This window comes from Streptomyces sp. NPDC012769 (assembly GCF_042901205.1).
Lineage (GTDB): Bacteria > Actinomycetota > Actinomycetes > Streptomycetales > Streptomycetaceae > Streptomyces.
Genome location: NZ_JBIBCP010000007.1, coordinates 281,034 through 391,112 on the forward strand (window position 1 = coordinate 281,034; position 110,079 = coordinate 391,112).

102 protein-coding genes and 1 tRNA gene (2 of these 103 running past the window's edge) are annotated in these 110,079 nt (G+C 72.6%); 48 read left to right on the forward strand and 55 right to left on the reverse strand.

Annotated elements, in window-relative coordinates; genetic code table 11:
• From prcB to arc, 4 genes are all read right to left on the reverse strand, one after another.
• On the reverse strand, positions 1-109 hold the 5' end (the start) of the coding sequence (gene prcB / locus ACFY7C_RS32515) for a proteasome subunit beta (protein ID WP_389657658.1). 731 nt of this gene lie to the left of the window's left edge; 109 of the gene's 840 nt are visible here — the first part of the coding sequence; its start codon is at positions 107-109; its stop codon lies beyond the left edge, outside the window.
• A gap of 157 nt (positions 110-266) precedes the next feature.
• Complete coding sequence (locus ACFY7C_RS32520) at positions 267-479, reverse strand: ubiquitin-like protein Pup (RefSeq protein WP_015032443.1); 213 nt, start codon at positions 477-479, stop codon at positions 267-269.
• Positions 480-613: 134 nt separating this feature from the next.
• Entirely contained in the window at positions 614-2,134 is a 1,521-nt protein-coding gene (gene dop, locus ACFY7C_RS32525) for a depupylase/deamidase Dop (RefSeq protein WP_389657662.1), read from the reverse strand.
• 166 nt (positions 2,135-2,300) lie between these two features.
• A complete protein-coding gene (gene arc / locus ACFY7C_RS32530; protein ID WP_389657665.1) occupies positions 2,301-4,067 on the reverse strand; it encodes a proteasome ATPase in 1,767 nt (588 codons plus the stop codon).
• A 242-nt stretch (positions 4,068-4,309) separates the two neighbouring features.
• Between arc and ACFY7C_RS32535 the strand changes: the two genes are divergently transcribed.
• Positions 4,310-4,621, forward strand: a complete 312-nt coding sequence (locus ACFY7C_RS32535) for a ferredoxin (RefSeq protein ID WP_389657668.1) — start codon at positions 4,310-4,312, stop codon at positions 4,619-4,621.
• Positions 4,622-4,654: 33 nt separating this feature from the next.
• Here the strand turns inward: ACFY7C_RS32535 and ACFY7C_RS32540 are convergent, their stop codons facing one another.
• The 3 genes from ACFY7C_RS32540 to ACFY7C_RS32550 form a co-directional block, all read right to left on the reverse strand.
• Entirely contained in the window at positions 4,655-5,215 is a 561-nt protein-coding gene (locus ACFY7C_RS32540) for a hypothetical protein (RefSeq protein WP_389657671.1), read from the reverse strand.
• Between the two features lie 250 nt (positions 5,216-5,465).
• Positions 5,466-6,353 carry a tRNA (adenine-N1)-methyltransferase gene (locus ACFY7C_RS32545; RefSeq protein WP_345490032.1) on the reverse strand — a complete coding sequence of 296 codons (888 nt, stop codon included), beginning with the start codon at positions 6,351-6,353 and terminating at the stop codon, positions 5,466-5,468.
• A gap of 18 nt (positions 6,354-6,371) precedes the next feature.
• Positions 6,372-7,562 carry a site-2 protease family protein gene (locus ACFY7C_RS32550; protein WP_389657674.1) on the reverse strand — a complete coding sequence of 397 codons (1,191 nt, stop codon included), beginning with the start codon at positions 7,560-7,562 and terminating at the stop codon, positions 6,372-6,374.
• A gap of 80 nt (positions 7,563-7,642) precedes the next feature.
• Between ACFY7C_RS32550 and ACFY7C_RS32555 the strand changes: the two genes are divergently transcribed.
• Both ACFY7C_RS32555 and ACFY7C_RS32560 read left to right on the forward strand, forming a co-directional pair.
• Entirely contained in the window at positions 7,643-8,635 is a 993-nt protein-coding gene (locus ACFY7C_RS32555; RefSeq protein WP_389657677.1) for a RecB family exonuclease, read from the forward strand.
• Positions 8,636-8,734: 99 nt separating this feature from the next.
• Positions 8,735-9,406, forward strand: a complete 672-nt coding sequence (locus ACFY7C_RS32560) for a response regulator transcription factor (protein WP_345490029.1) — start codon at positions 8,735-8,737, stop codon at positions 9,404-9,406.
• A gap of 124 nt (positions 9,407-9,530) precedes the next feature.
• Here the strand turns inward: ACFY7C_RS32560 and ACFY7C_RS32565 are convergent, their stop codons facing one another.
• From ACFY7C_RS32565 to metH, 4 genes are all read right to left on the reverse strand, one after another.
• Positions 9,531-11,111, reverse strand: coding sequence for an ABC transporter substrate-binding protein (locus tag ACFY7C_RS32565; protein ID WP_389657680.1), 1,581 nt, complete (start codon positions 11,109-11,111; stop codon positions 9,531-9,533).
• Between the two features lie 69 nt (positions 11,112-11,180).
• Positions 11,181-12,770, reverse strand: a complete 1,590-nt coding sequence (locus tag ACFY7C_RS32570; protein ID WP_389657683.1) for an ABC transporter substrate-binding protein — start codon at positions 12,768-12,770, stop codon at positions 11,181-11,183.
• Between the two features lie 457 nt (positions 12,771-13,227).
• The gene (locus ACFY7C_RS32575) at positions 13,228-13,935 is read right to left on the reverse strand and encodes an HAD family hydrolase (protein ID WP_389657686.1); all 708 of its coding nucleotides are present in this window, start codon (positions 13,933-13,935) and stop codon (positions 13,228-13,230) included.
• A 131-nt stretch (positions 13,936-14,066) separates the two neighbouring features.
• On the reverse strand, positions 14,067-17,585 hold the full coding sequence (gene metH / locus ACFY7C_RS32580; RefSeq protein WP_389657689.1) for a methionine synthase: 3,519 nt from the start codon (positions 17,583-17,585) through the stop codon (positions 14,067-14,069).
• Positions 17,586-17,828: 243 nt separating this feature from the next.
• On the opposite strand from metH, the gene ACFY7C_RS32585 reads away from it, so the two are divergent.
• The 6 genes from ACFY7C_RS32585 (at position 17,829) to ACFY7C_RS32610 (ending at position 25,333) form a co-directional block, all read left to right on the forward strand.
• Entirely contained in the window at positions 17,829-18,593 is a 765-nt protein-coding gene (locus ACFY7C_RS32585) for an IclR family transcriptional regulator (RefSeq protein ID WP_389657692.1), read from the forward strand.
• A 266-nt stretch (positions 18,594-18,859) separates the two neighbouring features.
• On the forward strand, positions 18,860-19,645 hold the full coding sequence (locus ACFY7C_RS32590) for an MIP/aquaporin family protein (protein ID WP_389657695.1): 786 nt from the start codon (positions 18,860-18,862) through the stop codon (positions 19,643-19,645).
• 35 nt (positions 19,646-19,680) lie between these two features.
• A complete protein-coding gene (gene glpK, locus ACFY7C_RS32595; RefSeq protein WP_389657698.1) occupies positions 19,681-21,231 on the forward strand; it encodes a glycerol kinase GlpK in 1,551 nt (516 codons plus the stop codon).
• 16 nt (positions 21,232-21,247) lie between these two features.
• Complete coding sequence (locus ACFY7C_RS32600; protein ID WP_389657701.1) at positions 21,248-22,852, forward strand: FAD-dependent oxidoreductase; 1,605 nt, start codon at positions 21,248-21,250, stop codon at positions 22,850-22,852.
• A 119-nt stretch (positions 22,853-22,971) separates the two neighbouring features.
• Complete coding sequence (locus ACFY7C_RS32605) at positions 22,972-24,033, forward strand: LLM class flavin-dependent oxidoreductase (protein ID WP_389657704.1); 1,062 nt, start codon at positions 22,972-22,974, stop codon at positions 24,031-24,033.
• Positions 24,034-24,178: 145 nt separating this feature from the next.
• Positions 24,179-25,333 carry a PAC2 family protein gene (locus ACFY7C_RS32610; protein ID WP_389657707.1) on the forward strand — a complete coding sequence of 385 codons (1,155 nt, stop codon included), beginning with the start codon at positions 24,179-24,181 and terminating at the stop codon, positions 25,331-25,333.
• 242 nt (positions 25,334-25,575) lie between these two features.
• Here the strand turns inward: ACFY7C_RS32610 and mshC are convergent, their stop codons facing one another.
• From mshC to ACFY7C_RS32630, 4 genes are all read right to left on the reverse strand, one after another.
• Positions 25,576-26,805 (reverse strand): cysteine--1-D-myo-inosityl 2-amino-2-deoxy-alpha-D-glucopyranoside ligase, encoded by a 1,230-nt coding sequence (gene mshC, locus ACFY7C_RS32615; RefSeq protein WP_389657710.1) that lies wholly within the window; start codon positions 26,803-26,805, stop codon positions 25,576-25,578.
• A gap of 157 nt (positions 26,806-26,962) precedes the next feature.
• Positions 26,963-27,766: an SCO1664 family protein gene (locus ACFY7C_RS32620; protein ID WP_389657713.1), complete on the reverse strand. Its 804-nt coding sequence runs from the start codon at positions 27,764-27,766 to the stop codon at positions 26,963-26,965.
• Positions 27,763-28,353 carry a DUF3090 domain-containing protein gene (locus ACFY7C_RS32625; RefSeq protein WP_389657716.1) on the reverse strand — a complete coding sequence of 197 codons (591 nt, stop codon included), beginning with the start codon at positions 28,351-28,353 and terminating at the stop codon, positions 27,763-27,765. The genes ACFY7C_RS32620 and ACFY7C_RS32625 overlap by 4 nt, the downstream gene beginning before the upstream one ends.
• A 91-nt stretch (positions 28,354-28,444) precedes the next feature.
• Complete coding sequence (locus ACFY7C_RS32630; protein WP_389657719.1) at positions 28,445-29,137, reverse strand: histidine phosphatase family protein; 693 nt, start codon at positions 29,135-29,137, stop codon at positions 28,445-28,447.
• 77 nt (positions 29,138-29,214) lie between these two features.
• On the opposite strand from ACFY7C_RS32630, the gene ACFY7C_RS32635 reads away from it, so the two are divergent.
• On the forward strand, positions 29,215-30,207 hold the full coding sequence (locus tag ACFY7C_RS32635) for a magnesium and cobalt transport protein CorA (RefSeq protein ID WP_389658153.1): 993 nt from the start codon (positions 29,215-29,217) through the stop codon (positions 30,205-30,207).
• A gap of 45 nt (positions 30,208-30,252) precedes the next feature.
• On the opposite strand, the gene ACFY7C_RS32640 is transcribed toward ACFY7C_RS32635, so the two are convergent.
• Together ACFY7C_RS32640 and ACFY7C_RS32645 are read right to left on the reverse strand one after the other, a co-directional pair.
• The gene (locus ACFY7C_RS32640; RefSeq protein WP_389657722.1) at positions 30,253-31,038 is read right to left on the reverse strand and encodes a ferritin-like domain-containing protein; all 786 of its coding nucleotides are present in this window, start codon (positions 31,036-31,038) and stop codon (positions 30,253-30,255) included.
• Between the two features lie 292 nt (positions 31,039-31,330).
• A complete protein-coding gene (locus tag ACFY7C_RS32645; protein ID WP_389657725.1) occupies positions 31,331-32,380 on the reverse strand; it encodes an LLM class F420-dependent oxidoreductase in 1,050 nt (349 codons plus the stop codon).
• Between the two features lie 153 nt (positions 32,381-32,533).
• On the opposite strand from ACFY7C_RS32645, the gene ACFY7C_RS32650 reads away from it, so the two are divergent.
• Both ACFY7C_RS32650 and ACFY7C_RS32655 read left to right on the forward strand, forming a co-directional pair.
• Positions 32,534-33,520, forward strand: a complete 987-nt coding sequence (locus tag ACFY7C_RS32650; RefSeq protein WP_389657728.1) for an aldo/keto reductase — start codon at positions 32,534-32,536, stop codon at positions 33,518-33,520.
• Positions 33,517-35,715 (forward strand): helix-hairpin-helix domain-containing protein, encoded by a 2,199-nt coding sequence (locus ACFY7C_RS32655; RefSeq protein WP_389657731.1) that lies wholly within the window; start codon positions 33,517-33,519, stop codon positions 35,713-35,715. Before ACFY7C_RS32650 ends, ACFY7C_RS32655 begins: the two co-directional genes overlap by 4 nt.
• A gap of 90 nt (positions 35,716-35,805) precedes the next feature.
• On the opposite strand, the gene ACFY7C_RS32660 is transcribed toward ACFY7C_RS32655, so the two are convergent.
• On the reverse strand, positions 35,806-36,435 hold the full coding sequence (locus ACFY7C_RS32660) for a hypothetical protein (RefSeq protein WP_389657734.1): 630 nt from the start codon (positions 36,433-36,435) through the stop codon (positions 35,806-35,808).
• Between the two features lie 47 nt (positions 36,436-36,482).
• On the opposite strand from ACFY7C_RS32660, the gene ACFY7C_RS32665 reads away from it, so the two are divergent.
• Positions 36,483-36,671 (forward strand): DUF5703 family protein, encoded by a 189-nt coding sequence (locus tag ACFY7C_RS32665; protein WP_125749393.1) that lies wholly within the window; start codon positions 36,483-36,485, stop codon positions 36,669-36,671.
• Positions 36,672-36,739: 68 nt separating this feature from the next.
• On the opposite strand, the gene ACFY7C_RS32670 is transcribed toward ACFY7C_RS32665, so the two are convergent.
• The 3 genes from ACFY7C_RS32670 to ACFY7C_RS32680 all read right to left on the reverse strand — a co-directional run bounded on the left by ACFY7C_RS32670 (position 36,740) and on the right by ACFY7C_RS32680 (position 39,326).
• Complete coding sequence (locus ACFY7C_RS32670) at positions 36,740-37,504, reverse strand: chaplin (RefSeq protein WP_389657737.1); 765 nt, start codon at positions 37,502-37,504, stop codon at positions 36,740-36,742.
• Positions 37,505-37,615: 111 nt separating this feature from the next.
• Entirely contained in the window at positions 37,616-37,849 is a 234-nt protein-coding gene (gene chpH / locus ACFY7C_RS32675; protein ID WP_345489987.1) for a chaplin ChpH, read from the reverse strand.
• Between the two features lie 148 nt (positions 37,850-37,997).
• Complete coding sequence (locus tag ACFY7C_RS32680; protein WP_389657740.1) at positions 37,998-39,326, reverse strand: M20/M25/M40 family metallo-hydrolase; 1,329 nt, start codon at positions 39,324-39,326, stop codon at positions 37,998-38,000.
• Positions 39,327-39,550: 224 nt separating this feature from the next.
• Here ACFY7C_RS32680 and ACFY7C_RS32685 point away from each other — a divergent pair.
• Positions 39,551-39,638, forward strand: a tRNA-Leu gene (locus ACFY7C_RS32685).
• 77 nt (positions 39,639-39,715) lie between these two features.
• The gene (locus ACFY7C_RS32690; RefSeq protein WP_389657743.1) at positions 39,716-40,642 is read left to right on the forward strand and encodes an RluA family pseudouridine synthase; all 927 of its coding nucleotides are present in this window, start codon (positions 39,716-39,718) and stop codon (positions 40,640-40,642) included.
• Between the two features lie 2 nt (positions 40,643-40,644).
• On the opposite strand, the gene ACFY7C_RS32695 is transcribed toward ACFY7C_RS32690, so the two are convergent.
• The 4 genes from ACFY7C_RS32695 to ACFY7C_RS32710 all read right to left on the reverse strand — a co-directional run bounded on the left by ACFY7C_RS32695 (position 40,645) and on the right by ACFY7C_RS32710 (position 44,880).
• Positions 40,645-41,274, reverse strand: coding sequence for an MBL fold metallo-hydrolase (locus ACFY7C_RS32695; protein ID WP_389657746.1), 630 nt, complete (start codon positions 41,272-41,274; stop codon positions 40,645-40,647).
• Entirely contained in the window at positions 41,274-42,359 is a 1,086-nt protein-coding gene (locus ACFY7C_RS32700; RefSeq protein ID WP_389657749.1) for an S-(hydroxymethyl)mycothiol dehydrogenase, read from the reverse strand. Before ACFY7C_RS32700 ends, ACFY7C_RS32695 begins: the two co-directional genes overlap by 1 nt.
• Before the next feature lie 152 nt (positions 42,360-42,511).
• The gene (locus tag ACFY7C_RS32705; protein ID WP_389657752.1) at positions 42,512-43,981 is read right to left on the reverse strand and encodes an amino acid permease; all 1,470 of its coding nucleotides are present in this window, start codon (positions 43,979-43,981) and stop codon (positions 42,512-42,514) included.
• A gap of 197 nt (positions 43,982-44,178) precedes the next feature.
• Positions 44,179-44,880 (reverse strand): FadR/GntR family transcriptional regulator, encoded by a 702-nt coding sequence (locus tag ACFY7C_RS32710; protein ID WP_389657755.1) that lies wholly within the window; start codon positions 44,878-44,880, stop codon positions 44,179-44,181.
• Between the two features lie 222 nt (positions 44,881-45,102).
• On the opposite strand from ACFY7C_RS32710, the gene ACFY7C_RS32715 reads away from it, so the two are divergent.
• Both ACFY7C_RS32715 and ACFY7C_RS32720 read left to right on the forward strand, forming a co-directional pair.
• Positions 45,103-45,615 (forward strand): gluconokinase, encoded by a 513-nt coding sequence (locus ACFY7C_RS32715; protein ID WP_389657758.1) that lies wholly within the window; start codon positions 45,103-45,105, stop codon positions 45,613-45,615.
• A 56-nt stretch (positions 45,616-45,671) separates the two neighbouring features.
• On the forward strand, positions 45,672-47,069 hold the full coding sequence (locus tag ACFY7C_RS32720) for a gluconate:H+ symporter (protein ID WP_389657761.1): 1,398 nt from the start codon (positions 45,672-45,674) through the stop codon (positions 47,067-47,069).
• A 45-nt stretch (positions 47,070-47,114) separates the two neighbouring features.
• Here the strand turns inward: ACFY7C_RS32720 and ACFY7C_RS32725 are convergent, their stop codons facing one another.
• The 3 genes from ACFY7C_RS32725 to ACFY7C_RS32735 are packed head-to-tail and all read right to left on the reverse strand — an operon-like array spanning position 47,115 to position 52,625.
• Complete coding sequence (locus tag ACFY7C_RS32725; RefSeq protein WP_389657764.1) at positions 47,115-50,492, reverse strand: HEAT repeat domain-containing protein; 3,378 nt, start codon at positions 50,490-50,492, stop codon at positions 47,115-47,117.
• Complete coding sequence (locus tag ACFY7C_RS32730; RefSeq protein WP_389657767.1) at positions 50,489-50,914, reverse strand: hypothetical protein; 426 nt, start codon at positions 50,912-50,914, stop codon at positions 50,489-50,491. The genes ACFY7C_RS32725 and ACFY7C_RS32730 overlap by 4 nt, the downstream gene beginning before the upstream one ends.
• 46 nt (positions 50,915-50,960) lie before the next feature.
• On the reverse strand, positions 50,961-52,625 hold the full coding sequence (locus tag ACFY7C_RS32735; RefSeq protein WP_389657770.1) for an FAD-binding dehydrogenase: 1,665 nt from the start codon (positions 52,623-52,625) through the stop codon (positions 50,961-50,963).
• 104 nt (positions 52,626-52,729) lie between these two features.
• Here ACFY7C_RS32735 and ACFY7C_RS32740 point away from each other — a divergent pair, with 104 nt between their 5' ends.
• The 7 genes from ACFY7C_RS32740 to ACFY7C_RS32770 all read left to right on the forward strand — a co-directional run bounded on the left by ACFY7C_RS32740 (position 52,730) and on the right by ACFY7C_RS32770 (position 57,116).
• The gene (locus ACFY7C_RS32740; RefSeq protein WP_389657773.1) at positions 52,730-53,359 is read left to right on the forward strand and encodes a TetR/AcrR family transcriptional regulator; all 630 of its coding nucleotides are present in this window, start codon (positions 52,730-52,732) and stop codon (positions 53,357-53,359) included.
• Positions 53,360-53,388: 29 nt separating this feature from the next.
• Positions 53,389-54,153 carry a glucose 1-dehydrogenase gene (locus ACFY7C_RS32745; RefSeq protein WP_389657775.1) on the forward strand — a complete coding sequence of 255 codons (765 nt, stop codon included), beginning with the start codon at positions 53,389-53,391 and terminating at the stop codon, positions 54,151-54,153.
• Positions 54,154-54,234: 81 nt separating this feature from the next.
• The gene (locus ACFY7C_RS32750) at positions 54,235-54,783 is read left to right on the forward strand and encodes an NUDIX hydrolase (protein ID WP_389657778.1); all 549 of its coding nucleotides are present in this window, start codon (positions 54,235-54,237) and stop codon (positions 54,781-54,783) included.
• 98 nt (positions 54,784-54,881) lie between these two features.
• Positions 54,882-55,277 (forward strand): YidH family protein, encoded by a 396-nt coding sequence (locus ACFY7C_RS32755; RefSeq protein ID WP_389657781.1) that lies wholly within the window; start codon positions 54,882-54,884, stop codon positions 55,275-55,277.
• Complete coding sequence (locus tag ACFY7C_RS32760) at positions 55,274-55,672, forward strand: DUF202 domain-containing protein (RefSeq protein ID WP_389657784.1); 399 nt, start codon at positions 55,274-55,276, stop codon at positions 55,670-55,672. The genes ACFY7C_RS32755 and ACFY7C_RS32760 overlap by 4 nt, the downstream gene beginning before the upstream one ends.
• 94 nt (positions 55,673-55,766) lie before the next feature.
• Entirely contained in the window at positions 55,767-56,066 is a 300-nt protein-coding gene (locus tag ACFY7C_RS32765) for a hypothetical protein (protein WP_389657787.1), read from the forward strand.
• Positions 56,067-56,177: 111 nt separating this feature from the next.
• Complete coding sequence (locus ACFY7C_RS32770; protein WP_389657790.1) at positions 56,178-57,116, forward strand: MBL fold metallo-hydrolase; 939 nt, start codon at positions 56,178-56,180, stop codon at positions 57,114-57,116.
• A gap of 45 nt (positions 57,117-57,161) precedes the next feature.
• Here the strand turns inward: ACFY7C_RS32770 and ACFY7C_RS32775 are convergent, their stop codons facing one another.
• Entirely contained in the window at positions 57,162-58,454 is a 1,293-nt protein-coding gene (locus ACFY7C_RS32775) for an enolase C-terminal domain-like protein (RefSeq protein WP_389657793.1), read from the reverse strand.
• A gap of 130 nt (positions 58,455-58,584) precedes the next feature.
• Here ACFY7C_RS32775 and ACFY7C_RS32780 point away from each other — a divergent pair, with 130 nt between their 5' ends.
• Positions 58,585-59,646 (forward strand): phosphotransferase family protein, encoded by a 1,062-nt coding sequence (locus ACFY7C_RS32780; protein WP_389657796.1) that lies wholly within the window; start codon positions 58,585-58,587, stop codon positions 59,644-59,646.
• A gap of 6 nt (positions 59,647-59,652) precedes the next feature.
• A complete protein-coding gene (locus tag ACFY7C_RS32785; protein ID WP_389657799.1) occupies positions 59,653-60,876 on the forward strand; it encodes an acyl-CoA dehydrogenase family protein in 1,224 nt (407 codons plus the stop codon).
• Positions 60,877-60,895: 19 nt separating this feature from the next.
• Here ACFY7C_RS32785 and ACFY7C_RS32790 read toward each other — a convergent pair whose 3' ends face one another.
• Genes ACFY7C_RS32790 through ACFY7C_RS32800 form a run of 3 tightly spaced genes read right to left on the reverse strand, consistent with a single transcriptional unit; the run spans position 60,896 to position 64,031 of the window.
• Complete coding sequence (locus ACFY7C_RS32790) at positions 60,896-61,489, reverse strand: TetR/AcrR family transcriptional regulator (RefSeq protein WP_389657802.1); 594 nt, start codon at positions 61,487-61,489, stop codon at positions 60,896-60,898.
• Between the two features lie 29 nt (positions 61,490-61,518).
• A complete protein-coding gene (locus ACFY7C_RS32795; protein WP_389657805.1) occupies positions 61,519-63,261 on the reverse strand; it encodes a class I adenylate-forming enzyme family protein in 1,743 nt (580 codons plus the stop codon).
• Entirely contained in the window at positions 63,258-64,031 is a 774-nt protein-coding gene (locus ACFY7C_RS32800) for an SDR family oxidoreductase (RefSeq protein ID WP_389657808.1), read from the reverse strand. Before ACFY7C_RS32800 ends, ACFY7C_RS32795 begins: the two co-directional genes overlap by 4 nt.
• A gap of 152 nt (positions 64,032-64,183) precedes the next feature.
• Here ACFY7C_RS32800 and ACFY7C_RS32805 point away from each other — a divergent pair, with 152 nt between their 5' ends.
• The 6 genes from ACFY7C_RS32805 (at position 64,184) to ACFY7C_RS32830 (ending at position 70,920) form a co-directional block, all read left to right on the forward strand.
• Entirely contained in the window at positions 64,184-65,431 is a 1,248-nt protein-coding gene (locus ACFY7C_RS32805) for an exo-beta-N-acetylmuramidase NamZ domain-containing protein (protein WP_389657811.1), read from the forward strand.
• Between the two features lie 75 nt (positions 65,432-65,506).
• Entirely contained in the window at positions 65,507-66,865 is a 1,359-nt protein-coding gene (locus tag ACFY7C_RS32810; protein ID WP_389657814.1) for an erythromycin esterase family protein, read from the forward strand.
• A gap of 82 nt (positions 66,866-66,947) precedes the next feature.
• Entirely contained in the window at positions 66,948-68,168 is a 1,221-nt protein-coding gene (locus ACFY7C_RS32815; protein WP_389657817.1) for a serine-threonine protein kinase, read from the forward strand.
• A 160-nt stretch (positions 68,169-68,328) separates the two neighbouring features.
• Complete coding sequence (locus ACFY7C_RS32820; RefSeq protein WP_389657820.1) at positions 68,329-68,940, forward strand: hypothetical protein; 612 nt, start codon at positions 68,329-68,331, stop codon at positions 68,938-68,940.
• A complete protein-coding gene (locus ACFY7C_RS32825) occupies positions 68,940-69,653 on the forward strand; it encodes a 3-keto-5-aminohexanoate cleavage protein (RefSeq protein WP_389657823.1) in 714 nt (237 codons plus the stop codon). The genes ACFY7C_RS32820 and ACFY7C_RS32825 overlap by 1 nt, the downstream gene beginning before the upstream one ends.
• A gap of 193 nt (positions 69,654-69,846) precedes the next feature.
• The gene (locus ACFY7C_RS32830) at positions 69,847-70,920 is read left to right on the forward strand and encodes an RNA ligase (ATP) (RefSeq protein ID WP_389657826.1); all 1,074 of its coding nucleotides are present in this window, start codon (positions 69,847-69,849) and stop codon (positions 70,918-70,920) included.
• 89 nt (positions 70,921-71,009) lie between these two features.
• Here the strand turns inward: ACFY7C_RS32830 and soxR are convergent, their stop codons facing one another.
• Positions 71,010-71,474, reverse strand: coding sequence for a redox-sensitive transcriptional activator SoxR (gene soxR, locus ACFY7C_RS32835; protein ID WP_389657829.1), 465 nt, complete (start codon positions 71,472-71,474; stop codon positions 71,010-71,012).
• A gap of 105 nt (positions 71,475-71,579) precedes the next feature.
• Between soxR and ACFY7C_RS32840 the strand changes: the two genes are divergently transcribed.
• Complete coding sequence (locus tag ACFY7C_RS32840; RefSeq protein ID WP_389657832.1) at positions 71,580-72,041, forward strand: MaoC family dehydratase; 462 nt, start codon at positions 71,580-71,582, stop codon at positions 72,039-72,041.
• On the opposite strand, the gene ACFY7C_RS32845 is transcribed toward ACFY7C_RS32840, so the two are convergent.
• Together ACFY7C_RS32845 and ACFY7C_RS32850 are read right to left on the reverse strand one after the other, a co-directional pair.
• Entirely contained in the window at positions 72,029-72,658 is a 630-nt protein-coding gene (locus tag ACFY7C_RS32845; protein ID WP_389657835.1) for a TetR/AcrR family transcriptional regulator, read from the reverse strand. The genes ACFY7C_RS32840 and ACFY7C_RS32845 overlap by 13 nt on opposite strands.
• A gap of 166 nt (positions 72,659-72,824) precedes the next feature.
• Positions 72,825-73,976 carry an acyl-CoA dehydrogenase family protein gene (locus ACFY7C_RS32850; protein WP_389657838.1) on the reverse strand — a complete coding sequence of 384 codons (1,152 nt, stop codon included), beginning with the start codon at positions 73,974-73,976 and terminating at the stop codon, positions 72,825-72,827.
• Positions 73,977-74,039: 63 nt separating this feature from the next.
• Between ACFY7C_RS32850 and ACFY7C_RS32855 the strand changes: the two genes are divergently transcribed.
• From ACFY7C_RS32855 to ACFY7C_RS32870, 4 genes are all read left to right on the forward strand, one after another.
• A complete protein-coding gene (locus tag ACFY7C_RS32855; protein WP_389657841.1) occupies positions 74,040-74,726 on the forward strand; it encodes a TetR/AcrR family transcriptional regulator in 687 nt (228 codons plus the stop codon).
• Positions 74,684-76,093: a HEAT repeat domain-containing protein gene (locus ACFY7C_RS32860; protein WP_389657844.1), complete on the forward strand. Its 1,410-nt coding sequence runs from the start codon at positions 74,684-74,686 to the stop codon at positions 76,091-76,093. The genes ACFY7C_RS32855 and ACFY7C_RS32860 overlap by 43 nt, the downstream gene beginning before the upstream one ends.
• An 18-nt stretch (positions 76,094-76,111) precedes the next feature.
• Positions 76,112-76,807 carry an ArsR/SmtB family transcription factor gene (locus ACFY7C_RS32865; protein ID WP_389657846.1) on the forward strand — a complete coding sequence of 232 codons (696 nt, stop codon included), beginning with the start codon at positions 76,112-76,114 and terminating at the stop codon, positions 76,805-76,807.
• A gap of 112 nt (positions 76,808-76,919) precedes the next feature.
• Positions 76,920-77,837: a DMT family transporter gene (locus ACFY7C_RS32870; RefSeq protein WP_389657849.1), complete on the forward strand. Its 918-nt coding sequence runs from the start codon at positions 76,920-76,922 to the stop codon at positions 77,835-77,837.
• Between the two features lie 98 nt (positions 77,838-77,935).
• On the opposite strand, the gene ACFY7C_RS32875 is transcribed toward ACFY7C_RS32870, so the two are convergent.
• From ACFY7C_RS32875 to ACFY7C_RS32920, 10 genes are all read right to left on the reverse strand, one after another.
• Positions 77,936-79,015 carry a Zn-dependent alcohol dehydrogenase gene (locus tag ACFY7C_RS32875; protein WP_389657852.1) on the reverse strand — a complete coding sequence of 360 codons (1,080 nt, stop codon included), beginning with the start codon at positions 79,013-79,015 and terminating at the stop codon, positions 77,936-77,938.
• 76 nt (positions 79,016-79,091) lie between these two features.
• Complete coding sequence (locus tag ACFY7C_RS32880) at positions 79,092-80,483, reverse strand: aldehyde dehydrogenase family protein (RefSeq protein WP_389657855.1); 1,392 nt, start codon at positions 80,481-80,483, stop codon at positions 79,092-79,094.
• 286 nt (positions 80,484-80,769) lie between these two features.
• Positions 80,770-81,603, reverse strand: coding sequence for a class F sortase (locus tag ACFY7C_RS32885; RefSeq protein WP_389657858.1), 834 nt, complete (start codon positions 81,601-81,603; stop codon positions 80,770-80,772).
• Positions 81,590-82,207, reverse strand: coding sequence for a hypothetical protein (locus ACFY7C_RS32890; RefSeq protein ID WP_389657861.1), 618 nt, complete (start codon positions 82,205-82,207; stop codon positions 81,590-81,592). The genes ACFY7C_RS32885 and ACFY7C_RS32890 overlap by 14 nt, the downstream gene beginning before the upstream one ends.
• Before the next feature lie 178 nt (positions 82,208-82,385).
• Positions 82,386-83,819: a CitMHS family transporter gene (locus tag ACFY7C_RS32895; protein WP_389657864.1), complete on the reverse strand. Its 1,434-nt coding sequence runs from the start codon at positions 83,817-83,819 to the stop codon at positions 82,386-82,388.
• A 121-nt stretch (positions 83,820-83,940) separates the two neighbouring features.
• The gene (locus tag ACFY7C_RS32900; RefSeq protein WP_389657867.1) at positions 83,941-86,166 is read right to left on the reverse strand and encodes a molybdopterin-dependent oxidoreductase; all 2,226 of its coding nucleotides are present in this window, start codon (positions 86,164-86,166) and stop codon (positions 83,941-83,943) included.
• Between the two features lie 106 nt (positions 86,167-86,272).
• Positions 86,273-86,935: a TetR family transcriptional regulator gene (locus ACFY7C_RS32905; RefSeq protein WP_389658156.1), complete on the reverse strand. Its 663-nt coding sequence runs from the start codon at positions 86,933-86,935 to the stop codon at positions 86,273-86,275.
• A 19-nt stretch (positions 86,936-86,954) separates the two neighbouring features.
• Complete coding sequence (locus ACFY7C_RS32910) at positions 86,955-88,247, reverse strand: hypothetical protein (protein ID WP_389657870.1); 1,293 nt, start codon at positions 88,245-88,247, stop codon at positions 86,955-86,957.
• Complete coding sequence (locus ACFY7C_RS32915; protein ID WP_389657873.1) at positions 88,244-89,032, reverse strand: hypothetical protein; 789 nt, start codon at positions 89,030-89,032, stop codon at positions 88,244-88,246. Before ACFY7C_RS32915 ends, ACFY7C_RS32910 begins: the two co-directional genes overlap by 4 nt.
• On the reverse strand, positions 89,029-91,224 hold the full coding sequence (locus ACFY7C_RS32920) for a right-handed parallel beta-helix repeat-containing protein (RefSeq protein ID WP_389657876.1): 2,196 nt from the start codon (positions 91,222-91,224) through the stop codon (positions 89,029-89,031). Before ACFY7C_RS32920 ends, ACFY7C_RS32915 begins: the two co-directional genes overlap by 4 nt.
• Positions 91,225-91,386: 162 nt before the next feature.
• On the opposite strand from ACFY7C_RS32920, the gene hmgA reads away from it, so the two are divergent.
• From hmgA to ACFY7C_RS32935, 3 genes are read left to right on the forward strand one after another with little or no spacing between them, the layout of a single operon-like run.
• Positions 91,387-92,700 (forward strand): homogentisate 1,2-dioxygenase, encoded by a 1,314-nt coding sequence (gene hmgA, locus ACFY7C_RS32925; protein ID WP_389657878.1) that lies wholly within the window; start codon positions 91,387-91,389, stop codon positions 92,698-92,700.
• A gap of 50 nt (positions 92,701-92,750) precedes the next feature.
• On the forward strand, positions 92,751-93,500 hold the full coding sequence (locus ACFY7C_RS32930) for a GntR family transcriptional regulator (RefSeq protein ID WP_389657881.1): 750 nt from the start codon (positions 92,751-92,753) through the stop codon (positions 93,498-93,500).
• Positions 93,501-93,530: 30 nt separating this feature from the next.
• Positions 93,531-94,763, forward strand: coding sequence for a type ISP restriction/modification enzyme (locus tag ACFY7C_RS32935; RefSeq protein ID WP_389657884.1), 1,233 nt, complete (start codon positions 93,531-93,533; stop codon positions 94,761-94,763).
• A gap of 11 nt (positions 94,764-94,774) precedes the next feature.
• Here ACFY7C_RS32935 and ACFY7C_RS32940 read toward each other — a convergent pair whose 3' ends face one another.
• Positions 94,775-95,488: a TetR/AcrR family transcriptional regulator gene (locus ACFY7C_RS32940; RefSeq protein WP_389657887.1), complete on the reverse strand. Its 714-nt coding sequence runs from the start codon at positions 95,486-95,488 to the stop codon at positions 94,775-94,777.
• 85 nt (positions 95,489-95,573) lie between these two features.
• On the opposite strand from ACFY7C_RS32940, the gene ACFY7C_RS32945 reads away from it, so the two are divergent.
• Both ACFY7C_RS32945 and ACFY7C_RS32950 read left to right on the forward strand, forming a co-directional pair.
• Positions 95,574-96,533: an ATP-binding cassette domain-containing protein gene (locus ACFY7C_RS32945; protein ID WP_389657890.1), complete on the forward strand. Its 960-nt coding sequence runs from the start codon at positions 95,574-95,576 to the stop codon at positions 96,531-96,533.
• Entirely contained in the window at positions 96,530-97,306 is a 777-nt protein-coding gene (locus ACFY7C_RS32950; protein WP_389657893.1) for an ABC transporter permease, read from the forward strand. Before ACFY7C_RS32945 ends, ACFY7C_RS32950 begins: the two co-directional genes overlap by 4 nt.
• Before the next feature lie 197 nt (positions 97,307-97,503).
• Here the strand turns inward: ACFY7C_RS32950 and ACFY7C_RS32955 are convergent, their stop codons facing one another.
• Positions 97,504-97,776, reverse strand: a complete 273-nt coding sequence (locus tag ACFY7C_RS32955) for a hypothetical protein (protein WP_345489897.1) — start codon at positions 97,774-97,776, stop codon at positions 97,504-97,506.
• Between the two features lie 275 nt (positions 97,777-98,051).
• Here ACFY7C_RS32955 and ACFY7C_RS32960 point away from each other — a divergent pair, with 275 nt between their 5' ends.
• Positions 98,052-99,656 (forward strand): serine/threonine-protein kinase, encoded by a 1,605-nt coding sequence (locus ACFY7C_RS32960; protein ID WP_389657896.1) that lies wholly within the window; start codon positions 98,052-98,054, stop codon positions 99,654-99,656.
• Here ACFY7C_RS32960 and ACFY7C_RS32965 read toward each other — a convergent pair.
• Positions 99,634-100,446 carry an SGNH/GDSL hydrolase family protein gene (locus ACFY7C_RS32965; RefSeq protein ID WP_389657899.1) on the reverse strand — a complete coding sequence of 271 codons (813 nt, stop codon included), beginning with the start codon at positions 100,444-100,446 and terminating at the stop codon, positions 99,634-99,636. The genes ACFY7C_RS32960 and ACFY7C_RS32965 overlap by 23 nt on opposite strands.
• A gap of 180 nt (positions 100,447-100,626) precedes the next feature.
• Between ACFY7C_RS32965 and ACFY7C_RS32970 the strand changes: the two genes are divergently transcribed.
• Complete coding sequence (locus ACFY7C_RS32970; protein ID WP_389657902.1) at positions 100,627-101,745, forward strand: DUF5925 domain-containing protein; 1,119 nt, start codon at positions 100,627-100,629, stop codon at positions 101,743-101,745.
• Between the two features lie 30 nt (positions 101,746-101,775).
• Here ACFY7C_RS32970 and ACFY7C_RS32975 read toward each other — a convergent pair whose 3' ends face one another.
• Complete coding sequence (locus tag ACFY7C_RS32975) at positions 101,776-102,150, reverse strand: GntR family transcriptional regulator (RefSeq protein WP_389657905.1); 375 nt, start codon at positions 102,148-102,150, stop codon at positions 101,776-101,778.
• A gap of 73 nt (positions 102,151-102,223) precedes the next feature.
• On the opposite strand from ACFY7C_RS32975, the gene ACFY7C_RS32980 reads away from it, so the two are divergent.
• Together ACFY7C_RS32980 and ACFY7C_RS32985 are read left to right on the forward strand one after the other, a co-directional pair.
• A complete protein-coding gene (locus tag ACFY7C_RS32980; protein WP_389657908.1) occupies positions 102,224-103,153 on the forward strand; it encodes a GNAT family N-acetyltransferase in 930 nt (309 codons plus the stop codon).
• Entirely contained in the window at positions 103,134-103,631 is a 498-nt protein-coding gene (locus tag ACFY7C_RS32985; RefSeq protein ID WP_389657911.1) for a DUF402 domain-containing protein, read from the forward strand. The genes ACFY7C_RS32980 and ACFY7C_RS32985 overlap by 20 nt, the downstream gene beginning before the upstream one ends.
• On the opposite strand, the gene ACFY7C_RS32990 is transcribed toward ACFY7C_RS32985, so the two are convergent.
• From ACFY7C_RS32990 to ACFY7C_RS33010, 5 genes are all read right to left on the reverse strand, one after another.
• Positions 103,618-104,034: a DUF6299 family protein gene (locus ACFY7C_RS32990; protein WP_389657914.1), complete on the reverse strand. Its 417-nt coding sequence runs from the start codon at positions 104,032-104,034 to the stop codon at positions 103,618-103,620. The genes ACFY7C_RS32985 and ACFY7C_RS32990 overlap by 14 nt on opposite strands.
• 77 nt (positions 104,035-104,111) lie before the next feature.
• Entirely contained in the window at positions 104,112-104,576 is a 465-nt protein-coding gene (locus ACFY7C_RS32995) for a GNAT family N-acetyltransferase (RefSeq protein WP_389657917.1), read from the reverse strand.
• The gene (locus ACFY7C_RS33000) at positions 104,573-106,069 is read right to left on the reverse strand and encodes a tripartite tricarboxylate transporter permease (protein ID WP_389657920.1); all 1,497 of its coding nucleotides are present in this window, start codon (positions 106,067-106,069) and stop codon (positions 104,573-104,575) included. Before ACFY7C_RS33000 ends, ACFY7C_RS32995 begins: the two co-directional genes overlap by 4 nt.
• A gap of 3 nt (positions 106,070-106,072) precedes the next feature.
• On the reverse strand, positions 106,073-106,600 hold the full coding sequence (locus ACFY7C_RS33005) for a tripartite tricarboxylate transporter TctB family protein (protein WP_389657923.1): 528 nt from the start codon (positions 106,598-106,600) through the stop codon (positions 106,073-106,075).
• Positions 106,597-107,583 (reverse strand): Bug family tripartite tricarboxylate transporter substrate binding protein, encoded by a 987-nt coding sequence (locus tag ACFY7C_RS33010; protein ID WP_389657926.1) that lies wholly within the window; start codon positions 107,581-107,583, stop codon positions 106,597-106,599. Before ACFY7C_RS33010 ends, ACFY7C_RS33005 begins: the two co-directional genes overlap by 4 nt.
• A 131-nt stretch (positions 107,584-107,714) precedes the next feature.
• On the opposite strand from ACFY7C_RS33010, the gene ACFY7C_RS33015 reads away from it, so the two are divergent.
• Together ACFY7C_RS33015 and ACFY7C_RS33020 are read left to right on the forward strand one after the other, a co-directional pair.
• The gene (locus ACFY7C_RS33015) at positions 107,715-108,389 is read left to right on the forward strand and encodes a response regulator (protein WP_389657929.1); all 675 of its coding nucleotides are present in this window, start codon (positions 107,715-107,717) and stop codon (positions 108,387-108,389) included.
• Positions 108,390-108,560: 171 nt separating this feature from the next.
• Entirely contained in the window at positions 108,561-109,526 is a 966-nt protein-coding gene (locus ACFY7C_RS33020; RefSeq protein ID WP_389657932.1) for a lytic polysaccharide monooxygenase, read from the forward strand.
• Positions 109,527-109,538: 12 nt separating this feature from the next.
• On the opposite strand, the gene ACFY7C_RS33025 is transcribed toward ACFY7C_RS33020, so the two are convergent.
• A protein-coding gene (locus ACFY7C_RS33025; RefSeq protein WP_389657935.1) for an esterase/lipase family protein crosses the window boundary here: on the reverse strand, positions 109,539-110,079 show its 3' portion. 338 nt of this gene lie beyond the right edge of the window; only the last 541 of its 879 coding nucleotides appear in the window; its start codon lies off the right edge, out of view — the gene reads right to left on this strand; its stop codon occupies positions 109,539-109,541.

Below are 110,079 nucleotides of genomic sequence, written 5' to 3' on the forward strand. Positions count from 1 at the left end.
CCGGGAGCATCTCGGGCGAGTGGTCGGCAAGGAAGTCCATGAAGGAGGACGAGCCCGGCGTCAGGAAGGCCGCCGGCAGACGCCCGATACTACGAGGGTTGGCTTCCACGCGATTCCTTCCGGTGGGAACGACGGCCCGCCGTGGGACGCACGGGCCGATCTTGACTGTGCACGGACCTTACCCGTGCCACCGCCTGTCATCCGTCCCCGGGCCCACGGCTTTTCCGGGGCTCCGGGGACGGAGGGCGACAGGCTCGCCGGGGCGGCTACTCGCCGCCCTTCTGCACGAAGGACCGCACGAAGTCCTCTGCGTTCTCCTCCAGGACGTCGTCGATCTCGTCGAGGACGGAATCCACGTCGTCGCTCAGCTTCTCCTGGCGTTCCTTGAGGTCGGAGCTCGCCTCCGTGGTGGTCTCCTCGACCTCCTCGGTGGAACGCGTCGCCTTCTGCTGTCCGCCGCCGGTGTCCTTGGTCGCCATAACCTCACCCCGCTCGAATCGGCCCGCTCGGTTGGGTCTCTCAAGATCAGACCCTACAAGCCGGGACTGACATCGGCCCCGTAGTTTCCATAACGTCCGGGCACTGCTTCCATGATTCCCAGTGCCCGGCCATTTCAGCCGCCCGCGCCGCCGGAAAGGACGCGGACGAGTTCTTCCGCCGTCCTGCAGCGGTCGAGCAGCTCCTTCACGTGGTTTCTGGTACCCCGCAGGGGTTCCAGGGTCGGGACCCGCTGGAGCGAGTCCCGGCCCGGCAGGTCGAAGATGACCGAGTCCCAGGAGGCGGCGGCCACGTCGTCCGCGTACTGCTCGAGGCAGCGGCCGCGGAAGTAGGCCCTGGTGTCCTCCGGAGGGCTCGTCTCGGCCCTCTCCACCGCGCTCTCGTCCAGGAGCCGCTTCATGCGCCCGCGAGCCGCCAGACGGTTGTACAGGCCCTTCTCGGGGCGCACGTCCGCGTACTGGAGGTCCACGAGGTGCAGCCGGGCGGCGTCCCACTCCAGCCGGTCGCGCCGGCGGTAGCCCTCCATGAGCTCCCGCTTGGCGATCCAGTCGAGCTCCCCGGCCAGGCTCATCGGATCGTTCTCCAGCCGGCCCAGCGTGTCCTCCCAGCGGCTCAGGACGTCCTTGGTCTGCTCGTCGGCGTCCGTGCCGTAGCGCTCGTCCACGTACTTCCTGGCCAGCTCGAAATACTCCATCTGGAGCTGGACGGCGGTCAGTGTGCGGCCGCTGCGGAGCGTGACCAGGTACCGGAGGTCCGGGTCGTGGGAGACCTGGTGGAGGGTGCGTACGGGCTGGTCGACGGCGAGGTCGACGGTGATGAAGCCGTCCTCGATCATCGACAGGACCAGGGCGGTCGTGCCGAGCTTGAGGTACGTCGAGATCTCGGAGAGGTTGGCGTCCCCGATGATCACGTGCAGCCGCCGGTACTTCTCGGCATCGGCGTGCGGCTCGTCGCGGGTGTTGATGATGGGCCGCTTGAGGGTGGTCTCCAGGCCGACCTCGACCTCGAAGTAGTCGGCGCGCTGGCTGATCTGGAAGCCGTGCTCCCGGCCGTCCTGGCCGATGCCGACGCGGCCGGCACCGGTGACGACCTGGCGGGAGACGAAGAAGGGCGTGAGGTGGCGCACGATGTCCGAGAAGGGGGTCTCCCGCTTCATCAGGTAGTTCTCGTGGGTGCCGTAGGACGCGCCCTTGTTGTCCGTGTTGTTCTTGTAGAGGTGGATGGGCTGGGCGCCGGGGAGCTGGGCGGCCCGCTCGGCGGCCTCGGCCATGATCCGCTCGCCGGCCTTGTCCCACAGGACGGCGTCGCGGGGGTTGGTGACCTCGGGCGCGCTGTACTCCGGGTGGGCGTGGTCCACGTAGAGCCGGGCACCGTTGGTGAGGATCACGTTGGCCAGGCCGATGTCCTCGTCGGTGAGCTGGCTGGAGTCGGCGGCCTCGCGGGCGAGGTCGAAGCCGCGGGCGTCCCGCAGCGGGTTCTCCTCCTCGAAGTCCCAGCGGGCGCGGCGCGCCCGGTGCATCGCCGCCGCGTAGGCGTTGACGATCTGGGACGAGGTGAGCATGGCATTGGCGTTGGGGTGCCCCGGGACGGAGATCCCGTACTCCGTCTCGATGCCCATTACTCGCCGTACGGTCATGCGGCCCTCCTTGCCCGGCGCCGCTCCCCGCGCTGCGCGTGGTGCGGCGGTACCCACGAGCCTAGAGCGGCCGCGGGGCGTACGGGGAGATCAGAAACGGATCGGTGAGTGGAAAGCGACGGCTGCGGATGCCCGTTTCCCGGACATCCGCAGCCGGTGCGCGTCCCTACAGGTACTGACCGGTATTGGCCACCGTGTCGATGGAGCGACCGGTGTCCGCGCCCTGCTTTCCGGTGACCAGGGTGCGGATGAAGACGATCCGCTCGCCCTTCTTTCCGGAGATCCGGGCCCAGTCGTCGGGGTTGGTGGTGTTGGGCAGGTCCTCGTTCTCCTTGAACTCGTCCACGCAGGCCTGGAGGAGGTGGGAGACGCGGATGCCCTTCTGGTCGTGGTCGAGGAATGCCTTGATGGCCATTTTCTTCGCCCGGTCCACGATGTTCTGGATCATGGCGCCGGAGTTGAAGTCCTTGAAGTAGAGGACTTCCTTGTCTCCGTTGGCGTACGTGACCTCGAGGAAGCGGTTCTCCTCGGATTCCGCGTACATCTGCTCGACCACGGACTGGATCATTCCGTGGGCGGCGGCTTCCTTCGATCCGCTGTGCTCGGCGAGGTCGTCGGCGTGCAGCGGGAGCGAGGGGGTCAGGTACTTGGCGAAGATGTCCTTGGCCGCCTCGGCGTCCGGGCGCTCGATCTTGATCTTGACGTCGAGCCGGCCGGGCCGCAGGATCGCGGGGTCGATCATGTCCTCGCGGTTGGAGGCGCCGATGACGATGACGTTCTCCAGGCCTTCCACGCCGTCGATCTCGGCGAGCAGCTGGGGGACGATGGTGTTCTCCACGTCCGAGCTGACTCCGGATCCGCGGGTGCGGAAGAGGGATTCCATCTCGTCGAAGAAGACGATGACGGGGGTGCCCTCGCTCGCCTTCTCCCGGGCACGCTGGAAGACGAGGCGGATGTGCCGCTCGGTCTCGCCGACGTACTTGTTGAGGAGCTCGGGGCCCTTGATGTTCAGGAAGTAGGACTTCCCCGCGGGCTGGCCGGTCACCTCGGCGACCTTCTTGGCAAGGGAGTTGGCGACGGCCTTCGCGATGAGCGTCTTGCCGCAGCCGGGCGGGCCGTAGAGCAGGATGCCCTTCGGCGGCCGCAGTTCGTGCTCCTTGAAGAGGTCCGGGTAGAGGTACGGAAGCTCGACCGCGTCGCGGATCAGCTCGATCTGGTTGCCCAGACCGCCGATCTTGCCGTAGTCGACGTCCGGGACCTCTTCGAGGACGAGCTCTTCGACCTCGCTCTTGGGGACCACTTCGTAGACGTAGCCGGACCTGGGTTCGAGGAGCAGGGCGTCGCCGGGGCGGATGGTGATGTCCAGCAGGGGCTCGGCGAGCCGCACCACCCGTTCCTCGTCGGTGTGCCCGATCACCAGGGCGCGCTCGCCGTCCTCGAGGATCTCCTTGAGGGTGACGATGTCCCCGGCGCGCTCGAATTCCATGGCCTCGACCACGTTGAGCGCTTCGTTGAGCATGACTTCCTGGCCCCGCCTGAGCTCGTCGAGCTCGACGCTGGGGCTGACGTTCACCCGGAGCTTGCGGCCCCCGGTGAAGATGTCGCACGTGCCGTCCTCGTTGGCCTGCAGGAAGACACCGAAGCCGGCCGGCGGCTGGGCGAGCCGGTCGACCTCCTCCTTGAGGGCCACGATCTGGTCGCGGGCCTCACGGAGCGTATTGGCGAGCCGCTCGTTCTGTGCGGACACACCGGCCAGGTTCGTCTGCAGCTCGACGATCCGCTCCTCGAGAATCCTCGTGTGACGCGGAGAGTCGGCGAGCTTGCGGCGCAGGACGGCGATTTCCTGCTCGAGATAGGCAACCTGGCCGGCGGGGTCCTCAGACCCCCGCCCCGGCCGGATGCCGCGGTTGATGTCGTCGTCGTGGGCTGCCACGGTCCTCACCTCCTCCAAGGGGAGCTGGACGCTTCCTGACCCTACCTGGGTGGGTGGTGATTGAAACCCCTAGATCAAAAAGACCCCGGGGTGTGTCCGATCTTCACCCTTGCGCTTCCCCTCACGCCAGGGAAATACCCACCGGCGGTCATTGCAAAAGCGCCCGGTTGTATCGTCATGGGTGGTCAACACCCGTCAGGCTTGGCCTGACTTGTCCGCGCGACGCAGAAACGGCAGGAGATATGACCGTGCAGAACGAGGCCCCGGCGGTGGGCGCCGAGGAGGCGCTGGAGGTCTGGATCGACCAGGACCTGTGCACCGGGGACGGGATCTGCGTGCAGTACGCGCCGGAGGTCTTCGAGCTCGACATCGACGGGCTCGCGTATGTGAAGAGCGCGGACGACGAGCTGCTCCAGGAGGCGGGCGCGACGACGCCGGTGCCGCTGCCGTTGTTGCTCGACGTGGTCGATTCCGCGAAGGAGTGCCCGGGCGACTGCATCCATGTGCGGCGGGTCAGCGACGGCGTCGAGGTGTACGGCCCCGACGCGGAGTGACGGGCCGGTGACGGCATGGCCGGGGCGGGCGGCTCAGACCGCGCGGGCCTCGGCCTGGGCGGTGCGGACGAAGGCGCCGCCCTGCCAGCGCCACTTGACCTGCTCTTTCTGGTCCGGGCAGCAGCTGGGGACGTCCGGGGACGAGTAGCCGAGCAGCGTGGCGCTGACGGCGCCGTCGCGTACGGCGAACGCGGCGACGGTCTTCAGCTGGGAGGGTTCCACCAGGGTGGCGACGACCCGCGTGACGGGGGCGGCGCCGCCCTTGCCGTGCGTGAGCACGTAGATGCCGCTGGGCGGTGTCCCGGAGCCGGCTTCGCAGTGTACGACTGCGACGGTCTCGGGGTTCCCGTCGCCGTCGAGGTCGCCGGTCGCGCGCTGCGCGATCTTGCTGGGCCCTCCCCCGCACTCCAGGGGAAAGCGGGCGGTGGCGGCGTCGGGCGCGGCCAGGGGGCCGGGGGCCGCGGTGGCGCCGGCGGGCCCCGGCTGCAGCAGGCCCGCGAGGGCGACGACTCCGGCCATCGCGGTGGCGGTGGCCAGCCAGTGCACCGGCCGGGCGTGGGTGTGCGCCAGGTCCGTGACGGCGGAGGTCTGCACGCGAGAAGTCTCCTGTGGGCGGTGCGGAAGGAGTTGCGGGCATCGTGCCACACGTCACAGAAGGGCGGAACAGGAGGGGTCGGTTCCCCCCGCAACGGACCGGCGGAGCTTCGCTCCCGGTGCCGAACATGAGGGTGCCGCCGTCGACTTCCGGCCCATGGGGCGGGAACTCGACGGCGGCGCCGTTGCGTTGTCGGGGCGTCAGCCCTCAGGGGCGACCCCCTGGGGCGAGACGCCCACCGGGGGCGGGTCAGCCCTTGTTGGGGCCCTCGTAGTCCTCGCCGTAGGCGCCCTTGGCGGGCCGGCGGCGGCGCATGGGGGGCTCCACGCCGTCGGCGAGGCGACGGGCGGTGACGAGGAAGCCGGTGTGGCCGATCATCCGGTGGTCCGGGCGGACGGCCAGGCCCTCGACGTGCCAGTTGCGGATCATGGACTCCCAGGGCTGCGGCTCGGCGTAGCAGCCGAACTCGCGGATGGACTCCACGGTCCGCGCGAGCTGCGTGGTGGTGGCCACGTAGCAGCAGAGGATGCCGCCGGGGACGAGTGCCTTGGAGACGGCCTCCAGGCACTCCCAGGGGGCGAGCATGTCGAGGATGACGCGGTCGACGTCGGTGTCGGACAGGTTGTCCTGGAGGTCGCCGACGGTCAGCTGCCACGCGGGGTGCGGGCCGCCGAAGTAGCGCTCGACGTTGCCCTTGGCGATCTCGGCGAAGTCCTCGCGGCGCTCGTAGGAGTGCAGCATGCCGTTGTCGCCGATGGCGCGCAGCAGGAAGGAGCTGAGCGAGCCGGAGCCCACACCGGCCTCGACGACACGGGCGCCGGGGAAGATGTCGGCGAAGGCCAGGATCTGCCCCGCGTCCTTGGGGTAGACCACGGCGGCACCGCGGGGCATGGACAGGACGTAGTCGGGGAGCAGGGGGCGCAGCGCGAGGTAGGCGACGTTTCCCGTGGTACGGACAACACTGCCCTCGGGAGCACCGATCAGCTCGTCGTGCGGGAAGGAACCCTTGTGGGTGTGGAAGTTCTTCCCGGCCTCGAGCGTGAACGTGTAGTGGCGTCCCTTGGGGTCGGTGAGCTGGACCTGGTCCCCGACCTTGAAGGGCCCGCGACGGCGGGCGGCACCGGTCGGTTCGGACATGTGAACAGGGTACCGGTGTTATGAGGAGGGTCGTGCCATGGCCTTCACGAAGGCCTTCTCCACGTCCGCGGCGGACAGGACTCCGTAGATCTCGCCGGTGTCCTCGACGACCAGGTACTCGGTGGCGGGGCTGGCCCGCAGGTGGTCGAGGAGGGGCTGACCGGTGAGGTCGGCGGGGACCTTCATGCCGTCGACGAGGTCCTGCGTGAGGACGCTGACGGCGACCCAGGGGCGGCGGTGCTGGGGGACGCCGGCGATGGCGGTCTCCCGGACGATGCCGGTGGGGACGCCGTGGCCGTCGACGACGACCAGGGCCCGGGCGCCGGCCTCGTTGGCGCGGCGGAGGGCCTCGGAGAGGGGGGTGGCGGACTCGACCGGGACGGCGCGGCGGGTGAGGGTGCGGGCGCGGAGTTCGGGGAGGTGCTCGCGCAGCCGGGCCATCCGGAGGCTGTTGCCGGCGCCGGTCCAGATGATCGCGGCGAGGATGGCGGCGAGCAGGGCGTCGGTGACGGTGGTGAAGCCGTCGATGTCGTCGGTGGAGTTGCCGAGGAGGCCGGTGCGGGTGAGCAGCGGCAGTCCGATGAGGACGGTGACCGCGAGCGCGCGGCCGATCCAGGCGGCGGCGACGGTGCCGGTCATGGGGCTGCCGGTGATCTTCCACACGACGGCGCGGAGCATCCGCCCGCCGTCCAGGGGCAGGCCGGGCAGCAGGTTGAAGACCGCCACGATGAGGTTGGAGATCATCAGGCCGCCGAGGAGGACACCGGGGACGGTGCCGGGCTCGACGGCGTACAGGGTGACGTAGAAGATCCCGGCGAGGACGAGGGAGAGCAGGGGGCCGACGAAGGCGAGGACGAACTCGCGGCCGGGGGTCTCGGTCTCCTTGTCGATCTCGGAGACGCCGCCGAAGAACTGGAGCTGGATGCGGCGCACCGGGAGCTTGAAGCGGAGCGCGGCGAGGGTGTGGGCCAGTTCGTGGACGAGCACGGAGGCGTAGAAGGCGATGGCGAAGAAGAGCGAGACGAGGTAGCGGGCGGCGCCGAGCTCGGGCAGGACGCGTTCGATCTGGTCGCCGAAGACCCAGGTGATGAGGGCGGCGACGAGGAACCAGCTGGGGGCGACGTAGACGGGCACGCCGAAGGGCCGGCCCATGAGGATGCCACCGCCCGGCTCCTCGGTCCGCTGCGGCTTGGACTCGTCCTGGTTCACGGGTTCCTTTCGTCGCCGAGCTGCTCGGTCCGCGCACTCGGTCACGGTTCGATCATGCAGTGCGACGGGGTCCTGCGTCGATGGTATTCCGCTCGCTGTCGGTGGCGGGTCGTAGGGTCTGTGTCATGAGTACGAGCGAGCAGCCGCCGGCGGAGCCCGGGTCGCCCCTGTCGGAGGCACCCGTCGGCGACGCGTCCGTGCCGCGGACGCCCACGTCGTTGTCGCCGTCGCGGGCGAGCGACTTCATGCAATGTCCTCTGCTGTACCGGTTCCGGGTGATCGACCGGCTGCCGGAGAAGCCGAGCGCGGCGGCGACACGGGGGACGCTGGTGCACGCGGTCCTTGAGCGGCTGTTCGACGCGCCGGCGGTGGAGCGGACGGCTCCGCGGGCGAAGGCGCTGATCCCCGGCCAGTGGGACCGGCTGCTCGAGTCGCGCCCGGAGCTGGGCGAGCTGTTCCCCGAGGAGCCGGCGGGCGAGCGCGGCGAGCGGCTCGCGCAGTGGCTCGCGGAGGCGGAGGCGCTGGTCGAGCGGTGGTTCACGCTGGAGGACCCGACGCGTCTGGAGCCGGCCGAGCGGGAGCTGTTCGTGGAGACGGAGCTGCCGTCGGGGCTGCGGCTGCGGGGGGTGATCGACCGGGTCGACGTGGCGCCGACGGGTGAGGTGCGGATCGTCGACTACAAGACCGGCAAGGCACCGCGGCCCGAATACAGCGAGGGCGCGTTGTTCCAGATGAAGTTCTACGCGCTGGTGGTGTGGCGGCTGAAGAACGTGGTGCCGCGCCGGCTGCAGCTGGTGTATCTGGGCAGCGGTGACGTGCTGACGTACGACCCGGTGGAGGCCGATCTGCTGCGGGTGGAGCGCAAGCTGCACGCGCTGTGGGAGGCGATCCGGCTGGCGACGGAGACGGGTGACTGGCGGCCGCGGCCGACGAAGCTGTGCGGCTGGTGCGACCACCGTGCGGTGTGTCCGGAGTTCGGGGGCACTCCCCCGGTGTATCCGCTGCCGGTGGTGCCCGTGCGCCCGGCGGAGCCGGGCGGCGAGGGCGTGGCGGTGGGCCCGGGTCCGGCCTGAGGCGGGGGGCGGTGGGCCCGGCTCCGGCCTGAGCCGGGGGCGTGGGGCGGGCAGGGCAGAATGGAGCCGGCCCCGCCCGCCTCTGAGAAGGAGTTTTCCGTGGCTATCCGCGTCCTCCTGGTCGACGACCAGCCCCTGCTGCGCACTGGTTTCCGGATGATCCTGGAGGCCGAGCAGGACATCGCGGTGGTGGGTGAGGCCGGGGACGGTCTCCAGGCGCTCGATCAGGTGCGGGCGCTGCAGCCCGACGTGGTCCTGATGGACATCCGGATGCCGCGGATGGACGGCGTGGAGGCCACCCGGCAGATCACGGGTCCCGGCCGGGACGGGCCGGCGAAGGTGCTGGTGCTGACCACGTTCGATCTGGACGAGTACGTGGTGGAGGCGCTGCGGGCGGGGGCGAGCGGTTTCCTGCTGAAGGACGCTCCGGCGCACGAGCTGGTGCAGGCGATCCGGGTGGTGGCGGCGGGCGAGGCGATGCTGGCGCCGTCGATCACGCGTCGGCTCCTCGACAAGTACTCGGCGCATCTGCCCTCGGGCGAGGAGCAGGTTCCGGACACCCTCAACACGCTGACGGACCGCGAGGTCGAGGTGCTGAAGCTGGTGGCGCGCGGTCTGTCGAACGCGGAGATCGCGGCGGACCTGTTCGTGAGCGAGACCACGGTGAAGACCCATGTCGGCCATGTGCTGACGAAGCTGGGGCTGCGTGACCGCGTGCAGGCGGCGGTGTACGCGTACGAGAGCGGTCTGGTGCGTCCCGGCGCGCAGTGAGCCCGCGGGACCGGCGGCTCGCGGGAACAGCGGCCGGCGGGAGACGGGCACGCGGGAAGGGCCCGGCACGCTGTGCGTGTGCCGGGCCCTTGCCGTGTCCGAGGAGGACGGGTCAGGAGGGTGCTCAGCCCTTCTTGATCTCCCAGAAGCGGAAGACGGTGGAGGCGTCGAGGGTCCACTCCAGGCCCGTGACGCCCTCGCTCGCGACGGCGTACTGCTTGCCCTGCCACAGCGGGAGCAGCGGCAGCTCCTCGGCGACGAGGTCCTGGACCTTGTTGTAGGTGGAGCCGGTGGCGGCCCGGTCGGGGGACGCGGCGACGGCCGGCAGCAGCTCGCCGGTGATCAGGGCGTTCTCGTAGCGGTTGCCGAGGACGTTGTCGTCGCCGAAGAACGGGGTGGTGAAGTTGTCGGCGTCCGGGTAGTCGGGGACCCAGCCCTTGACGTAGACGCCGTACTTGCCGGCGGCGATGTCCTTCTCGTACTGCTCGTACTCGACGGACTTGACGTCGGCGTCGAACAGGCCGCTGGCGTTGAGCTGCTCGGCGATGGCCTTCACCTCCTGGTCGGTGGAGGGGCCGTAGCGGCTGGGCGTGGACCAGAGGGTGAGCCTGACCTTGTCGGTGATGCCGGCCGAGCGGAGCGCCTTCTTGGCCTTCTCCTTGTCGGGGCTGCCGTAGGTGTCGAAGAAGGCGGTGTTGTGGCCCGCGATACCGGCCGGGACGATCGAGTAGAGCGGCGTGGCGGTCGACTTGTGGATGTTCTGGACGAGCGCCTCGCGGTCGACGAGGTGGGCGATGGCCTTGCGGACGCCCAGCTTGCCGACGACCGGGTCCTTGACGTTGAAGACCAGGTGCTGGACCTCGGCGCTGCTGCCCTGGACGACCTCGATGCCCTTGTCGCTGCCCGCGGAGGCTTCGAGCGCGGCGATGTCGTCGGCGGCGAGGCCTCGGTAGGCGACGTCGATCTCGTCGGCGGAGAGGGCCTTGGCGAGGGCCTCGCGGTCGCCGCGGAAGAGCTTGAGGGTGACCCGGTCGTTCTTGCGCTTGGCGGAGCCCTGGTAGCCGGTGTTCGCGGAGAAGACGGCCTCGGTGTCGCTGATCGAGTCGAGCTTGTACGGGCCGGAGCCGACGGCCTTGCCGTCGGTGCGCAGCCCGTCGGCCGCGTACTCGCGGTGGTCGACGATGGAGCCGGCACCGGAGGCGATCTTGCTGGGGAAGGTGGCGTCGGGAACCTTGAGCTTGAAGACGACGGTCCGCTCGTCGGGGGTCTCGATGGTCTGGATGCTCGAGAGCAGCGGGGCCGGGCCGGAGGGGTCGGCGATCTTCAGGGCGCGCTCGAAGGAGAACTTGACGTCCTTGGAAGTGAGCGGGTTGCCGTTGGAGAACTTCAGGCCCTCGCGCAGGGTGCAGGTGTAGACCCGGCTGCCGCCCGAGAAGCCGCACTCGTCGGCGGCCTCGGGCTCGGGCTGCGAGCCGCCCTTCGGGAAGGCGAGCAGGGACTGGAAGACGTTGTTGAACAGCAGCCACGAGCCGGGGTCGTAACCGGCGGCGGGGTCGGTCGCCATGATCTCGTCCGACATGCCGACGCGGACGGTGGCTCCGGAGCCTCCGGAGTCGCCGCCCTGCTCGGTGCCGCAGCCGCTGAGCAGGGCGGTCGCCAGGCCCGCGGCGAGCGGGGCCGTCAGCCACTTGTTGTGTGCCTTCACAGAACTTGCCTCGTGATCTCGTGCCAGGCCGGCCGCGCAACGACTGCGCGGCCGGTACGAACGAAGGGGTCAGGCGGTGCCGCGACCGAGCTCCCACAGGAGCAGGTCGGAGGAGGTGTTCAGCGCCCACTCGACGCCGGTGAGCTCGTCGCGCGCGGCGACGTACTGCTTGCCCTGCCACAGCGGCAGGACGGGCACGTCCTTGGCGACGATCTTCTGGATCCGCTCGAAGACGGGGGCCGCGGCGGTGCGGTCGGCCTGGCGGCGCGACTGCGGGATCAACTCGTCACGGACGGACTGGTTGACGTACGGGGTGTTGAGGAAGTTGTCCGCGTCGAGGAAGGGGGCGACGTAGTTGTCCGGGTCCGGGTAGTCGGGGAACCAGCCGAGGCCGTAGACGGCGTACTCGCCGCGCTTCTGCGCGGGGCGGAACTTGGACCACTCGGTGCCCTGGACCTGGACGTCGAAGAGCTTGGTGGCGTTGAGCTGGCCGCGCAGGGCCCGGAACTCCTTGGCCGTCTCGGCGCCGTAGTGGTCGGTGGTGTAGTGCAGGGTGACCTTGACGGGGGTCTTCACGCCGGCGTCACGGAGGATCTTGGCGGCCTTCGGCGTGTTCGGCTCGCCGTAGGTGTCGATGAACGAGGTGGCGTGGCCGGTGACGCTGGAGGGGATCAGCGAGTACAGCGGCTGGGCGGTGGGTCCGTAGACCTCGTTGACGAGCGCGCCGCGGTCGACGACGGCGGCCATGGCCTGCCGTACGGCCTTGTCCCCGACGGCCGGGGCCTTGGTGTTGAAGCCGAGGTAGCGGATCTCCAGGCCGGGGACCTCGGTGAGCTCGATGCCCTCCTGGGGCTTGTCGGTGAGCTCCCTGATCTGCGTCTGCGCCAGGGCGCGGGCCGCCATGTCGATGGTGTCGCCGCGCAGCGCCCTGTCCATGCCCTCGGCGTCGTCGAAGGTGCGCAGTTCGACCTTGTCGTTGCGCAGGGTGATGTCGCCCTTGTACTTCGCGTTCTTGGTGAAGACGAACGTCGTCACCTTGTCGCCGGCGGTCTCGGCCTTCATCGTGTACGGGCCGGAGCCGTCCACCTGGAAGCCCTCGCGCAGCGCCTTGCCGTCGTACTTGTCCTTGCTGAGGATGCCGGCGACCGGGGTGGAGAGCTTGTACGGGAAGGTCGCGTCGGGCGTCTTGAGGTGGAAGACGACCTCGAGCTCGCCCTTGGTCTCGACGGTGTCGATGTTGGACAGGAGCGCGGCGGTGCCGTTGTCGGACTTGATGGCGAGGACGCGCTCGACGGAGAACTTGACGTCCTGGGCGGTGAGCGGGGTGCCGTCGGCGAAGGTGAGGCCCTCGCGGAGCTTGCAGCGGTAGCTCTCGCTCTCCTTGTCGGAGAAGGCGCAGCTCTCGGCGGCCTCGGGGACCGGGCGGCCGCCGCCGCGCGGGATGTGCATGAGGGTCTGCAGGGTCTGCCGCAGGATGTTCCAGGCGCCGGTGTCGTAGGCGAAGGCCGGGTCGAGCGGGGCGGGGGCGTCCTCGGTGGCGACGAACTGGTCCGTGGTGCCGACGACGATCGCTCTGCTCTCGTCCCCTCCACCGCAGCCGGCGAGCAGGGGGGTGAGCAGTGCGGCCACGGTCGGCAGCACCAGGGTCTTGCGGTTCATCAGGGACGATCTCCTCATCCGGCGCGGGGTGACGGCCGGCAGTGGTACAGCGGCTTTCGTTCACTCCGCCGGCCGCCCGGTCGGGGCGGGCGATCGGGCCGGGAAGGGGTGCGATCGGTCCTGTGTACACGGCGACTTGGGTGGGCCGCCGGGGCACGCGGAGGGTGCGGCGGAGTACTCGGATGAGATTAGTGGGCTACACCAGTGCCGCCGTACGGCAAAGCCCGCCACGGCGGGCACGGAACGATCACGAATACGGTGCGTTCGATAGTCATGCGGGGGAATGATTCGTACGGGCGGGATCGAAACGGGACACATCGTCAGGACGTAAACGTCATGTTCCGGACACCGCACGCAGACAGGCCACCCGCCGGTCGGCACTCTGGGTGAGCAAGCTCACTCAGGGTTCTTTTCGGCGAATGGCCTGAACGTTTCCGGTCGCGAATTCCGCGCCGGCTCAGTCGTGGCGCGGGGTGGAGATGAGGGTGCGCAGGAAGGGCACGTCGACCTCTTCGAGCGAGCGCACGACGACCCGGCCCGCCGAGGGGGCGATGGGGGCGACGGACGGGACGGCGACCACCCGGCAGCCCGCCGCCTCGGCCGCCGCGACGCCGGTGGCCGTGTCCTCGACGACGGCGCAGAGGGCCGGGTCGGCGCCCACTCCGCGGGCGGCGGTCAGATAGGGCTCGGGGTGCGGCTTGGTACGGGTGACCTCGTCGCCCGCGACGGTCAGGGCGAAGCGGTCGCGGCCCAGGGAGGCGAGCACCCGGTCGATGATCCTGCGGTGCGAGGCGGAGACCAGGGCGGTCGGGATGTCGTGCCGGACCAGCTCGGCGAGCAGCCGCTCGGCGCCCGGCATCATCGGTACGCCCCGGTCGATGCGCTGCTCGAACTTCTCGTTGAGCAGCACGGTGAGCTCGGCGAGCGTGATGTCGGCGCCGGTCGCCTCGATGAGGTAGCCGGCGCTGCGGGTCATCGGGCCGCCGACGACGACGTCCCGCCAGGCCTCGTCCAGCCGGTGTCCGAGGTCCGCGAAGACCTCGACCTCCGCGTCCCACCAGAAGCCCTCGGTGTCGACGAGGGTGCCGTCCATGTCGAGGAAGACCGCCTGCAGGGCGGAGCTCCCGTTGGCACGGAACAAGGACGCGGGGACCGTACTGGTCATCCGGCACACCTCCATCGAGGGACGAGAAGGCCGGTCACCCTCCCCGGTACGGGGTGGGGCGACCGGCCTGCACTGGACCGACCAGTGTACGTCCCGATCACTCGGGTCGCAGGTATTTGGCGCTGTGACGATTACCGAGCGTTGAAGTACTTCGCCTCGGGGTGGTGGATGACGATGGCGTCGGTGGACTGCTCGGGGTGGAGCTGGAACTCCTCCGAGAGGTGGACGCCGATCCGCTCGGGCTGGAGGAGCTCGGCGATCTTGGCGCGGTCCTCCAGGTCGGGGCAGGCGCCGTAGCCGAGGGAGAAGCGCGCGCCGCGGTACTTGAGCGCGAACATGTCCTCGACGTCCTCGGGGTCCTCGCCGCCGAAGCCGAGCTCGGCGCGGACGCGGGCGTGCCAGTACTCGGCGAGCGCCTCGGCGAGCTGCACGGACAGGCCGTGGAGCTCCAGGTAGTCGCGGTAGGAGTCGGACTCGAAGAGCTTGGCGGTGGCCTCGCCGATCCGGGAGCCGACGGTGACGACCTGGAGGCCGACGACATCGGTCTCGCCGGACTCCTCCGGGCGGAAGAAGTCCGCGAGGCACAGGCGCCGCCCGCGCCGCTGGCGCGGGAAGGTGAAGCGGGTGCGCTCGTTGCCGGCGTCGTCGAGGATGATCAGGTCGTCGCCCTTGGAGACGCAGGGGAAGTAGCCGTGGACGACGGCCGCCTCCAGCAGGTTCTCCGTGTGCAGGCGCTCCAGCCAGCCGCGCAGCCGCGGCCGGCCCTCGCTCTCCACCAGCTCCTCGTACGACGGTCCGTCGCCGGCCCGGTTCTGCTTGAGGCCCCACTGGCCCTTGAAGAGGGCGCCCTCGTCGAGCCAGCTCGCGTACTCCTTGAGCTGGATGCCCTTGACGACCCGGGTGCCCCAGAACGGCGGCGTGGGGACCGGGTTGTCGGTGGCGACGTCCGAGCGGCCGCCGGGCTCCGGCTCGTCGATCTGGAGGGCGCCGGCGCCCTTGGCGACCCGCCGCTGCTTGAGCTCGGGCAGGGTGGCGCCGGGGACGCCGCGCTTGACGGCGATGAGGGCGTCCATCAGGCGCAGGCCCTCGAAGGCGTCGCGGGCGTAGCGGACCTCGCCCTGGTAGATCTCGTGCAGGTCCTGCTCGACGTACGCCCTGGTCAGAGCCGCACCACCGAGGATCACGGGGTACTTGGCCGCGAGCTCACGCTGGTTGAGCTCCTCCAGGTTCTCCTTCATGATCACCGTCGACTTCACGAGGAGGCCGGACATGCCGATGACGTCGGCGCGGTGCTCCTCGGCGGCCTCCAGGATCGCGGAGACGGGCTGCTTGATGCCCAGGTTGACGACGTTGTAGCCGTTGTTGGAGAGGATGATGTCGACGAGGTTCTTGCCGATGTCGTGGACGTCACCGCGGACGGTGGCGAGGACGATGGTGCCCTTGCCGTCGGCGTCGGTCTTCTCCATGTGGGGTTCGAGGTAGGCGACGGCCGTCTTCATGACCTCGGCCGACTGGAGGACGAACGGCAGCTGCATCTGGCCCGACCCGAACAGCTCGCCGACGACCTTCATGCCCTCCAGGAGGGTGTTGTTGACGATGTCGAGGGCCGGGGTGTCCTGCAGGGCCTCGTCGAGGTCGGCTTCCAGGCCGTTCTTCTCGCCGTCGATGATGCGGCGCTGCAGGCGCTCGTCCAGGGGCAGGGCGAGGAGTTCCTCGGCCTTGCCGGCCTTCATCGACTTGGTGGAGACGCCTTCGAACAGGGCCATCAGCTTCTGCAGCGGGTCGTAGCCCTCGGCCCGGCGGTCGTAGATCAGGTCCAGCGCCGTCTGTACCTGTTCCTCGTCGAACCGCGCGATCGGCAGGATCTTCGACGCGTGCACGATCGCCGAGTCCAGGCCCGCCTTCACGCACTCGTCCAGGAAGACGGAGTTCAGCAGGACACGGGCGGCCGGGTTGAGGCCGAAGGAGATGTTCGACAGACCCAGCGTGGTCTGCACGTCCGGGTGGCGCCGCTTCAGCTCACGGATCGCCTCGATCGTGGCGATGCCGTCCTTGCGGGACTCCTCCTGACCGGTGCAGATCGTGAAGGTGAGGGTGTCGATGAGGATGTCGGACTCGCGGATGCCCCAGTTGCCGGTCAGGTCCGCGATCAGGCGCTCGGCGATGGCGACCTTCGTCTCGACGGTACGGGCCTGGCCCTCCTCGTCGATCGTCAGCGCGATCAGCGCGGCCCCGTGCTCCTGGGCGAGGCGGGTGACCTTGGCGAAGCGGGACTCCGGCCCGTCGCCGTCCTCGTAGTTGACCGAGTTGATGACCGCCCGGCCGCCCAGCTTCTCCAGACCCGCCCGGATGACCTCCACCTCGGTCGAGTCCAGCACGATCGGCAGGGTCGAGGCGGTGGCGAAGCGGCCGGCGAGCTCCTCCATGTCGGCGACGCCGTCACGACCGACGTAGTCGACGCACAGGTCGAGCATGTGCGCGCCCTCGCGGATCTGATCCCGGGCCATCTCCACACAGTCGTCCCAGCGGCCCTCCAGCATCGCCTCACGGAACTTCTTCGACCCGTTCGCGTTCGTCCGCTCACCGATCGCCATGTAGGCGGTGTCCTGCCGGAACGGCACCGTCTGGTACAGCGACGCGGCACCCGGCTCCGGACGCGGCTCACGCACCGGCGGGACCAGCCCGCGCACCCGCTCCACGACCTGCCGCAGATGCTCCGGCGTCGTACCGCAACAACCGCCGACGAGACTGAGGCCGTACTCGGCGACGAAGGTCTGGTGGGCGTCGGCCAGTTCCTCGGCAGACAGCGGGTAGTGCGCGCCGTCCTTGGTCAGGATGGGCAGACCGGCGTTGGGCATGCAGGAGAGGGCGATACCGGCGTGCCGGGCGAGGTAGCGCAGGTGCTCGCTCATCTCGGCCGGGCCGGTCGCGCAGTTCATGCCGATCATGTCGATGCCCAACGGCTCCAGCGCGGTCAGCGCCGCCCCGATCTCGGAGCCCAGGAGCATCGTGCCGGTCGTCTCCACGGTGACCGAGGTGATCAGCGGGACGGTGTAGCCGGCGACCTCCATGGCGCGGTGGGCCGCGACGATCGCGGCCTTGGTCTGGAGGAGGTCCTGGGTGGTCTCGACGAGGAGGGCGTCGGCGCCGCCGGCGAGGAGGCCCTCGGCGTTCTGCTGGTAGGCGTCGCGCAGCGTGGTGTAGTCGACGTGGCCGAGGGTCGGCAGCTTGGTGCCGGGACCCATGGAGCCCAGTACCCAGCGCTGCTGCCCGGTCTTCTGCGTGTACTCGTCGGCGACCTCGCGGGCGATCCGCGCGCCGGCCTCGGAGAGCTCCTGGATGCGGTGGGCGATGTCGTACTCGCCGAGCGCGGAGAAGTTGCAGTTGAAGGTGTTGGTGCCGACGCAGTCGGTGCCGACCGAGAGATAGGCGTCGTGGACCGACCGGACGATGTCCGGTCGGGAGATGTTCAGGATCTCGTTGCAGCCCTCGAGCTGCTGGAAGTCCTCCAGGGAGGGGTCCTGGGCCTGGAGCATGGTGCCCATGGCGCCGTCGGAGACGACGACCCGGGAGGCGAAGGCCTCGCGGAGGGCGTCGGCCCGCTGGGCGGGGGACGCGGCTGCGGCGGAAGGGGTCGGCGACGAGGCCATGGATTGAGCTCCCTGGGATGCGACGGCTGTCGGCTTTGCACGCTCGGAGGAGGGTGCACGGGCCCAGAGTAACCGTGCGGGTGCCGGGGCGGACATGGGGTTCCAGCTGGTGGACGGCATCCTTTGTGCGGGGACTCCCGGTCCGACCCGTTCGTGGACGACACTGTCTGGTGTGACACAAGGTCGGCATCGACCGATAGTGTTCAGCATTGTCGAACAGCATGTGAGGAGAAGGGCCGGGCGATGGCGAAGAACATCCAGTCGCTTGAACGGGCGGCGGCGATGCTGCGACTGCTCGCGGGCGGCGAGCGCCGGCTCGGCCTGTCCGACATCGCCTCCTCCCTGGGCCTGGCCAAGGGGACGGCCCACGGCATCCTGCGCACCCTCCAGGCCGAGGGCTTCGTGGAGCAGGACGCCGCTTCGGGCCGCTACCAGCTGGGCGCGGAGCTGCTGAGGCTCGGCAACAGCTATCTGGACGTGCACGAGCTGCGCGCGCGAGCGCTGGTGTGGACGGACGACCTGGCCCGCTCCAGCGGGGAGAGCGTCCATCTGGGGGTCCTGCACCAGCAGGGCGTCCTCATCGTCCACCACGTCTTCCGGCCCGACGACAGCCGCCAGGTCCTGGAGGTCGGGGCCATGCAGCCGCTGCACTCCACGGCCCTGGGCAAGGTGCTGTCGGCGTACGACCCGGTGGCGCACAGCGAGGCGGTGGAGGTCGAGCGGGAGCCGTTCACACCCCGTACGGTCACGGCGCTGTCCGACTTCGAGACCCTGCTGGACATGACCCGGGCGCGCGGCTGGGCCGCCGACGTGGAGGAGACCTGGGAGGGCGTGGCCTCGGTGGCGGCGCCGATCCACGACCGTCGGCGGATGCCGGTGGGGGCCGTGGCGATCACGGGTGCGGTGGAGCGGGTCTGCGCCGGGGGCGAGCTGCGCTCGGAGCTGGTGGCGGCGGTGCGGGACTGCGCCCGCGCGGTCTCGCGGGACCTGGGGGCCGGCCGCTTCTGACCGGGCGCCCACCTGCGCCGGAGCACTACCCGACCCGTCGGTAACGATCGCGTTATCGGCGGGTTTTTCGCGCCCGCGACCCTTGACGCGCTGTTAAGCCTGGCGCAAAACTTCCGTTCATCGGTCGGCATTGTCGAACAGCTACCGGCAATACGCGCTAAGGTGTGGCAGTGCCAAGGGCCGAAAACGCCCTCACCCTGAGGGCGCGGACCACCGGAGGGACCCGGGGTTCGCCTTCCCCTGGACGAAGGACAAAGGAGTCGCGGGTGTCCAGCTCCGACATCTTCCTCGGCGAGACCATCGGTACCGCCGTACTCATCCTGCTCGGCGGCGGTGTGTGCGCCGCCGTCACGCTCAAGAGCTCCAAGGCCCGTGGCGCGGGCTGGCTCGCGATCACCTTCGGGTGGGGCTTCGCCGTCATGACGGCGGTCTACATGACCGCTTCCCTCTCCGGCGCCCATCTGAACCCCGCCGTGACGATCGGCATAGCGATCAAGGACGGGGAGTGGAGCGACGTACCGGTCTACGTCGCCGGTCAGATGCTGGGCGCGATGATCGGCGCCGCACTGGTCTGGGTGGCCTACTACGGCCAGTTCCGGGCCCACCTCACGGACGAGTCGATCATCTCGACGCCGCACGAGGAGGGCATGGTCGACCAGAAGGCCGCGCCCGCGGCCGGTCCGGTGCTCGGTGTGTTCTCCACCGGCCCCGAGATCCGCAACACCTGGCAGAACCTGGCCACCGAGATCATCGGCACCGTCGTGCTGGTGCTCGCCGTGCTCACCCAGGGCCTCAACGACAGCGGCAAGGGCCTCGGCGTCATCGGCGCCCTGATCACCGCCTTCGTCGTCGTCTCCATCGGCCTCTCGCTCGGCGGCCCGACCGGCTACGCGATCAACCCCGCCCGCGACCTGGGCCCGCGCATCGTGCACGCCCTCCTCCCGCTGCCGAACAAGGGCGGCTCCGACTGGAGCTACGCCTGGATCCCGGTCGTCGGCCCCCTGGTCGGCGGAGCCATCGCCGCGGGTATCTACAACATCGCGTTCGCCTGAGCCGTCCTTCTTCCAGACCTCCCTTGGAGTACACCGTGACCGACGCACACACCTCCGGCACCGCCTCCCACGGCGCCGGCCCGTTCATCGCCGCCATCGACCAGGGCACCACCTCGTCCCGCTGCATCGTCTTCGACAAGGACGGCCGGATCGTCTCCGTCGACCAGAAGGAGCACGAGCAGATCTTCCCGAAGCCGGGCTGGGTCGAGCACGACGCCGCCGAGATCTGGGCCAACGTCCAGGAAGTCGTGGCGGGCGCCATCCACAAGGCGGGCATCACCTCCGCCGACGTCAAGGCCATCGGCATCACCAACCAGCGCGAGACCACGCTGCTCTGGGACAAGAACACCGGTGAGCCCGTCCACAACGCCCTCGTGTGGCAGGACACCCGCACCGACGCCCTCTGCAAGGAGCTCGGCCGCAACGTCGGCCAGGACCGCTTCCGCCGCGAGACCGGCCTCCCCCTCGCCTCCTACTTCGCCGGCCCGAAGGTCCGCTGGCTGCTCGACAACGTCGAGGGGCTGCGCGAGCGGGCCGAGCGCGGCGACATCCTCTTCGGCACCATGGACTCCTGGGTCATCTGGAACCTGACGGGCGGTGTCGACGGCGGTCACCACGTCACCGACGTCACCAACGCCTCCCGCACCATGCTGATGAACCTCCACACCATGCAGTGGGACGAGCGGATCCTGGACTCCATGGAGGTCCCGGCGGCCGTGCTGCCGGAGATCCGCTCCTCCGCCGAGGTGTACGGCACGGTCAAGGGCGGCGTCCTCGACGGCGTCCCGGTCGCCTCCGCGCTCGGCGACCAGCAGGCCGCCCTGTTCGGCCAGACCTGTTTCGCCGAGGGCGAGGCCAAGTCCACGTACGGCACCGGAACGTTCATGCTGATGAACACCGGCGACAAGATCATCAACTCCTACAGCGGCCTGCTGACCACGGTCGGCTACCAGATCGGCGAGGACAAGCCGGTCTACGCCCTGGAGGGCTCCATCGCCGTCACCGGCTCGCTCGTCCAGTGGATGCGCGACCAGATGGGCCTCATCAAGTCCGCCGCCGAGATCGAGACCCTCGCCTCCTCCGTCGAGGACAACGGCGGCGCCTACTTCGTGCCGGCCTTCTCCGGTCTGTTCGCCCCGTACTGGCGCTCCGACGCCCGCGGTGTCATCGCCGGTCTCACCCGCTACGTCACCAAGGCGCACATCGCCCGCGCCGTGCTCGAGGCCACCGCCTGGCAGACCCGCGAGATCACCGACGCCATGACCAAGGACTCGGGCGTCGAGCTGACCGCCCTCAAGGTCGACGGCGGCATGACCTCCAACAACCTGCTGATGCAGACCCTCTCCGACTTCCTGGACGCCCCCGTCGTGCGCCCGATGGTCGCCGAGACCACCTGCCTCGGCGCCGCCTACGCCGCCGGCCTGGCCGTCGGCTTCTGGCCCGACACCGACGCCCTGCGCGCCAACTGGCGCCGGGCCGCCGAGTGGACCCCTCGCATGGACGCCGACAAGCGCGACAGCGAGTACAAGAACTGGCTCAAGGCCGTAGAGCGCTCCATGGGCTGGCTCGAAGCAGAAGAGAACTGACGAGGAGTAATTCGCGATGACCACCCTGCAGAGCCTCCCCTCCCTGGGGATGCACCCGGCCGCCGGTTCCCTGCCGACCCGCGCCGAGACCAGAGAGCAGCTGTCCAAGGCGACGTACGACCTCCTGGTGATCGGCGGCGGCATCCTGGGCATCTCCACCGCCTGGCACGCCGCGCAGTCCGGACTGCGGGTGGCCCTGGTGGACGCCGGCGACTTCGCCGGCGCCACCTCCTCCGCCTCCTCCAAGCTGCTCCACGGCGGCCTGCGCTATCTGCAGACCGGCGCGGTCAAGCTGGTCGCGGAGAACCACTTCGAGCGGCGCGCGGTCTCCCGCCAGGTGGCGCCCCACCTGTCCAACCCGCTCACCTTCTACCTGCCCGTCTACAAGGGCGGCCCGCACGGCGCGGCCAAGCTCGGCGCCGGCGTCTTCGCCTACAGCGCCCTGTCCGCCTTCGGCGACGGCGTCGGACACCTGCTGAGCCCCGCCAAGGCCGCCCAGGACGTGCCGGAGCTGCGCACGGACAACCTCAAGGCCGTCGCCGTCTACGGCGACGACCAGATGAACGACTCCCGCATGGCGCTGATGACGGTCCGCGCCGCCGTCGACGCCGGCGCGGTCGTCCTCAACCACGCCGAGGTCACGGGCCTGCGCTTCACCCAGGGCCGGGTCACCGGCGCCGAGCTCCGGGACCGCCTCGACGGCACGGAGTTCGGCGTCGGCGCCCGCCTGGTCCTCAACGCCACCGGGCCGTGGGTCGACCACCTGCGAAAGATGGAGGACCCGAACGCGGCCCCCTCCATCCGCCTGTCCAAGGGCGCGCACCTGGTCCTCAAGCGCACCTCCCCCTGGAAGGCCGCGCTGGCCACCCCGATCGACAAGTACCGGATCACCTTCGCCCTCCCCTGGGAGGACATGCTCCTGCTCGGCACCACCGACGAGGAGTACGAGGGCGACCCGGGCGAGGTCGCGGTCAACGACAAGGACATCGCCCAGATCCTGGACGAGGCCGCCTTCTCCATCCGCGACCAGCAGCTCGACCGCTCCCTGATCACCTACGCCTTCGCGGGCCTGCGGGTGCTGCCGGGCGGACCCGGCGACACCTCCAAGGCCAAGCGCGAGACGGTCGTCACCGAGGGCCGCGGCGGCATGCTGTCGGTGGCCGGCGGCAAGTGGACCACCTTCCGCCACATCGGCCGCACCATCATGAAGAAGCTGGAGTCGCTGCCGGGCCGACCGCTCGGCGAGGACTACGAGTCCGTGGCCACGCTGCCCAGGCGGCTGCCGCTGCCCGGCATTGCCAACCCCCACGCGGTCGCCCACCGGCTGCTCGTGGACGGCCCGGCGCCCGGCCCGCGGATGGCCGCCGACACCGCCAAGCACCTGGCGACGCACTACGGTTCGCTCTCCTTCGACATCGCCCGCATGGCGAACGAGAACCCCGAGCTCGCCGAGCGCGTCCACCCCGACGCTCCGGAGATCTGGGCCCAGGTCGCCTACGCCCGCGACCACGAGTGGGCCGAGACCGCGGACGACGTGCTGCGCCGCCGCACCACGCTGACCATCCGGGGTCTGGCCACGGACGAGATCCGCGGCAAGGTCGAGGACATGCTGCGCAAGTAGGCCCCGCTCACGAGGGTTTCGTCAGGGGCGGTCTCCCGAGAGGCCGCCCCTGACGCGTGCCGCGACCGCCGCCATACGGCCGCCACACGTCCGCAACACTCGGCGCGCAGAGTGAGGGCATGAAGTTTCAGGTGCTCTCCCTCATCGGCCACGCCCCGCACCCCCTCACCGGCGAACTCCCGTCGGCCGCCGACCGGTTGGAGCAGGTCCTGGCGGTCGGCGAGGCCGCCGAGCGGCTCGGCTTCGACGCGTACGCGATCGGCGAGCGGCACGCGGGCCCCTTCCTGTCCTCCAGCCCTTCGGTGGTGCTGGGCGCGCTGGCGGCCCGCACCTCCCGCATCCGCCTCCTGACCGGTGTCACCGTCGTCGCGATCCTCGACCCGGTACGGGTCGCCGAGGACTACGCCACCCTCGACCAGATCTCCCGCGGCCGCATCGAACTCGTCGTCGGCAAGGGCGCGGAGGCCGGCCACTTCGACCTCTTCGGCCTCGACGAGAAGCGGCAGTGGGACCTCCAGCGGGAGAAGTACGAGCTGCTGCGCAGGCTGTGGACCGAGGAGGGCGTCGACTGGAAGGGCGAGTTCCGTCCCGCGCTGCGGAACGTGACCACCCTCCCCCGCCCGTACGCGGGAGCGCCTCGGGTCTGGCACGGCTCCGCCACCAGCCTCGACTCCCCCGAACTCGCCGCCCGGCACGGCGACCCGCTGTTCACCGCCAACGCCGTCCAGCCCCGTGAGGCGTACGCGCGGCTCATCGCCCACTACCGCGAGAAGTTCGAGGAGTACGGTCACGACCCGCGCCACGCGCGCGTGGCGGCCGGTTCGGGCGGGCTGCTCATAGCCGACACCGCCGAACGGGCCGTCACCCGCTACAAGGACCTCTACGAGGCGAAGGTCCGTCAGTCCTTCCGGCCGGACCTGGAGGGGAAGGCGGGCTACAACACCCCGTTCCGCACGATCGAGGACGCGATCGCCGACGGCCCGCAGCTGATCGGCTCCCCGGGGCAGATCGTCGACAAGATCCTGGGCTACCACGAGGTGTACCGCCACGACCTGCAGTCGATCACGGTCGACGCCTTCGGGCAGTCCACGGCGGAGCAGATCGAGACGCTCGAACGGTTCGCCGAGGAGATCGCCCCGGTGGTACGGAAAGAGGCCCCCAGCACCCTCTGGGAGGACTGACGCCGCCACGCGTGCGGACGGGAGTTCCTGGGTAGTCGATCAAGGCCGAGAACGGCTTTCGGGCGAGCCCGAGGGCTGCGGGCGGGCCGCCGGAAAGGCATAAGGTTGGTCCGTACGACAGGAACTTCGATGAAGGAGGCGCTGGGTGATCGAGCTCGAGGGGGTTCCCGAGCTGATCGACCCGGTCATGGTGGCCGCGTTCGAGGGGTGGAACGACGCCGGTGACGCCGCCTCCGCGGCGGTCGCCCATCTGGACCGGGAGTGGAAGGGCGAGGTGTTCGCGGCGCTCGACGCCGAGGACTACTACGACTTCCAGGTCAACCGGCCCACGGTGTGGCTGGACGGCGGCGTCCGGAAGATCACCTGGCCGACGACCCGGCTCTCCGTGGTGCGGATCGGCGGCGAGAAGCCCCGGGACCTGGTCCTGGTGCGCGGGATCGAACCGTCGATGCGCTGGCGTTCGTTCTGCAACGAGCTGCTCGGCTTCGCGCACGAGCTGGGCGTGGAGATGGTGGTGATCCTGGGCGCGCTGCTCGGCGACACCCCGCACACCCGTCCGGTGCCGGTCAGCGGGGTCACCTCCGACCCCGATCTGGCCCGGACGATGGAGCTGGAGGAGACGCGCTACGAGGGCCCGACCGGCATCGTGGGGATCCTTCAGGAGGCGTGCACGCACGCCGGGGTGCCCGCGGTGAGCCTGTGGGCGGCCGTCCCGCACTACGTGTCCCAGCCGCCGAACCCGAAGGCGACACTGGCCCTGCTGAACCGGCTGGAGGACCTGATCGGCCTGCGCATCCCGCTGGGCGAGCTGCCCGAGGACGCACGGGCCTGGCAGTTGGGCGTGGACCAGCTGGCCGCCGAGGACAGCGAGGTGGCCGAGTACGTGCAGACGCTGGAGGAGGCGCGGGACACCGCGGAGCTGCCGGAGGCCTCCGGCGAGGCCATCGCCCGCGAGTTCGAGCGCTATCTGCGGCGCCGCGACCCGGGCACGGGTCCCGGCTCCGGTCCGGGCGCCGGTCCGGGAGTGGCGACGGAGGGCGGCGACACCTCGCATCTGCGGGACGGCACGAGCGAGCGGACCCGCCCGCCGAAGCCGCAGCAGCCCGGCCCCGAGGCGGTGCCGGGAGCGGAACAGGAATCCGAGCGGGCCCCCGAGCAGGAGTCAGGGCGGGAGCCGGAGTCGGAGTCGGGTCAGCGCGCGGGCGACGGCCCGGGCGAGGGCACGGGCGAGGGCACGGGCGGCCGGAGCGAGGGGTCGAAGCCGGACGCCGCCGACACCGACACCGACACCGACGACTGACCGGTACGGGGGGCGGTGCGGCCGCCCCTCCCGTAGCCGTGCGGCAGAGCAGCGGGACGACGGCCGTGCCCCGGGTGCCGCCGGCGTTCGGGGCGCTCTTCCGTCCGTGCGATCCGGCGAACGAGCGTGGGGGCTGCCGAGATTGGCCGGATCCGCACGCTGATGACGGCCCCTGACACGGACGCGGCCGCCCTCCGGCCTCTTTTCGGAGGCCCGAGGGCGGCCGCGTGGCCGTGCGCGTCCTAGAGGGCGACGCCGAGCAGGGCGTCGACCGCGCGGGAGACGAGGCCGGGGGCGGTCTCGTCCGTGCCGCCCTCGGCGGTCTGGAGCGCGACCCAGCGGTCGACCGCGGCGAGCGCGGCCGGGGCGTCCAGGTCGTCGGCGAGCGCCTCGCGGATCTCCTCGACGAGCGCGTCGGCGGACGGGCCGTCGGGGCGCGAGACGGCGGCGCGCCAGCGGCCGAGACGGTCGAGGGCGTCCCGCAGGACCTGGTCGGTCCACTCCCAGTCGTCGCGGTAGCGGTGCGAGAGCAGCGCGAGCCGGATGGCGACCGGGTCGACGCCGTCGCGGCGGAGCTTGGAGACGAAGACCAGGTTGCCCTTGGACTTGGACATCTTCTCGCCGTTCAGGGCGACCATGCCGGCGTGGACGTACGCCTTGGCCATGGGGAACTCGCCGGTGAGGGCCTGGGCGTGGGAGGCGCCCATCTCGTGGTGCGGGAAGATCAGGTCGGAGCCGCCGCCCTGGACGTCGAAGCCCATGCCGAGGTGGTCGAGGGCGATGGCGACGCACTCGATGTGCCAGCCGGGGCGGCCGGGGCCGAGGCTGCCGCCGTCCCAGCTGGGCTCGCCCTCGCGGGCGGCCATCCACAGCATCGGGTCGAGGGGGTTCTTCTTGCCCGGGCGGTCCGGGTCGCCGCCGCGCTCGGCGGACAGGTGGCGCATCAGCTCGGTGTCGTAGTTCGACACCTGGCCGAAGTGCGGGTCGGCCTCGACCGAGAAGTAGATGTCGCCGTCGAGCTCGTAGGCGGCGCCGGAGTCCCGCAGCCGCTCGACGAGCGGGACGATGCCCGGTATCGCCTCGACCGCGCCGATGTACTGCTGCGGGGGCAGCATGCGCAGGGCGGTCATGTCCTCGCGGAAGAGGGCGGTCTCGCGCTCGGCGAGGCCGACCCAGTCGATGCCGTCGCGGTTCGCCCGCTCGAGGAGCGGGTCGTCCACGTCGGTGACGTTCTGGACGTAGTGGACCTGCCGCTTGGTGTCGAGCCACACGCGCTGAACGAGGTCGAACGCGTTGTAGGTCGCCGCGTGTCCCATGTGGGTGGCGTCGTACGGCGTGATGCCGCAGACGTAGATGCGGGCGACGGGGCCGGGGGCGAGGGTCACTCGTCCACCGGTCGCGGTGTCGTGAATCCGGAGGTCGCGGCCCTTGCCGGGCAGGGCGGGGACCTCAGAAGCGGGCCAGGCATGCATGTCCTGAGCGTAACCGGACAGCAGTTCCGGATACGAACCGCATCCGGGATCTTGTCCGATCTGGCGCTCTTGCGGGACAAGGCCGTTCATGCATACCCCCGGGGGGTGTCGCGCCGGCCGGAGAGTTTGGCCGAAAACGATCGACGAACCGCGCCCGCTACACCGGCGGCCAGGGGATCGCGGGCCACTGCCCGGACGGTACGGGGTGGCGCCCGGTCCCACGCAGGACGGCGACCCGCTGTCGCAGGGCGTCCACCTCGGCGGCCGTCAGGAGCCCGGCCAGCCGTTCGGCCAGTGGAGTGCCCGGGGCGAGCCGCCCGTCCAGCGCCTCCAGGACGGCGGCGGCCTCCTCGGTCAGCTCCTCCCCCGCCCAGCCCCAGAGCAGGGTGCGCAGCTTGTCCTCGACGTGGAAGGAGACCCCGTGGTCGATCCCGTACAGCCGCCCGTCCTGTGTGGGCAGCAGGTGTCCGCCCTTGCGGTCGCCGTTGTTGATCACGGCGTCCAGGACGGCCAGCCGGCGCAGCTGCGGGGTGTCGGCGTGCACCAGCAGCGCGGTGCGGTCCTCGGCGATCTGGGCGGGCCCCACGGCCTTCCAGCCCTCGCCCGGCTCCCCTTCCTCGACGAGCGCCAGGAGCGCGGCCCCGGGGTCGGCCTCGACCCAGAGCTGGACCATGCCCTCGCCGTACGGCCCGTCCCGCAGCACCGTCGGCGGGACCAGGCCCCAGCCGGTGGCCTCGGACAGCTCGTAGGCCGCGACCTCGCGCTGGGCGAGGGTGCCGTCGGGGAAGTCCCACAGCGGACGCTCGCCCGCGACCGGCTTGTAGACGCAGGCTGCCTCCTCGCCCGCGTACGCGACGGAGCAGAACAGCACCGCGTTGGAGGCCTCGCGGACCTGGCCGCGAACGGTCAGCTCCCCCAGCCTCAGCAGGTCGACCGCCGTGAGGGCCTGGTGACTGCTCATGCGCCGCGACGGTATCCGTTCTGGCGCGGGCAGACGTGGCCCTCCGGGTCGAGCGGCAGGCTGCACAGCGGGCACGGCGGGCGGCCGGCGTTGACGACGTCGAGGGCGCGCTTGGCGAAGGCCCTCGCCTGGGCGCCGGTGAGCCGGACCCGCAGCATGGGCGGGCCGTTCTCCTCGTCCTGGAGGAGCCGCTCCTCGGCCTCGGCGAGGTCCTCCTCGGAGTCCGCGTCGAGCTCGACGAGCGCCTGCGCCTCGACGATCATGCGCTGTTCCTCGCCGTCCCAGGCGAGGGCCATGGTGCCGACCCGGAACTCCTCCTCGATGGGGGTGTCCAGCGGGGCGGTGTCGGTGGTGTCCGGCGGGGCGACCGCGGGCACCGGGGCGTTGCCGCCGGTGCGGCGCACGACCTCGTCGAGGAGTTCGTCGATCCGCTCGGCGAGGGCGGCGACCTGGGTCTTCTCCAGGGCGACGCTGGTGACCCGGCCGGCCGCGGACGCCTGCAGGAAGAACGTACGGCGGCCAGGCAGCCCGACCGTGCCGGCCACGAAACGCTCCGGTGGGTCGTAGAGGAACACCTGACGGGACACGTTCCCGACTCCCTTGGGTCTCGACTGTGGTGCTGTGGACTGGTCTTGCGGCGCCTTTACAGCGGCGCGTCCACCCTACTGCGCGGAAGGATCACGGTGCGCCCGCACCGCCCCCGACCTCCGCCGCACCGCCGTCGTCCTCGCGGGTCTCGCGCGGGGCGAGGCCGGCGAGGTCGCCGGTGTCGCCGAGGCGGACCAGGAAGGGGCGCAGGCGGGTGTAGCGGATGACGGTCAGCGAGCAGGGGTCGACCTGGATGCGCTGGAAGAGGTCGAGGTGCAGGCCGAGGGCGTCGGCGACCAGCGCCTTGATGATGTCGCCGTGCGAGCACATCGCGTAGACGGCGTCCTCGCCGTGCTCGGCCTCGATCCGCTCGTTCCAGTCGCGCACCGCGTCCACGGCCCGGGCCTGCATGGCGCGCATGGACTCGCCGCCGGGGAAGGCGGCGGCGGAGGCGTGGGCCTGGACGACCTGCATGAGCGGCTCGTCCATGAGCTCGGCGAGCTTGCGTCCGGACCAGTCTCCGTAGTCGCACTCGCTGATCCGCTGCTCGGTGTGCAGCTGCAGTCCGGGACGGGCGTCGAGCAGCGGCCGCACGGTCTCGCGGCAGCGCTGGAGCGGGCTGGAGACGACCGCGGCGAGCGGCACCCCGGCGAGGCGTCCCGGCAGCGCGGCGGCCTGCGCCGCACCGCGTTCGTCGAGCGCCACCCCGGGCGTCCGCCCGGCGAGCACGCCGGAGGTGTTGGCGGTGGAGCGTCCGTGCCGGACGAGGATCAGCGTGGCCATGTCGGCCAGCCTAGGGGGTAGCAGGTCAGCGTGCGGGTGCGTACGTGCGGGTGCGTGACGGGATCGGGAGAGGGAGAATACGGGCCGTGATCGTGGACTCAGCCATTTACCGGGACGGGCGCCGGACGGACGACCCCGGCGATCTGTCGGACGCCCTGGCGCAGGCGCGGGCGACCGGCGACGCGTTCCTGTGGGTGGGGCTGCACGAGCCGACGGCGGCGGAGTTCGACCATGTGTCGGCGGAGTTCGCGCTGCATCCGCTGGCCGTCGAGGACGCCCTGAAGGCGCATCAGCGGCCCAAGCTGGAGGTCTACGACGACTCGCTGTTCGTGGTGCTCAAGCCGGTGCTGTACGAGCCGGAGAGCGACCGGGTCTCCTCGGGCGAGCTGATGGTCTTCATCGGCGACTCGTTCGTGGTGACCGTGCGGCACGGCGAGGGCGCGCCGCTCGCGGCGGTGCGCAGGCGTCTGGAGGCGGATCCGGAGCTGCTGAAGCACGGGCCGACGTCGGTGCTGTACGCGATCAGCGACGCGGTGGTGGACCACTACCTCGAGGTGGCGGCGGAGCTCCAGGTCGACCTGGAGGAGCTGGAGGCGGACGTCTTCGCGCCGTCCGGCGGCGGCGCGGGCCGGACCGCGGAGCGGATCTACACGGCGAAGCGGCAGGTCCTGGAGTTCCGGCGGGCGAGCAGTCCGCTGGCCGGGCCGATGGCCCGGCTGGCGACGGGCGCCGTGCCCTTCGTGCACGAGCGGTCGATGCCGTTCTTCCGGGACGTGCAGGACCATCTGCTGCGCGCGACGGAGCAGGTGGAGGGCCTCGACCGGCTGCTTTCGGACGTGCTGTCGGCGCATCTGGCGCAGATGGGCGTGCGGCAGAACGACGACATGCGCAAGATCTCGGCGTGGGCGGCCATGGCCGCCGTTCCCACGATGGTCGCCGGGGTCTACGGCATGAACTTCGACCACATGCCGGAGCTGCGCTGGACGTGGTCGTATCCGGCGGTGGTGCTGTTGATGGCCGGAGTGGTCACGGGCCTGTACCGGCTGTTCAAGCGGCGCGGCTGGATGTGAGCCGCGCCGCCCGAGGGTGCGCCGGGGGCGGGGTCGGCGGTCCGCTCAGAAGGCCGGGGCGGGCGTCATGGGCCCTCCGAGGGCGTCGCGCCGTGCGGGCATCCGCAGGTCCACCATCCGGTGCCAGCCGGCCGCCCGCTCGTACGCGTACATGCCGTGGATGCCGGCGACGAGGGCGGCGGCCTTGGCACGGGGCCAGCCCAGGATGCGGCCCATGTGGCTCATCACGGCGAGGCTGACGTCCCGGTAGACCTGGATCTCGGTGAGCGCGGACTCCCGGAGGGTGCGCTGGATGAGCCGGCCGTGTCCCTCGTAGTTGAGGCGCAGCAGTTCCTCGTGGCAGTAGGCGAGGTGGTTGGACTCGTCGTTGTCGATCATGTGGATGGCCCTGCCGAGCTCCGGGTGGTCGCCGAAGTGCCGGACGAGCATGTCCATCTGGTCGGCCGCGCGCTGCTCGGTGACCCGGCTGTGGCCGAGGTAGACGATGATGTCCCGCTCGGTCAGCGGCTCGTCCCGGCGCAGCTTGTCGTGGGCCAGACCGATTCCGCGCCGTTCGAGCAGCATCGTGTAGTCGGTCTCGGGCGGTACGGGGACGGGTTCGAGTCCTCGTTTCTTCAGCAGCGCGTGGAAGATCCGGCCGTGCTTGTCCTCGTCGGCGCCGTGCCGGGTGATCTTCGGGGCCATGTCCCGCATGCCGGGCGGGACGAGGGCGGCGATCCGGCCGTTCTCCCACCCTCCCTGGGCCTCGCCGCTGGCGGCGATGGAACAGAAGAGCTGGAAGGACTCGTCGTCGTCGATGATTTCCTGGAACAGGCTCTTGGCCGAAAGCATGGGTGCCACCTCCATGCGGACGTCCGTACGCCGCACGCCCGTGGAGCACGAGTCAAGTGCGCCCCCGCGGGGCGGGCAACAGGAGGGCACCGGACGGTGGGCCGAACGGGGTACGGGCGTCGCGCGAGGCGGGCTGCGGGGCGGGCGCGGGCCCGGTGCGGAGGAAGTGCCGCGGGGCGCGTAACCCCTGGGCTCGGTCGCGCGTTGTGCTGCGTGACGGCCGTGGCGGGGAAGACCCCCGAGCCCCCACCACGGCCGCAGACTTTTCCGGGACCCGTTCCCCGGAGATCCGCTACGCGAGTCCGGCCCGCTCCAGGGCTTCCACGCCGGCCCGGAGCGCCGCGATCCGCTCGTCCAGGGTGAAGCCGGCCGGGGCGAGGGTCAGGGTGGTGACCCCGGCCGCCGCGTAGGCCTGCATGCGGTCGGCGATGCGGTCGACGGAGCCGAGCAGGGTGGTCTGGTCGATCAGCTGCCGCGGTACGGCCGCGGCGGCGCCGTCCTTGTCCCCGGCCAGGTACTTGTCCTGGATCTCGGCGGCGGCCTTCTCGTAGCCCATGCGCTGGGCCAGCTGGTTGTAGAAGTTCTGCTTGCGGCTGCCCATGCCGCCGACGTAGAGCGCCGTGTACGGGCGGAAGACGTCGGCCAGGGCGTCGATGTCGTCGCCCAGGGCGAGCGGCAGGGTGGGGTGGACGTCGAAGCCGTCCATCGTCAGGCCGGCCTTCTCGCGGCCCGCCCGGAGGTGGCGCAGGGCGGTCTCCTCAAGGTGCTCGGCGGCCGGGAAGATGAGCAGGGCGCCGTCGGCGATCTCGCCGGTCTGCTCCAGGTTCTTGGGCCCTATGGCGGCGATGTAGAGCGGGATGTGCGGGCGGGTCGGGTGGACCGTGAGCTTGATCGGCTTGCCCGGGCCGTCCGGCAGCGGCAGCGTCCAGTGCTCGCCCTGGAAGGTGAGGCGCTCGCGGGACATGGCCTTTCGGACGATCTCGACGTACTCGCGGGTGCGGGCGAGCGGCTTGTCGAACCTGACGCCGTACCAGCCCTCGGAGACCTGCGGTCCGGAGACGCCGAGGCCGAGGCGGAAGCGGCCCCCGGAGAGCGAGTCGAGGGTGGCGGCGGTCATCGCCGTCATCGCGGGCTGGCGGGCCGGGATCTGCATGATCGCCGAACCGACGTCGATCCGCTCGGTCTTGGCGGCGACCCAGGAGAGCACGGTGGGAGCGTCCGAGCCGTACGCCTCCGCCGCCCAGCACACGTCGTAGCCGAGGCGGTCCGCCTCCTGCGCCACGGCGAGGTTGTCGCCGTCCATGCCCGCGCCCCAGTAGCCGAGGTTGATGCCGAGCCGCATGCCACGTACCCCTTACCCATCGGTAACGTCCTGTGTGCGGGACTCTAGCGCGCGGACCCCCCGTCCGACAGGAGCCGGACGGGCCGTCGGCCCTGTGGACAGGTTGTCCACAGGCTCTCTCCGCGTGGTGCCCTGGCCAGTAATCTCGCGGCCATGGAGCAGAGGCATCTCGGACGGACCGGCCTGCGCGTGTCCCGGCTCGGGCTCGGCACCCTCACCTGGGGCCGCGACACCGACGAGCACGACGCCGCCGAACAGTTGAAGGCGTTCTGGGACGCGGGCGGCACCCTCGTGGACACCGCGGACGTGTACGGCGGCGGCGAGGCGGAGTATCTGCTCGGGCGACTCATCGACGACCGGGGCGGCCTCGTGCCGCGCCGCGAGCTGGTGATCTCGACCAAGGCGGGCAGCGTCCCCGATCCGGACCGGCGCACGGACGGCTCGCGCGGCCATCTCCTGGCCGCCCTCGACGCCTCGCTCGCCCGGCTCGGCACGGACTACGTGGACCTGTGGCTGCTGCACGCCTTCGACCCCCACACACCGCTGGAGGAGTCGCTGCACGCCCTCGACATCGCCGTGCGCAGCGGCCGGGCCCGCTATGTCGGCGTGTCGAACTTCTGCGGCTGGCAGCTGGCCAAGGCCGGGACCTGGCAGCTCGGCGGCGACCGGACCCGGCTCGCCGGGACGCAGATGGAGTATTCGCTGCTCCAGCGGGGCGTCGAGCGGGAGGTGCTGCCCGCCGCGCTCGACCTCGGCCTCGGGCTGCTGCCCTCCTCCCCGCTCGGGCGCGGGGTGCTCACCGGCAAGTACCGGCACGGCACCCCGACGGACTCGCGCGGCGGCTCGGAGGCCCTGGCCCCCTTCGTCGAGCCGTATCTGGACGAGACGGCCGGCCGGATCGTGGACGCGGTCCGCACGGCCGCCGACGGGCTCGCCACCACTCCGCTGCAGGTCGCCCTCGCGTGGGTCCGCGACCGGCCCGGCGTGACCGCCCCGATCATCGGCGCGCGCAACGCGCAGCAGCTCGCGGCCGCGTTGTCAGTGGAGAGCCTTAGTCTTCCTGACGAGATCTGCCGGGCCCTCGACGACGTGTCGGCGCCCGTGCACCGCTATCCGGATCACGACTGGAGCACCTTGTGACCGAGCCTTCCGGGGAGAACACGCCCGAGGCGGCCGCGCCCACCGTCGACGCCCAGGAGCCGCCGTCCCCCACGCCGGCCCCCGCCGCCGCGACGGACGACGCCACCGCGCCCGGAGCACCCACGGGCGAGGACGAGTCGGCGCGCGCGGAGGCCGTGGACGCCGGGAGAGCCGGGGCCGCTGACGAGGCGGCGGAGGAGCCGGCGGGCGAGACGGACGCGGCCGTGACCGAGACGGAGGCCGGGGAGCTGTCCGAGGCGCAGGCGGAGCTCGCCGCGCAGCGGGAGTTCCGGGCCAGGATCGAGCAGCGGAAGGCCGAGCGGGCCGGACCCGTCGAGGCGGGCCGGAAGCTGAGCGGGACGGCCGCCGATCTCCTCGCCGCCGTACGGGCCGTGGAGAGCGGCGCCAGGCCGGTCGCGGCGCCGCGCGTCGAGACGCCCGAGGCGTCCGGACCGACCGAGGTGCCGCGGCCCTCGGCCCCCGCGGCGCCGGAGACGACCGTGCGCCCGCCGGCGCCCGAGGCACCGGTGGTGACCGAGGAGACGACGGCGGCCGTGCGGCAGGTGCTCACGCGCGGCGGGGCCCCCGAGGCGCTCGCCGGGCAGGTGGCCGCCGTCCTCGGCGAAGGCGCGGCGCGGGCGCTGGAGGACGATCCGTGGCAGCTGCTGTCGGTGCCCGGCGTCCGCCCGGAGCAGGCGGACGGCTTCGCGCGGGCGCTCCTCGGCCCCCAGTGCGGCCCCGCCGATCCGCGCCGGGCCGTGGCGCTCACCGCCTGGCTCCTGGAGCAGGCGGCGCTGAAGGGCCACACGGCCCTGGAGATCGGAGCCGTACGGGACGGGCTGGCCCGGCTCGCCGTGCCCGAGCCCGACAAGGCCGTCGACCTCGCGGTCTCCGAGGCCGCGGTCCTCGTCTTCCAGGAGGAGGACGAGGAGGAGCGGGACGAGGACGAGGAGCCGGCGGAGGGCGCAGCGGGCGAGCCGCGCCCCGAGGTGCCGGTGCTGCTCGGCCTCGAGCGGTACGCGCTCGCGGAGGAGAGCCTCGCCGACGGCCTCGCCCGCCTGGTCCGCACGGTCCGGGCGGAGGAGTGGGACGGCCCCGAGCCGGTCCGCGCCGCCGGGGCGCACGGTCTGGTGCTGCATACCGGCGGCGAGGCCGCCCGCGCCGAACCGGTCGCGCTGACCGAGGCCGCCCGCGCGCGGGGGCAGCGGGTGGCCGTCGCCGCCCACACCGCCCGTGAGGGCGCCGTGACGGTGGCCGGGCTGCTGTCCGGCTCGGCGGGGGTGGGCCGGGACGCGGAGGGCGCCCTCGCGCTCGACCTGCTGGTGGTGCTCGACGCGCCGCAGCTCGACGTGGAGAGCGCGGCCGCCCTGGTCGAGGCGCTGCCCGACGGTTGCCGACTGGTGCTCAGCGGCGACCCCCATGTGCTGGGGTCCGCGGGGCCCGGCCGGGTGTTCGCCGACCTGCTTGCGGCCCGCGTCGCCCCGCAGCTCGCCTCCCGCACCCCCGATCCCGGCCCGATCGGCGAGCTGGTCTCGGGCGTCGGCATCGGCGAGCTGAGCCAGGTGGACGCTCCCGGCAAGGAGGTCGTGATCGTCCCGGTCCGGGACGCCGGCGAGGCGGTGCACCGCACGGTGCAGCTGGTCGCCGACTCGATCCCGCGGGCGATCGGCGTGCCGACCGAACAGACCCAGGTGATCACGGTCGGGCACGGCGGCTCCGCCGGCACCCGCGCGCTGAACGCGGCGCTCAAGCAGCGGCTCAACCCGGGCCCCGGCCGCTTCGGCGGCTACGACCCGGGCGACCGGGTGGCCCACTCCCCCGCCCCGGGGCACACGGTCACCGCCACGGTCGTCTCGGCCGACGCCGAGGGACTGCACCTGGACCGCGACGGCGAGCGGATCGTCGTCCCGAAGGAGCGGGTCGAGTCGTCGCTGCGGCACGGCTGGGCGCTGACCGCGCACCAGGCGGTCGGAGCACGCTGGCCGGCGGCGGTCGTGGTGCTGCCCGGCGACGCTGCCGCGGGCCTCAGCCGGGCCTGGGTCTACACGGCGTTCGGGCGGGCCGAGCGCCATCTCTCGGTCGTCCACGGCGTCGACCAGGCGCTCCCGCGCGCGGTGGCCGAGGGCCGCGACCCGGAGCGCACGACCCGGCTGCGACCGCTCCTGGAGACGCTGCTCCACGAGGACGAGGCGTAGGGGAATCTCGCCGATTCCTGCGCGCGCCACGGGCGCCGCTCCCGCTCTGCGCGGAAGGGGCGCCCGTGGTGCGGTGGTTCGGGGCTGGGCTCAGGTCCCGCGGACCCGGCCCCGCAGGTCCTCGTCCGTCTCGTCGTCGAAGACGGCGCTGATGTCGAAGCGGCAGACGATCCGCTCGGGGTCGGCCTGCTCGAAGGGGGCGTGCAGCCACTCCCCCGGTTCCGGCAGGTCCTCGGCGGCCTCGACCCAGAGCGTGGAGTCGCCCTCCTCCAGGCCGAATTCCTTGTGACGGGACGCGATTTCGTCAGGTTCGTACTCGCCGAAGAGGATCCCGAGCGCCGCGTGGGCCGTCCCCACGGCCTCGTCCCGTTCGAGGTCGGTGACCCGGCGGGCCTGGGCGATGAGGCGCTGCGGCTCCACCACGGCGTAGTCGCGGCGGATCAGCACGCTGAGGGCGTGCGGCTCCTCCGGTCCCGCGTAGGGCGGAAGGGAGTCGTCGGCGCCGGGGATCTCGAAGGGTGTGACCTCGTCGTACCGGTCGTAGAGGGCCTCGTCGTACGCCTCCGCCGCCGCGGCGAGCGCGTTGAAGGCCTCGTAGACGGCCGGGTCGTCGTCCCCGGTGCGGCCTTCGACCGCCGCGAGGTGACGGTCCAGTGCGGCTTTGACCGCCTCGGCGGCGGCGCGTACCTCGGCAGCGGTGGGCTGCGCAGCATCAGACATAGGACAGACGCTATCCGTACCTGGGCCTTGGCCGCACAATAGATGCGATGCCGGAATACGAATTTGTCGACGTGTACGTGCCGCGCGGTGTCTCCCGCAAGGAGGCGACGCGGCTTTTGACCGACCATGCCGAGTACGGACACTGGGAGTTGGACCGACTGAGCCTGCACCGTGACGGCAGCCGCAGGGTGCGGCTGCGCCGGCGCATCATCCGTCAGATCCGGGCCACCTGGTGAGATGAGGGAGATGAGAAGGGCCCCGCGAGATCGCGGGGCCCTTTCCGTTCGCCGTGCGGCGTCCCGGCTTACGCGCTGCGGCGGGCCCGGCGGTAGATCACGGAGCCGGCGAGCAGCAGGCCCGCGCCGGCGGGCAGGGCGATTCCGAGCGTCCCGGCGCCGGTGTGCGCGAGTTCCTCGCTGGGCCGGTCCTGCGTGACCGTGTGCGCACCGGGAGTGTTCGGTCCCTCCGGCCGGTCCGGGGTGCCGGGCGTGCCCGGGTTCTCCGGGTGTTCGCCGCCGTTGTCCCCGGGGCCGCCCGGGTTCTCGGGGTGACCCGGGTTGCCCGGCTCTTCCGGATGACCGGGTTCTTCGGGGTTGCCGGGCTCTCCCGGGTGTCCGGGGGTCGTCGGCTCGATGCCGTAGCCGCAGTCGTTGCCGCCGACGGCGTTGCCGAGGCCGACGCCCGTGACGTTGTTGCCGCAGACGTTCACCGGGGCTTCGACCGGCACCTGGACGTTGTTGCCGGAGCCGACGCCCGGCGAGTTCGAGGTGTGGCCGCCGGCGGAGGAGCCGCCGTCGTCGCCGTAGCCGCCCGGAGCGCTCTGGTTGGCGCACGAGTTGCCGTATGCCGGGTTCAGCAGCCCGACGACGTTGACGGTGTTGCCGCAGACGTTGACCGGCGCGTGGATCGGGGCCTGGACGCTGTTGCCGGAGGCGACGCCGGGCGAGTCGGACGCCGTGCCGCTCGCGCCCGAGCCTGCCTGGGCGTAGCCGCCGCCGAGGGCGATCATGCCGCCCGCCGCGGCGACGGTGAGGATGCTCTTGCGGGTGATGCGTGTGACCTGTCGCATTGTGGGTTACCTGCTTCTCGGCTCGTGACGAAATGACCACCGGCCCCGAAGTGCATGGCACGCACTCCGGGGCCGGCCGTTGGCTCAGACCTCAGGGGTCGAGACTCGACGTCAGGCGTTGATGCAGGTGTTGCCGAAGGTGGGGTTCAGCAGCCCGATGATGGTGACCGTGTTCCCGCACACGTTGACGGGAACGTGAACCGGCACCTGGACGACGTTGCCCGAGAGGACACCGGGGGAACCGATGGCCGCACCCTGGGCACCCGCGTCGGCAACGGCCATGCCCGCACCCGCGAGAACGAGACCGCCGGTGGCAGCCGCAGCAGCGACGACCTTCTTGATCATTATTCCTCCTTGTTGGCAATGCGGTCCCAGCCGCGGACCGCATCACCTGTAACGAGGGGGAACCAGGGTGGCTACGAGGCGCCTCGGGCATTCACTCTTTCCGGGCACGTGTGCACGCGCGGTCGATTTCGGGGCGCGTGGTCGGTCGTCAGCTGGCGTCGATGAACCGGTCGAGGACCCGTACGCCGAACTTCAGGCCGTCGACCGGGACCCGCTCGTCCACACCGTGGAACATGCCGGCGAAGTCGAGCTCGGGCGGCAGCCGGAGCGGGGCGAAGCCGAAGCAGCGGATGCCGAGGTCGTCGAAGGACTTGGCGTCGGTGCCGCCGGAGAGCATGTACGGCACGGCCCGGGCGATCGGGTCCTCGGCGCGCAGGGCCAGCTGCATGGCGTCCACCAGGTCGCCGTCGAAGCTGGTCTCCAGGGCCTTGTCGCCGTGCACGTCCTCGCGCTTCACCCGCGGGCCGAGGATGCGGTCGAGGTCGGCGAGGAACTCCTCCTCGTAGCCGGGCAGGAAGCGTCCGTCGACGTGCGCGGTGGCCTGACCGGGGATGACGTTCACCTTGTAGCCGGCGCCGAGCATGGTCGGGGCGGCGGAGTTGCGCAGGGTGGCGCCGACCATCTTGGCGATGCCGCCGAGCTTGGCGAGCGTGGCGTCCATGTCCTCGGGGTCGAGCGGGGTGCCCAGGGCGTCCGAGAGCTCGTCGAGGAAGGACCGTACGGTCTTGGTGACGCGTACCGGCCACGTGTGGCGGCCGAGCCGGCCGACGGCCTCGCACAGTTCCGTGATGGCGTTGTCGTCGTTGGTCATCGAGCCGTGGCCGGCCGTGCCCTCGACGGTCAGCCGCATCCAGTGCATGCCCTTCTGGGCGGTCTCCACCAGGTAGAGGCGCAGGTTCTCGTTGACGGTGAAGGAGAAGCCGCCGACCTCGCCGATCGCCTCGGTGACGCCGTCGAAGAGGTCGCGGTGCTTGTCGACCAGGTGGCGGGCGCCGTAGGTGCCGCCGGCCTCCTCGTCGGCGAGGAAGGCGAGGACGATGTCGCGCGGCGGCTTGCGGCCGCTGCGCAGCCGGTCGCGGACGACCGCGAGGGTCATCGCGTCCATGTCCTTCATGTCGACGGCGCCGCGGCCCCAGACGCATCCGTCGGCGATCTCGCCGGAGAAGGGGTGGTGGGTCCAGTCCTCGGCGTTGGCCGGGACGACGTCGGTGTGGCCGTGGATGAGGAGGGCCGGTCGCGACGGGTCCTCGCCCTCGATCCGGGCGACGGTGGAGGCCCGCCCCTTGTGCGACTCGATGATCTTCGGCTCGAGTCCGACCTCCGCGAGCTTCTCCGCGACGTACTCGGCCGCCGCCCGCTCGCCGGGGCCGGAGTGGTCGCCGTAGTTGCTGGTGTCGATGCGGATGAGGTCACGGCAGAGATCGACGACCTCGTCCTCGCCGGTCATGCTCCGTGCCGCGGTGTTCGACTCGCTCACGCTGCTTCCTCCCACTACGTGCCCCACGTGATGACGTTGATCGCCCCATCCTCCCGCGCGGCCCCCTCGGCCCCCAAGACCGTCCGACCGCCGACATGCGGCTGTCACATGCCGAGACGCCGACAGGGGGCGACGGGGGCCGAGGGGGTGGTGATCGGCCGGTTCGAATGTTTGCTATGGTTTTCCTCGTCGGAAGGGCCGAGCGCCACGAAGACATGACACCTGTCCGGGTGGCGGAATGGCAGACGCGCTAGCTTGAGGTGCTAGTGCCCTTTATCGGGCGTGGGGGTTCAAGTCCCCCCTCGGACACCAGCGAAGGACCCCACATCTCGTGGGGTCCTTCTTGTTTGCCGCCGGTGGTGGTGGCCCAGGGCATGACGGTAGGACCGGTGAGACGCAGAACGAAGGCTCCCGCCTCTCCCCTCCCCCAGCGGGACGGGATCGACGCGGTGCGGGTACGGCTTCCCGAGGATCCCGGTGGGGTGTGGGCGACCGTCGGGGAGCATCTGCGGGACCGGTACGCCGGGGCGGTCGGGGCCGGGCGGGTCGAGGAGATGCTGCGGGACGGGCTGTTCGTGGGGGTGGACGGGCCGGTCGGTGGTGACGAGCCGTACGCGGCGGGGCGCTGGCTGTGGTTCCACCGGGAGTTTCCGGTGGAGGAGCGGGTGCCGTTCGAGGTCGGGGTGGTGTACCGGGACGAGCGGATCGTGGTGGCGGACAAGCCGCACTTCCTGGCGACGATGCCGCGCGGCCGGCATGTGACGGAGACGGCGCTCGCGCGGTTGCGGCGGGAGCTGGGGCTGCCCGCGTTGCAGCCGGCGCACCGGCTGGACCGGCTGACGGCGGGGCTTGTGCTGTTCGTCGTACGGCCGGAGGACCGGGGGGCGTACCAGACGCTCTTCCGGGACCGGCGGGTGCGCAAGGAGTACGAGGCGGTGGCGGCGTACGACGCCGGGGTGGCGCTGCCGGTGACGGTGCGCAGCCGGATCGAGAAGGAGCGCGGGGTGATGGCCGCCCGGGAGGTGCCGGGCGAGCCGAACGCCGAGAGCCGGGTCGAGCTGCTCGGGCACGCGGGTGGGCTCGGGCGGTACCGGCTGGTGCCGGAGACCGGGCGGACGCATCAGCTGCGGGTGCACATGAACGCGCTGGGGCTGCCGATCCTGCACGATCCGGTGTATCCGGTCGTGCGGGAGGACGGGCCGGAGGACTTCGGGCGGCCGCTGCAGCTGCTGGCGCGGACGCTGGGGTTCACCGACCCGTTCTCGGGCGAGGAGCGGCGGTTCGAGAGCCGGCTGTCGCTCAGTGGCCTCGCTTGAGCTCAGTGGCCCCGCTTGAGCCATTCCTCCAGGTGCGGGGCCTCGGCGCCGATGGTGGTCGGGTCGCCGTGGCCGGTGCGGACGACCGTCGTGGGTGGCAGGGCGAGGAGCTTGGTCCGGATCGAGTCGATGATGGTCGGGAAGTCGGAGTAGGACCGGCCGGTCGCGCCCGGGCCGCCCTGGAAGAGGGTGTCCCCGGTGAAGACGGTGCCGAGGTCGGGGGCGTACAGGCAGACGGCGCCGGGGGCGTGGCCGGGCGTGTGCAGGACGTGCAGGTCGGTCCCGGCGATGGTGAGGACCTGGCCGTCGGCGAGGTCTCCGTCGGGGGTGTGGTCGGGGTGGGTCAGCTTCCACAGCGGCTGGTCGGCGGGGTGCAGCAGGATCCGGGCGCCGGTGGCGGCGGCGAGGGCGGGGGCCGCGCCGATGTGGTCGTCGTGGGCGTGGGTGCAGACGATGGCGCGCAGGGTGCGGCCGTCGAGGGCGGCGAGGACGGCCCCGGCGTCGTGGGCGGCGTCGATGACGATCGCCTCGGTGTCGTCGCCGACGAGCCAGACGTTGTTGTCGACGTCCCAGGTGCCGCCGTCGAGGCTGAAGGTGCCGGAGGTGACCAGGTGGTCGATGCGGGCGGCCATCAGAGGATCACCACCGAACGCAGGACGTCGCCCTCGTGCATGCGGACGAAGGCCTTCTCGACGTCGCCGAGCCCGATGGTCTCGGTGACGAAGGCACCGAGGTCGATGCGGCCCTGCTGGTGCAGGTCGATGAGCATCGGGAAGTCGCGGGAGGGCAGGCAGTCGCCGTACCAGGAGGACTTGAGCGCGCCGCCGCGGCCGAAGACGTCGAGGAGCGGGAGTTCGAGCGTCATCTCGGGGGTGGGCACGCCGACGAGGACGACGGTGCCGGCGAGGTCGCGGGCGTAGAAGGCCTGTTGGTACGTCTCGGGGCGGCCGACGGCCTCGATGACCACGTCGGCGCCGAAGCCGCCGGTGAGGTCTCGGATGGCCTCGACGGGGTCGGTGGTGCGGGAGTTCACGGTGTGGGTGGCGCCCATCTGCCGGGCCTTGTCGAGCTTGCGGTCGTCGATGTCGACGGCGATGATCCGGGCGGCTCCGGCGAGGCGGGAGCCGACGATCGCCGCGTCGCCGACGCCGCCGCAGCCGATGACGGCGACGCTGTCGCCCCGGCCGACGTCGCCGGTGTTGAGGGCGGCGCCGATGCCGGCCATCACGCCGCAGCCGAGGAGGCCGGCGATCTCGGGGGCGACGGCCGGGTCGACCTTGGTGCACTGGCCGGCGGCGACGAGGGTCTTCTCGGCGAAGGCGCCGATGCCGAGGGCGGGGGCGAGCTCCCGGCCGTCCGTCAGGCTCATCTTCTGACGCGCGTTGTGGGTGGCGAAGCAGTACCAGGGGCGGCCGCGCAGGCAGGCCCGGCACTGGCCGCACACGGCGCGCCAGTTGAGGATCACGAAGTCGCCGGGGGCAACGTCGGTGACGCCCGCGCCGACGGACTCGACGACTCCGGCGGCCTCGTGGCCGAGGAGGAAGGGGAAGTCGTCGTTGATCCCGCCCTGTTTGTAGTGGAGGTCGGTGTGGCAGACCCCGCAGGCCTGGATCTTCACCACCGCCTCGCCGGGCCCCGGGTCGGGGATCACGATCGTCTCGACCCGTACGGGTTCGTTCCGGCCGGGGGCGACGACCCCCTGGACGTGCTGCGGCATGGCGAGCTTCCCTTCTCCGACGGTGTCTGGGCGGTCAGGCTCTGTAAGGATCTTGCGTACCACTGTCTCCTGACCAAACGCGAGACCCCCGCGGTTCGTGCCTGCGGGGGTCTCGCTCTTCCCGTGGGGGGAAGCGGAGGGGTGGGGCGGGGTCAGTCCTGGCGGGCGTCCTGGGTGGCGCGGACCCGGCCACGGACCAGGAACCATCCGCCGACGAGGGCGGCGGCGATCAGCGGCAGGCAGTTGACCGTGGTGCGGCCCACTCCGCCGTCCAGCCACATCAGGACGACGACGGCGGCGAGGAAGACCAGCGTGACGATCTGGGTGTACGGGGCCCAGGGCAGCTGGTAGGCGGGCCGGGTGAGCTTGCCCTCCTTGGAGCGGCGCACGAAGAGCAGCGAGCAGACCATGATCATCGCCCAGGTGCCGATGATGCCGATGGAGGCGAAGTTCAGCACCAGCTCGAAGGCGTCCTCGGGCATCACGTAGTTGAGGAAGACGCCGGCGACGCCGAAGGCCGCGGTGAGCAGGATGCCGCCGTAGGGGACGCCGCCCTTGTTCATGACGCCGGTGAACTTGGGCGCGGAGCCGGCCAGCGACATGGAGCGCAGGATGCGGCCGGTGGAGTAGAGGCCGGAGTTGAGGCTGGAGAGGGCGGCGGTGAGGACGACGAGGTTCATCACGCCGGCGGCGCCGGGGATGCCGAGCTTGTCGAAGACGGTGACGAAGGGGCTCTGGTCGCCGGAGTACGCGGTGTACGGGAGGATCAGCGCGAGCAGGATGACCGAGCCGACGTAGAACAGGCCGACGCGCCACATGATCGAGTTGATCGCCTTGGGCATGATCTTCTCGGGGTTCTCGGTCTCGCCGGCGGCTACACCGCACAGCTCGACGGAGGCGTAGGCGAAGACGACGCCCTGGATCAGCAGCAGCATCGGCATGACGCCGTTGGGGAAGATGCCGCCGTTCTCGGTGATGTTGGCGAATCCCGGGGTGTGGCCGCCGACGTCGTGGGAGGTCACGACGAGGAAGATGCCGACGATCATGAAGGCGACGAGCGCGGCGACCTTGATGATCGCGAACCAGAACTCCATCTCGCCGAAGTACTTCACGGAGATGAGGTTGGCGGCGAGGACGACCGCGAGGGCGATCAGGGCGAGGATCCACTGCGGGACGTCGCTGAACATCGCCCAGAAGTGCGCGTAGGTGGCGGCGGCGGTGATGTCGGCGACGGCGGTGGTCGACCAGTTGAGGAAGTACAGCCAGCCGGCCGTGTAGGCGCCCTTCTCGCCCATGAACTCACGGGCGTAGGAGACGAAGGCGCCGGAGGAGGGGCGGTAGAGCACGAGCTCGCCGAGGGCCCGGACGACGAAGAAGGCGAAGACGCCGCAGACCGCGTACGCGATGAAGAGGGAGGGCCCGGCGTTGGCCATGCGGCCGCCGGCGCCGAGGAAGAGCCCGGTGCCGATGGCGCCGCCGATGGCGATCATGTTGATGTGCCGGGACTTGAGGTCCTTGCGGTATCCGGCGTCACCGGCGTCGACGTGGGCGGAAGCCTGCGACGCCGCGGGCGCCGCCTGCGTGGCGGACAGCGGGTCGGCCGCAGTGATGCGGTCACTCATGGAGTTGTTCGCCTTCGTGAGGGGGAGGGTCTGTGCGGTACCCGGCCGTGCCCTTGTGGGGCTTCCCGGCACGGCCAGCGGACATCCTCACGGCAACACCCGCTCGCTGACTGTGGCGGATGTCACTGATCGCCCGGATTTGAGCTAGTTCAGAGGTTACGCACGGGTGTACAACGTGCTACGAGGCAGCGCCCCGCTCACGGGGCGAGGACGTCGAGCTCCTTGAGCGCGCCGACGGCGATCTCGCGGGTCAGCGCCTCGGCGCGGGCGGCGTCCTTCGCCCGTACGGCCTCGGCGACCTGGACGTGGAGGGTGACGGCGGCCGGGTCGGGATCCTCGAACATCACCTGGTGGCGGGTGCGGCCGGTGAGCACCTCGGCGACCACGTCTCCGAGCCGGGCGAACATCTCGTTCCCCGAGGCATTGAGGACGACCCGGTGGAAGGCGATGTCGTGCACCAGGTACTCCTCCAGGCGACGGCCGCGCGAGGTGGCGACCATGCCGAGGGCCTCCTCGGTGAGCTCGCGGCACTGCTCGGGGGTGGCGTGCAGCGCGGCCAGACCGGCGGCGACCGGTTCGATCGCGGAACGCAGCACGGTGAGCGAGCGGAGCTGGCGGGGGCGGTCGGTGCCGGCCAGGCGCCAGCGGATGACCTGGGGGTCGTACACGTTCCAGCGCTCGGTCGGCAGCACGATGACGCCGACCCGGCGCCGGGACTCGACGAGGTGCATGGATTCCAGGACCCGTACGACCTCGCGCACCACGGTCCGGGAGACGTCGAAGCGCTCGGCGAGCTCGTCGGTGCGCAACACGCTGCCGGGCGGGTACTCCCCCGCGGTGATCGCGAGACCCAGGGTGGCGAGGACGTGCGGGTGGAGCCCCTGGGCCGGTGTCGTCATGGTGGCCAGCCTATGCGTGATCACGCAGGTGATCACACAGGACGGCCGACCGGAAAGAAAAAGTACGACTTATTTGCCACAGGCTCTTGAATACGTCGTACCCAATAGGTTTCATGAGCGCGACGGATCCGCGACGGACGGATGTCGAGGAGTTCGACGAGCCCTCCTCGGCCCCCTGTCGAGGACGTCGGAGATGTCGAAGAAGACAGCGAGGCACCCCTGATGAGCTCCACCCCCCAGGTCGTCGTCGTGATGGGCGTCGCCGGGACCGGCAAGACCACGATCGGTCCGCTGGTCGCCGAGGCGCTCGGCGTCCCCTACGCGGAGGGCGACGACTTCCACCCCGAGGCCAACGTGGCCAAGATGTCGGCCGGCGTCCCGCTCGACGACGCGGACCGCGCGCCCTGGCTCGACGCCATCGGCCGCTGGGCGCACGGCCGGGCCGGGCGCGGCGGGGTGGTGAGCAGCTCCGCGCTGAAGCGGAGCTATCGGGACCGGCTGCGTGCGGCCGCGCCCGGCGTGGTCTTCCTCCATCTCACCGGCGACCGGGAGCTCATCGAGCGTCGGATGACCGCCCGCAAGGGCCACTTCATGCCGACCGCGCTCCTCGACTCCCAGTTCGCCGCCCTGCAGCCGCTGCAGGAGGACGAGGCCGGCGTCGCCGTCGACGTCTCCGGCTCCCCCGCGGAGATCACCGCCCGGGCCGTCGCCGCGCTGCGCCGGCTCAGCGCCTGACCTCCCTCCCTCCTGCTCCCCCCTGCCCCCCGCCCCCTCACCCCCAAGGGACCACCGTGACCAGTCTCAGCGTCGAGATCCTGGCAGCGGACGCCGCCGAACCGATCACCTCGGCGGGCAACGCCCAGCTCGGCATGGCCGTCCTCGCCGGCATCGCCGTCATCGTCCTGCTCATCACCAGGTTCAAGCTGCACGCGTTCCTCGCGCTGACCATCGGCTCGCTGGCGCTCGGCGCGTTCGCCGGCGCCCCGCTCGCCGACACCATCAAGTCCTTCACCACCGGCCTCGGCAGCACCGTGGCGGGCGTGGGCGTGCTCATCGCGCTCGGCGCGATCCTCGGCAAGCTGCTGGCCGACTCGGGCGGCGCCGACCAGGTCGTCGACACGATCCTCGTGAAGGCGAGCGGACGGGCCATGCCGTGGGCGATGGTCCTGATCGCCTCCGTGATCGGTCTGCCGCTCTTCTTCGAGGTCGGGATCGTGCTGCTGATCCCGGTGGTGCTGATGGTCGCCAAGCGCGGCGACTACTCCCTGATGCGGATCGGCATCCCGGCCCTCGCCGGCCTGTCGGTCATGCACGGACTCATCCCGCCGCACCCGGGCCCGCTCGTCGCGATCGACGCGGTCGGCGCCAACCTGGGCGTCACCCTCGCCCTCGGGCTCCTCGTCTCGATACCGACCGTGATCATCGCCGGTCCGCTCTTCTCCCGGTACGCCGCCCGCTGGGTGGACGTCCCGGCCCCGGAGAAGATGATCCCCTCCCGCAACTCCGACAGCCTGGAGAAGCGGCCCGGCTTCGGCGTGACCGTCGCGACCGTGCTGCTGCCGGTCGTCCTGATGCTGGTGAAGGCACTCGTCGACATCGTCGTCGACGACCCGGAGCAGGGTCTGCAGAAGGTCACCGACGTCATCGGCTCACCGCTGATCGCGCTGCTCGCCGCGGTCGTCGTCGCCCTGTTCACCCTCGGCCGGGCGGCCGGCTTCACCAAGGAGCGGCTGTCCTCCACCGTCGAGAAGTCGCTGGCCCCCATCGCGGGCGTGCTCCTGATCGTCGGCGCGGGCGGCGGCTTCAAGCAGACGCTGATCGACATCGGCGTCGGGCAGATGATCCTCGACTTCTCCGAGGACTGGTCGATCCCCGCCCTGCTGCTCGCCTGGCTGATCGCGGTCGCGATCCGCCTCGCGACCGGCTCGGCCACGGTCGCGACCATCTCGGCGGCCGGCCTGGTGGCCCCGCTCGCCGAGGGCATGTCGACGGGCGAGGTCTCGCTGCTCGTCCTGGCGATCGGCGCGGGGTCCTTGTTCTTCAGCCATGTGAACGACGCCGGTTTCTGGCTGGTGAAGGAGTACTTCGGGATGAACGTGGGCCAGACGATCAAGACCTGGTCGGTGATGGAGACGATCATCTCCGTGGTGGGGATCGTGTTCGTGCTGTTGTTGTCGCTGGTGGTGTAGCGGGTGCGGCCTGTTCATGGGCCCGGAGGGCCGGCGGGACCGACGTCAGGTCGGGTCCTGCCGGCCCTCCGGCGCGAGTACGGCGAGCAGGGAGGTGGCGCGGGCGGCGATCGGGTCCGATTCGTGCGCGATCGCGTGGCGGAGTACGGGGAGGATGGCGGGGTCGTCGCGGCGGATGTCGGCCAGCAACGCGAAGGCGTAGGCGCGGACCGTGTCGTCGGGGTCGTGGGCGTAGCGGTCCTCGGCGAGGGCGAGCAGTGCGGGTACGTCGTCGTGGAATTCGACCAGTCGCTCGAAGGCCGCCCATCGCACGTCGGCGCTCGGGTCGGTACGGACGAGGTTGAGGGCGATCCGGGCCTCCTCGGCGAGATCGGCGTTGCGGCCGCCCCAGGCGAGGAGGAAATGAGCGAGGCTCGTACGGACGGAGTCATCGGTCTCGGCGAGCAGGCGCTCGACGAACAGTTCGGGAGCGATCCCCGCCCCTGAGGTGGCGAGTTCGCTCACGGCGTCCAGGCGACCCTCGGTGTGCGAGGCCGCACGGATGCGTTCGACGAGGAATTCCTGTGCCGCGTCGCCCTTGAGCGCCGCGAGCGTGGACAGGGCGGTCCGCCGTACCCCGGCGTCCGGATCGAGTTCCAGGAGGTGCGCCACGTGCGCGACCAGTGCGTCGTCCGGCGCCGCCGTCAGACCGAGGCAGCGCAGCGCGGCCTGCCTGACCTTGACGTCGGCGTGCGCGCAGCACTCCAGCACCAGCTCACGCACTCGGGGGACGCCAAGGGCTCGCGGTCCGAAGGTCTCGAGCGCGGCGGCGACGACGCCGGGGGACGCCTCGTTCCGCACCGTGTCCTCGGCGAGCGTCCGGAGTTCGTGATCGTCGTCACCGGGGCCCTCCTGCACGCCGCGGAACGCCCGCAGGCGCAGCTCGGGGTCCGCGCGTCGCAGGACGGAGCGGCGCATGGCGAGGCTCTGCTCCCGGTCCGAGTCCCTGACCAGGCGGTCGAAGGCGGCGCTCCGTATCCCGGGAGACGGGTCGTCGAGCGCCTGGTCCAGGAGCGCGCGCACCTCGGGGATGCGGACCGCGGCGATCGGCAGCCTCCGCATCACCTCCACCCGCACCCGCTCGTCGGCCTCCTGCGTCAAGCACTCCACCAGGAGCCGGACCGCCCAGTCCTGATCGGCCCAAGACCGGCGTAGCAGCGACGGCAGAAGCGCCTGCCGGACGGCAGGGCTCGGGTCCGACCGCAGGCAGCGCTCGAATACCTCCCGCAACTCGGGCTGCTCGTCCAGTCGGCCGGCGACCCGCATGAGCATCCGGTACCGCACTTCCCGGTGCGGACTGCGCATCGCGGTCTCCGCGGTCTCCGCCAGGAGCGGGCCCCCCTCCGCCTCGAAGCGGGAGACCAGGATGTCCGCGGCCAGTTGCCCGATCTCGTTGACGGACAAGGTCCGGTCCACCCTCCGATCGTGACGGACGGGGCGCCGGTCGTGCCACGTCGCGTACGCGTCCCACCCGCTCCAGTTCCAGCCCAGCGCCGAGAGGGCCGAGCTGAGTGCGCCCGCCTTCTCGTACGGATAGAGGAACCCCTGACCGAACTCCTCCACCTGCTCGAACAGGCAGGTGATCCTCCGCACGAGTGCCTCGCTCTGCGGCGCGAGTACGCCCAGGCGGCGCACCTCCGCGAGGGCTCGGGCGACGAAGGCCACTTCCGTGAAGGCCCGGTCGCCCTTTTCCGTGAGCGGGACGGCGATCGGTCGCGGTGCCAGCAGCCGGTCCATCACCCCGGCCACGAAGCGTTCGTCCAGCATCCCGACGAGCAGCAGCAGGATCTCCTGCCACGCCGGATCGGGGACCTTGGCCTCGAAGACGTCCTGGAGATCCTCCTCCGTCAACTCCCGGGTGTGCTCGAAGCGGTCGGCGAGGTCCGTCGCTATGAGGTATTCCAGGAAGGCGCGATGGACGAATCCGTAGATCTCGCCGCCGAAGCGGCTGAGGACGAAGTTCCGGTGGCGGAACTGGTCGAGCATGATGCGGGCCGCGGTGGCCGCGCGGTCCGGAGGGAGGGCGTAGCGGTCCCTCAGGTAGTCCTGGAAGTGCCTGACGAGGTCGGGGCCCGCGATGTGATTGCCCGCGATCCCGCCGTGGCCCTCCTGCATCCGGCGGGCGATGAGACGCAGGAGCTCCCGCTTGTCCTCGGCGGCCAGGTACGGCAGGTGTTCCTCGACCCGGCGGTCCTTCAGGTACTTGCTGGGATCCCAGTGCTCGACCAGGACGTCCACGGCGTGCTCGTACACCCGGCGCCGGTCGCGGGGCAGTTCGCGGCGGCGGCCGATGATGGCGAGGATCGTGAGGATGAGCGGGTTCCCCGCGAGTTCCCGTACGGACCGGGAGCCGTCGACGGCGGAGGTGACCCGCTCGATCAGCCTGCGGGTGCTCTGGGGGTCCTCGGGGCAGGCGACGGCGAACCACTGCCCGACGAAGGCGCCGATCTGCTCGCGGTCGAGGTCCTGGAGCATGAAGTCGGCGAACCCGGCGCCGTCGAGGACCGCGCGCTGGTAGCCGTGGCCACGCGAGGTGACGAGGAGACGGGCCTCGGGGTGGCGGGCCGCGAAGCCGGCGATGCGTCGGGTGACCGCGTCCCGGACGTCCCTCTCGAAGAGTTCGTCGAGACCGTCGAAGATCACGAGGGCTTTGCGGGGCGCTTCGCCGGTGAGCACGGAGGCGAGCAGCTCGGCCGGGAGGCCGAGGCCCTCCGTCTCGTACAGGTGGGCGAGGTAGTCCTCGAAACTCCGCTCACGCCAGGCGGCCTGCGCGTAATCGCGGAGCTCCAGGATCAACGGCAGCCGGCCGTGCAGCGGCTCCAGGCCCGGCACGGGGTCCGGGGCGGTCAGGGCCAGCGCCAGGTAGCGGGACAGGGTGGACTTGCCCGAGCCGGGGTTGCCGAGGAGGACGACGTGGTCGTTCTCCGGAGCGGTCAGGACGTCGAGGACCGGTTGCGGCGGCCGCTGCCGGTACGCCTGACGGGCCCGTTCGACCGTCTCCCGGTCGACACCCGGCGGCAGTTCATGGAGCTCGGCGTCGGTGGATTCCTTGAGCCTGCGCAGCAGTTCCAGTGGCAGCTCGACGGGCGGAGGATCGGCTCGTACGGACTGGGGGACGAAGACGTCTCGCAGGGGGACGGCAGGATGCTCGTCCTGGTCTCGGAGGGGAGTGAGGACCTCCAGGTCGAGGCGGCCGTAGCGCTGGCGCACGCGGGTGGCGTAGCGGGCGACGGCCTCGTCGAAGTCCGCTGGAGGCGGCGGGGGTTCGTCCCCCAGGTAGACGGGTCCGGCGTCTCTGATCATGATGATGTCGCGGGCCGCGGTGGCGCCCTCGGCGGTCTGGGTGCCGGGGTCTCGCAGCCAGCGCTTGAACAGCCCCCTCATGACGTGGGCGTCTCCGGCCGGATCCGCACCGAGCCGTCGACCCCGTCGATCTGTGTCAGGTCGCCTCCGGTACGGGCGCCCTGGGCCGACTGCGCGCCGCCGCCCTGTCCGGGTGCCGGAGCCGACGCGGGGCCGGGGGCAGGGGCGTTGCCGGCCGGGCCGCCGGTCGTGATGACCACGTCGCCGCTGACCCCGCGGATCTGGCGCAGCGCTCCCCCCGCGACGGCCCCGTCCGCCGACTGCGCGGGCCCGCGGCCGACCATGCCGGCCAGCGCCAGCGCGAAGCCGGCCACCGTGAAGAAGAGGCTGAGCACGCTGCTCCACTTGTCGGCCGCGTCGAGGCCGCGCAGGGTGAGGAAGACCGCGAGGCCGCCCAGCGCGAGGACGGTGCCAACGGCCAGGAACCACAAGCGTTTTGTCACCGGTCCATCTTGCCCCGCCGCCCGCCCCGCCGTCAGCCCACCGCCGTCAGCCCACCGCCTCCGCCGCCGCCCGCCCCGCCGCGCGGCCCGAGAAGAGGCAGCCGCCGAGGAAGGTGCCTTCGAGGGAGCGGTAGCCGTGGACGCCGCCGCCGCCGAAGCCGGCCGCCTCCCCCGCCGCGTACACGCCCGGCAGCGGCTCGCCGGAGCCGTCGAGCACCCGGGAGGAGAGGTCGGTCTCCAGGCCGCCGAGGGACTTGCGGGTGAGGATGTTCAGGCGGACGGCGATCAGCGGCCCGGCCTTGGGGTCGAGGACGCGGTGCGGGGCGGCCGTGCGGATCAGTTTGTCGCCCAGGTAGCGGCGGGCCCCGCGGATCGCCATGATCTGGAGGTCCTTGGTGAAGGGGTTGGCGATCTCGCGGTCGCGGGCGGTGATCTCCCGGCGCAGCGCGGCCTCGTCGATCAGGTCCTCACCGGTGATCCGGTTCATGCCGCGGACGAGGGCGGCGAGGTCGTGTTCGACGACGAAGTCGGCGCCCTTGTCCATGAAGGCCTTGACCGGTCCGGGGACGTCGGCGCGGGCGCGCACGAGGACGTCGCGGACGGACTTGCCGGTGAGGTCGGGGTTCTGCTCGGAGCCGGAGAGCGCGAACTCCTTGCCGATGATCTTCTGGTCGAGCACGAACCAGGTGTGGTCGTGGCCGGTCCTCATGATGTGTTCGAGGGTGCCGAGGGTGTCGAAGCCCGGGAAGAGCGGTACGGGCAGCCGCTTGCCGGTCGCGTCGAGCCAGAGGGAGGACGGCCCGGGCAGGATGCGGATGCCGTGGCGGGCCCATATGGGGTTCCAGTTCTCTATGCCCTCCGTGTAGTGCCACATACGGTCGCGGTTGATGTGGTGGGCCCCGGCGTCCTCGGCGATGCCGAGCATCAGGCCGTCGACGTGGGCGGGGACGCCGGAGAGCATGCGGGCGGGCGGGGTGCCGAGGCGTTCGGGCCACTGCTCGCGCACCAGGTCGTGGTTGCCGCCGATGCCGCCGGAGGTGACGATCACGGCCTGCGCCCGGTAGGAGAAGGTGCCGGTGACCTCGCGGCCGCTGGCCGTGCCGCGCGGCACGTCGGAGGGGGCGAGGACCTCGCCGGTCACGGTGTCGACCGCGCCGGCGGTCCGGGCGAGGCCGGTCACCCGGTGGCGGAAGCGGAAGCGGACCAGGCCGCGGGCGGCGCCCTCGCGCACCCGGCGCTCGAAGGGGGCGACGAGGCCGGGCCCGGTGCCCCAGGTGATGTGGAAGCGCGGCACGGAGTTGCCGTGCCCGTTGGCGTCGTAGCCGCCGCGCTCGGCCCAGCCGACGACCGGGAAGAAGCGGACCCCGAGGCCGTGCAGCCAGGCGCGCTTCTCGCCGGCCGCGAAGTCGACGTAGGCCTCGGCCCACCTGCGGGGCCAGGCGTCCTCGGGCCGGTCGAAACCGGCGGTGCCGAGCCAGTCCTGGAGGGCGAGGGCGTGGCTGTCGCGGATGCGCATCCGGCGCTGTTCGGGCGAGTCGACGAGGAACAGTCCGCCGAAGGACCAGTGGGCCTGGCCGCCGATCGACTGCTCGGGTTCCTGGTCGAGCAGGATGACCGACCGGCCCGCGTCGACCAGCTCGGCGGTGGCGACGAGACCGGCGAGGCCGGCCCCGATCACGATGACATCGGCGTCGTACGACTCATGAGGCATGGACCGCATCTTCGATACACCGGTGTATCGAGTCAACGGTCGGGCGGTGCGGAACCGTCTTCGTGTTCGCTCCGTTTTCTAATGTCGAGCATTAATATGACCGCATGGCAAGGACATCGGGACCCGACACCCGGGAGAAACTGATCCGCGCCGCCGAGCAGGTCTTCGCCGCCCAGGGCGTCGACGGCGCCCAGCTGCGGGACGTCGTGACCCTCGCCGGACAGGGCAATCCCTCCGCCGTGCAGTACCACTTCGGCTCCCGGACCGGGCTGCTCGACGCCGTGATGGCCGCCCGCCAGCTCCGCACCGAACAGGTCCTCTCCCCGCTGCTCGACGCGGCACCCGACGACACCCACGCCCTGATCGGCGCGCTCGTCACGGCGGAGGCGACCGAGCTGCGCACCGACCGGGGGCGGCGCTGCCTGCGCATCTCGGCACAGCTCAGCCACGAGAGCGGGATCCGCACCCGCACCCCGCACCCGACACTGGCCGGCACCCGCTACTGGCGGCTGATCGAGCGGGTGGAGGCCTGTCTGGCCGCCGACGGTCTGCCCGGTCCGCTGCGCCTGGAGCGGATCGACCTGGCGCTGACGGTCGTGGGTGCGGCGATGGCGGACCGGGCCAGGCAGTACCTCGACGGCAGCGAACCCCTCACGAGCGAGGCGCTCTTCCTCGCCGACCTGATCGAGACCACCACCGCGCTTCTCCGGGCGGCACCGCCCCGGAGCGTCTGACTCCCAGAAGGCCCCCGAAAGGACCCTCCATGAACGACCTCACCGGCAAGACCGTCCTGATCACCGGCGGCGCCCGCGGTCTCGGCGCCGAGGCCGCCCGCCAGGCCGTGGCCGCCGGCGCGAACGTCGTGATCACCGACGTCCTGGAGGAGGAGGGCAGGGCCACCGCGGCCGAGCTGGGCGAGCGGGCCCGCTTCCTCCGCCACGACGTGAGCTCGGAGGAGGAGTGGGCCGCGGCCGTCGCGTACGCGGTCGAGGAGTTCGGCGCCCTGCACGGTCTCGTGAACAATGCCGGCATCGCGACCGGCGCCTTCCTGGAGACCGAGTCCGTCGAGCACTTCCGCAAGGTCCTCGACGTCAACCTGACCGGCGTCTTCATCGGCATGAAGACCGCCATACCCGTCCTGAAGGAGGCGGGCGGCGGCTCGATCGTCAACATCTCCTCCGCCGCGGGCCTGATGGGCCTGGCGCTGACCGCCGGCTACGGCGCCTCCAAGTGGGGCGTGCGGGGGCTGACGAAGATCGGCGCGGTGGAGCTCGGCGCCTCCCGGATTCGCGTCAACTCGGTCCACCCGGGCATGACGTACACGCCGATGACCGCCTCCGTCGGCATCGAGAAGGGCGAGGGCAGGTACCCCAACACGCCGATGGGCCGGGTCGGAGAGGCGCACGAGATCGCGGGCGCGGTCGTCTTCCTGCTCTCGGACGCCGCCTCGTACGTGACGGGTGCGGAGCTGGCGGTGGACGGCGGCTGGACCACCGGCCCGACGGTGAAGTACGTCATGGGGCAGTGAGCACGCCGGGAGACCTGCGGGGCAGGGAGATTCGCCGGGACGGGGGACCTGCCGGGACGGGGGACCTGCTTGGATGGCGGCATGAGCGCCGCTGACGAACTGATCGACGTCGTCGACGAGGACGACCGGGTGACCGGACAGCTCCCGCGCGGTGAGGTGTACGCGCGGGGCCTGATCCACCGCTGCGCCTTCATCCAGGTCCGGGACGCGCAGGGCAGGGTCTTCGTCCACCGCAGGACCCCCACGAAGCTGGTCTACCCCTCCCTGTACGACATGTTCGTCGGCGGGGTCGTCGGCGCGGGCGAGTCCTACGACGACGCCGCGCTGCGCGAGGCCGAGGAGGAGCTCGGCGTCTCCGGTCTGCCGAGGCCGGTGCCGCTGCTGAAGTTCCTGTACGACTCCGGGGGCGTCGCCGGCAAGTGGTGGTCGGCCGTGTACGAGGTGCGGTGCGACCTGCCGGTGGACCCGCAGGTGGAGGAGGTGGCCTGGCACGCCTTCCTGCCGGAGGAGGAGCTCGCGGCCCGGCTCGACGAGTGGGAGTGGGTGCCGGACGGCCTCGCCGCGTACGAACGGCTGCGCGCGCGGCGGTCGGACCGAGCGACGGCCGGGCCGAGCGGCTCGCCGGGCTGAGCGGAGGCCGGGCCGAGCGGCGGGGTATCCGGGACATCGGGGGACGGCGTCCGGGACGGATCGGGGGCGGGCGTCGGCCCGGCGGATAGGGTTCCGGCGTGAGCGACTTCGTACAGAGCCTGCGGCTGTGGTTCGCGCCGCGGCGCCTCCGGGAGGAGGGCGAGACCCCCGACTACCGGTTCTCCCTGGCCAACGAGCGGACCTTCCTCGCGTGGATCAGGACCGCGCTCGCGCTGATCGGTGGCGGTTTCGCCGTGGACCAGTTCCTGCCGGACCTGCGCTGGGGCGTGCGGGTCGGCCTGGCGCTCGCACTGCTCGCGGCCGGTGTGCTGTGCGCGCTGCGCGCGGTGAACCACTGGGTGCGCTGCGAGCGGGCCATGCGCCGGGGGGAGGACCTGCCCGTCTCGCGCTTCCCGACCGTGCTGAGCCTGGCGGTGGCGGTGGTCGCGCTCGCGATGGTGGTGGTCGTGGTCTTCGGCTGGACCGGGCGGTGAGCGGGACCGGGTCCGGGGCGGAGTCCGGGTCCGGGGCGGAGTCCGGGTCCGGGGCGGGATCGTACGGAGCGCGGCCCGGTGCCGGGGCTGCGGACCGGGACCCGGGGCTCCAGCCCGAGCGGACCCGGCTCGCCTGGCGGCGGACGACGCTGTCGTGCACGGTGGTGGCGGTCCTCGCCGGCAAACAGGCCATCCACGACGGGGTGACGGCCACCGGACTCGTGGCGGCGGGCCTGTCGGCCCTGGTCTGGGTCGGGTTCCTGGCGGTCGGGCACCGCCGCATCCAGTCGCTGGGCGCGACGGCCCGGCCGCTGCCGCTGTCGCACCGGGGCGCGCTGCTCGCGGCGGTGTGCACGGTGGCGTTCGCGGGCTTCGCGGTCGCGGTCGTGCTCTGAGCGCCGCCCCTCGGCATCCGCGCCCCACACTCTGAAGAAACGAACATTCCGGGCTAGCCTGGAACGGTCACCCTCCCCTCACAGAGGTGATGTCATGACCCTTCCGCACCACGAGCACCCGGCCTCCCACGCGCACTCCCACGGCCCGTCGTGCGGCCACGCCGCCGTTCCGCACCGGGACCATGTCGACTACGCCCACGACGGGCACCTGCACCGCGAGCACGCCGGACACTGGGACGAGTGCGAGCCCAGCTCCCACGTGGCGCACACCCACCCCGACCACACGCACGGGCCCGGCTGCGGACACCTCGGCGTCGTGCACGGCGACCACGTCGACTACGCGCACGACGGGCACCGGCACGCGGCGCACGGCAACCACTGGGACGACCACTGAAGGGGCGAGCTCTGACGAGGCGACCACCGACGGGGCGGTGAACTTCCCCCGGGCGGCGGCCGACTGGCACGCTTCCCCTGTCACGTCGGCCTCTCATCCGGGGGATCACCTGTGCCCGCCACCGATCCGTATGTGGTCGCGCTCGCGCCGAACGTCCATGCCTTCGTCCAGCCGGACGGTGGCTGGTGCCTGAACAACGCCGGGTTCGTGGGCGCGGGCGGTGACGGCGACGGCGACGGCGTCAGCGGCGAGACGCTGCTCGTCGACACCGCCGCCACCGAACGCCGGGCCCGGTTGCTGCGCGAGGCCGTGCTCGACGCGGGGCTCGCGCCGCCCCGCACCATCGTCTCCACGCACCACCACGGCGACCACACCTACGGCAACGGGGTGTTCCTGCCGGAGGCCCGGATCGTCGGGCACGAGAACTGCCGGGCCGAACAGCTGGCCGCCGGGCACCAGCTCCATCTGCTGTGGCCGCGGACCGACTTCGGCCGGGTGGAGATCCTGCCGCCGCACCTCACCTACCGGGACCGGCTGACGCTGTACGTCGGTGAGACCGAGGTGCGGGTGATCCACCCGGGTCCCGCGCACACCACGGGCGACTCGATCGTCCATCTCCCGGCGCAGGGCGTGGTGTTCACCGGCGACCTGGTCTTCCACGGCGGCACGCCGTTCCTGCCGATGGGCTCGCTGGCCGGCTCGCTGCGCGCGCTCGACCTGCTGCGGTCGCTCGATGCGCCCACGGTGGTCCCCGGGCACGGCCCGGTCACCGACCCCTCCGCGTACGACGCGACCGAGCGCTATCTGCGCTGGGTGCGGGAGCTGGCGGCCGAGGGCCACGCCAAGGGCGCGACGCCTCTGGAGACCGCGCGCCAGGCGGAGCTGGGCGAGTTCGCCGCGTGGCGGGAGAGCGAGCGCCTGGTCGCCAACCTGCACCGGGCGTACGCGGAGCTGGACGGCCTGCCGGAGGGCCATCCGCTGGACCCGGCAGCGGTGTTCGGGGACATGGCCGCGATGAACGGCGGGGTCCCGGTGGCCTGTCACGCGTAGCACCACCCTCAAGCACCGATCCCGCTCCGAGCCCCGCGTGCGCCGCTACCACCTCGCCGGCGTCCACGCCGGGTCCGCCTCCCGCATCGCCGCCGCGTCGTCGCGGTCGCGCATCCGGCCGTCGTCCTCTGCCCACCGGCGGTGCAGGTCGGCGAGCCGGTCGCGGTCGAGGGTGATGCCGAGGCCGGGTGCGTCGGAGACGGCGAGGCGGCCGGAGCGGAACTCCGGGGCGGTGGTGACGACGTCCTCGGACTGCCACGGATAGTGGGTGTCGCAGGCGTGGTCGAGCCGCGGCAGGGTCGCGGCGACCTGGGTCATGGCGGCGAGGCTGATGCCCAGGTGGGTGTTGGAGTGCATGGAGAGCCCGATGCCGTGGGTGCGGCAGAGCGCGGCGAGTTCGCGGGTGCGGTGCAGCCCGCCCCAGTAGTGGTGGTCGCAGAGCACGATCCGTACCGCGCCCCGCGCGAAGGCCTCCGGCGCCTCCTCGAAGGTCGTCACGCACATGTTGGTGGCGAGCGGCACCTCCGTACCGGCGGCGACCCGTGCCATCGCCTCCGTACCGGTGGCCGGGTCCTCCAGGTATTCGAGGACGTCGCCGAGTTCGCGGGCGACGGCGAGGGAGGTGTCGACGGACCAGGCGCCGTTGGGGTCCAGGCGCAGCGGGCGGCCCGGGAACTCCTTCGCCAGGGCGCGGATCGCGGCGATCTCCCGCTCGGGCTCGAAGACGCCGCCCTTGAGCTTGAACGAGCGGAAGCCGTGGGCGCGGTCGAAGCGGCGGGCCTGCTCGACGATGCCGGCCGGGTCGAGCGCCTCGCCCCAGGGGTCGGCGGGGTCGGCCGCGGCGCCGGGGTGGGCGGCCCATCGGTAGAAGAGGTACGCGCTGTACTCGACCTCGTCGCGGACCCTGCCGCCGAGCAGGGCGTGGACGGGCAGCCCGAGGGTCTTGCCGAGGGCGTCCAGGCAGGCGGTCTCGACGGCGGAGACGACGGAGAGGCGGAGCTTTTCGGCGGTCTGGGCTCCGCGCAGGCCGCCGGCGTCGACCCGGTCGTCCACTCCGCCGGCCGTGGCCGGATCGCAGACCTCGGCGGCCAGCGCGAACAGGCGGTTCACGTCCGTGACCGAGTGGCCGGGCAGAGCCTCTGCCAGCGGCCGGGCCAGGTCCAGGTATCCCGTATCGCCGTAGGTCTCGCCGAGACCGGTGACGCCTCCCGCCGTGACCACCTCCACGACCAAGCGCGGAGTGAAGGGCTGGTGCACGCCCTGGGTGTTGAGGAGGGGCGGGTCCTTGATGAGGACGGGGGTCAGCCGGACCTGGTCGATGCGCAGCGCTGAATCCATATGTGAACCCTATTCATCCAGCGAGACCGGGCACCAGAGGCGGGCGTCGACTTTCCCGGGCCCCCTGGACGACATACCGACTGGTCGGTCATGATGAGGCGACGCCGACCGACCCCGGAGGTACGCCTTCATGAGTTCCGCCCCGCCGCCCGGTTCTCCGCCCGGTTCGCCCGCCGGTTCGCCGCCTCCCGGTCTCGACCCCGAGCGCCTGCGCCGTTTCCTCGACCGCGAGCGGCCCGGGCTCGTCGCCGGCCCGCTCGACGCCCGGCTGATCGAGGGCGGCCGCTCGAACCTGACGTACGTCGTGAGCGACGGGACCGGCCGCTGGGTCGTGCGCCGCCCTCCGCTCGGCCATGTCCTCGCCACCGCCCACGACATGAGGCGCGAGCACCGGGTCATCAGCGCCCTGCACCCCACCGCCGTGCCGGTGCCGGAGACGGTCGTGCTGTGCGAGGACGAGTCGGTGCTCGGCGCGCCCTTCTACGTCATGGAGTTCGTCGACGGCACCCCGTACCGCTCCGCCGCCGAGCTCGCCCCGCTGGGCGCCGACCGCACGCGCCGGGCGGTCCTCGGCCTGGTCGACACCCTCGTCGATCTGCACGCCGTCGACCCGGCCGCCGTCGCGCTCGGGGACTTCGGGCGGCCCGAGGGCTTCCTCGACCGGCAGCTGCGCCGCTGGGGCAAGCAGCTCGCCGCCTCCCGGGGCCGTGAACTGCCGGGCATCGACGAGCTGCACGCGGCCCTCGGCCGCAGCCTGCCGGCCTCCCCCGCACCCACCGTGATCCACGGCGACTACCGCCTCGACAACGTCCTCATCGGCTCGGACGACCGGATCAGGGCCGTCCTCGACTGGGAGATGTCCACCCTCGGCGACCCGCTCACCGACCTCGGCCTGCTGATCATGTACAGCACACCGCTCGGCCTGCCGGACTCGCCGGTCTCCACCACCGCCTCGGCCGCCGGTCACCCCTCCGCCGCCGAGCTGACCGAGCGCTACGCCGCCCGCTCCGGCCGCGACACCGGCGCCCTGTCCTGGTACACGGCGTTCGCGTGGTTCAAGCTCGCCGTGATCCTGGAGGGCATCCACTACCGCTACACCCTGGGCCAGACCGTCGGCGCCGGCTTCGACCGCATCGGCGAACTCGTCCCCGTCTTCATCGAGCACGGCCTCACCACCCTCCAGGAAGGCTGAACCGCCATGGACTTCGCGTTCGACGCCCGCACCGAGGAACTCCGGGCGAAACTCCTCGCCTTCATGGACGAGCACGTGTACCCGGCCGAGGCCGTCGCCCACGAGCAGCGCGCCCGGCTCGCCTCGCCGTGGGACACCCCGGCGGTCGTCGAGGAGCTGAAGGCCGAGGCCAGGCGCCAGGGGTTGTGGAACCTCTTCCTGCCCGACGAGGAGTACGGGGCCGGGCTCACCAACCTCCAGTACGCGCCGCTCGCCGAGATCACCGGCCGCAGCCCCCAGCTCGCGCCCACCGCCCTCAACTGCGCCGCCCCCGACACCGGGAACATGGAGGTGCTCGCCCAGTTCGGCGACGAGGCGCAGAAGAAGCAGTGGCTGCAGCCGCTGCTCGCGGGCGAGATCCGCTCGGCCTTCGCGATGACCGAGCCCGAGGTGGCCTCCTCCGACGCGACCAACATCGAGACCCGGATCCGGCGAGCCTCCGACGACACCGACTCGTACGTCGTCGACGGGCGCAAGTGGTACATCTCCGGGGCGATGAACCCCGACTGCAAGATCTTCATCGTCATGGGCAAGACCGACCCCGACGGCGCCGACATCCGGCGCCAGCAGTCGATGATCCTCGTGCCCCGCGACACCCCCGGCGTCGAGGTGCGGCGCGCGATGCAAGTGTACGGCTACGAGGACCACTCCCACGGCGGCCACGCCGAGGTGGTCTTCGACGGCGTCCGCGTCCCGGCCGCGAACCTGATCGGCGAGGAGGGCGGCGGCTTCGCCATCGCCCAGGCCCGCCTCGGACCGGGCCGCATCCACCACTGCATGCGGCTGATCGGCATGGCCGAGCGGGCCGTCGAGCTGATGTGCCGGCGCGCGGTCTCCCGTACCGCCTTCGGCAAGGCCCTCGCCCAGCAGGGCGTCGTACAGAACTGGATCGCGGACGCCCGGGTCACCATCGAACAGCTGCGGCTGCTCGTCCTGAAGACGGCCTGGCTGATGGACACCGTCGGCAACCGGGGCGCCCACACCGAGATCCAGGCGATCAAGATCGCCACCCCGCGGGCCGTCGTCGACATCATCGACAAGGCCGTCCAGGTGCACGGCGCCGGCGGGGTCTCGCAGGACTTCCCGCTCGCCGAGCTGTGGGCCGGGGCGCGCACCCTGATGCTCGCGGACGGACCCGACGAGGTGCACCAGCGCTCGTTGGCGCGCCGGGAGCTGAAGAAGTACCTGTAGGCGGCCCCGGGGCCCGGCGTTACGGCCGCAGGGCCCGCAGCAGCAGGTCGGCGAGGTGGTCGGCGACCTGCTGCGGGGTGAGCGGGCCGTCGGGGCGGTACCAGGTCGACAGGTGGTGGACGGAGCCGAAGTGGTAGTCGACGACCAGGTCGGCGGGGGTCGCGGCGGAGAACACGCCGGACTGCTGGCCCTCCTCGATCAGGGCGCGGAACCGCTCGTGGTAGCGCCGCCGCTCGGCCCGGACCTGCTTGTTCTTCTCGGGGCTCAAGTGGTGCATCGAGCGGAAGAAGATCGCCGCGTCGTCGAGGTTCTCGATGGTGGTGACGACGACGTCGGCGGCGGCGTCCCGCAGTCGCTCGGCGACCGGCGCGTCCGCGTCGGCGAAGGCGTCGAGCCGCTCCTGCTGGAGGCGCAGGACGCGGGAGTAGACCTCTTGGAGCAGGTCCTCCTTGGAGCCGAAGTAGTGGTAGAGGGCGCCCTTGGTGACGCCGGCCGCCTCGACGATCTCCTGTACGGAGGTCCGGTCGTAGCCCTGCTCGGCGAAGAGCCGGGTGGCGGCGGCGAGGAGCCTCTGGGGGACGGGTGCGCCGTCCCCGTCCGTCGTCCTGGCCATGCTGCGCCGCCTTTCGTTCATGCTGGTGCTCACTTCCGGGACCGCAGGTCCCGCCTGAGGATCTTCCCACTAGTCGTCTTGGGCAGCTCCGGCAGGATCTCGACCTCGCGCGGGTACTTGTACGCGGCGAGCCGCCGCGCGCAGTGGGCGGAGAGCTCTTCGGGCGCCACGGAGGCGCCCGGGCGGAGGCTGACGTACGCCTTGACGGTCTCGCCGCGGTAGGCGTCGGGGACACCGACGACGGCGGCCTCGCGGACGGCCGGGTGGGTGTGGAGGACGTCCTCGACCTCGCGCGGCCAGACCTTGAAGCCGGAGGCGTTGATCATGTCCTTCTTGCGGTCGACGACGTAGAGCCAGCCGTCCTCGTCCATGAACCCGATGTCGCCGGTGCGCAGCTCGCCGTCGGGGAAGGCGGCGGCGGTGGCCTCGGGCAGCCGCCAGTAGCCGGGGACGACCTGGGGCCCGCGGACGGCGATCTCGCCCTGTTCGCCGAAGGGGACCTCGGCGCCGTTCTCGTCGAGGATCCGGACGAGGGTGTCGGGGCCGGGCACGCCGACGGACAGGGTGCCGGTGACGGGGTCGACGGGCGCCTCGTGCTGCGGGGGCACGGAGGCGCAGGGGGCGGTGCACTCGGTGAGGCCGTAGCCGTTGTGGAGGTAGGGGCCGAAGCCGGCGCGGAACCGCTCGACGAGGGCGGGCGGGACGGGGGCGCCGCCCGAGGAGACGACCAGGAAGGAGGAGAAGTGGTCGGGGGTGGCGGCGGGGTGGGCGGCGAGCGCCATGAAGGCGGTGGAGGGGCCGACGGTGTAGGCGGGGCGGTGTTCGAGGAAGGCGTCGAGGACGACGCCGGGCTCGAAGCGGTAGGCGAGGGCGAGGGTGCCGCCGTTGGCGAAGCAGGCGCCGAGCTCGCAGACGAGGCCGGTGATGTGGAAGAGCGGGGCGAGCACGAAGTAGACGGCGCCGGGCGGGACGGGGTGGCCGGTGCGCTGGCGTTCGGCGTTGTGGACGATGCCCCGGTGGAGGTTGAGGGCGCCCTTGGGGGTGCCGCTGGTGCCGGAGGTGTAGCTGATCAGGGCGATGTCGTCGGGGCCGAGGTCACGGCCTTCGGGGGCCGGGTGGCCCGCGCGGGCGACGGCGAGGAGGTCGTCGGTGTCGGTGGGGACGGGGTCGAAGGCGAGGACGCGGGCGTCGTCGCGGGTCTGCAGCTGGCGCTCGTCCGCGGTGAGGGAGACGTGCACGCCGGCCTCGGCGGCGGCGGCGCGGACGTGGCCGTCCCAGGCGCGGTCGGAGCAGATCACGGCGCGGGCGCCCGAGTCGCGCAGGGCGTGGCCGACCTCGGCGGACTTGTACATGGGGTTGAGCGGGACGACGGTGGCGCCGGCCTTCCACGCGCCGAGCAGGGCGAGGACGAAGTGCGGGCTGTTCTGGAGCATGATCGCGACCCGGTCGCCGCGCTCGACGCCGCGGGCGGCGAGGTGTCCGGCGACGGAGTCGGACAGGGCGTCGGCCTCGCGGTACGGGACGCGGTGGTCGAAGTAGGCGAGGGCGGGGTGGTCGGGGGTGCGGTCGGCGGCGGCCCGGAAGGCGTGGAGCAGGGTGGGCGGCGGGTCGATCGGGGCCCGCTGGCCCTCGCTGAGCCGCCCGAGCCAGGGCCTGGCGGCGTAGATCGACCCCGGGGAGCCGTCGCGGCCTCCGTTCGTGATCCCGGAGCCGCCGTCGTCCACGTCCCCGGAGCCGTTGTCCGCGCCGTCGGAGCCGGTGTCCGCGCTCATGCGCCCGCTCCTTCCCACTTCTGCTGGATGTGGTTCATGGTGCCGAGCCACCGCTCGGGGTCGGTCGCCCGGGTGCGGTAGTAGCCGGCGACCTCGGGGTGCGGCAGCACGAGGAAGCGGTCGGCGTCGATGGCGTCGAAGAGGGCGTCGGCGACGTCCTCCGGCTCGATGGCGGTGGGGGCGAGGACGAGTTCGCCGGCCGATCCGGCGGCGGTCAGCATGTCCGTGCGCACGCCCTGCGGGCAGATGGCGTGGACCCTGAGGCCGCGGTGGCGGTAGGTGAGCGAGAGCCACTCGGCGAAGGCGTACGCGCCGTGCTTGGAGACGCTGTACGGGGCGGCGCCGACCATGGTGAGCAGTCCGGCGGCGGAGACGGTGGAGACGAAGCGGCCGGTGCCGCGCTCCAGCCAGTCGGGCAGGAGGGCGCGGGCGGCGCGGACGTGGGCCATCACGTTGACGTCCCAGGCGGCGGCCCAGACGTCCTCGTCGGCGAAGGCGTCGCCGGGCGAGGCGAGTCCGGCGTTGGCGCACCAGATGTCGAGGGTGGCGCCGGTGCCGTCGAGGGCGTCGCGGGCCTCCTCGATGACGGCGGAGGCGTCGCCGGGGACGGCGAGACCGCCGATCTCGTCGGCGACGGCCTTGGTGCGGGCGGGGTCGAGGTCGTTGACGACGACCCGCGCCCCTTCCGCGGCGAACCGGCGGGCGAGTGCGGCGCCGATGCCGCCCCCCGCGCCCGTGACGACCACTCCAGCGCCCTGCACCGTGTTCATCGGCGGCTCACCCTTCCGTTGCGGCTACAGCGGCAGACTAACCAGTCGGTATGTCACAGGGGAAGTCCCCCTGGCACGCCTCGTTCCGCGCGGGGCGGTGGAGCGCTAGCGTGCGTGGCCATGTCAGGGAAGGCGATCAAGGAGGTTTCCCCATGAGCCTGTCCAGACGAGGCCTGCTGGCGGCGGGCGGCGCGCTGGCGGCCGGCACGGCCGCGGCACCTGCCGCGGCCGACGCCCCGGCCGGCCGGGGCCGGCGGGTCCGCACCGGCTTCGAGCGGCTCGCCGCCGACGGGTACGCGGTGCTCGCCGGACAGCGGGTCGGCGTGGTCACCAACCCCACCGGCATCACCGCCCTCTCCCGCCACATCGTCGACGTCATGCACGCCGACGACCGGGTCGACCTGGTCGCCGTGTTCGGCCCCGAGCACGGCTTCCGCGGCACCGCCCAGGCCGGCGGGTCCGAGGGCCGGTACGACGACCCGGCGACGGGACTGCCCGTCTACGACACGTACCTGAAGAGCGGTCGGCCGCTCGCGGACGTCTTCACGGCCTCGGGCGTGGACACGGTCGTCTTCGACATCCAGGACGTCGGCGCCCGCTTCTACACGTACATCTGGACGCTCTACGACTGCATGGCGGCGGCCGCGCTGGCGGGAAAGCGCTTCGTCGTCCTCGACCGGCCGAACCCGGTGACCGGGAGGGCCGCGCTCGGGCCGGTCCTGGACAAGGCGTACGCGACCTTCGTGGGCCGCGAGCCGATCGCGCAGGCGCACGGGATGACGGTGGCCGAGCTGGCCCGGCTGTTCAACGGGGAGTTCCTGACGACACCGGTGCCGCTGGAGACGGTGGCGGTGACCGGCTGGCGGCGCGCCGACTTCTTCGACGCGACCGGGCTGCCGTGGGTGCCGCCGAGCCCGAACATGCCGACTCCCGACACCGCGCTCGTCTACTCCGGGACCTGTCTCTTCGAGGGCACCAACCTCTCCGAGGGCCGCGGCACCACCCGGCCCTTCGAGCTGCTCGGCGCGGAGGGGATCGACGGCCGGTGGGCGGAGGCGGCGAACGCGCTGGAGCTGCCGGGCGTCCGGTTCCGCGAGGCGTACTTCGCGCCGACCTTCTCCAAGTTCCAGGGCCGAACGGTCGGCGGGGTGCAGCTGATGGTGCACGACCGCGCCGCCTTCGATCCCGTACGCACCGGGATCGCGCTCCTCGTCACCGCCCGGCGCACGTGGAGCGGCTTCGCGTGGCGGGCCGACCACTGGATCGACAAGCTGACCGGGTCCGGCCGGGTGCGCACCCTGATCGACGCGGGCGCGCCGGCCGACGAGGTCGTCGGCGCCTGGGAGGAGGACCTCGCGGCGTTCCGCGCGGTGCGGAAGGAGTATCTGATGTACCGCTGAGGGGGGCCTGCCCCCGTGCCCGGTCGGGGGCGTGCGGGATGTTCCCGCACGCCCCGCGGCACGGAGGCTGGGGGCATGAACACCTTCGTACGGCGTCGCCGCCGCTCTCTCGCCACCCTGATCGCCGCCGTGTGCGTGGGCCTGCTCGCGCCCGCCGCCGTCGCGCGGGAGCGGCCGGCCACCGATCCCGCGCGCGACCCGGCCCGGGAACTGGCCGTGACGGCCCGCCCGTTGACCGACACCCGCGCGCTGGAGCGGATCGTCGGCTCGGCGAAGGTCGTCGGCATCGGCGAGGCCACCCACAGCTCGGCCGAGTTCTTCGAGGCCAAACACCGCCTCTTCGAACGGCTCGTGGAGGAGCGGGGGTTCACCACCTTCGCCCTGGAGGCCAACTGGAGCACCGGCCTGCTGATCGACGACTACGTGCGCTTCGGCAAGGGCGACATCCGCAAGATCATGCGGGACGAGTTCCAGAACGCGTACGGCCTGTGGAACACCGAGGAGTACCTGGACCTGTTCACCTGGATGCGACGGCACAACCTGCGCCACCCCGGCCATCAGGTGCGGTTCATGGGCAACGACCTCGGCTACGCGGGCCCCGGCCTCTTCGACGAGGTCACCGGCTATGTGGCCGGCGCCCATCCGGACCTGCTCCCCCGTGTCCGCGACCTCTACCGGTCCTCGCGGCCGGCCGACGGCGTCACGGTCGACGCCTGGATGAACGCCCTGATGGCCAGGCCGCTCGCCGAGCGGCGGGCGATGAAGGCGGACGTGACCCGCGCCCTCGCCCTCCTGGAGCGGCGCGCGCCGGTCGGGAACGACCGCGCGGCGCGCGAGGCGCACGCCTGGGCCGTCCAGCACGCGCGGGCCATCGCGCAGGTCGGCACGGAGTACGCGTACGACCTGGGCACACCGGACGGCGTCGCCGCGGCGATGCTGTACCGCGACCGGGTCATGGCCGAGAACACCGTGTGGTGGCAGCGGCACACCGGCGACCGGATGGTCCTCTCGGCGCACAACGGGCACGTCGGCTACGAGACGACCATGCCCGCCCACTACCCGAAGCTCCAGGGCGCCTTCCTGCGCGACGCGCTCGGCCGGGACTACGTGAGCATCGGCGCCACCTTCGGCAGGGGCTCCTTCAACGCCCATGACACCGAGGCACCCGGCGAACCGGTACGGGTGTTCGATGTGGGGCCGCTCGGCCCGGACAGCAACGAGCACGTCCTCGACCGGGTCGCGTCCCGCCCGTTCCTGCTCGACCTGCGCACGGCGACGCCGGCCGCCCGGCAGTGGCTGTCGACCGCCCGGCCGAGCCGGTCGATCGGTACCGCGTACCCGTGGCCGGGCAGTGTGGCCTCGGTGCGGCCGGCGACCTCGTACGACGCGCTCGTGCACTTCCCGGAGATCTCGGCGGCGCGTCTGCGCCACTGACGACTGGCCGTCCTTCCCGGTGGGAAGGATTCCGAGGCGCCGCGGCCGTGCGGCGGCGCGCCTCGACGCGGAGGGACGGGCCATGACGGTGACGAGTGTCGATCCGTACCGCGAGATCGTCTTCGACAAGGACGGCGACGGCCCGGCCGGCCAGGCGGGCGCGCTCGCCGGCCTGGCCCGGCGCGGGTGCACGGACCTGGTGCTCTTCTCGCACGGCTGGAACAACGCGCCGTCGGTGGCGTCCGGGCTCTTCTCCCGCTTCTTCGCGCCCTTCCCGGGTGTGGCCGCCCCGGGCGCGCGGCTCGGGTACGCGGGGCTCGTGTGGCCCTCGATGATGTTCACCGACGAGCCGGTCCCCGACTACGGGGTGCTCGCCGCGACCGTGCCCGGCCGGACGGCGGTGGTCGCGCGGCTCGCGGAGCTGATCGAGCGGGAACCGGCCGAGGAGGCGGCGTTCGTGGAGTTCGCGGCGCTGCTGCGGCGGCTGACGGACACGGAGGAGGCGCCCGCCGGGGGCGGTGAGGTGCGCGCCGGCACCACCGTGCCCGCGTTCCTGGTCGGGGATCCGCTGACGGTGTACGGGATGTTCGCCGACGCGGCGGAGGGCGGCACCGGCGCCCCGGGCGAGCCGCGGACGGAGGCGCTGTTCGGCCGGGACCGTGTGAAGCGGCTGTGGAAGGGCGCGAAGGAGGCGCTGCGGCAGGCCACGTACTACACCATGAAGCGCCGGGCCGGTGTGGTCGGTGAGCGCGGGCTGGGCCCGCTGCTTGGCGAACTCGCCCGTACGGCCCCGGGGCTGCGGGTCCATCTCGTCGGGCACAGCTTCGGCGCCCGGCTCGTCGCCCACGCCCTGCGCGGGCTGCCCGCGGGCGCCCGGACCGTGAAGTCCGTGACGCTTCTTCAGGGTGCCTTCTCGCACTACGCCTTCGCGGCGCGGCTGCCGCACGAGCCCGGCCACGGCGGGGCCCTGCGGGACCTCCAGAAGCGGATCGACGGGCCGCTGGTGGCCTGTCACTCGCACCGCGACACGGCGCTGCGGGTCTTCTACCCGCTGGCGTCCCGGCTCGCCCGCGACGACGAGTCGCTCCTGGGCCGGGACAACCCGCGCTGGTGGGCGATCGGCTACGACGGTGTTCAGGCCGTACCCGGGACGGCCGCCCTGACGCTGGAGGCGGCGCTGCGGGACGGGCCGCCCGCGTCGGGCTGTGTGAGCGTGGACGGGGCCCGGGTGGTGTCCGAGCACAGCGACATCTGCCATGAGGAGCTGGCCCGGCTGGTGGCGCGGGCGGGCCGCTTCGGCTGAATTTCCCTTGCGTTTCCCTGGAGGTTCCCCGCCGTCCGAGGGTCCTGTTCCGGCCATCCGGTGCCCTTCTCCGCCGCCTGGGAGCAAGTCGATGGAACAGGATCGGTCTCTCGTTCGTCCCTCTCATATCGCCGGTGTGCTAGCGACGGAGGTGGCAGAGATGGCCGGGTTCCGGAGTCTCGCGAGACAGGTCCGCGACCCAGGGAGCGACACGGCGCTGCGGCGGTACTCGCTGCGCAAGTGTCTGGAGCGGTTCGCACCCTACGGTCACCGGGCGACCTGGGACCATCTGTGCCACAGGCACGGGTTCGGTCCCGAGGACCGGGAGGCCGATCCGCGGCGGCTGGTGGCCGCGCTCGAGGAGCTGGAGGCGGCGCGGGCGGTGTGGCTCGCGTACGAGAAGGAGTTCGCCGAGCGGCGGCGGCGCGAGAAACACGGCGGGCTGCGCCGGCCGGGCGGGCTCGACGAGTGGCACCGCAGGATCTGGGGTGGCAACGGGGTGGCCCGCTGCGACGATCCGGCGCACCACCCGACCGAGCCGCTGCCGGAGGTGGTGGGCCGGCTGGTCGACGCGCTGCGGCGCGGGCCGGGCGAGCGCTGCCCGGTGTGCGCGGGGCCGCGGATCGAGTGGCGCTCGGAGCTGAGGGACGAGCCGTGGTTCGGCCCGGTGTGCGAGGACTGCGGGGTGCTGATACCGCGGGCCGTGCTGACGCCTCGGGCCCTGGCCAGGACCCGTGGTGAGCGGTCGCCCCGGCTGGCCTCGGTGGCCTGATGCTCCAGGTCTGTCTCAACGGGGGCCGCGGGCCCGGGGAGTCGGCGGCGGTGCCGATGACCCCGGTCGCGATGGCCGAGGCAGCGGCGGCGGCCGTCGCCGCCGGGGCGGACGACGTGCACGTCCACCCCAAGACGCCCTGCGGGAGCGACACGCTCTCGCCGCGGGTGCTCGCCGACACGCTGGCCGCGATCCGCGCGGCCGTGGACGTGCCGGTCGGAGTGACGACGGGTGTGTGGGCCGAGCCCGATCCGGTCCGTCGGCTGGCGCGGGTGCGCTCCTGGACGGTGCTGCCGGACCGCGCGGCGGTCAACTGGCACGAGCCGGGCGCGGAGGCCCTCGCGTCGGCCCTGCTGGGGCGGGGCGTCGCCGTCGAGGCGGTGCTGCGCTGGGACACCGACGGCCCGGCCCGCTTCCTGCGTTCGTCCGTGGCCCCGCGGGTGCTGCGGATCGTCGCCGAGGCCGGCTCGGAATCCTCGGCCCTCGCGCTCCTGGCGGCCCTGTCCCGCTCCCCGCACGCCCGCCCGGTGCTGCTGCACGGCAGGGACGCCGCCGCCTGGCCGCTCCTCCGCCTCGCCCGCCGTCAGGGCCTGGCGGCCCGCATCGGCCTGGAGGACACGCTGTTCCTCCCGGACGGCTCGCCGGCCCGGACCAACGCTCAGCTGGTCTCGGCGGCGCTCGCGGAGCCGGCTTCGGCGACGGTCTCGGCGTAGGCGAACCGGGCGGGGACGGGCCGGGGCGACCGGACGGGGTCCGCTCGGGGCTGTCCGGACGGCGAAGAGATCGACACTAGCAGCCAACAAAACGCTCGCCCAGGGGAATTCGGCCCGGCAGAGTGTGCGGCGATGACCACGCGAACGAAACCGCGACCGCCATCGCACTCGACCGAGCGACCGGAGAACTGACATGTCGACGCTGCGCGTCACCGCCGAGACCCTGACCGTCCACGACCACCCGAACGCCGACGCGCTGGAGCTCGCGCAGGTCGGCCTCTACCGTGCGGTGGTCGCCAAGGGGATGTACCGGACCGGTGACGTGGCGCTCTACATTCCGGAGCAGGCGGTGCTGCCGCCCGGCCTGGTCGACGAGCTCGGGCTCACCGGGCGGCTGGCCGGGAAGGCGTCGAACCGGGTCAAGGCGGTGCGGCTGCGCGGTGAGTTGTCGCAGGGGCTCGTGTGCCGGCCGAAGGCGCTCGACGGTGTGGACCTGAAGCAGGCGGCCGCGGACGGGACCGACTTCGCGGAGCTGCTCGGGATCACCAAGTGGGCGCCGCCGATCCCGCCGACGATGAGCGGGGACGTGGAGGCCGCGCCGGACCTGCTGCCGTGGGTGGACATAGAGAACCTGCACCGTTTCCCGGACGTCTTCGAGCCGGGCGAGCCGGTCGTCCTCACCGAGAAGCTGCACGGCACGGCCTGTCTGGTCACGTATCTCGCCGGTGAGGGCCGGGTCCTCGTCTCCTCCAAGGGCTTCGGCGCCAAGGGCCTGGCCCTGAAGGAGGATCCGCGCAACCTGTACTGGCGCGCGGTCCTCGGGCACGGCCTGCCCGCCGTCGCGGCCCGGCTCGCCGAGCGCCTGGGCGCGACCCGCGTCGGACTGTTCGGCGAGGTGTACGGGGCCGGGGTGCAGGACCTGGCGTACGGGGCGAACGCCCGCGCCGAGGACGGCCTCGGGTACGCACTGTTCGACGTGTCCGCCGAGATCGACGGTCAGGTCCGCTGGCTGGACCCGGCCGAGATCCTGGAGCCGGGCGAGCTGCCGCTCGTGCCACGGCTGCACACGGGACCCTTCGACCTGGACACGGTCCTCGCGCTGGCGAGCGGCGGGGAGACGGTCTCCGGCCGTGAACTGCACCTGCGCGAGGGGCTCGTGATCCGTCCGGTGACCGAGCGCTACAGCCCGGTCCTCGGCGGCCGCGCGATCGCGAAGGCGGTCAGTCCGGCGTATCTGACCCGCAAGGGCGGCACCGAGTACGAGTGACGTACTCGCCGTGATCCGAGCAGGGGCCCGTCCACGGGGGTGGCGGGCCCCTGCTCCTTTTCCAGAGCCGTCGTGGGGCCGAACACGGACTAGGAGTCCTTGCGCTCCGGCATCAGGCGCGAGCCGGTGAGGCGTTCGCCGAAGACGTCGTCCGGGTTGGACAGCACGCAGTTCTCCAGGGACAGGCAGCCGCAGCCGATGCAGTCCGTCAGATGGTCCCGCAGCCGGCCGAGCTGCTTGATCCGCTCGTCGAGCTCGGTGCGCCACGCCGCCGACAGCCGCGCCCAGTCCTCGTTCGTGGGGGTGCGCTCCTCGGGGAGTTCGGCGAGGGCGTCGCGGATGGTGGCGAGGGGGATGCCGACCCGCTGGGCGGCGCGGATGAAGGCGACCCGACGCAGGGTGTCACGGCTGTAGCGGCGCTGGTTGCCGCTGGTCCGGCGGCTGCTGATCAGGCCCTTGGTCTCGTAGAAGTGCAGGGCCGAGACGGCCGCCCCGCTGCGCGCGGAGACCTGGCCGACGGTGAGTTCATGGATCTTCTCGGGAATCTGCGGCACTCGGCCGAGCCTACGTCAGGGCCGTTCCGGTCCGTTGACAGGAGGCCGCCCGCCCCACATGCTGAGCAAGCGCTTAGAAACTTCCATACGAGAGGGAGCGGGAACATGGCCGAGCCGAGGATCTTCACCTCCGCCGAGGAGCTCCGCGCCGGGGTCGGCGAGCCGTTGGGGTACAGCGACTGGCTGGAGATCGAGCAGAAGCGGATCGACCAGTTCGCGGACGCCACCGGGGACCACCAGTGGATCCACGTCGACCCGGAGCGCGCCGCCGCGGGCCCGTTCGGGAGGACGATCGCGCACGGCTACCTGACGCTGTCCCTGCTGCCGACGCTGGTCCCGCAGATCATGCGCGTCGAGGGCATGAAGATGGGCATCAACTACGGCACCAACAAGGTCCGCTTCCCCGCCCCCGTGCCGGTCGGCTCGCGGCTGCGCGCCACGGCGGTGCTGACCGAGGTCACGGAGGCCGGCGGCGGCGTGCAGGTGACGGCGACGGTGACCGTGGAGCGCGAGGGCGGCGACAAGCCGGTGTGCGTCGCCGAGTCGGTCTCCCGCTACTTCTTCTGAGCGCCGACCATCCTGAGCACGAGGTCGGCGTAGAGCGCGCCGACCTCGTCGGGCGTGCGGCGGCCCTGGGTGTTGAACCAGCGTGCGACGTCGATGCAGAGGGAGAGCACCGCGACCGTCGTGCCGGGCACGTCGGGGACGTCGAACTCGCCCGCCGCCACGCCCTCGTTGATGATCCGGCGCACGGTGGCGTCCGACTCGCGGCGCAGCGCCACGATCTCGGTGCGGTGCTCGGGGCCGAGGGCGTCGAGCTCGTACTGCACGACCCGGGCGGTGGTGTGCCGCTCGGCGTGCCAGCGGACGAAGGACCGTACGGCGTCGCCGAGCCGCTCGGCGGCCGTGCCCTCGCCGTCGGCGGCGGCACGCAGGATCTCCAGGGCCTTGTCGTGGCCGATCCGGCTGATCCGGTGGAGCAGCTCTTCCTTGGTCTTGTAGTGGATGTAGAGCGCGGCCGGGCTCATGCCGGCCCGGCCCGCGATGTCCCGGGTGGTGGTGGCGTGGTAGCCGCGCTCGGCGAACGCCTCGACGGCCGCGACCAGCAGGCGCCGGGCGGCCTCGGGCGTGACCTCGCCCCACGGCATGTCCTCGCCGCCGGGCGTCTCCTCCGCCGCGCTCATCGCACACTCCTTCTCGGGCCGTCCAGGACGAACACCATACAACGAAGGTGAGCAAGCGCTTAGGGTCTTCACGCGGGGCCCGGTCGGCCCGGCCGACGATCCGCCCCGCCCCCGCCGGTCGCGGACGACCTCGGCGAGGATCTCGAAAGGCCGGGCCGGCCGCCGCTCAGAAGGCCGAGACCCCCGTCAGCGCCCGCCCGATGATGAGCTTCTGGATCTGGCTGGTGCCCTCGTAGAGGGTCATCACGCGGGCGTCCCGCAGCAGCTTGCCGACCGGGTACTCGTCGATGTAGCCGTAGCCGCCGAAGACCTGCAGGGCGTTGTTCGCGGAGCGGACGGCGGCCTCCGAGGCGTACAGCTTCGCCTTGGACGCGGCGGTGGCGAAGTCCTGGCCGCGGTCGATCAGGTCGGCGACCCGCCAGGTGAGCAGCCGGGCGGCGTCCACGTCGACGGCGATGTCGCTGATGAGCTCCTGGACCAGCTGGTACGAGGCGATGGGCTTGCCGAACTGCTCGCGCTCCCCGGCGTAGCGCACCGCCGCGTCGAGGGCGGCCTGGGCGATGCCGACACAGCCGGCGGCGACCGACATCCGGCCCTTGGCGAGGGCGGACATGGCGACGGAGAAGCCCTTGCCCTCGGGGCCGAGCAGCGCGCCCGCGGGGACGCGGACGTCCTCCAGGACCAGTTCGGCGGTGGCCTGGCCGCGCAGGCCGAGCTTGCCGTGGATGGCGCGGCGGGTGAGGCCGGGGGTGTCGGCGGGGACGAGGAAGGCGGAGACGCCCCGGTGGCCGGGGGCGTCTCCGGTGCGGGCGAAGAGCAGCACGACGTCGGCCCAGGTGCCGTTGGTGATGAACATCTTGCTGCCGTTGATCACGTACGTGTCGCCGTCGCGGACCGCGCGGGTGGCGAGATTCCCCGCGTCGGAGCCGGTGCCCGGCTCGGTGAGGCCGAAGCAGCCGACGGCGTCGCCGGAGGTGAGCCGGGGCAGCCAGGTCCGCTTCTGCTCCTCGTTCCCCCAGGAGGCGATGGTCTTGGTGACCAGGCCGAGGGAGACGGAGACGATGCCGCGGACCGAGGAGTCGCCGCGGCCCAGCTCCTCGGTGACAAGACAGTAGGAGAGGTGGTCGCCGCCGGAGCCGCCGTACTCCTCGGGGACGGTCAGACCGAGGAAGCCGACGGCGCCGAGCTTCTTCACGATCGACTTGTCGACGTTCTCGGCGCGGTCCCACGCGACGACGTGCGGGGTGACCTCGCGGGCGACGAAGTCCTCCGCGAGCTGCCGTACGGCCTGCTGCTCCTCGCTCAGCGCCAGATCCACCGTGCCACCTCACCGGTTTAATTACCACTGCTAGTTTTCGTGTCCACGCCTACTATGTGCGCCATGGCCCGACCGCGCAAGCCCCTCCTCAGCCGAGAACGCATCGTCGAGACGGCGGGAGCACTCGTGGACGCCGAGGGCCTCGCCGCCCTCTCGACCCGGCGGCTCGCGGCCGAGCTGGGCGTGAGCGGGCCCAGCCTCTACAACCACTTCCGCACCAAGGACGAGATCCTGGACGCGGTCGCGGACGCGGTCAGCGCGAAGGTCGACCTGTCGATGTTCGACCCGGACGACCCGCGGGACTGGCGCACGGCGCTCCACGACTGGGCGGTCTCCTACCGCGCCGCCCTCGCCGACCACCCGCAGATCGTCCCGGTCCTCGCCCAGGGCCCGGGCCGCCGCCCGGCCGGCCTGAAGGTCGCCGACGCGGTCTTCGGCGCGATGGTCCGCGCGGGCTGGCCGCCCGCCCAGGCCACGTACATCGGCGCGCTCATGCGCTACTTCGTCACCGGCTCCGCCCTCGGCTCCTTCGCCCGCGGATTCGTCGACGACGAGACCGCCTACGACCCCGCGGACTACCCCCACCTCGGCCAGGCGCACCTGCTCGCGGAGCGGCGTGAGAAGGTCGACCGGGGGGCGTTCGAGACCGGGCTGCGGGCGCTGCTCGACGGGCTGGCGCTGCAGTACGAGGCGGGGGTGCGGGGTACGTGGAGCGGGCAGACCAGGCAGGACGCGACGAGCGACTCGTAGCGGCGGTCGGGACCGGGGACGCGGACGAGGTCCGGCGCCTGCTGGAGGCGGGCGCGGACCCGGACACCGCCGGGGAGGACGGGCTGCCGGTGCTGTGCGCGGCCGTGACGGCGTACGACGCGGCGGTGACCGAGCTCCTGGTGGACCACGGAGCCGACCCGGACCGGCCGCTGCCGGACGGGACGACCCCGCTGTCGCGGGCGGTCGAGGGCGGCTCGCCCGCCGTCTTCCACGCCGCCCTGGACCGGGACCCTGGCGAGCGGCTCCCGCGGGCCGAGCGGGAACGGCTGCTCCGACTCGCCCGCGCCTGGTACGAGACGGGCGCCGAGGCCGGACTGCGGCGCCGGACGGGCGCGTCGGGGCCGGCCGAGACGGTGCGGATCCCGGACGACGAGGACGGCACCGTCGACCGGGTGTCGCTCGGCGGGCTGACCGTCCGGGCCGGGCACGGCGCGATCCTGACCTCGCTGGAACGCTTCTTCGGGGTCGAGACGCCGCCGGAGGTGCTGATGGCGCGGGCGCTCGCCGACCCGGACCCGCACCATGTGGACCGGGCGGCCGTCCTCTACCCCCTGGGTCTGCGGCACGGCCGGGAGACCTGGTCGGCGGTGCTCGCCGCCGACCACCCGTCCGAGCGCGACCGCCGGCTGTTCGCGCTCCGGCTGCTGCGGTACGCCGACGTCCTCCACATGGTGAGCGACCGGCCGTACGACCGCACGGAAGAGGCGGAACGCCTCGCCGCCTGGGCGCTCGACGAGAGCGACCCGAAGGTCCTGTGGGAGATCCTCGACCTCTACGTCGGCCTGGGGCACCCCCAGGAGGAGTCGATCGCCCTCCGGCTCGCCGGTCATCCCGACCCCGACGTCCGGGCCTCGCTGCCCGTCGCCCTCGGCGACGCCTCGGGTCTGGGCCCGAAGGCCGACCGCGCCCTGTTCGCGTTCGTCCGCGACCCCGACCCGACCGTGCGCGCGTCCACCACCGGGTGTCTCGACCACTGGCGGAGGCACGCCGCCGAGGCGGGGCGGCCCGCCGACGCCGCCCGGTTCGCCGAGACGCTGCTCGGCCTGGCCCGGGACCCCGACCCGGGCGTCCGGGGCGCGGTCGCGCAGACGCTGGCCGCGAGCCGCGACCGCTCCCCCGCCGCCGCGGACACGCTGTGGCGGCTGCTCGACGAGGAGGACCGACTGGTGCGCCTGGAGGCCGCCTACGGGCTCGCCCGGCGTCATGATCCGCGCACGGAGGAGGCGTACGAGCGGGTGGGCCGGCTCCCCTGGGACGCGTTCTCGCTCGGGGAGGACCACCGGCTGCTCGCGCTGCGTTCCTACCGGGCGGGCCGGGACGACGGTTCGGCGCCGGCCGACACATGAGTGCGGCACCCTGATCGCATGGCTCCCAAAGACCTCGCCGCCCTCGCGGCCCTCTTCGCCGACGAGACCCGCGCCGCCTTCCTCCTGGCCCTGCTCGACGGGCGGGCCTGGACGGCCGGGGAGCTGGCCCGGCACGCGCGGGTGGCGCCGTCCACCGCCAGTGAGCACCTCGGCAAGCTGGTCGCGGGCGGGGTGCTCGCCGAGGCGCGGCAGGGCAGGCACCGGTACGTACGGCTCGCCGACGCGGGGATCGCCCACCTCGTCGAGGACCTCGCCGCCCGCTCCGGGCCGGCCGTGCCCGAGGCACCGCGCGGTCTGCGGGCCGTGAGCGCCGGGCAGGCGATGGCGCGCGGACGGACCTGCTACGACCATCTCGCCGGACGGCTCGGGATCGCCGTCACGGAGGCGATGACCGAGCGCGGACTGCTGCGCCAGGACACCGGGTTCGCGCTCACCGACGCCGGGCTCGCCTGGTTCGAGGAGCTCGGCACCCCCCTCGCCCCCCAGGGGCGGCGGCCCGTCGCGCGCGGCTGTCTGGACTGGACCGAACGCAAGCCGCACCTCGCCGGGCTCGCGGGAGCGGCCCTGTGCCGACACGCGATGGACGCCGGGTGGTGCGTACGGATCGGGTCGGAGCGCGCGGTGAAGGTGACCCCGGACGGGGAGCGGGCGCTGCACGCGGCCCTGGGCATCGAGCCGGCGGCCCTGCGCTGATCCCCTCGGCGGGGCGGGCCCCGGGCGATATTGCGGTGAACGCCACGGCGGGGCGCGGGCCCCGGGCGATATTGCGGTGAACGCCGAACGGTCCGCGCCCTACGGTCGTCCCATGCCGAACCGAACCTCCCGTCTCGCGCTCGCCGCCGCCGGTGTCACCGTCGTCCTGTGGGCCTCCGCCTTCGTCTCCATCCGCAGCGCGGGGGCCGCCTACTCCCCCGGCGCCCTCGCCCTCGGACGGCTCCTCGCCGGGTCCCTCGTCCTCGTGGCCGTCCTCCTGATACGGCGCGAGGGGCTGCCGCCGCGCGCCGCCTGGCCGGGCATCGTGACCTCGGGGCTGCTGTGGTTCGGGGTGTACATGGTGGTACTGAACTGGGGCGAGCAGGAGGTCGACGCGGGCACGGCCGCGATGGTCGTCAACATCGGCCCGATCCTGATCGCCCTGCTCGGCGCCAGGTTCCTGAAGGAGGCCCTGCCGCCGCGGCTGCTCGCCGGGATGGGCGTGTCCTTCGCGGGCGCGGTGGCCGTCGGCCTGTCGATGTCCGGCTCCGGGCAGGGGCACGCCTCGGTGCTCGGCGTGGTGCTCTGTCTGCTCGCGGCGATCGCGTACGCCGGTGGTGTCGTCGCCCAGAAGCCGGCGCTGGCGCACGGCAGCGCGCTGCAGGTGACCACCTTCGGCTGTCTGGTCGGCACGGCGGCCTGTCTGCCGTTCGCCGGGCAGCTCGTCGAGGAGGCGGGCCGGGCCCCGCTGTCGGCGACCCTCAACATGGTCTATCTCGGTGTCTTCCCGACCGCCCTCGCCTTCACCACCTGGGCCTACGCCCTGGCCCGTACGACGGCGGGCCGGATGGGCGCGACGACGTACGCGGTGCCGGCCCTGGTGGTGCTGATGGCGTGGCTGGTGCTCGGCGAGCTGCCGGGGCTCCTGACGCTGGCCGGCGGCGCGCTGTGCCTGGCGGGCGTGGCGGTGTCCCGGTCCCGGCCGAAGACCCCCGCGGTGCCTTCGGCCGGGACGGCGGACGCGACCTGACGGCTCGGGCGACGGACGCGACCTGCCGTCCCGGCCGGCGGACGCGACCTGACGGCCGGGACGGACGGATCTTCCGTACGAGCCCGAGATCGCCCCCCCTAGAACACGACCAGAGCGCGGCCGCCCTTGCCCGCGAGCATGTTGTCGAAGGCGCCCGGGATGCCGTCCAGGGTGATCCGCTCGGTGACCAGGGCGCTCAGGTCGAGGCGGCCGGCGCGGATGTGCTCGGCGAGGACCGGCAGGTCCTCGGCCGGGTTCGCATTGCCGTAGACGCAGCCGGACAGGGTGCGGCCCCAGTGGAAGATCTCCAGGGCGTGGAACGTGACCTGCTGGTCCTTGCCGCCGATGCCGACGACCGTGGTGCGGCCGCCGCGCCGGGTGGAGTCCCAGGCGGTACGGATGGTGGCGGCGCGGCCGACGCACTCGACGGCCGCGTCGACGCCGTGACCGCCCGTCAGCTTGCGGATCTCCTTGGGGGTGGTCTCGGAGGCGACGACGTACTCGGTGGCCCCGGCGGCCCGGGCCAGGGCCTCCTTCTCGGGCGAGACGTCGACGGCGACGATCGTCGAGGCCCCGGCGATCCGGGCGGCCTGGAGGGTGGCGAGGCCCACCCCGCCGACGCCGAAGACGGCGACGGACTCCCCCGCCCTGACCCGGGCGGAGTGGTGGACCGCGCCCCAGCCGGTGAGGACGGCGCAGCCGAGCAGGGCGGCCTCGGTGAGCGGGACGCCGTCCGGCACGGGCAGCACGCAGTTGCCGGCGACGACGGTCTCCTCGGCGAAGGCGGCCACGTTGAGGCCGGGGTGCAGCTCGGTGCCGTCCTCGGTGCGGGCGTGCACGTTCGCGGAGCCGGTCAGCGCGTCGGCGCAGAGCCAGACCTCGCCGAGCCCGCAGTGGTGGCAGGCGCCGCAGGACGGCGCCCAGTTGAGGACGACGCCGTCGCCGGGGGCGACATGGGTGACGCCCTCGCCGACGGAGACGACGGTGCCCGCGCCCTCGTGGCCGAGGACGGCGGGGACGGGCACCCGCATGGTGCCGTTGGACAGCGACAGGTCGGAGTGGCACACGCCGGCGGCGGCGAGGCGGACGCGGACCTGGCCGGGGCCGGGCTCGGGCAGTTCGATGCCGGTGATCTCCAGGGGAGAGCCGACGGCGGGCAGGACGGCGGCGCGGATCACGCGTGGGGCTCCTTCGGTGAGTACGGCGCTCGGAGCCGCGCGGACCGGGCACCGCGGGACCGAGCGCCGCGGGGACTCAGAACTGCAGGGACTTGGTCTGGAGGTACTCGGCGAGGCCGTGCGCGCCGAGCTCGCGGCCCACGCCGGACTGCTTCCAGCCGCCGAACGGCGCCAGCGGGTTGAAGCGGCCGCCGTTGATGTCGACCTGGCCGGTCTCCATGCGTCGGGCGAAGGCGACGGCCTCCTCCGGCTCGCCCCAGACGGCGCCGGCGAGCCCGTAGACGGTGCCGTTGGCGATGGCGAGGGCGTCGGCCTCGTCCTCGTAGCGGATGATCGAGATGACCGGGCCGAAGATCTCCTCCTGGGCGATGGTCATCTCGGGGGTGACGTCGGCGAAGACGGTCGGGGCCACGTAGTAGCCGGTCTCGCGCGGGGCCTCGGGGCCGCCGGCGACGATCCGGGCGCCCTCGGCGACGCCCTGCTCGATGTAGCCGCGGACCCGGTCGCGCTGGCGGGCGTTGACCAGGGGGCCGACGCGCTCGCCGGGGACGTACTTGGTGACGGCCTCGGCGGCCAGCCGGACCGCCTCGTCGTACTGGTCGCGGTGGACCAGCATCCGGGTCCAGGCGCTGCAGGTCTGGCCGGAGTTGGACATGACGTTGGCGACGCCGACGGCGACGGCCTTGGCGAGGTCGGCGCCGGGCAGGATCACGTTGGCGGACTTGCCGCCGAGTTCGAGGGCGACCCGCTTGACCGCGCCGCCGGCGAGGGCGCCGATCCTGCGGCCGACGGCGGTGGAGCCGGTGAAGGAGACGAGGTCGACGTCGGGGTGCTCGGCGAGGGCCTGTCCGGCGACCGTGCCGAGGCCGGTGACGAGGTTGAACACGCCGGCCGGGACGCCGGCCTCGTGGACGGCCTCGGCGAAGAGCTGGGCGGTGAGCGGGGTGTCCTCGGCGGGCTTGAGGACGATCGCGCAGCCGGCGGCGAGGGCCGGGGCGACCTTGGCGACGATCTGGTGGAGCGGGTAGTTCCACGGGGTGATCGCGGCGACCACGCCGACCGGCTCGGAGTAGACGGTCGAGTTGCCGACCTTCTCCTCGAAGGGGTGGGTGGCGGCGAGTTCGGCGTAGGAGCCGGCGACGGCGATCGGCAGCCCGGTGTGCACGGCGGCGGCGAGCTGGGGCGGGGCGCCGAGCTCGGTGGTGACGGTGGCGGCTATCTCCTCGGCGCGGGCGGCGAGGGCGTCGCGCAGGGCGGTGAGCCGGGCGGCGCGCTCGGCGGGCGGGGTGGCGGCCCAGCCGGGGAAGGCGGCGCGGGCGGCCCGTACGGCGGCGTCGACGTCCTCGGCGGTGCCGGCCGGGACGTGGCCGACGACCTGCTCGGTGGCCGGGTCGATCACCGCGATCGTCTCCGGGGAGGCGGCGGGGCGCCACTCCCCGCCGATGTACATCGCGTCGTGGGCCTTCATCCGCTGTCTCTCCTCGCCTGTCGGGGCACGGGCACACCCAAACTAGCGCTGTTAGTTTTCCGGCGCCAGGCCCCTCCCGCCCGACGGAATCCCGTGCGGACTCGATACGGACCCGTACAGACCCCGTGCGGACCGATCCTCACCCGTCGGCGCCCGCCCTGTCCACGGCCCGCCCGGACGGCACCGGCGCCCGTGAACTGGCGGATTCCCCCTCGCCCGGGAGGGAGGCACGGCGGAGCGGCCGTGGCCGGCGGGCGCGCGAGGGGCGTGGTCCGCCGGGGCCGGGTCAGATCTCCCGTTCGACGCCCGTGAGATGGGCGAAGACCACGATGTTGGAGGCGTAGCCCTCCTTGGGGTCGAAGCTTCCGCCGCAGGTGAGCAGGCGCAGTTCGGGCCGGTTCGTGGCGCCGTACACCTCCTTGTCGGGGAAGGCCGACTTGGCGTACGTCCGCACCCGGTCGACCGTGAAGACGGCGACGCGGCCGTCGGCGCGGGCGATCCGGACCGTGTTGCCCGGCGAGAGCGAGTTGAGGTTGATGAAGATCGCCGGTCCGGTGCGGGTGTCGCGGTGGCCGACGACGACGGCGGTGCCGCGCTCTCCGGGCGACACGCCGTTCGCGTACCAGCCGACGATCCGGGGGTTGTCGACGGGCGGCGTGGCGAGTCGCCCGGAGGCGTCGAGGCCGAGTCCGAGCACGGGGGCCTCGATGGTGATGGCGGGGACGGCGAGGGCGGTGGGCCGGGACCGGCCCAGGGGCGCCGGCGGGGGCGGCGGCTCGGCGGCCGCCCGGGCCGCGCGACCCGAGGCGCCCCCGGTTCCGGTCCCGGCCGGGGCCGACACGCCGTGTGCGGCGGGCCCGGCGGCGAGCGCGGGGCCCGCCGGCTCCTCGCCCTGGGCCCACCAGACGCCGCCGGCGACCAGGGACACGGTCACCACGACGGTTCTGGCGAGCCGGAGGAGCCGGCGCTGCCGGCGGGTGGTGCGTCCGCGCGGGCGGCCGGGCCCGCGCGGGTGGGTCCGGTACGGGCTCCGCTCGTCCGGCGAGGAGGCCGGGAGCGAGACGGGGGCCCGGCCGGTGGGGGCCGTTCCGCGCGGGGGCAGGGACCTACGCGGCGCCATCGGTGCGGCGGCGGCGCGAACGGCGGACGAGGATCAGACCCGCGGTGCCCGCGAGACCCGCGGCGAGGGCCGATCCGACACCGAACGCGGAGCTGTCCTCGGCGGCGATGGTCTCCGCCACTCCGCCGCCGCCCGCACCGACGGGACCGTGCGGCGGCCTGCCGTTCCCACCACCGGGCCCGCCGTTGCCGTTCTCGGGGCAGTCGACCTTGAAGACCTTGTGCTTGGCCGCGTTGCTCTGCTGGCCGTCGAAGGTCCAGAAGAGCTTGTACTGACCGTCGGGGATCTTCTGGACCAGGCCGGTGGCGCCCGCGCCGTCGTCGAGGATGATCTCACCCGCCGCCGCCGAGCCGTTGACCGCGGGCTGCGGGGAGATCACCCAGTTGACCCGCTGCGCCGTGTCGAAGTTGAAGGCCGCGAGAGTGAACCGGCAGACCTTGGGGTTGTTGGCGTTGATCTCCTCCCCGGTCTGGGAGTCGTGGATCTTGACGTCGCCGTTGTCACCGGGCGCGGCGTAGGCGGCGGGCGCACCCGCCAGTGCGACGCCGCCGAGGACCAAGGCGGCGGCGGTGGAGAGCAGAGGGCGGACAGCCAGAGCGGTCATGCGGGGGTTCCTCCAGTCACGAGACGTCGGACAGATCAGCCGATAATCTGACTATCTGTTACGAAGTCGCTACCCAGTGCGCTCGCAACGCCGTACAACGCCTCGAATCCCCCGGACAGCCGCAAGCCCCGGTCGCGGAGAGCGACCGGGGCGGGCGGACGGGGCTTCGGATCCCGAATCAGATGATCCCGAAGAGGATCCCGGCCCCCAGCACCACCAGCGACGTCAGAGCCGCCCACTTCACCACGAAGCGGGTGTGGTCGCCGAACTCGACCTTCGCCATGCCGACCAGCACGTACACCGCCGGGACCAGCGGGCTCGACATGTGCAGGGCCTGACCGACGAGCGAGGCGCGGGCGATCTCCAGCGGCGACACGCCGTGCGCCGCGCCCGCCTCGGCGAGGACCGGCAGGACGCCGAAGTAGAAGCCGTCGTTCGACATGAAGTAGGTGAGCGGCAGGCTCAGCACACCGGTGACCAGGGCCATGTGCGGGCCCATGCCCTCGGGAATGGCGCCGACGAGCCAGTCGGCCATGTGCTTGACCATGCCGGTGCCGGTGAGCACGCCGGTGAAGACCGCGGCGGCGAAGACCATGCCGGCGACGTTGAGGACGTTGTCGGCGTGGGCGGCGATACGGGCCTTCTGGTCGGCCATCTGCGGGAAGTTGACGGTGAGCGCGAGCGCGGCGCCGAGCAGGAACAGCACCGGGATCGGCAGCAGCTCGAGGATCATCGCGGTGAGCAGGGCGACGGTGAGGCCGGCGTTGAACCAGTACAGCCTGGGCCGCAGGGTCGCCCGGTTGGGGTCGAGGCCCTGGAAGCCGTCCTCCTCGACCGGCGCGCCCTCGGCCGGCCCGTCACCGGCGTCCGCGCCGCCTGCACCGGGGGCGGGGGCGGAGCCCGTACGGGAGCCCGCACCGGTCCCGCCGCCGGCCTTGACCAGGACCGTCTCCGCCCGCGCCCCCGCCTGCGGCGCCAGCGCCTCGTCCAGGCTGAGATAGCCGATGCGCCGGCGCTCACGGCGCCCGAGGACGTACGCGAGGGCGAAGACGAAGAGCAGACCCACGCCGAGCGCCGGGATCATCGGCACGAAGACGTCTCCCGCGTCCAGCTTGAGCGCGGTCGCGGCGCGGGCGGTGGGGCCGCCCCAGGGCAGGGTGTTCATGACGCCGTTGGCCATGGCGGCGACACCGGTCATGACGACCAGGCTCATGCCGAGCCGCTTGTAGAGCGGGTACATCGCCGAGACCGTGATCATGAAGGTGGTCGAGCCGTCGCCGTCCAGCGAGACGATCGCGGCGAGCACCGCCGTACCGACCACGACACGCACGGGGTCGGCCTTGCAGAAGCGCAGGATGCCCCGGACGATCGGGTCGAACAGGCCGACGTCGATCATCACGCCGAAGTAGACGATCGCGAACATCAGCATCGCGGCCGTGGGCGCCAGCTTGCCGACGCCCTCGATGACGTAGTCGCCCAGCTGGGCCCCTTGTCCGACGGCGACGCAGAACAGCGCGGGAATGAGCACGAGCGCCGCGATCGGCGACATCTTCTTCATCATGATCAGGACCAGGAAGGTCGCGATCATGGCGAAGCCGAGGATGGTCAGCATGGGAGGACACCTCACGTTCACCCTTGAACTCCCGCCAGAGCGGCGGTCCGGATGACGGTAGGTGGCCCCTTCCGGCGTTAACAAGATGTTGACGCGTGAGCAATACGAGCAAAACCCCAGGTCACAGGGCCGGTGTTACGTGGACGGGGAAGCCGTTGAGGACGGCGGTGCCCGACAGGGGGTCGAGCAGCGAGCCGTCGAGCAGCTGGTTCACGTTGACCCCGGGCCGGCCGGAGGCGACCCCGAGCCGGGTGCCGGGGCGGTCGTGGCCCCAGCCGTGCGGGAGGCTCACGACACCCGGCCGCACGGTGTCGGTGATCTCCACCTCGGCCTCCAGCTCGCCGCCCTCCCCCTTGATCCGGGCTGCGGCCCCGGCCTCGAGACCGAGCCGGGCCGCGTCCTCGGGGTGGACCTGGAGGGTGCAGCGGTTGGAGCCGCCGCCGAGGGCGGGGATGTTGTGCAGCCAGCTGTTGTTGGAGCGCAGATGGCGCCGCCCGACGAGCCGGAGGGTGCCCGGGTCGGCCAGGGAGCCGAGCGCGGCACGCAGTCGGGGCAGGTCGGCGGCGATCGGCGCGGGCAGCAGCTCGATCCGGCCGCTGCGGGTCTTGAGCAGGCCGGGCAGGCGCGGCCGGAGCGGGCCGAGGTCGATGCCGTGCGGGGCCGCGCGCAGGGCGTCGAGGGTGAGCCCGTGGGAGCGTGCGTACGGTCCGAGGCGCAGCATCAGGTCCAGGCGCCGCTCCGGCCCGGTGGTGCCGGTGAGGCGCGCGGCGACGGCCCGGGGATCCTCGCCGTAGAGGGGCGAGTGCTCCTGGGTCACGGCCTTGGCGAGGGTGGTGTCGACGGCGAGCTCGTCGACGGCCGAGGGCGGGGCGCCGTGCATGCCGGAGACGGCGAGGACGAGGCGGGCGTGGATCTCGCACTCGTCCATGCGGCCGGGCTCCAGGGGCACGGCGGCGGGGGTGTGGCGCACCTGGTTGCGGACGGCGAAGCCGTTGAAGGCGAAGTCGAAGTGGGCGCTCTGCGAGGGCGGCGGCGGAGGCAGGACGACGTGGGCGTGCCGGGTGGTCTCGTTGAGGTACGGGTCGACGGCGACCATGAAGTCGAGGGAGCCCAGGGCCGCGTCGAGGCGCCGCCCGTCGGGGGCGGACAGGACGGGGTTGGCGGCGATGGTGACGACGGCCCGGATGCGGCCCTCCCCCGGGGTGTCGATCTCCTCGGCGAGGGCGGCGAGCGGGAGTTCGCCCTTGGCCTCGGGGTGGCCGGAGACGCGGCTGGTCCAGCGGCCGAGCGCGAAGCCCTTGCCGGGGCCGGCCGGGCGGGGCGCGGGGGCGGTCGCGGAGAGCGGGAAGAGGGCACCGCCGGGCCGGTCGAGGTTGCCGGTGAGGACGTTGAGGACGTCGACGAGCCAGTTGCCGAGGGTGCCGTACGCGACGGTGGAGGAGCCCATGCGTCCGTAGACGGCGGCGGTGGGGGCGGCGGCCAGTTCGCGGGCGGTGGCACGGATGGCCTCGGCGTCCAGGTCGCAGTCGGCGGCGACCGCCTCCGGGCTGAACTCCCTTACCGCCTCGCGGACTTCGCCGACCCCTTCGACATGGGCGGCGAGGGGGCCGAGGTCGGTCAGGTCCTCCTGGAAGAGGGTGTGGACGAGCGCGGCGAGGAAGAGGGCGTCGGTGCCGGGCCGCAGGGCGAGGTGGCGGTCGGCGAGCCGGGCGGTGCGGGTGCGGCGCGGATCGACGACGGTGAGGGTTCCGCCGCGCCGGCGCAGCGCCTTGAGGCGGCCGGGGAAGTCGGGGGCGGTGCACAGACTGCCGTTGGATTCCAGCGGGTTGGCGCCGAGCATCAGCAGGTGGTCGGTGCGGTCGAGGTCGGGCACCGGGATGGCGAAGGCGTCGCCGAAGAGCAGCCCGCTGGAGACGTGCTTGGGCATCTGGTCGACCGTGGAGGCGGTGAAGAGGTTGCGGGTGCCCAGGGCGCCGATGAGCAGCGGCGGGTAGAGGGCGCCGGCGACGGTGTGGACGTTCGGGTTGCCGAGGACGACGCCGACGGCGTTCGGGCCGTGCTCCTCGATCAGCGGGCGGACGCGGGCGGCTATCCGGTCGAAGGCCTCCTCCCAGGTCGCCTCGCGCAGGACGCCGTTCTCGCGGACGAGGGGGCCGGTGAGCCGGTCGGGGTCGGCGTCGATCTCGGGGAAGGCGGCGCCCTTGGGGCAGATGAAGCCCCGGCTGAAGACGTCGTCCCGGTCGCCCCGGGCGGCGGTGACCCGGCCGTCGTCGACGGTGAGGGTCAGTCCGCAGGTCGCTTCGCACAGGGGGCAGATGCGCGGGGCGGTGGACGGGGCGGAGGACATGCGGTCTCCCAGGGGCGGCGGCGATGGCGCGCGGGCAAGCGCGAGCATACCGACCGGTAGGGAGGTGGGCCAGGGGCAAGGGCTTCAAGGCTTCGGACGGGAGCCCTTACCCGAGGGAGGGCGCGAGGTAGGCGTGGAGGAGGGCGCGGGTCTCGGCGATGAGCGCGGGGTCGCCGGCCGGGTCGGCGCGGAAGGCGAGGCGGAGGAGGGCGTCGGTGGCCTCGACGCAGACGAGGACCTTGCGGAGCAGGGTCTCGTCGGCGGGGCGGTCGAGGGGTGCGGCGAGCAGGCCGCAGATGCGCTCGGCGACCCGGCGGTTGGGGTCCTCGTCGCCGGTCTCGCCCGGGGGCGGGGCCTGGGCGGGGATGCCGAAGTCGACGAGGGCGAAGCCGGGCACGGTCCGCTTCATGGCGATGTACGCGTCGAGGACGGTGTCGATGGCGCCGGGGGCGTCGACGGCCGGGAGCGCGGCGAGCCCGGCGGTGATGCGGGCGGCGTAGCTGTCGAGGTTGCGGTGGGCGAGGGCGGCGGCCATGGCCCGCTTGTTGCCGAAGAAGCGGTAGACGGAGCCGATGGGGACTCCGGCGCGGGCGGCGACGGCGCGGGTGCTCAGCTGCTCGTATCCGGTCTCGTCGAGGAGTTCGGCGCAGGCGTCGAGGATACGGGCGAGGCGTGCGGCGCTGCGCTGCTGGACGGGTGCGCGGCGGAGCAGCGGGGCCTGACCCGCGGCGGGCGAGGGCTTCGGGGTGGGCTGGGGCACGGGAACCATCATGCCGTTCCGGTGGACGTCAGGCGATCAGCAGGCCGATGCCGCCGAGGGTGTACGCGAGCATCAGCGCGAACAGCGGGAGTTGACCGGCGACGGCACGGTCGGGCGGGAAGAGGCGGACGGAGCGGTCGTGCGCGGCGATGACGCCGAGGACGTGGCCGGTGACGACGGCCGTGACCTGGAGGGTGGCGAGCGCGCCGGGGCTCAGTGGTGGGGCGGGTGAGGGGGCGTTGTCAGTGCCCACTGCCATGATGACGGTGCGTGGTCCTTCGGTCACGAGGAGTGTGAAGTAGTGGGCGACGAGATAGCCGAGGGCGATGGGGAGGAGGGAGTGGGCGAAGGAGGCGAGCGGGGTGGTGAGTTCGCGGTCGAGCAGGCGCAGGGCGCCGGCGCACAGGCCGTAGAGCGCGGCGACGAGGGCGACGGCGGTGAGCAGGCCGAGCGTGGCGGTGGCGGTGCGGCCGAGGGGTGAGGTCTGGAGGGTGGTGAGCCAGCGGGGGTGGTCGGAGAGTCCGTCGTACGCGGTGGAGCCGAGCAGGACGCAGACGGTGGCGACGAGGCCGGGCCGGGGCGGGGTGGCGTCGAGACCGTCGAAGGGGGAGCGCACGACGAGGCGGCCGTCGGCGCGGCGGCCGAGCGGGGAGAGCCGGGCGAGGAGGGAGGAGTAGACCTCGAAGGGGTCGGCCTGGTCGAACCAGGCGGCCCCGTGGCGGGCGGCGCCGAGGAGTTGGACCGTGGCGTGGACGGCGAGGGCGGTCAGGAGGACGGGGGTGGTGGTGTGGGCGGGGGCGGCGAGTTCGAGCCAGGTGAAGAGGAGGAGTCCGGCGGCGGCGGGCCGGGTGCCGAGCCGGGCGGGGACCGGGCGGGGCGGGCGCCGGGCGGGGAGCAGGGCGTGCAGGGTGCGCAGGGGGTTGAGGAGCCGCCAGACGGGACCGAGGAGGAGGGAGGCGGGGACGAGGCCGACCCAGAGCAGCACGTAGACGGCGCCGGGGGCGGGGTTGCGGTCGGGGTCGTCGGGGCCGAGGAGGAGGTGCAGGACGAGGGCGGTCCCGGCGGCGGCGCCGAGCAGCCGGAGGGCGGCGCGGGTGACCGGGGCGTCGGCGAGGCGCTGGAGGGCGGCGGGCAGGGGGCGGCCTGCCCGGTCGCCGCGGAAGCGGGAGGTGGACCAGAGCAGGCCGAGGGAGAGGAAGGAGACGAAGAGCGCGGCGAAGGCGCCGGCGTAGGCGTAGAAGGGCGAGAGGGGCAGGTCGTGCTGGGCGCCGACGCCGTGGGCGAGGGTCAGCGCCGGCGAGTGGTCGCCGAGGCCGGTCATCGGACGACGAGTTGGGTCAGCACGAGTCCGGACCCGTGGGTCTCGACGTCGAAGAGGCCGGTGCGGTCGGCGGTGAGGGTGAGGGTGGCCGCTCGGCCGGGAGACAGGGCCGCCTCACGGTCGTAGCCGTGGACGTGGAGGGTGTCGGCGCGGTCGGCGGTGACCTGGAGGGTGAGACGTTCGCCCTTCTTCAGTTCGACCCGGGAGGGGGGTGGTTGTACGGAGTGTCCGCGGATGGTGATCGTGAGGGTGCGGCCGGTCGGCTCGGTGGGAGCTCCGGTGGCGGCCGCGGGGGCCCCGAGGCGGATCGTGGCCTCGACGGGACGGCCGGCGACGGCCCAGGCGGTGTGGTCGTCGGCGTGGAGCCGGACGGTGAGGGTGCGTGCGCCGGCCGGGACGTGCGCCCAGGGGGCGTAGGCACGGGCGGTCTCGCGGCCGTCGAGGTGGAGGCGGGCGTGGCCCCGGCCGGGGAGGGCGGCGCCGCCGGTGCTGTCGGGGGTGAAGCGGAACCTCTCCACCACCAGGTGGACGTTCCAGCCGCCCTCGCTGTCGGGGCGGGCCTCGATCCGCACGGTCGGCGCCCCGGCGGCGGGCACCTCCCGCAGCCGGTGCCCGGAGCCGTCCTGGGTGGTCAGCAGGGTGCCGTTGCCGCCGGTGGCCTCCTGGTGGCCGGTGCCGGGCTTGTGGTGGGTGGTCGGTCGCCCGCCGCAGCCGGTGGCCGTCACGGCACCCAGGACCAGGACGAGGAGCGCGACGACCGCGCGGGGCGGGGGGCGCCGGTTCACGCGGCGCCGCCCGTGGGGGCCGGGGCGGGGGCGGGCGTCGGGCCGGCGTCACCGGCTTCTCCTCCACCGGGCCCGACCTCACCGCCACCGGGCCCGACCTCACCGCCACCGGGCCCGACCTCACCGCCACCGGGCCCGACTTCGCCGCCACCGGGCCCGACTTCGCCGCCGTCGGGTTCGGGGCGGCGGGCGCCCGAGACGATCACCGCCCACAGGACCCAGGCGACGGCGAGCAGGGCGCGGGTCCAGGCCGGGCTCAGCGGGATCCAGGGGATCATGAGGACCGCCTTGTCGAAGGCGTCGAGGAGGGTGAGGGCGCCGAGGACGAGGGTCGTCCACGCGAAGGCCGGCCGGCGGGGGCGCGCGGCGCGCAGGGCCACGCCGAGGGCGGTCCACCACAGGCCGGTGAGCAGCAGCGCCAGGGCCGGGACGAGGGTCGGGGTGAGGGCGAGGGTCGAGCCGGCGACGTCGAGGGCAAGGCCGGCGAGACCCGCCGCGGTCGCCACGGCGGCGAGGCGGCTGCCGCGCAGCCGGCGCCGCCACAGGACGGTGCCGACGAGGGCGAGAACGGCCGCGGCGCCCAGGGCGAGCTGGGTCTCGACGCGCTGGATGCCGCGCGCGCCGTACCAGTCGCAGCCCGCGGGCAGGCGGCGGGCCTGGACGTCGTAGTCGGCGCAGACGAGGAGGTGGGCGAGTTTGGCGGGCTCGCCGACGAGGCGGCGGGTGTCGCCGGAGACCTCGCCGCGGCGCGCGCCGCAGTCGGGCAGGGCGTAGGGGGTGGTGGCGCCGGAGTCGGACTGCCAGCAGTTGCCGCTGCCCTGGCCGTCCCACCACACGGCGGTGCGGTTGGGGCGGGAGGCGCCTGAGCGGTCGACGCCGAGGTGGTTCCCGGCGTAGCGGTTGTGGTGGGAGGTGTCGGTCTGCTTGCCCCACGCCGACTCGCCGCGGATGAAGGCGGGGACGGCGCTGAGGAAGAAGGCGGCGCGGCGGTGGCCGTAGATCCAGTTGTCCTCGTAGAGGTTCCAGTTGCCGCCGGCGGTGATGATGCCGGTGCCGGGCGGCATGGAGATCTGCGGGCAGACGACGCCCTGTTCGTAGCCGCGCTCGGCGGGCGGCCTGGCGCAGGTGCCGTCGGCGACGTGCCGGTAGTAGTCCTGGTTGTTGTCGTGGATCAGGTTCCGCTCGAAGCGGGCGTGGTTCTGCGGGAGTCCGGGGTGGCCGGGGAAGGCGGAGTCCATGGAGGCGCCGCCCATGTTGTGGTCGAACTCGTTGTCGTGGACGTGGACGGAGTCTCCGGCGGTGCCGCTGTAGCCGACCATGTTGTGGTGGCTGCGGCAGCCGGTGATCTCGATGGAGTAGCGGGGGACGTCGTAGCCGCGGCCGTCGTTGATGTTCGAGGCCGAGCCGGGGTAGATGCCCGAGTCGCCGTTGCCGTAGGACTCGCAGTTCTTGTACAGGCCGTGGTCGGAGGCGAAGGTGAGGAAGCCGTACTCGTCGTTCCAGCGGGTGAGGACGTCGTCGATGACGAAGCCGTCGCCGGCGAGGACGTAGAGGGAGTTGAACGTGGTGCGCTGGGCGGTGAGGTTGCGGAAGTAGACGCCGTCGGAGCGGTCGGCGCGGATCGCGTTGAGCTTGGTGTATCCGGCGTCGATGACGACGTCGAGGCGGGAGGCTCCGGTGCCCTCGATCTGGAGGTCCTTCTTGCCGAGGATCGCGACCAGGTTCTGGTTGTGGGGGCACTGCTCCTGCTGCTCGTAGCTGAGGACCTGGTAGCCGAAGGACGAGGTGGGTGCCTTCAGCGAGGCGCAGGCGCCGGTCGGCGCGGGCCGGGAGGGCTCCTCCTCGTAGAGGCCGGGCAGGATCGCGATGGTCATGCCGGGCCGGTCGACCGCGTCGACGGCCTGCTGGAGGTGGCGGTGGCCGCCGCGCAGGCAGCGGTCGAGGAGGGCGAGGTTGCGGGCCTTGAGCTCGGCCGGGAAGCCCGCGATCCGGCGGGCGAAGCCGGCCCGGTCGTCCTTGCAGACGAGCAGGTCGGGCTCCCCCGTGCGCAGCACGGGAACGCTGCCCGTGCCGTCGGGGAAGGTGACGGGCCGCTCCTCGTGCGCCTGGGCGGCGGGGGCGGTGGACAGGGCCGCGGCGAGCGCCGCGAGCACGACCGAGAGCGCGAGAACGAACCGTCGGGTCCATGACATGCGCGTGAGAGTAGAGCAATGTTCATGTTTTGGAACCCCCCGTGCGCCCACCCCGTCCAAGAAAGCCCGGCAAAGCCCCGGCCCGGCCCCGTTGACGCGGGCGGGAGCGGAATCCTACGGTCATGCATAGGATTGTTGTGAGCGTCAGGACAGGAGCAGGCGATGAACGCGGAACAGGCGAGGAAGACGGCCGAAGCGCTGACCTACAGCACGGGTTTCGGCAACGAGCACAGCTCCGAGGCCGTCCCCGGGGCCCTCCCGGAGGGCCGGAACTCGCCGCAGCGCGCGCCGCTCGGCCTCTACGCGGAGCAGCTCAGCGGCAGCGCCTTCACCGAGCCGCGGGCGCACAACCGGCGGTCGTGGCTCTACCGGATCCGCCCCTCGGCCGCGCATCCCCCCTTCACCCGGATCGACAACGGCGCCCTGCGCAGCGCGCCCTTCACCGAGACCGTGCCCGACCCGAACCGGCTGCGCTGGAACCCGCTGCCGGAGCCGGCCCCCGGCACGGACTGGCTGGCCGGCCTGTGGACCCTCGGCGGCAACGGCGACGCCGGCCAGCGGGCCGGCATGGCCGTGCACCTCTACCACGCGAACGCGTCCATGGAGCGGGTCTTCAGCGACGCCGACGGCGAGCTGCTGATCGTCCCCGAGCGCGGCGGCCTTCTGCTGCGCACCGAGCTCGGCGACCTCGCGGCCGGCCCGGGCGAGGTCGCGCTGATCCCGCGCGGGGTGCGCTTCCGCGTCGAGCTCCTGGACTCCACCGCCCGCGGTTACGTCTGCGAGAACTACGGGGCGCCGTTCCAGCTGCCCGACCTGGGCCCGATCGGCGCCAACGGTCTGGCCAACGCCCGCGACTTCCGGGCACCGGTCGCCGCGTACGAGGACGTCGAGGGCCCGGTCGAGGTGGTCAACAAGTACGGCGGCAACCTCTGGTCCGCGACCTACGGCCACTCGCCGCTGGACGTCGTCGCCTGGCACGGCAACCACACCCCTTACGTCTACGACCTGCGCCGCTTCAACGTCATCGGGACGATCTCCTACGACCACCCGGACCCGTCGATCTTCACGGTGCTGACCTCGCCCTCGGACACCCCCGGTCTCGCCGGCGTCGACTTCGTCGTCTTCGCCCCGCGCTGGCTGGTCGGCGAGGACACCTTCCGGCCGCCGTACTTCCACCGCAATGTGATGAGCGAGTACATGGGCCTGATCGAGGGCGCCTACGACGCCAAGGCGGAGGGCTTCGTGCCCGGCGGCGGCTCGCTGCACAACATGATGTCCGCGCACGGCCCCGACCGGGAGACCTTCGACAAGGCCAGCGCCGCCGAGCTGAAGCCGCAGAAGATCGACGACGGCCTCGCCTTCATGTTCGAGACCCGCTGGCCGGTCACCGCCACCGCCCAGGCGGCCGGCGCCGACCACCTGCAGCGCGGCTACGACGACGTATGGCAGGGTCTTGAGCGCCACTTCCGGCCGTAAACAGCCGTGACATCCGGCCGGGTGTCTCATAGTCGTCGTTGGAGAGAGCCGTGACCGCCTTCGCTCCCGACTCGCTGGTCCTGAACCGGAAGCTGCCGCTCTGGTATCAGGTCTCGCAGTCGCTGCGTGCCTCCATACTGGGCCGCACCCCCGACGCCTCGCTGCGGCTGCCCACCGAGGAGCAGCTCGCCGCGCACTACGGCGTCAGCGTGCTGACCATGCGCCAGGCCCTCAAGGAGCTGGAGGAGGAGGGCCTGATCAGCAGGCACCGGCGGCGCGGCACCTTCATCGAGCCGGGCGCCCGGCGCTCCACCCCGCGCCGGCTGCTCGGCTCGATCGACGCGATCGTGGCCCAGCAGTCCGGCGAGCGGACCACCGTGCTCGGCCACGGCACCGAGCCGGTCCCCGGCGAGATCGCCGAGTATTTCCCCGGCACCGCGGAGGTCGCCGTCTTCCGCCGGCTGCGCGCCGACGGCGAGAGCGGCGAGCCCACCAACTGGGCGGAGAACGCGGTGCTCCCCGAGGTCGCCGCCGGCATCGACCCGGCCGACCTGGAGCGCTGGCCCATGACGAAGGTGCTGCGGGACGTGGTCGGCGTCCGCATCAGCCGCATCACCGACACCGTCGAGGCCCGCCTCGCCGACCCGGAGACGGCCGCCCTGCTCGACGTGCCGCTGCTGTCTCCGATCCTGCACTACACGGGTGTGACCTACGACGACGACGGCCGGGTCGTCGACGTGGCCCGCATCCGCTACCGCGGCGACCGCTTCTCCTTCACGGTCACGGTGGAGGCCCAGTAGCGAGACACCCCGTGGTCGCCCTTCGTTAGCATGCGGGGCGTGACGCGAGCCCCTGGACCGGACGCACCCACGGACGACGTGCCGCTGCTGGACGACCTCATGCCGTGGTCGGTGGCGCCGCTGCGGCTGGGCCGCTCCTGGATCGTGGCCCCGGACCGGCGCACGCTCAGGGCGCGCTGGGACCGGCTGGTGGCGGCGGAGGGGGCGGAGCGGGAGGCGCTGTTCCGGGCGAGCCGGGCGCGGACGCCCGCGAGTTCGGTGGCGGCGCTGCCCGGGCAGCGGACCGGCACCGTGCGACTCGCGCGGGAGACCGGGCCCTGTCCGGAGCCGGTGCGGCTCGCGCACGGGCCGTTCGACGAGCAGTGGCTGCTGCCGGACCACCGGCTGATCGACGCCGCCCGGCCCGAGCTGTGGCGGGTCGCCGACGACCACCAGCTCTTCGCCGTCGAGCAGGGGTACGTGCCGGGCGCGGCCGGTCCCGCGCTGTTGGTGACGGCCGTGTTGCCCGACGGCCGCTCCCCCGCCGGCCGCCCCGGCCGCATCCGTCCGCTGTTCCGCCGCCCCGGCGGCCGGGAGCCGAACCTCGCGCCCGGGCTGCTGCCGCTGCTCACCGCGCGGTACGGACACGAGGTCGCCGCCCCGGACGTGCTGGCCTGGACGGTGGCGGCGGCACTCCCCTCCCCCGCCGGCTGCCGGGTGCCGCTGCCCGAGGACCCGGCGGTGTGGGCGCAGGGCGTGGCGCTGGGACGGGAGCTCATGGCGGTGCAGCTGCGCGGGGCCCGGGGCGGCGAGCGGCCCCGGTTGCCCGGTGGCCGCAGGCCCTATGTGCGGGAGGCGATCCCGGCGCGGCCGGCGGTGCTCGCGTACGACGCGGAGGAGGAGGTCCTGAGCCTGGGCGAGGGCCGCGTCTCCCCCGTGCCGGAGAGCGCCTGGGACTTCGAGGTGGGCGGCGCGCGGATGCTGGAGCAGTGGTTCGCGCACCGGACGGCCCCGGCCGAGCCGGGCACGCTCGAGGCGATCGGGCCGGCCGCCTGGCCGCAGGAGTGGACCTCGGAGCTGCTGGAGCTGATCACGGTGCTGGCCCTGCTCGCCGGTCGCGCGCCGGAGTGCGCGGCGCTCGCGGCGCGCGCGGGAGCGGCCGGGTTGGGCCGGAGCGCGCTGCGGGAGGCGGGGGTGCTGCCGGTGCCGGACGGGGCCCGCCGGCCCGCGTCCGTACTGGACCACCAGGAGGAGGGGCCGGAGGGGCAGTTCGCGCTGTTGTAGCGGGGCGCAGCTCAGCTCTTCACGAAGGAGTCGAGGACGCGGTCGACCGTCCGCGCGAAGACGTCCTCCGCGTCGGGCGGCGGGGCGGCCTCGGTGAAGACGGCCGTCAGATGCGGATAGGCGCCGGTGGCCAGGCGGCTCGCCAGATAGGCCTGGCGTACGGCCTGCTCGCGCTCCTCGGACCAGGGCAGCGAGCGGGCCCGTTCGGCGAGGGCGAGTTCGTTGGCCACGAGGGTCATCACCGTGCCGTTGACCGTGGCGATGAGCTCCATCTTGGTGCCGCCCGGCAGGTCGAGCCCGTCGAGGCACTCCAGGCAGTGCTCCAGGAAGCGCAGGGCGTTGGGCCCGAAGGCGTAGCCGGTGGTCATCAGCCGGATCACCCACGGGTGGCGGCGCAGGATCTCCCGGGCCTCGCGGGCCACGGCCCTCATGTCGGCCCGCCAGTCGCCGCTGGGCCCGCCGCCGAGCTCGTACTCGCCGCTGACCCGGTCGACCATCAGCTCGTACAGGTCCTCCTTGCGCGGCACGTAGTTGTACAGCGACATGGTGCCGCAGCCGAGTTCGGCGGCGATCCGGCGCATGGAGACGGCGTCGATGCCGTCGGCGTCGGCGATGCGGACGGCCGCGTCCGTGATGTCCCCCCGGCTGTAGGCCGGTTTCGGGCCGCGGCCCGTGCGCTCGGGGCGCGCCCAGATCACTTCGGGTTCGGCCGCTCGGCCCGCCATCTCATCACCTCGTCGTCCCCATCGTAGTGAGGCCCGGCACACCACCTGGTTACGTACACCGTACGTAGTGCGCTAGGGTCGCCGCATGACGACTACGTACGCTGTACTTAGTGAGGGTCTGCAGAAGCGGTACGGGGAGGTCCACGCGCTGCGCGGGCTCGACCTCGCCGTTCCCGAGGGCACGGTCTGCGGTGTCCTCGGCCCCAACGGGGCCGGAAAGACCACCGCCGTCCGGGTGCTCACCACCCTCGTCTCCCCCGACTCCGGCAGCGCCCTGGTCGCCGGCCGCGACGTGGTGCGCGATCCGGCGGGGGTGCGCCGGCGGATCGCGGTCACCGGGCAGTACGCCTCCGTCGACGGCGACCTGACCGGCGCCGAGAACCTGCGGCTCTTCGCCCGGCTGCTGCGCGCCCCGCGCTCCCGCGCCGACGAGCTCCTGGAGCGGTTCGGGCTCACCGAGGCCGCCGGCCGGCCCGCCCGCACCTACTCCGGCGGCATGCGCCGCCGCCTCGACCTGGCCGCGAGCCTGCTCGTCCGGCCGAGCGTGCTCTTCCTGGACGAACCCACCACCGGGCTCGATCCGCACAGCAGGGGCGAGATCTGGGACGTCGTACGGGGGTTGGCGTCCCAGGGCACGACCGTGCTGCTGACCACGCAGTATCTGGAGGAGGCCGATCGGCTCGCCGACGAGGTCGTCCTCGTCGACGGGGGCCGGGCCGCCCACCGAGGTACCCCGGCCGAACTGAAGGCGCTGATCGGCAGCTACGCCCAGGTCGTGGTCGCCCACGCCTCGTTCCTCCAGGAGGCGGCCGCCGTGCTCGACCGGCTCACCGGCTCCGCACCGGTCCTGGACGCCGGGCACCGCACGGTCGGCGCGGTCACCACGGACCCGACGCTCACCCTGCCCCGGATCGTGCGGGAGGTCGACGCGGCCGGGATCCCCCTGGTCGACGCCTCTCTCCGGCCGCCCACCCTCGACGAGGTGTTCCTGCGCCTCACCGGCCGCGCGCCCCGTCCCGCCCCCGCCCCGGAGGTCGCCGCATGAGCACCCTCGTCCACGACGGCACCGCGATCCTGGGCCGGCATCTCCTGCGGATCCGGCACGCCCCGGCGATCACGGTCATGACGCAGACCATGCCGATCGTCTTCCTGCTCTTCTTCGGGTACGTCTTCGGCGGCGCCCTCGCCATGCCGGGCGCCGACTACCGGGCCTATCTGGTGCCGGGCATGCTGGTGGCGACAGCCGCGAACGGTGTGATGACGGGCATGTTCCAGGCGGCCCAGGACACCCACCGGGGGGTGACGGACCGGCTGCGGACGATGCCGGTGAGCCGGGCGGCGGTGCCGCTCGGGCAGGCCCTCGCCGATCTGGTGACCAGCACGGCGGGCATGGTCCCGCTGCTGCTCGTCGGGCTCGCGATGGGCTGGCGGATCGAGGGCACGGCCGTGGAGGCGCTGGCCGCCGTCGGACTGCTGCTGCTGTTCCGCTTCGCCGCGACCTGGGTGGGCATCCTGCTCGGGCTCGCCTCGCGCAGCGAGGAGGCGGCGGGCCAGCTGGGCAGCGCCACCTTCATGCTGCCGCTGCTCTCCAACGCGTACATCCCGACCGACGGGATGCCGGGCTGGCTGCGCACGGTCGCGGAGTGGAACCCGATCTCGGCGGTGACGACCGCCGTGCGCGAGCTGTGCGGGAACGCGTCCGTGCCGGCGGACGCGGCCTGGCCGGTGGCGCACCCGGTGGCCGGGGCGCTGCTCTGGTCCCTGGCGCTGATCGCGCTGTGTGCTCCGGTGGCCGTCAGGCGCTACGCCCGCACCTGACGCGACTGACGCACCTGACGCCCCGGTGACGCACCGGACGGTCCGACGACCGGGGCGGCCGGGGCGCTCCGGACAGGAAGAGGCGCCGGACGGGCGGGGACACGTCCGGCGGTGCGGTCAGGAGCGGGCCGTGGGCCGAGCGGGTGCGGGCGGGAGGGGTGCGTCGGGATACGCGGATGCCCGCCCCGGACGGCCCGTCAGCCGTGGTTGCCGAACAGCGAGCGGCGCAGTCGGCGCAGCGGGGCGAAGAGCGAGACCCGCGAGCTGCGGCTGCGGTGACCGTGCACCGGCACCTCGCGCGTACGCGTCGTCAGTTCCCGCATGAGCAGCGTCGCCTCGGCCGCCTCGCGCTGGGGCACGGCGGGACCGCCGAGCACCGCGAGATGGCGGTCGAGTCGCGAACTGGTCGCGCTGCTCCCGCAGGTGATGGCAGGCACACGCGGCCTGCTGCGCATCGTTATCTGTTCCATGTCACTCCCCACCCGTACGAGGGCACCCGGCCCGGGCAGGTTAACCCTATCGCTCCGCTACGACACCCGTGTATTCCGGCCGCAGGATTCACCGCTGGTGTACGGGGGTTGACGATCACTGTCCGAATCCGTCTGCTTCCAGGGAGAGTTGGACAACGATCGAACACCTGTCGAACCGTCACGAACCATCCTGCACGCACGGCCGCCACCAGCGGGCCTTCGACCGGGTGTGATCTCCGCCACCAAAATCGGCGGGGCTCGGTTACCGTGGAGTGATGACGCTCATCGCGGGTCGCTACCGGCTTCTCGACGTGCTCGGCGAGGGCGGTATGGGGACCGTCTGGCGCGCCCGGGACGAGCTCCTGGGCCGGGAGGTCGCGGTCAAGGAGGTCCGCGCGCCGGCCGGGCTCCCGACCGAGGACCGCGATCGGCTGTACGCCCGCCTGGAGCGGGAGGCCAGGTCCGCCGCCCGGATCGCCCACCGCAACGTCGTCACCGTCTACGACGTGGCCCTGGACGACGGCCGCCCCTGGATCGTGATGGAGCTGGTCCGCGGTCTGACGCTGGCCGAGACGATGGAGGCGGAGGGTCCGCTGCCGCCTCGGCGGGCGGCGCACGTGGGCGCCGAGGTGCTCGCCGCGCTGCGGGCCGCGCACGCGGCGGGGGTGCTGCACCGGGACGTGAAACCGGCCAACGTCCTGCTGTCCAACGACGGCCGGGTGGTGCTCACCGACTTCGGGATCGCGGCCGTCGCGGGGACCTCGCCGCTCACCATGACCGGCGAGCTCATCGGCTCGCCCGAGTACCTCGCGCCCGAACGTGCGCTGGGGCGCACGCCGGGGCCCGCGGCCGACCTCTGGTCCCTCGGCGTGCTTCTGTACGCCGCCGTCGAGGGCGTCTCGCCGTTCCGCCGGGAGACCGCGCTCGACACCCTGCGGACGGTGGTGGACGAGGAACCCGCGCCGCCCGAGCACGCGGGGCCGCTGGCGCCGGTGATCGAGGGGCTGTTGCGCAAGGACCCGGAGCAGCGGCTTCCGGCGGAGACGGCGGAGGAGGAGCTGCGGCTGGTAGGAGCGGGCGGCACTCCGCGCACCGAGCCGCTGACGGCCCCGCTCCACGCGCCCCCGCCCGTCGGCTCCTGGGAGGAAGGCTACGCGGGGCCCGCCGGCTCCGGGGCGACGGCTCCGCTGCCCGCGGCGGGGCCCGAGCCGGAGCCCGAGCCCCGGTCCCGGAGGAGGGGCGGGCTGCTCGCCGCCCTCGCCGCGCTGCTGCTGCTAACGGGCGCCCTGACGTACGCGGCGCTGCGGGACACCGACCCGGACGGGACGCCGACCGTGCCGCCGGTCACGACGAGCGCGCCGACGGCCACGGGGCCCACGACTCCCCCGCCCACGACGGCGACGGCGACGACCGCCTCGCCGAGCCCGACGACGACTCCGCCGGTGTCGGTGCTGCTGTTCGTCCGGGCGGTGCGGGAGAGCTACGAGGGCGCCTGTCCGCCTTCGGAGGAGCAGGCGCCCTTGTTCACCGCGACGGTCACGGTGGACCGGACGCCGGCCACCGTCTCGTACCGCTGGGTGACGGAGAGCGGTGAGGGCACGGACCAGGGGTGGCAGACGCTGGAGTTCCCGGAGGGCGGGCCCACCGAGCAGCAGGTGCCGCGCACGCAGTCGGACTACGGGGCGGGCGCGGACGTGAGCGACCGGATCCGGCTGGAGGCCCGTGAGCCGGTCGCCCGGCAGTCCAACTGGGTGGCGTTCTCGGTGACCTGTGAGGAGACGGCCCCGCCGTCGACCCCGCCGTCTTCGGCGACGCCGTCGGACGGGACCGTCTCCCCGGGCCCGGGCGGGGGCCCGGCTACGCGCCGTCCGCCGCGTTGAACGGCGGCAGGTAGCCGCCGGACTGTCCGGCGGCGGTGGGGTGGTACGACTCGCCGATGTTGAGCCAGTTGACGCTGTGCAGCCACGCCGCGCCGGAGCAGATCTCGTGGCCGGTGAAGGCGGAGACGACGCTCGCGAAGGTGTAGCCGTGGTCGGCGGCGCGCTTGGCGGTGGCCGCGTTGAGGTAGTCGGAGGCGTCGTTGATGGCGCGCCGCTCGTTCTCGCTCAGGCCGGCGACGCAGCTGCCGTCGAGCTTGTAGAAGCGGGGGTAGCCGAGCACGACGACACGGGCGTTGGGGGCCTTGCTGCGGATGGCCGAGTAGACGGAGTCGAGCTTGCCGGGCAGGGTGGAGTCCACGTACGCCTTGGCCTGATTGATTCGGCTGATGCAGGCGGATTCGGACTGGGTGACGCAGGTGGTCATGACGTCCGCGAAACCGGCGTCGTTGCCGCCGACGGTGAGAGAGACCAGGTCGGTGGCGGTGGAGAGCGGTCCGAGCTGATTGGCCGTGACATCACCCGTTCGGGCGCCCGAGCAAGCGGTGAACGCGAAGGAGGAGGGGGCGTTCGCGTTCTTCCAGAGCACCGGGAAGGCCTTGGTGGAGCGCTTGCAGTTGCCGCTCGCGCTGTCGTAGCTCCCGGCGCCGACACCCGATGAGTACGAGTCACCGAGCGCCACATAGTCGAGCGCGGCGGTCTCGGCGGCCTGGGCCGTTCCCGCCCCGGTGAGGGCGAGGACGGCACCGAGCAGGAGCGAGGACGAAAAAGCCGTGAATCGGGACAGTTTCATGGAACCTCCCTTTAGCAGGATCTCTGCGTTACCAGGTAGTAGCAGCGGACCCGGCCCTCTGGAAGTGTCCATGCCAAGAATCGTTTGCGTGTTCCCCTGAATTGCCCTCAGAAACCGTCGAAATCACGCCACTCGCGCCACGTTCAAAAAGCCGTGCGTCCGATGCGACCGTGCCGGATCATGGACGGCATGTCAGCCACCCCAGAGGTACCGGCGGATCCCCGGCACGCGCTGCCGATCCGGCTCAACGTCGACGACAGCGACTCGCCGTCGGACGTCGTCGACGCGCTGTTCCTCGGCCGCTTCGCCACCGGCGAGCAGCCGCACTCGCACAGCACCAGCCTGGACCGGGTGAAGCCGTCGGCGACCCTGCTGCCCTCCGGCGCCAGGCTGCTGCGGGCCGCGAAGGACGACGACCGCAGCGCCGTGCTCGCCGAGGGCGAGGGCTGGACCCTGCTCGTCTCCCGCTGGAGCCGGGGCGCCGACGTCACCGTCACGGCCACCGACCCCGAACTCGCCGAGCGGGTCCTCAAGGAGGCCACCGACGGCGCGAAGGACGAGCCGGAGCCCCAGCCGGAGAACGTCACGATGGGCTTCTGGTACGTGTCGCCCCGGCGCGGCCCGCACCGCACCACCCGCCGGATCGGCGCCGGCACCTGGGAGGAGATCCGGCCCAACTACACGGCGCCGGTCGCCGAGGCGATGGACCGGCTGATGGCCGTCACCCCGGACGACATCACGGGCCGGCTGCTGCTGCTCCACGGCCCGCCCGGCACCGGCAAGACCTCCGCCCTGCGCACCCTGGCCCGCTCCTGGCGGGACTGGTGCCAGGTCGACTGCGTGCTCGACCCGGAACGGCTCTTCAGCGACGTCGGCTATCTGATGGACATCGCGATCGGCGAGGACGAGGGCACCCCCCAGGGGCGCTGGCGGCTGCTGCTCCTGGAGGACTGCGACGAGCTGATCCGGGGCGAGGCCAAGCACACGGCGGGCCAGGCGCTGTCCCGGCTGCTCAACCTGACGGACGGTCTGCTCGGCCAGGGCCGCAACGTCCTGGTGGCCGTCACCACCAACGAGGACCTGGAGCGCCTCCACCCCGCCGTGGTCCGCCCCGGCCGCTGCCTGGCCCGTGTCGAGGTGGGCCGTCTGACCCGGCCCGAGGCGGTGACCTGGCTGGGCCGCGAGGAGGGCGTGGGCCGGGACGGCGCCACGCTGGCGGAGCTGTTCGCGCTGCGCCGCGGGACGCCGGGCGTCGACATGCCGGAGCCGCGCTCGGCCGACGCGGGCCTCTACCTCTGACCTCTCGCTCTCCCGGCGGCGTACGCGCCGTCAGGCGTCGTACGTCGCCCGCAGCGCCTGCGCGACCGCCGTCTCCGCCTGTTCCCGCGTCAGACCGAGCCGGCGGGCCTCCGTCGCGTACGTGGCGGCGGCGGTCGCCGCCAGCCGGGAGGCCGCGTCGGAGGCCGCGGCGACGAAGGTGCCGTTGCGGCCGCGGGTCTCGATCACGCCGTCCGCCTCCAGGGCCTTGTACGCCTTGGCGACCGTGTTCGCCGCGAGCCCGAGGTCCTCCGCGAGGCCGCGTACCGTCGGGAGCTTGAAGCCGACGGGCAGCTCGCCGGAACGGGCGCTCTCCGAGATCTGGGCGCGCAGTTGTTCGTAAGGAGCGGTGGTGGAACGGGCATCCACGCTGATTCGAAGCGTCACCGCCCGATTGTGCACCCGGCCCACGGGAAAATGGGAGGCGGTCGCGCCCGTCCGCCGCATAGCGTGCGGAGCCATGACTGTGATCGTCCGCGACGTACGGCCCGAGGACCCGCGGGACGCCGAGGGCTTCGCCCGGGTACGGCGCGCCGCACTGCCCTGGATGCTCGCGACCGGCCCCCAGGTGGCGTACGACCTGGCGCACGCCCATCCCGACGCCCGCGCCCGCCCGCTGATCGCCGAGATCGACGGCGAGGCCGTCGGCACGGCGGAGGTGTCGCTCGCCCACGAGTCGCCCGCGCAGGGCGGCGCTCTTGTCAACGTCTTCGTCCACCCCGACCACGTACGGCTCGGCGCCGGCGCGCTGCTGCTGCGCGCGGCCGAGGAGCACCTGGCGGCGGCCGGGGCGACGACCCTGTACAGCTGGGTCCTGGACGAGCCGGCCCCGCGCGCCTTCGCGGAGAAGCACGGCTACGCGCCGAGCCGTTCCGCCCACTTCCTGCGGCTCGACCTGACCACGGCCGAGCTGCCGCCGCTCCAGGCGCCGCCCGCCGGTGTCGAGCTGCGCACCGCGGCCGACTTCGCCGCCGACCCGCGCCCGCTGTTCGAGCTGGACGCGGTGACCACGGCGGACGAGCCGGGTGACGTGGCCGCCGTGCTTGACGACTACGCGCACTGGCTGGCGTCCACCTGGAACCATCCGCTGCTGGACCGCGAGCTCACCACGGTGGCCGTGGTCGACGGCCGCCCGGTGGCGTTCAGCGCGGCCCGCACCGACGGTCAGGGCCGCTACGGCTCGGGCATGACCGGCACCCACCCCGCCCACCGGGGCCGTGGGCTGGCCAAGCTCGTGAAGAACGACTCGCTGCACCGGGCCCGCGCGGCCGGCCGCACCGAGGCCCTCACCGGGAACGACGCCGCCAACGCGCCGATGCTGGCCGTCAACCGGTGGTTCGGATACGACATCGTCGCGACGGAGGTACGCCATGTCCGCACCCTCGGCTGAGCCGGCGGTCGAGATCACGCTCGTCAAGGCGGGACGCACCAAGATCCGCTATCCGGCCGAGCTCGTCGCCGACGACGGGGTGCGGCTGACGGTCCGCGCGCCGTGGGCCGCCGAGGGCGTCCGGGACTTCGGCTTCGTGCGCTTCGAGCCGGGCGACGTCTTCACCGAGCACTACTGGCGCGACCGGTGGTACGCGGTGAAGGAGGTCCGCTCCGGTGACGGCACGCTCAAGGGCTGGTACTGCGACGTGACCCGGCCGGCCGCCGTCGACGGCACCGCGGTCGTGGTCGAGGACCTGGACCTGGATCTGTGGGTGTCGGCGGACGGCGGCGAGGTGCTGCGGCTCGACGAGGACGAGTTCGCGGCGAGCGGGCTAGCCGCCTCGGACCCGGAGGCGGCCGAGCGGGCCTCGCTCGCCCTCGACGAGCTGGAGGGCCTCGGCCGGGACGGGATCGTCCGGCTGCTCAGCCGAGCGTGACATCCGACTCCTGGGTGGCGAGGAAGGCGGGCAGCGGCAGGCCGAGCGAGCCCTGGGGGGTGAGCTGCATCAGCGTGGCCTCCACCCGGGCCTCGCCCGCCCGGTAGCCCGGCTCCTTCACGACGGCGCTGTTGGTCCACCCGTGGACCACTCCGTCGCACAGGGCCCGGGTGCCGCCGATGCCGGCGGAGCGGCCCCCCTGGATCAGCGTGGAGCTGACGAAGACCGGACCCGCGCTGTCGTCCATGCAGCGGTAGGAACCGGAGAGGGTGACCGTGCCGTCCTCGGCGACGGTCCCCTGCGGGTCGACGGACAGGCCGTCGCCCGCTCCGGCGTGGGCGGTCGGGGCGGTGGCGGCGGCGGTGGCCAGCAGGGCGCCGGCGAGGGCGAGGCGAACACGCATCGGTGGGGTTTCCCTTCGGGTGGGGGTGGGGTGCTGCCCGCCAGGGATATCGGATCAAGCCGCCCAATGTCCGAAACTCACCCCATCGGGGGCGAGTTGAGCACTTTGCGGTAATGAATACGGTCGTACGGGCCTTCCTGCCGGCGCTCGGTGACCTCGTACCCGTACCGCGCGTACATCTCCTGGTTCTCCCACATCATCGCGTTGGTGAGGAGTCGCACCTCCGGCAGCCCGAGCTCCCGCGCCCGGTCCTCGACCCAGGTCATCAGGACGCGGCCGAGGCCGGTGCCCTGGGCGTCGGGGTGGACGGCGATCTCGTCGAGGTAGAGGTGGTCGGCCTCGGGGACCACCACGACGAGGCCGGCCACCGGCTCGCCGACGACGAACACCCGCCCCGCGGCCACGTTCGCCGCGTGGTCGTACTCCATCGGGGCCGGCACGAGGCCGATCCGCTCGATGTAGTGGTGGAAGGCCGCGTCGGTCACGGCCTTCACGGCGGGCACGTCGGCGACGACGGCGGGGCGGGGCGTCTCGTGGATCATGCCGACACGCTACGGCGGCGGCCGATCACCTTCCTCAGCAGGGGCCAGGCCAGCAGGATCACGACCACCGCGTACACCGTCACCGAGAACGGCGTGTCGACCAGGCCCGCGGGCGAGCCGTCGCTGATCTGGAGGGCGCGGCGCAGTTGCTGCTCGGCCGCCGGGCCGAGGATGACGCCGATGACGGCGGGCAGGACGGGCAGTCCGTAGCGCCGCATCCCGAAGCCGATGAGGCCGATGACCAGCAGGATCACCAGGTCGAGGGCCTCGCCGCCGACCGCGTACGCGCCCACGGCGGCGAAGAACAGGATGCCGGCGTAGAGGTACGGGCGGGGGATGCGGAGCAGTCGGGCCCACAGCGGCGCGAGCGGCAGGTTGAGCGCGAGCAGCAGCACCATGCCGACGAAGAGCGAGGCGATGAGGCCCCAGACCAGGTCGGGTTCGCGCTCGAAGAGCAGCGGGCCGGGCTGGATGCCGTACTGCTGGAAGGCGGCCAGCATCACCGCGGCGACGGCGGTCGTCGGCAGACCGAGGGTGAGCATGGACACGAGGGTGCCGGCGGCGGAGGCGGAGGCGGCGGACTCGGGGCCCGCGACGCCCTCGATGGCGCCCTTGCCGAACTGGTCCTTGTGCTTCGAGAGGCGCTTCTCGGTGACGTACGACAGGAAGGTGGGGATCTCGGCGCCGCCGGCCGGGATCGCGCCGAACGGGAAGCCGATGAGCGGCCCGCGCAGCCAGGCCTTCCAGGTGCGCCTGACGTCGTCCCGGCCGAGCCAGGGCCGGCCGACCGGGATGGGCGCGGCGGCGGTGCGGCGCAGATGGGCGGCGACCCACAGGGCCTCGCCGATGGCGAACAGGCCGACCGCGACGATGACGACGTCGATGCCGTCGGCGAGCTGGAGCGAGCCGAAGGTGAGGCGCTGCTGTCCGGTCATCTGGTCGAGGCCGACCAGGCCGAGGGTGAGGCCGATGAGCAGGGAGGCCAGGCCGCGGATCCGGGAGGAGCCGAGGACCGAGGTCACCGCGATGAAGGCGAGGACCATCAGGGCGAAGTAGTCGGGCGCGCCGATGTCGACGGCGAGCGCGGCGACGGTCGGGGCGAGGGCGACCAGCAGGATCGTGCCGGCCAGGCCGCCGGCGAAGTGGCCGACGGCGGCCGCGGCGAGCGCCTGGGCGCCGCGGCCCGCCTTGGCCATGGGGTTGCCCTCGATGGCGGCGACCACCGCCGCGCTCTCCCCGGGGGTGTTGAGCAGGATCGAGGTGGTGGAGCCGCCGAACATCGCGCCGTAGTAGATGCCGGCGAACATGATGAAGGCGCCGGTCGGTTCGAGTCCGTACGTGACGGGGAGCAGCAGGGCGACCGCCATGGCGGGGCCGATGCCGGGCAGCACGCCGATGGCGGTGCCGAGGAGGACGCCGACGGCGGCCCAGAGCAGGTTCATCGGGGTCAGCGCGGTGCCGAACCCGTCGAGCAGGGAGTTCAGAGAGTCCATGGGTCAGAGCACTCCCATCAGCGGGCCGCCGGGCAGCGGGACTCCGAGGAGGTTGTCGAAGACGACGTAGGTGAGCAGGGAGAGCGCGGCGGCGATCAGCGGATCGCGGTGGAGGTGGCGGCTGCCGAGGGCGTAGGCCGCGCCCCAGAAGAGCAGGGCGCCGGCGACGGGGAAGCCGACGGGGCCGATGAGGACGGCGAAGCCGAGGAAGACACCGGCGAGGAGGAGGACGGTGCGCCAGTCGCCCGGCTCGGCCAGGTCGACGTCCTCGCCTCCCTCGGCCTCGCCGCGGCCGCCGCGCAGCACGTCGACCGCGAGGAGCACGGCGACGACGAGCAGGCCGGCGCCGACGACGACGGGGACGGTGCGGGGGCCGACGGGGCCGCGCTGGGCGAGGTCGACGCTCATGGTGAGGGCGTCGGTGAGGACGAGGACGCCGAGGAGCAGGAGGACGACGCCGACGCCCAGCTCGGAGTGCTCGCGCAGCCAGGACTTCTTCTCCGCGGTGTTCTCCGTGGTCGTGGTGTTCACAGTCCCAGCTCCTTCAGGACGGAGCCGACCTGCTCGTCCTGCTCGGTGAGGAAGGTGCCGAACTCCTCGCCGGGCAGGAAGGCGTCGTTCCAGCCGTGGGTCTTCAGCGACTCACGCCACTGCGGGGAGTCGTGCAGTTCGGTGACGAGGCCGACGAGCTTGTCGCGTTCGGCGTCGGTGAGGCCGGGCGGGGCGACGATGCCGCGCCAGTTGATGAACTCGGTGTCGAGCCCCGCCTCGCGCAGGGTGGGGGCGTCCAGGCCGGGGACGCGCTCGGCGCCGGTGACGGCGAGCAGCCGGAGCTCGCCGGACCTGATCTGGTCGAGGTACTCGCCGACGCCGGAGACGCCGAAGGCGACCTTGTCGCCGAGGATCGAGGCGAGCAGCTCGCCGCCGCCGTCGAAGGGCACGTAGTTGACGCTCTTCGGTGCGATGCCGGCGGCGCGGGCCATCAGCATGGGGGCCAGGTGGTCGGGTCCGCCTGGCGAGGAGCCGCCGCCGACGGGCAGCTTGCCGGGGTTCTTCCGCCAGGCGGCGAGGAGGTCCTGGAGGGTCTTGTACGGGGAGTCCTTGCCGACCACGACGATGCCCTGCTCCATGGTGAGCCGGGCGATCGGGGTGGTGTCGGCGAGGGTCTTCGGGGTCTTGTTGGTGTGGACGGCTCCGACGACGCCGAGGCCCATGGACATGGCCAGCCTGCCGTTGCCGTGCTCGCCGACGAGCCGGGTGAGGCCGACGGTGCCGCCGGCGCCGGGCAGGTTGAAGACCTCGATGTCGGAGGTGAGCCCGGCGTCCTCGGCGTTCTTGGCCGCGGTGCGGGCGGTGATGTCGTAACCGCCGCCGGGCGTGTTGGGGACCATGAAGCGCAGGCCGGGTATCCGGGTGCCGGTGTCGGAGTCGCCGCTGCCGGGGGTGAGCAGCGGCGGTCCCACGAGCACGAGCAGGGCCGCCCCGAGCAGGGCGAGGGGGGTGCGCAGGCGCAAGGGTGCCGCCTCTCGGTGGGTAGGGGTGGAGGTGTGAGGTGGCCCACATGTTGCCTGCGCGTTAAGAAGCTGTCTCGCTTCCGCAATCAACGGACGTTGTGGTCGTTGTGGTCGCGTCCTACCTTGGCGGCGTGACGAAGGTGCTGGTGGTCGACGACGACTTCATGGTGGCCAGGCTGCACTGCCGCTATGTGTCGGCGGTGCCGGGCTTCGAGGTGGCCGGTGTCGCGCACAGCGGCGCCGAGGCGCTGCGGGCCGCGCACCGGCTGCGGCCCGATCTGGTGCTGCTCGACATCTTCCTGCCCGACATGGACGGGATCGCGGTGCTGCGCGAGTTGCGGGCGGCCGGTCTGTCCATGGACGCGCTGTTCATCACGGCGGCGCGGGACGTCGACACGATCCGCTCGGCGCTGCGGGCCGGGGCCCTGCACTATCTGATCAAGCCCTTCAGCCAGGCGGCCCTGCGGGAGCAGCTGCGGCACGTGGCCTCGCTGCAGGGCCGGCTGGACGAGCTGGCGGCGGCGGAGGCCCGCCAGGAGGACGTCGACCAGATCTTCGGCACGCGTCCCCGCGGCTCCCGCGAGCTTCCCAAGGGCCTGGCCGCGCACACGGCGGAGCTGGTCGACTCGGTCCTGCGATCCCATCCGGAGGGCCTGTCGGCCTCCGAGTGCGCGGAGGCGGGATCGCTCTCCCGGGTCAGCGCCCGCCGCTATCTGGAGTACTTCGCGGAGACGGGCCGCGCGGAGGTCACGCTGCGGTACGGGGGCACGGGGCGGCCGGAGCGGCGCTACCGGCGGGTGGGCTGAGGGCGGACGGCCGGGGGCCGGGCGGCGCTGTCTGTGGTGCTGCTTAGAGACTCCTTAACGCGACCATAAGGATCGCCCGTGGCCGGTCCCGCGACCCGAATGCGCCTTTTCCGAGGGCTAGTTTGCTGGGCAACCCCCCACGCCCCACCCTCGTGAAGGAGTCGTCCCCCCATGACCGCACGCCGTACGGCCGCCGCCTCGGCCACCACCGCCGCCACCGCCGCGCTGCTCCTGTCCGGGTTCGCCGCCGCGCCCGCCGCCGTCGCCCACGGGTCGATGACCGATCCCGTCAGCCGGGTCGCGGGCTGTTTCGCGGAGGGACCGGAGAGTCCGGATTCGGCGGCGTGCGGGGCGGCGGTGGCCGCGAGCGGGACCCAGGCGTTCTACGACTGGAACGGGGTGAACATCGCGAACGCGGCCGGGAGGCACCGCGAGCTGATCCCGGACGGCGAGCTGTGCAGCGCCGGGAACGCGAAGTACCGGGGGCTCGACCTGGCCAGGACGGACTGGCCGGCGAGCCGGATGAACTCCGGCCCGCACACCTTCCGTTACAAGGGGACCGCGCCGCACAAGGGGTCCTTCGCGCTGTACGTGACGAAGGACGGCTACGACCCGTCGAAGCCGCTGAGGTGGGCGGACCTGGAGGAGAAGCCGTTCGCCACGGTGACCGACCCCCGGATGGAGAACGGCGACTACGTCTTCACGGGCACGGTGCCGAAGAGGTCGGGGCGCCACCTGATCTACTCGGTCTGGCAGCGCTCCGACTCCCCCGAGGCGTTCTACACCTGCTCGGACGTGGTCTTCGGGCAGGACACCTCCCCGACGGGGGCTCCGGAGCCCAGCGCGCCGGCCGATGCGCCGACCGCGCGGTCCACCGCGGGGCACGCCGGGCACGGCGGGCACACCACGACCGCCCCCACGACCGCCGCTCCGAGCACCACCGCCGCACCGAGCACCACCGCACCGAGCACCACCGCCGCCCCGAACGCGCCGGAGGCGAAGGGCGAGGAGCTCGCGGAGACCGGGGGCGACGCCGCCACCCCGTATCTGGCCATGGGCGGCGCCGCCGTTCTGGGGCTCGGCGCGGTCGTGCTGTTCACGACGGCCCGCCGCAGGTCGACCGGGTCCCGACGCTAGGACCGAGAGGCGCTAGCCGATCGCCGAGAGGCAGGTGGTCGGGGTCGCGTGGGCCGGGTCGAGGGCGTTGGCCACCTCGTGGAACGTGACCCGGTCCACCGTCCCGATCGCCACGTGCTCGGACAGGTCGAGCGCGCACCGGTCCTGGATGAGGACGTTGGTGACGTTCGGGCCGGACAGGAACTGCGAGCGGTACGGCGTGACGACCTGGTCGTACTGGGTCGCGATGACGTGGTAGCGCACGCCGGGCACCGTGTCGCCACCCTCGTTGAGCTTGGTGAGGAACGCCGAGCCGGCGATCTGGTCGGCGAGGCCCGGGGTGTTCGCGCTGATCAGGTCCTCGGCGCCGGGGAAGTACGGCAGGAGCCCGGTGAGGCCGAGCAGGGTGGTGCCGTGGTTGTCGGGGGCGATGCCGACGAGGGCGTTCACCTTCTCGGCGCCGCCGAGGAACTTGAGGTAGTAGCGGGGCATCATGCCGCCCTGCGAGTGGCCGACGAGGTCCGCCTCGGGGGCACCGGTGGCGGCGAGGACCCGGTCGACGTAGGCGTCGAGC

What these genes read in the sequence shown, in the direction of transcription:
- ACFY7C_RS32520 (WP_015032443.1), bottom strand. Translation starts at nt 479, where the DNA reads ATGGCGACCAAGGACACCGGCGGCGGACAGCAGAAGGCGACGCGTTCC.
- dop (WP_389657662.1), bottom strand. Translation starts at nt 2,134, where the DNA reads ATGACCGTACGGCGAGTAATGGGCATCGAGACGGAGTACGGGATCTCC.
- ACFY7C_RS32535 (WP_389657668.1), top strand. Translation starts at nt 4,310, where the DNA reads ATGACCGTGCAGAACGAGGCCCCGGCGGTGGGCGCCGAGGAGGCGCTG.
- ACFY7C_RS32545 (WP_345490032.1), bottom strand. Translation starts at nt 6,353, where the DNA reads ATGTCCGAACCGACCGGTGCCGCCCGCCGTCGCGGGCCCTTCAAGGTC.
- ACFY7C_RS32555 (WP_389657677.1), top strand. Translation starts at nt 7,643, where the DNA reads ATGGTATTCCGCTCGCTGTCGGTGGCGGGTCGTAGGGTCTGTGTCATG.
- ACFY7C_RS32570 (WP_389657683.1), bottom strand. Translation starts at nt 12,770, where the DNA reads ATGAACCGCAAGACCCTGGTGCTGCCGACCGTGGCCGCACTGCTCACC.
- ACFY7C_RS32575 (WP_389657686.1), bottom strand. Translation starts at nt 13,935, where the DNA reads ATGACCAGTACGGTCCCCGCGTCCTTGTTCCGTGCCAACGGGAGCTCC.
- metH (WP_389657689.1), bottom strand. Translation starts at nt 17,585, where the DNA reads ATGGCCTCGTCGCCGACCCCTTCCGCCGCAGCCGCGTCCCCCGCCCAG.
- ACFY7C_RS32585 (WP_389657692.1), top strand. Translation starts at nt 17,829, where the DNA reads ATGGCGAAGAACATCCAGTCGCTTGAACGGGCGGCGGCGATGCTGCGA.
- ACFY7C_RS32600 (WP_389657701.1), top strand. Translation starts at nt 21,248, where the DNA reads ATGACCACCCTGCAGAGCCTCCCCTCCCTGGGGATGCACCCGGCCGCC.
- ACFY7C_RS32605 (WP_389657704.1), top strand. Translation starts at nt 22,972, where the DNA reads ATGAAGTTTCAGGTGCTCTCCCTCATCGGCCACGCCCCGCACCCCCTC.
- mshC (WP_389657710.1), bottom strand. Translation starts at nt 26,805, where the DNA reads ATGCATGCCTGGCCCGCTTCTGAGGTCCCCGCCCTGCCCGGCAAGGGC.
- ACFY7C_RS32620 (WP_389657713.1), bottom strand. Translation starts at nt 27,766, where the DNA reads ATGAGCAGTCACCAGGCCCTCACGGCGGTCGACCTGCTGAGGCTGGGG.
- ACFY7C_RS32630 (WP_389657719.1), bottom strand. Translation starts at nt 29,137, where the DNA reads ATGGCCACGCTGATCCTCGTCCGGCACGGACGCTCCACCGCCAACACC.
- ACFY7C_RS32640 (WP_389657722.1), bottom strand. Translation starts at nt 31,038, where the DNA reads ATGCTTTCGGCCAAGAGCCTGTTCCAGGAAATCATCGACGACGACGAG.
- ACFY7C_RS32645 (WP_389657725.1), bottom strand. Translation starts at nt 32,380, where the DNA reads ATGCGGCTCGGCATCAACCTCGGCTACTGGGGCGCGGGCATGGACGGC.
- ACFY7C_RS32650 (WP_389657728.1), top strand. Translation starts at nt 32,534, where the DNA reads ATGGAGCAGAGGCATCTCGGACGGACCGGCCTGCGCGTGTCCCGGCTC.
- ACFY7C_RS32660 (WP_389657734.1), bottom strand. Translation starts at nt 36,435, where the DNA reads ATGTCTGATGCTGCGCAGCCCACCGCTGCCGAGGTACGCGCCGCCGCC.
- ACFY7C_RS32665 (WP_125749393.1), top strand. Translation starts at nt 36,483, where the DNA reads ATGCCGGAATACGAATTTGTCGACGTGTACGTGCCGCGCGGTGTCTCC.
- ACFY7C_RS32670 (WP_389657737.1), bottom strand. Translation starts at nt 37,504, where the DNA reads ATGCGACAGGTCACACGCATCACCCGCAAGAGCATCCTCACCGTCGCC.
- chpH (WP_345489987.1), bottom strand. Translation starts at nt 37,849, where the DNA reads ATGATCAAGAAGGTCGTCGCTGCTGCGGCTGCCACCGGCGGTCTCGTT.
- ACFY7C_RS32695 (WP_389657746.1), bottom strand. Translation starts at nt 41,274, where the DNA reads ATGGCCGCCCGCATCGACCACCTGGTCACCTCCGGCACCTTCAGCCTC.
- ACFY7C_RS32700 (WP_389657749.1), bottom strand. Translation starts at nt 42,359, where the DNA reads ATGCCGCAGCACGTCCAGGGGGTCGTCGCCCCCGGCCGGAACGAACCC.
- ACFY7C_RS32705 (WP_389657752.1), bottom strand. Translation starts at nt 43,981, where the DNA reads ATGAGTGACCGCATCACTGCGGCCGACCCGCTGTCCGCCACGCAGGCG.
- ACFY7C_RS32710 (WP_389657755.1), bottom strand. Translation starts at nt 44,880, where the DNA reads ATGACGACACCGGCCCAGGGGCTCCACCCGCACGTCCTCGCCACCCTG.
- ACFY7C_RS32715 (WP_389657758.1), top strand. Translation starts at nt 45,103, where the DNA reads ATGAGCTCCACCCCCCAGGTCGTCGTCGTGATGGGCGTCGCCGGGACC.
- ACFY7C_RS32725 (WP_389657764.1), bottom strand. Translation starts at nt 50,492, where the DNA reads ATGAGGGGGCTGTTCAAGCGCTGGCTGCGAGACCCCGGCACCCAGACC.
- ACFY7C_RS32735 (WP_389657770.1), bottom strand. Translation starts at nt 52,625, where the DNA reads ATGCCTCATGAGTCGTACGACGCCGATGTCATCGTGATCGGGGCCGGC.
- ACFY7C_RS32740 (WP_389657773.1), top strand. Translation starts at nt 52,730, where the DNA reads ATGGCAAGGACATCGGGACCCGACACCCGGGAGAAACTGATCCGCGCC.
- ACFY7C_RS32745 (WP_389657775.1), top strand. Translation starts at nt 53,389, where the DNA reads ATGAACGACCTCACCGGCAAGACCGTCCTGATCACCGGCGGCGCCCGC.
- ACFY7C_RS32750 (WP_389657778.1), top strand. Translation starts at nt 54,235, where the DNA reads ATGAGCGCCGCTGACGAACTGATCGACGTCGTCGACGAGGACGACCGG.
- ACFY7C_RS32765 (WP_389657787.1), top strand. Translation starts at nt 55,767, where the DNA reads ATGACCCTTCCGCACCACGAGCACCCGGCCTCCCACGCGCACTCCCAC.
- ACFY7C_RS32775 (WP_389657793.1), bottom strand. Translation starts at nt 58,454, where the DNA reads ATGGATTCAGCGCTGCGCATCGACCAGGTCCGGCTGACCCCCGTCCTC.
- ACFY7C_RS32780 (WP_389657796.1), top strand. Translation starts at nt 58,585, where the DNA reads ATGAGTTCCGCCCCGCCGCCCGGTTCTCCGCCCGGTTCGCCCGCCGGT.
- ACFY7C_RS32785 (WP_389657799.1), top strand. Translation starts at nt 59,653, where the DNA reads ATGGACTTCGCGTTCGACGCCCGCACCGAGGAACTCCGGGCGAAACTC.
- ACFY7C_RS32790 (WP_389657802.1), bottom strand. Translation starts at nt 61,489, where the DNA reads ATGGCCAGGACGACGGACGGGGACGGCGCACCCGTCCCCCAGAGGCTC.
- ACFY7C_RS32795 (WP_389657805.1), bottom strand. Translation starts at nt 63,261, where the DNA reads ATGAGCGCGGACACCGGCTCCGACGGCGCGGACAACGGCTCCGGGGAC.
- ACFY7C_RS32800 (WP_389657808.1), bottom strand. Translation starts at nt 64,031, where the DNA reads ATGAACACGGTGCAGGGCGCTGGAGTGGTCGTCACGGGCGCGGGGGGC.
- ACFY7C_RS32805 (WP_389657811.1), top strand. Translation starts at nt 64,184, where the DNA reads ATGAGCCTGTCCAGACGAGGCCTGCTGGCGGCGGGCGGCGCGCTGGCG.
- ACFY7C_RS32810 (WP_389657814.1), top strand. Translation starts at nt 65,507, where the DNA reads ATGAACACCTTCGTACGGCGTCGCCGCCGCTCTCTCGCCACCCTGATC.
- ACFY7C_RS32815 (WP_389657817.1), top strand. Translation starts at nt 66,948, where the DNA reads ATGACGGTGACGAGTGTCGATCCGTACCGCGAGATCGTCTTCGACAAG.
- ACFY7C_RS32820 (WP_389657820.1), top strand. Translation starts at nt 68,329, where the DNA reads ATGGCCGGGTTCCGGAGTCTCGCGAGACAGGTCCGCGACCCAGGGAGC.
- ACFY7C_RS32825 (WP_389657823.1), top strand. Translation starts at nt 68,940, where the DNA reads ATGCTCCAGGTCTGTCTCAACGGGGGCCGCGGGCCCGGGGAGTCGGCG.
- ACFY7C_RS32830 (WP_389657826.1), top strand. Translation starts at nt 69,847, where the DNA reads ATGTCGACGCTGCGCGTCACCGCCGAGACCCTGACCGTCCACGACCAC.
- ACFY7C_RS32840 (WP_389657832.1), top strand. Translation starts at nt 71,580, where the DNA reads ATGGCCGAGCCGAGGATCTTCACCTCCGCCGAGGAGCTCCGCGCCGGG.
- ACFY7C_RS32845 (WP_389657835.1), bottom strand. Translation starts at nt 72,658, where the DNA reads ATGAGCGCGGCGGAGGAGACGCCCGGCGGCGAGGACATGCCGTGGGGC.
- ACFY7C_RS32855 (WP_389657841.1), top strand. Translation starts at nt 74,040, where the DNA reads ATGGCCCGACCGCGCAAGCCCCTCCTCAGCCGAGAACGCATCGTCGAG.
- ACFY7C_RS32865 (WP_389657846.1), top strand. Translation starts at nt 76,112, where the DNA reads ATGGCTCCCAAAGACCTCGCCGCCCTCGCGGCCCTCTTCGCCGACGAG.
- ACFY7C_RS32870 (WP_389657849.1), top strand. Translation starts at nt 76,920, where the DNA reads ATGCCGAACCGAACCTCCCGTCTCGCGCTCGCCGCCGCCGGTGTCACC.
- ACFY7C_RS32880 (WP_389657855.1), bottom strand. Translation starts at nt 80,483, where the DNA reads ATGAAGGCCCACGACGCGATGTACATCGGCGGGGAGTGGCGCCCCGCC.
- ACFY7C_RS32885 (WP_389657858.1), bottom strand. Translation starts at nt 81,603, where the DNA reads ATGGCGCCGCGTAGGTCCCTGCCCCCGCGCGGAACGGCCCCCACCGGC.
- ACFY7C_RS32890 (WP_389657861.1), bottom strand. Translation starts at nt 82,207, where the DNA reads ATGACCGCTCTGGCTGTCCGCCCTCTGCTCTCCACCGCCGCCGCCTTG.
- ACFY7C_RS32895 (WP_389657864.1), bottom strand. Translation starts at nt 83,819, where the DNA reads ATGCTGACCATCCTCGGCTTCGCCATGATCGCGACCTTCCTGGTCCTG.
- ACFY7C_RS32900 (WP_389657867.1), bottom strand. Translation starts at nt 86,166, where the DNA reads ATGTCCTCCGCCCCGTCCACCGCCCCGCGCATCTGCCCCCTGTGCGAA.
- ACFY7C_RS32905 (WP_389658156.1), bottom strand. Translation starts at nt 86,935, where the DNA reads ATGGTTCCCGTGCCCCAGCCCACCCCGAAGCCCTCGCCCGCCGCGGGT.
- ACFY7C_RS32910 (WP_389657870.1), bottom strand. Translation starts at nt 88,247, where the DNA reads ATGACCGGCCTCGGCGACCACTCGCCGGCGCTGACCCTCGCCCACGGC.
- ACFY7C_RS32920 (WP_389657876.1), bottom strand. Translation starts at nt 91,224, where the DNA reads ATGTCATGGACCCGACGGTTCGTTCTCGCGCTCTCGGTCGTGCTCGCG.
- hmgA (WP_389657878.1), top strand. Translation starts at nt 91,387, where the DNA reads ATGAACGCGGAACAGGCGAGGAAGACGGCCGAAGCGCTGACCTACAGC.
- ACFY7C_RS32935 (WP_389657884.1), top strand. Translation starts at nt 93,531, where the DNA reads ATGCGGGGCGTGACGCGAGCCCCTGGACCGGACGCACCCACGGACGAC.
- ACFY7C_RS32940 (WP_389657887.1), bottom strand. Translation starts at nt 95,488, where the DNA reads ATGGCGGGCCGAGCGGCCGAACCCGAAGTGATCTGGGCGCGCCCCGAG.
- ACFY7C_RS32945 (WP_389657890.1), top strand. Translation starts at nt 95,574, where the DNA reads ATGACGACTACGTACGCTGTACTTAGTGAGGGTCTGCAGAAGCGGTAC.
- ACFY7C_RS32950 (WP_389657893.1), top strand. Translation starts at nt 96,530, where the DNA reads ATGAGCACCCTCGTCCACGACGGCACCGCGATCCTGGGCCGGCATCTC.
- ACFY7C_RS32955 (WP_345489897.1), bottom strand. Translation starts at nt 97,776, where the DNA reads ATGGAACAGATAACGATGCGCAGCAGGCCGCGTGTGCCTGCCATCACC.
- ACFY7C_RS32960 (WP_389657896.1), top strand. Translation starts at nt 98,052, where the DNA reads ATGACGCTCATCGCGGGTCGCTACCGGCTTCTCGACGTGCTCGGCGAG.
- ACFY7C_RS32965 (WP_389657899.1), bottom strand. Translation starts at nt 100,446, where the DNA reads ATGAAACTGTCCCGATTCACGGCTTTTTCGTCCTCGCTCCTGCTCGGT.
- ACFY7C_RS32970 (WP_389657902.1), top strand. Translation starts at nt 100,627, where the DNA reads ATGGACGGCATGTCAGCCACCCCAGAGGTACCGGCGGATCCCCGGCAC.
- ACFY7C_RS32980 (WP_389657908.1), top strand. Translation starts at nt 102,224, where the DNA reads ATGACTGTGATCGTCCGCGACGTACGGCCCGAGGACCCGCGGGACGCC.
- ACFY7C_RS32985 (WP_389657911.1), top strand. Translation starts at nt 103,134, where the DNA reads ATGTCCGCACCCTCGGCTGAGCCGGCGGTCGAGATCACGCTCGTCAAG.
- ACFY7C_RS32990 (WP_389657914.1), bottom strand. Translation starts at nt 104,034, where the DNA reads ATGCGTGTTCGCCTCGCCCTCGCCGGCGCCCTGCTGGCCACCGCCGCC.
- ACFY7C_RS32995 (WP_389657917.1), bottom strand. Translation starts at nt 104,576, where the DNA reads ATGATCCACGAGACGCCCCGCCCCGCCGTCGTCGCCGACGTGCCCGCC.
- ACFY7C_RS33000 (WP_389657920.1), bottom strand. Translation starts at nt 106,069, where the DNA reads ATGGACTCTCTGAACTCCCTGCTCGACGGGTTCGGCACCGCGCTGACC.
- ACFY7C_RS33020 (WP_389657932.1), top strand. Translation starts at nt 108,561, where the DNA reads ATGACCGCACGCCGTACGGCCGCCGCCTCGGCCACCACCGCCGCCACC.